The sequence below is a fragment of the Actinopolyspora mortivallis genome (genome assembly GCF_003001495.1).
In the GTDB taxonomy this organism is placed as follows: domain Bacteria; phylum Actinomycetota; class Actinomycetes; order Mycobacteriales; family Pseudonocardiaceae; genus Actinopolyspora; species Actinopolyspora mortivallis_A.
Genome location: NZ_PVSR01000006.1, coordinates 1 through 115,343, shown reverse-complemented (window position 1 = coordinate 115,343; position 115,343 = coordinate 1). Strand labels below are relative to the sequence as shown.

The window sequence follows — 115,343 nt, the reverse complement described above, 5'->3', positions numbered from 1 at the left end:
GTCCACCAAAAGTTTGTCTTCCTAGTTATGGCGTCCGCCCAGCGGTGCGGGGGAAGGGTGCGTAGGCAGATGACCGACGAGCTGGAGCACTTCATCGGAGGCGAACGTGTCGCGGGCACCTCGGGGGCCTACGACGACGTCTTCGACCCGAACACGGGCACGGTGCAGGCCAGAGTGCCGCTCGCCTCGGCCGAGGAGGTGGACTCCGCCGTGCGTGACGCGGCCGAGGCACAGCGCACATGGGCGAGCTGGAACCCCCAACGCCGCGCCAGGGTGCTGATGAGGTTCCTCGAACTGTGCAACGAGGAGATGGACTCGTTAGCCCGGCTGCTGGCGTCCGAGCACGGCAAGACGGTCCCGGACGCCAAGGGGGACGTCCAGCGGGGGCTGGAGGTGGTCGAGTTCGCCACCGGGATCCCCCACCTGCTCAAGGGGGAGTACACCGAGGGAGCCGGTGCGGGCATCGACGTGTACTCGATGCGGCAGCCGCTCGGCGTGGCGGCGGGAATCACCCCCTTCAACTTCCCGGCGATGATTCCGCTGTGGAAAGCGGCCCCCGCGATCGCCTGCGGAAACTCCTTCGTGCTCAAACCCTCCGAAAGGGACCCCTCGGTGCCGCTGCGGCTGGCCGAGCTGTTCGTCGAGGCCGGACTGCCCCCCGGCGTGTTCAACGTCGTCAACGGCGGCAAGACGGCCGTGGACTCCCTGCTGCTGCACCGGGAGGTGGCCGCCGTCGGCTTCGTCGGCTCCTCCGACATCGCCGAGTACATCTACTCCACGGCGGCGGCCCACGGCAAACGCGCGCAGTGCTTCGGCGGCGCCAAGAACCACATGATCATCATGCCGGACGCCGACCTGGACCAGGCGGTGGAGGCGCTGGTGGGAGCGGGCTATGGCTCTGCCGGCGAACGCTGCATGGCCATCTCGGCGGCCGTGCCGGTCGGACAGCCCACGGCCGACGCGCTCGTGGAGAAACTGACCGAGCGGGTCCGCCGACTGCGGACGGGAACCAGTTTCGACGAGTCCGCCGACTTCGGACCGCTGGTGACCGAGCAGGCCAGGAAACGGGTCGAGGACTACATCGCCCTCGGGGTCGCCGAAGGCGCGGACCTGCTGGTCGACGGTCGCGGGTTCCGGATGCCGGGCCACGAGGGCGGGTTCTTCCTCGGCGCCTCGCTGTTCGACAACGTCACCCCCGAGATGCGGATATACCGCGAGGAGATCTTCGGGCCGGTGCTGTCGGTGGTGCGCGCGGCCGACTACGAGGAGGCGCTGCGCCTGCCCAGCGAACACGAGTACGGCAACGGAGTCGCGATATTCACCAGGGACGGCGACTCGGCACGGGAGTTCGCGAGCAGGGTGAACACCGGCATGGTCGGTATCAACGTCCCCATCCCGGTCCCGATCGCCTACCACACCTTCGGCGGATGGAAACGTTCCGGATTCGGCGACCTCAACCAGCACGGCCCGGACTCCATCCGGTTCTACACCAGGACCAAGACCGTGACCTCGCGCTGGCCCTCCGGGCGCAAGGAGGACGCCAGCTTCACCATCCCGACGATGCACTGACCCCACGACCGGCCGCGAGCACCGACGGTGTTCCGAGTGCCGGGAAGGGCCCCGTGGGAGCGGCGTCGGCGATCCCGTCGCGGGACCACGGGGAACCCGTGGCGGGACAACAGGTCGACAGCGAGGAAACGACGTCGCGATCCGACGTCACGACCGAGCAGGAGTTCCCAGTGACCGCTTCCGTCGCAGCGACAGCATCGCCGCGATCCCCGTTCGCCCTCACGGAGGACCAGCGTGCGATCAAGGAGACCGCCGGTGAGTTCGCGGCCGAGCGTATCGCCCCCCACGCGCAGGAGTGGGACCGTGACAAGCACTTCCCCGTGGACGTGCTCAGGGCGGCGGGCGATCTCGGCATGGGGGGCGTCTACATCGACGAACAGTATGGGGGCAGCGGGCTCGGCCGTTTCGACGCCGCGCTCGTCTTCGAGGAACTGGCCACCGGCTGCCCCACCATCGCGGCCTACGTCTCGATACACAACATGGTCGCCTGGATGATCGACGCCTACGGTGACCACGAGCAGCGCGCCGCGTGGTTGCCGCAGATGTGCTCCATGCGACGACTGGGCAGTTACTGCCTCACCGAGCCCGAGGCGGGCTCCGACGCGGCGGCCCTGCGCACCAGGGCGGTGCGCGACGGCGACCACTACGTGGTCAACGGCGTCAAGCAGTTCATCTCCGGAAGCGGCTACGCGGGCGTCTACGTGGTGATGGTGCGCACCGGTGAGCCCGGCCCCAGGGGCATCTCCACGCTGGTGGTCGACGGCGAGACCGAGGGAATCTCCTTCGGGCCGGAGGAGCGGAAGATGGGCTGGAACGCCCAGCCCACCCGGCAGGTCGTCTTCACCGACGTGCGGGTTCCCGTGGCCAACCGGCTCGGGGAGGAGGGCGACGGTTTCCGGATCGCCATGTCCGGGCTGGACGGAGGACGACTCAACATCGGAGCGTGCTCCCTGGGCGGAGCGCGTTCCGCCCTGGAACTCAGCACCGCCTACGCCGAACAGCGTCACGCCTTCGGCTCCCGCATCGGTGACTTCCAGGCAGTGCGTTTCAAGCTCGCCGACATGGCCACCGAGCTGGAGGCGGCCCGCACCCTGCTGTGGCGGGCCGCGGCCGCGCTCGACGCCTGTGACCCGGAGGCCACGCGGCTGTGCGCCATGGCGAAACGACTCGCCACCGACAGCGGTTTCCGCGTGGCCAACGAGGCTCTTCAGATCCACGGGGGTTACGGATACCTTTCCGAGTACGGACTGGAGAAGATCGTACGTGACCTCCGGGTGCACCAGATCCTGGAAGGCACGAACGAGATCATGCGTTTGATCATTTCCCGTGGACTGTTGGAGTCTGACTCATGACCACCCAGGAGAACGCCGAGCAGCAGGTGCTGTTCGAGGTACAGGGCGCGTTGGGGCGGATCACGCTCAACCGGCCGAAGGCCCTGAACTCGTTGACCTTCGACATGGTGCGGGCGGTCACGTCCGCGCTGGAGCAGTGGCGCACCGACGACCGGGTGCGTGCCGTGCTCGTCGAGGGGGCCGGGGAACGCGGCCTGTGCGCGGGCGGCGACATCCGTGCCATGTACGACGCGGTCAGGGCCGGACGGGTCGACCTCACCGAGACGTTCTGGGCCGCCGAGTACCGGATGAACGCCGCGTTGGCCCGCTACCCCAAGCCGGTCGTGGGAATCATGGACGGCATCTGCATGGGCGGCGGTGTCGGGATCTCGGCACACGGTTCGCACCGGGTGGTCACCGAGCGGTCCAAGGTGGGAATGCCCGAGGTGGGGATCGGTTTCGCCCCCGACGTGGGGGGAACCTACCTGCTCTCCCGCGCTCCCGGTGAGCTGGGCACGCACCTGGCGCTGACCGGGGAGCCGGTGAGCGGGGCCGACGCGCTGCACTGCGGGCTGGCCGACCACTACGTGCCCGGCACGGACCTGGACGACCTCGTCACCGCGCTCACCTCCGGCGAGGTCGACGCCTGTCTGGAGAAGTACTCCACCACGCCACCGCGTTCCGAGCTGGCACAGGCTGCCGCCTGGATCGACGAGGTCTACGCCCGGGACTCGGTCGAGGAGATCCTGGAAGGGCTGCGTTCCCGTCCCGAGGAGGAGGCTCAGCGGGCCGCGAGCACGATCGCCACGAAGTCCCCTACCTCGTTGAAGGTCACGTTGCGGGAGCTGCGCGGCGCTCGGGAACTCGACTCCCTGGAACGGGCGCTGGAGCAGGAGTACCGCGTGTCGCTGGGGTGCGTCCACCGCGGCGACTTCATGGAGGGGGTGCGCGCGACGGTGGTGGACAAGGACCGTAATCCCTCCTGGTCACCGGCCACCCTCGCGGACGTCGACGAGGAGCGGGTCGCCGCCTTTTTCGAACGTCCGGCCGGTGGGGACCTCGTTCTCCCCACCTGAGCCCCGAGCCCCCGGCCGCAGGAACTGTCGGATCACGAGAAAGGCGGATCGGCCATGGCTGTCATCGGATTCATCGGGCTGGGACACATGGGAGGCCCGATGTCGGCGAACCTGGTCAAAGCCGGACACACCGTACGGGGCTTCGACCTCGCGTCCGAGGCGACGCGGCGGGCCTCCGAACAGGGGGTGACGGTCGCCGCTTCGACGGTCGAGGCGGTGGAAGGGGTCGATGCCGTGGTCACCATGCTGCCGGGGGGCCAACACCTGCTGGAGTGCTATGACCGGATCCTCGCGGCCGTCTCGCCCGGGACACTGCTGATCGACTCCTCGACGGTGGACGTCGCCGACGCTCGACGGGCGCACGAGCTGGCCGAGGAGGCCGGTCTGGACTCCGTGGACGCTCCGGTCTCCGGCGGCACCGCCGGAGCGGAGGCGGGAACGCTGACCTTCATGGTGGGGGGAACCGAGCGGGCCTACCTGGCCGCGCGGGACTTTCTCGAACCGATGGCCCGCAAGGTGATCCACTGCGGCGGGGCGGGCAACGGGCAGGTCACCAAGATGTGCAACAACCTCATGCTGGCGACCTCGATGCTCGGGGTGGCCGAGGCCTTCGTGCTCGGCGAGCGACTCGGGCTGTCCCACCGGGCGCTGTACGACGTCGCTTCGGTGTCCACCGGCCAGTGCTGGTCGCTGACCACCAACTGCCCCGTTCCGGACATGGTGGAGACCAGCCGGGCCAACCACGACTACGAGCCCGGTTTCGCCGCCTCCCTGATGCTCAAGGACCTGGGACTGGCGGTCTCGGCCGCGGACCGCAGTGGCGCGGACACGGAGCTGGCCCGGCTGGCCGCGCGGATCTACGAACGCTTCAACGAGGAGGGCGGTGGCGGCTACGACTTCAGTGCCGTGATCGACTCCATCAGGCGACACTCCGGGGAGGTGGGCACGGAGCAGCGGGGCTGAGCCCCGGGAACTCCCTCCCGTCCTTTCCGGTGGTCACCGGGAGCCGTCGTGGCCTCCGGGGCGCCCGCCGCGCAGGCGGGTGTCCCGCGGGGTAGGCTGGCTTGCCGTGATGGGCGGAGTGGTCGCGATGTGGGACGGGATCGAGTCGTGGCTGGTGATGCTGCCCTACCCGTTCCAGGTGACGCTGGTGCTGGCCGTGCTCATCCCGTTGTGCTGGCTCGTGGCTCGGGGCCTCGACCGTGGGGTGGACGAGCTCGTGGCCAGGTTGACGAGGACGCGCGAGGCCGATCCCCCGGTGCGTGTGGCACGGCGGCGTGTTCGCGCGAGGACCGGCACGGGCCTTATCGTGAAGGGGCGACGTGTCGAAGCGGAGTAGTGCTGTCTCTCCTGTCGGAGAGTTCCGGGGGAGGCGCGGGTGAGTTCGCGAGGCCGCGTCACGTTCGTGTTGCTGGTGATGCTCGCCCTGGTGGTCTTCGGGTGGCTCGCCGAGCACGTGGACCTCGTGTGAGCGGCGAGGTGACGGTTCCGGTGCCGAGCGCGAATCGTGGGCGATGACGATGAGTCCGGTGGGGTTTCCGAGACGGGGTTCGAGAAGGGACGTCGAGGTGGTCGAATCCGCTCCGTTGCCCGTGTTCGCCACCACCGGGGAGGCGGTGCGCCAGGCCCGGGCCTCGGGAGCTGTCCCGCACGTGCTCGACGGCGGCGAGGTGTTCGGCAAGAGGGCCATGCTGGACGCTGTGGCGGCGACGCTGTCCTTCCCCGAGTGGGCGGGGCGGAACCTGGACGCCCTGTACGACTGCCTGATCGACCTGTGCTGGCTGCCGCCGGGGGAGCACGTGCTGGTCTGGTCGCGCCACCGCGTGCTGGCCGACCACGACCCGAAGACCTACCGGCGGGTCGGTGCGGTGCTGTACGCCGCCACCGGCGGCTCCGGTGAGCGGGTGTTCCGGGCGGTGTGCGCCGACGACGAACCCGGCGGGTGAACAGCACGGGAACGTCCGTCTCCTTCCGGAGAGGGGGGTCGGCAGACCCCGCCCGGCGGTCTTACGTCGCTCAGCGCACCCAGGAGGGAGAGCGTTTCTCCGCGAAGGCCCGCATTCCCTCGGCCGCCTCCTCACTGGCGAAGTGACGGGCCGACAGCTCCAGCATGTTCGCGAAGTCCGTCCGCATGTCCTCCGGCCGGGGTGTGCGCAGCATTTCCTTGGTGGCGGCCAGGGCGTTCGGAGCTCCCCGGGCCAGCATCCGTGCGTAGCGGTCCACTTCGGCGTCCAGTTCCGCCGCGGAGACCGCGGAGTTGAGCAGGCCGATCTCGACCGCCCTGCGCGCGTCGAAGGTCTCGCCGGTGAGGAACAGTTCGTGGGCCTGTCTGGGTTGCAGCCGGGGAAGCACGGTGACCGAGATCACCGCGGGGACGACACCGATGCGCACCTCGCTGAACGCGAAGGTGGCCTCCTCCGCCGCCACCGCGATGTCGGCCGCGGCGACCAGACCCAGGCCGCCGGCGCGGGCCGGACCGGCGAGTTTGGCGATCACGGGTTTCGGGCTGGTCCACACACGTTCCACCAGCTGTGGGACCTCGTTGATGCCCTGGTTCTGCGCGTCCTCGGTGCGGGACTCCTTCAGGTCCATCCCGGCGCAGAACACGGAGCCGGTGTGCTCCAGCACGAGCAGACGGACCTCGGGATCGGCGAGGGCCCCGTCCAACGCCTCCAGCAGCTCGTGACGCAACCGTTTCGACAGGGCGTTGCGATTGTGCGGTGAGTCGAGGGTGATCGTGGCGATCCCGTTGTCCACAACGCGATGCACGAGTTCGTCAGCCATGCGCCGCAGCCTAGTCGGGCTTGTGGAGCCAGTCACCCGGTTCGCTCCAGTGTGGTGCGGACGTCCTCGGGAACTGACGGTTCCAGGGCGGAGAACGCGGTGCGAGAGCGCTGTCTCGCACACGTGGGGCTTGTACCATGACTGCTGAGTTCGTTCCAGTTCGGACACGGCCAGTGGAGGTCGACATTCTTTTGAGAGGAAGAAATCGTGCTTTCTTGTTTGCTCTTTCTGTTTCTGCGCTGGTTGTGTGTATTATTATGATCTGGGGTGGCCGGGGATTGTTTGGCTGGTTGTTTTTTGTGTTTTCCTTGGGGCTTCTTTTGGCGGCGAAAGGGGTTGGCGTGGATGGGTCGAAATCGGTCAAAAATGATGAATGAATCAGTGTTGAATGTCTGGACATTGGTTTTTCCTGTGCTTTCGTTGGATGTTCGTGATATTGCCGGAGGAGTTTTGGATCTTTCTTGCGTTCTGCGGTCTCGCTCTCTTCGGAGGCTGGTTCGGGAGACTGTTCCGCTTCTGCGGTCCTCTGTGGCGTAGCCGGTTCGACAGGAAGTGATGTCGCGGCCGGGGGTGGTGCGCAGCTGGTGCATGTGTCGCAGGAGTGGGCTGCGCTCCAGTGGCAGGGGTTGGTGGTCCGATTGGAAGGGCTGTCGGCTCGGGATCGGGCGCGGTGTTTGGCGAAACGGTTCTGCCGCAAAAGAAGGAACATGGTTCGAAGAGGAGAAATTTTCGCTGTTTCCGTTGCGTTCCCGGTGTTGTTTGCTTTGGTTGTAGGTTCTGTCGTTGGTTCGTCTTTGGGGTGAAATTTTTTCGTGTTTTGATTGTCGGTTGACCGGGGTGGGTTCGACGTTGTTGGTGTCGTTTTCACTGGGGGTGGTTGACCGTGGATGGCTGTTCTTCGTTCACGAGTCTTCGTCCGAGTGGATCAGTGTCGTCTCGTGGTCCGAGTCCTCCGGTAGAAGGCACTGATCCCTAGCCGGGTGAGTAGATCCGGGGTTTTTGGGGACCCGTTTTCGGTTCGGGTGCGGCTCTCCTTCCTCAGCTCGCCGGGTAGCGCTCGAACCACTCGGGGGTCTCCGGGGGAGCGGGGCCGAACTCCAGCGCGGCGTCGGTGGCCATGCGTTCCACGGTCTCGCGCAGCTCCAGTTCCCGGGTCCAGCGTTCCTCAACCGCATCCGGGGTCGAGGCGGCCAACAGCCCGCCGGCCACCGCCCCGCACACCGCGCTGTCCCCGGAGTGGTTGACCGCTGTCCGGATGCCCAGGTCGAAGTCCCCCCGGGCGCAGAGCGCGGAGTAGACCCCGATCCCCAAAGCCCCCACGGCGGTGAATCCGGTGCCGAAGGTTCCGGTGACGCGTTCCGGCGGGACCGGCCCCTCCTCGGCCAGGTCCACGGCGGTGGCCAGGGTGGACCGAACACGCTCTCCTTCCTCCTGGCGCTCCACCATTGCCAGGGCCTCCGCCACCGACTCGGACAGCGGAACCTCCCGCAGCAGCCGGGAGACCACCACGGCCAGGCTCGCCGTGCCCAGCCGGGCGTCGGGGTGGCCGTGGGTGAGACCGGCCAGCTCGGCGGCCACCCGGAACGTCTCGGCCTGGTCCGCGTTCCACAGCGCGGCGGGAACCGCGCGTAACAGGGCCGTGCCGCCGTCCGAGTCGGTCTCCGGTGTCTCCGGGGCCCCCATCTCCCGTTGGCCTTTGGCGAAGGCGATCAGCGTGCGCATCATGGTCCGTCCCGGCGTGCGGGTCTGGAACAGCCCGCGCAGGCCCACCAGCCACCCGTCCGGTTCGGGTGCCACGGACAGGAACCCGCCCGCCGCGCGCGGCCAGCTCAGGTGCTGGGTGTGCAGCCATCGCTGGTAGGCGTGCTGCACGTACCCGGTCGGGAGGTCGACCTCCGTCCCGCGCCGGGCGACCCCGGCACGAACCATCCCCTCCAGGGTGAACAGCAGGATCTGTGTCTCGCTGCCGATCCGTCCCGAGGGATGTCCCGCAGGCACGTACTCCAGCAGCCCCGAGGGGCCGTAGCGGTCCGTGATCTCCTGCCAGGAGTCCCCGGCGACCGCCCCTCCGAGCGCCTCGCCGACGGCGCAGCCGAGAACGCAGTGCGTGAAGCGCCCCTGCCAGACCTCGCTGATGCGGTACTGCCCGGTCGGTTCGTTGTCGCTCTCCGCGGATTCCCCGGAGGTCGGGGCCGTCGGAGGAGAGTCCTCCCGCTGCGGGTCTTCGTCGGAGGCCACCCCGAACTCGCGTACCGCCTCGGCGGTGACTCGTTCGATCAGGGGATCGAGGCGCGGAACCCGCCCCGTGACCTCGTGAAGCCGGTCCGGACCGTGGTGGGCTCCGAACAGCTGTCCGCAGAGCAGCGCGGAGACGAGGGTGTCACCACCGTGGTCGACGGCCACCCGCAGCGCCCCGGCGAGGTCTCCGGGACAGCTGATTACCGCGCGCAGCGCCACGGCCAACACCCCGGCCCCTGTTCGGCAGTCCGCGGCGGCCTCCAGGTTCCTCCTGGTGGGGCGGCTCCCCTCCGGGCGGAACCCGCTCAGCCGCACGGCTTCGGCCACCTCGGGGCAGACACGTTCGTGCCCGGCCAGTTCCACTGCCTCGACGGCGCGGGATCGCGGGTCACCGCCCCGCAGCAGTCCGAACAGGACGAGCGCGGCGATCCCGGCGGGACGGTGCCCCCGGAGGCCACCGTGCGTCAGGGCGGCCATCCGCTCGCCCAACAGCAGGGCCGAGGACGGGTTCTCCGCCCACAGCGCCGCCGCGACCGCCGCGACCGGAACGGCACCGGCCGACTCCGCGGTGTTGACGGGTTCCTCCGGGGTGCCGGGGCGAGCGCCCTCCTCGAGGCGGCCCAGGGTGAACAGCGTCACCGGATCGGCCTCACCACCCGGAGAGCTCCGGGGAGCGGCGGGAGGCTCTCCGCCCGTGGCCTCGTCCCTCCGGGCGGAGGAGTCGGTGCACTCGGAGTGGGTGGCTCCGTGGGGATGCAGCGGACACCGCTGTCCGCGCAGTGCCGCCTCCACCGGGTCGGCCTCACCGTGCCGGCGGAACTCGGCACGAGCCCGAACCATTTCGTCCACAACGGACAGAATCGTAGTCGTGCGCGGTGTTTCCGTGTCCCGCCGGACGAACGCCTCGGCCACCGCGCACCCCCGGAGCACGCCCAGCAACCTCCCCCGTGCCTCGGGGCAGTCGCCGAACAACGTCCCCGTCTCCGCTCGGGGGACGCTGCCGGTGTCCGTGAGCCCGTTTTCCAGCGTCCTCGCCCACAACGGTCCGTGAGGATCGGCGCGGAGCAGCCGCCAGTGGTTCAGCAGGTCACGCTCCCGCTCGTCCCGCAACGGGGGTCGTACGGCACGTCGCCTGTCCGCGCGCAACCTCGCGAGCAGCCGCGCCTCGTTCTCCCCGAGAGGGGTCGTCGTCTTCTCCACGGCACCAGTCATCCTCGTCGTCGGGGCGGAGTCCCGCCTGCCGCCCAGGGGCCCGCCCGGTCGGCCTCCGGGAAAACCCACGGAAAGCTCCGGCCGGTTCGGCCGGTGGCCGGTGCACCGGAAGCTCACGGGCCGCCGGCCACACCGGTGCATCGAATCAGCGGGATGTTCCGTTACCGCCGCTTTCCCCGCCGAGGTACCGCAGCGTCCATTCCGGAGTCTCCTCGTCCGGGAGCGGTTCCTCCGGATCCCGCAGACGCTGTCGGTCCGCCAGCAGCGTTTCGGCGACCTCACGCAGTTCGAGCCGTTCGACCCACTCGGCGGGCAGTGCCTCCTCACCACGGGAGACACCCAGCAGCCCGCCGCAGACGGCGGAGGTGGCGGCACTGTTGCCGGGGTGGGAGGCGGCCAGGGTCACGGCCTCGCGCCACGAGTCCGGACGGGACAGCGCGGCCGCCAGGGCGATGGCCAGCGCCTCCGGGGCTCGCCAGCCGCTGCCGAGCTCGCTCAGGGCCGCGGCCTCCGGTGGTCCGTTCTCGGCCAGCCGTACCGCCGAGCGGACCGCCTCCGCCGTGTTCGTGCCCCCCTCGTACTTGTCCAGTTCCGCCAGCGCCCGCCGGGTCGCCTCCGCCAGCGTCGTACCCCGCAGCAGCGCGTTGACCATCCCGGCGAGCATCCCGGCGGGAAGGTAGCCGTCCGGGCTGCCGTGGGTCAGCACCGCACTTTCCGCGCCGAGGGCGAAGGCGACCGCGGGGTCGGGGGCGAACAGCCCGAGCGGAGCGGCACGGGCCGTGCCGAGGAAGCCGTCCGCGTCGTTGGGCGGGTTCAACGGTCCCGGCCTCGTTCCGTGCTCGGACGGGTCGGCGAGGGCGGCCAGGCTGGCGTGATCGGGAAAACGCTGGGCACGCAGGGCGGGTGTCTCACCCGGCCAGTGCTCGAGTGGAGGACGCCGCAGCACGACCCCCTGGGTGCCCAGCCACTGCCGCAGACTCGTGCGGATGTTGTCCACTGTGGTGGTCTCGGAGTCGTGCAGCCGTCTCCGCAGTTCGGCGCGCAGCACACCGTGCAGCACGAACAGCAGCTGTTGGCTGAGGCAGCTTCCCCGCCCGTCCGTGCCCACGAGTTCCTCGAGCTCGTCGGCGCCGAGCTTTCCCGCGTCGGTGGTGAACATCAACGGGGTTCCCAGGACGTCGCCGCACAACGTGCCCAGCACGCAGCCACGCAGGCGTTGGTCGGGGTCCAGCTCCAGGGGGGACTCCTCCGCGAGAGCACCCGTGTTCCGGTTCCGCCCGTGCGTCCCGAGCAGCCGCGCGGCCTCCTCGGCACCGAACGTGTCGACTGCCAGTGCACGCAGTCCCTCGTACAGCTCGGTGGGCACGTCCCCGTCGCCCTCCTGGATCCGCCTCCAGGCACTCAACAGCCGGGACTCCTCGGCGGACAGGGGCTCGTTCTCCGCCGCCTCCTCCGTCGGGGGCGGTTCCTCCGTGTGCCGTTCCCCCTCCGGGGGTGCGTCCTCGGCGGAGGAGGGATCCTCTTCCTTCCCGGCGTCCTCGGTCTCCGCCGAGGGGGAGGCCGGGGAGTCGGAGGGGGAGACGTCGGTGTCCGTGGGCGCGTGCTCCTCCGGCGGCGGTGCGTGTTCCTCGGTGTCCGGGATTGCCTCCCCCTCCTGTTCGTCGGTCCGGGGAGACGTCCGTTGCGCCTCGGACTCCTCCGAGGAGGCCGTGTCGCGCACGGGCAGCCACGTCCGGGGCGGTGCCTCCCCGTCCGCACCGGAGGTCTCCGCGACTCGTTCCCCGGGGGGAAGCGGGTAGCGCCGCAGCCATTCCGCGTCCTCCGGCGGTGCCGATCCGAACTCCAGCTCGGCGTCGGCGGCGATCCGTTCGATCGTCTCGCGCAGGTCCAGCGCCCGCACCCATTCCTCCGGAATCGAGTCGGCGGACAGCGCGGCCCCCATGACGGTGCCGCAGACGGAGCCGGTGGAGTCGCTGTCGCCGGAGTGGTTGACCGCCAGCAGCACGGCGTCGGTGAACGAGTCGGGGTGGGTGAGCGCGGCGTAGACCGCGATGCCCAGCGCTTCCTCGCCGACCCATCCGCCACCGAGCCGCTGCTCGATCGTCTCCGGTCCTCGTTCCCCGGCGGCGGCCAGCTCCGCGGCCCGTTTCAGGCAGGCCGTCGTCTCCTGGTGCTCGTCCCACCGGCTCAGTTCCCCCAACGCCGTGTCGAGGGCCTGCTGGAGGGAGAACCCGTCGAGGAGGACCCGCACGATCACGGCGAACGCCCCGGCCGGGAGGTAGCCGCTCGGATGGCCGTGCGTGAGGGCGGCGCTTTCGGCCGCGACGCGGAAGACCTCCCGCCGGTCGGTCGACCACAGCGCCACGGGGGCGGCTCGCATGACGCCGCCGCAGCCCTTGGAGTCGTTCAACGGAGCGGCCACCGAACCGGCTCTGCGTTCCCGGCCGAAGCCGTGCAGGGCCTGGATGCACGTGGTGCCCGGTGCCCGTCGTTTGAACAGCTCGCGCTGTCCGATCAGCCACCCGTCCGGTTCGTCCTCCTCAGCGGGGCCGCGCGCCTCCTTCCAGTCGAACCCCTGGGTGTGCAGCCACCGTTGGTAGGCGTGTTGCACCGTCTCGACCGGAGGAGTCGCCCTCCCCAGCCGCCCGGAGGTCCCCGCGCGGATGACGCCCTCCAAGGTGAACAGGGTCATCTGGGTGTCGTCGCTGACCACCGCGGACGCCTCCCCCTTCTCCGGGAATCCGGTCACCCCGGCGGGACCGAACCGTCCCCGGATGGCGGCCAGCGGGTCGAACTCGACGAGGTAACCGAGCGCGTCCCCCACCGCCCCTCCGAGCAGGGGACCGCGGAACCAGCCACCGCCGACAGCGGAGTCCGGAGGGGCTGCTGCGGCTGAGCTGGCACCGGAGGACCGCTCGGCGGAGCTTTCCGTCCCGGAGTGTTCGGAAACCTCCTCCGCCTCGGCGGAACCGGTCGGGGAGGAGGGCTCTGCGGAGACGGGCCCACCGAAGGTGGGATCGAATCCCAGGGAGGAGACGTCCCCGTGGCCGGGGTAACGCTGCCGCCATCCCTCGTCGTCCGGAGGGGAGGTTCCGAACTCCCGCAGCGCGTCCCGTCCGAGGTCCTCGACCGTTTCGCGTTGACGCAGGTCCCGCAGCCACACCCCGGGAAGCGCCGACTTGCCGTACATCGCCCCGGCCAGGGCCCCGCAGACGGCTCCGGTGGAGTCGCTGTCGCCGGAGTGGTTGACCGCCAACAGCACCGCGCGGGCCAGGTTCTCCGTGCTCGACACGGCGCAGACGGCGATGGCCAGTGCCTCCGGGGCCGTCCAGCCGGCCCCGAGCACGTCCTTGAGTCGTTCGGGGGTGGGGGTGCCGTGCTCGGCGAGCTCCACGGCGCGGGCCAGGGCCTGTTCCGTGCCGCAGTCGGGCGCGTACTCGGCGAGGACCTCACGAGCCCGCGCGAGTGCCGTGGCCAGTTCCTGGCCGTCCCACAGCTGACGCAGCAGCACCCCCAGCACCCCGGCGGGGAGACACCCCTCGGGCGCGCCGTGGGTCAGCGCGGCACAGGCGGTGGCCATCTCGAAGACGGTGTGCGGATCCCGCGACCACAGCGCGGCCGGCAGTGCGCGCAGCATCCCGCCGTTGGTCTCCGAACGCCCCAGCGGTTCGGCGACACTGCCCGGCCGTTCGGAGGAGACGAACTCCCGCAGGGCGCTGATGTTGCTGCTGGCGGGTGAGCGCACCGCGAAGAACTCCGGCAGAGCGACCAGCCACCCGTCCGGTTCGGGGTGGGTGTGCAGGAACGGCCCGGCGGCACGTTCCCAGGAGTACCCCTGGGTGTGCAGCCAGCGTTGCAGTCCCAGCTGGATCGCGGGCAGCGGGTTCTCGGTGACTCCGGTGCGAACGGCGAGATGCCCCCGGATCATGCCTTCGAGGGTGAACAGCGTCAGCTGCGTGTCGTCGGTGAACGCACCCGGGTGCTCGGTGTTGCGGTCGTAGTCGGTCACCCCGTCGGTGCCGTAACGACTTCTGATCTGTTCGAGCGGGTAGAACTCGACGGGGGCTCCGAGAGCGTCCCCCGCCGCCGTGGCCAGCAGACTTCCCAGGAAACGTTCCCCGAAGGGATCGTCGCCCACCCGCTCGCGTTCCTCGTGCTGGGGCGGTGACGGCAGGTCCGGCGCGGCCTCGGAGGAGGGGGACTCCCGGGACGTGGCGGAGGAGAGGGTGCTCGTGGTGGGGCGGCCGGGTGTGGTGATCGTGGAGACGTCGGTCCGCACGGTCGTCTCGGCGGCGGTGGAGGTTCCGTTGGTGGTGTGGTTGGCCGTGACGGGAAGCCCCGCCGCGCGGATCAGGTCCTCGGCGGGGACACGGACCTTGACGACACTGTTCGGGTTCACCTGTAGGTCCGTGCCGAGGGGGCGCATCCCCGCCAGGGAGCGGCCCGTCATGCGTTGCCAGCTGGTCCAGTTGCCCGGCAACTGTGCCTCCGAGGTGAAGACCTGAAGTTGTTTGCGACCCGAGTGGTGGTTGAGGGTGAACAGCCCGTCACCCTGGGGTTGGGCGAACAGGATGAGTTCGGTCTCCAGCAGGGCGGCCAGCAGGGTCTGGGCGGGGGCGTAACCGGTGGTGGTCAGCTGCAGGGCCCGTTCCACGTCGTTGGTGGGGGCGGGCAGCCGCAGCGCCACGGGGGACGGGCGGTAGTTCGGGTTCGGGGAGAAGTCCTCGGTGATCCGGCCGTGTTCGTCGACGCGGAAGCCGCCGATGAACCCCCAGGGCGGCACCTCCGCGTTGGGGTCGGTGAAGATCGGATCCACCACGTACAGCCAGCTGTTCGGCTGTTGTGCTGCCTGTTCCCGCATCGCGGGTGTAATAGCCGGTCGGCTCGGCTGCTGACTGCTCATCGCCCCCGCTGCTTCCCCTTGTCAGGTTCTCGGTGTGGTCCGGCGGTCTCCGTCGCGTGATGACGGAGGCCGCTTCGAACGCGGTTCGGTCGGGACGTGCCTGCCTGGCGGCCCGCCGAGCGATCGGTTGAGCGCGTCACTGCGTGATCGTTACTGTCTCATGACCTTATGGAGTGAATATCGGTATCTCCTGTTTACCAAACACGCGTGCTGTGCTGGCCGGTGCTCGCTCGAACCGGAGGCTGAGGCCCGGCGACGAGCGGAGTGTCGGGGGTAGCGTCCGTCCGCCGCCGGGGCACGCCCCGTGGGCGCACTCCGATCATGAGGGTAGGTCACCCTCCTCCGGGCCGTCTCGTCCCGAATTGCTCCGAATGCCTCGGTGTGGACCGGTGTGACTGCTCCGTTCGGAGCAGTTCGACGGGCGCGTGTGTGCCGGGTAAGCCGCGCGGGAATTCGGAATCGGGGCGAACAAAGGGTTGTGTCGTGCGGAAAAGCGGTTCGCGACGAATCGATGTGCACGCGGACGCAACTTTCGCCGCTTCGGCGCGTCCCACGGGGCGGAAAACCGAAAAGGGACTCGCGACGCGAGAAGGAGAAGTCCGATATGCACAAGACGTTTGCCGCCGCCTTCGCCGCACTGACCGTTCTCGGGGGTGCGGGAACGGCTGTTTCCGCGACCGTTCCCGGGGAGTCCGAGAAGGCTCCCGCCCCGTCCGTGTCACACCAGGGAGGTCTGTTCACCACGGTCACCGGAAAACTGGTCCGGGCGGAGTCCGGCTATGCCGTCATCGACTCGGAGAGCGGGGCCAGACACACGCTCGACTCCGACTCCGGGGTCCTGCTCCCCTACCTCGGTGAACGCGTTCGGGTCACCGGCAGCCTGCCGGGACGCTTCGGCGGGCAGACGGACGATCCGCTGACGGTGCGCACCGTGGAACCGGTGGAGAGCGACGGGCAACTGCCCGAGCGGGGGACCACGGAGCTGCGGATGCAGGTGCGTACCGACGGAGACGTTCCGGCCGGCATGACCTTCTACGGACTCTTCGACCAGCCGGAAGGCCCCGCCCAGGGCGAGGTGGACGGTATCGGGGACCTCGGCGCGATCGCGCTGAACGACTTCGACGGCGACGGGGTGTACTCCGCCTCGGTCGGCCTGCGGCAGGGAAGCAGCTCGGTGGCACGTATCGCCGTGGGCAGCACCGCCACGGGCCCGCGCGAGGTGATCCACCCGCAGAGCACCGTCCGGCAGGACAACACGGTCGTGCTCGACGGGGACACCACCGTCACCGGCGACTACGCTCCCGTCCGCTCCTGCGGTGACGTCCCCTTCAGCCCGGAGACGGACCACGGGGCCTTCGGCGTGAACGCCACCGGTGTGGACTGCGGAGTGGCCCGTGACGTCGCCGCCGACGCCGAGGGGAACCTCGGCGAGAACTACCGCAGCCACGACTTCACCTGCCTGGCCGAGGAGTCCGGCGGTGAACTGGGTGGTTACGACTACACCTGCCACCACGGGGTGCGGAAGGTGACCTTCTCCGCCTCCTGATCCGCATCCCTCCGAGGTCTCCGGCCGGGCGGCCCGTCGTCCGGCCGGAGAACCGTGCGCTCCGTGAACCCGGTCTACCGGGAGGGGAGCGGTTCCCCTTCGTGTTCGACCGGGGACACCAGGTGTCCGAAGGGGACGCCTCTGAGCTACTTTGGACCGCCGGCAGATCGGTTTCTGGGGGAGGTATCCACGCATGAGCAACGAACCGGCCGGTGTCCGAACGCGTCCCGAACCGCGCGGAACCCGTGCCCACGGGCACCGACTGCGGGCGCTGGCCGCCGTGTTGGGAGGTGCCTCGCGGTGGTCGGTGATCGAGCCGGAGGTGCAGGGGCTGAAGGAGGTGGTCGGCGCGGGGGACGTGTGCTTCGACGTCGGTGCCGCCTACGGCATGTACAGCTTCGCCCTGGCCCGCCTCGTCGGCTCCGAAGGGCAGGTGCACTCCTTCGAGCCCCAGCGCAAACCGCACGGGATACTCGCGACCGGCGCGCTGCTGACCGGAGTGGGCAACCTCCGGATCAGCCGCTCGGCGCTGGGTGGGCGTTCGGGCAGGCACAGGATCACCGTTCCCACCCGTTTCGGGCTGCCGATCCACGGGCACGCCCACGTGAGCGACGAGGTGTCGAACGATCCTCCCGCGGGACTCTTCCGTGGAAGCCGTTCGGTGGTGACCGACACGTTCTCCGTGGACCAGATACGGCGTTCTCGGGGAATTCCCCGGGTCGATTTCATGAAAATCGACGTCGAGGGTTACGAACCCACCGTTCTCGACGGGGCGGAGAAAACTCTGGAGGAATGCAGGCCGGTGTTGTTGCTCGAAATCGAACACCGGCACCTTTCCCGGTACGGTCTCGAACCGTCCGCGTTTCTGAGCCGGTTGCGGAAAATGGGATACCAGCCCCACGTATGGCATTCGGGGAACTGGATTCCCGTCGACGGGGTGACCCCGCGCAAACGGAACTACCTGTTCACCGCGTCCCGGCCGTGAACGGATCCGCGACGACCGGCTGAGACGTCCCGTCACCGTCGGAGATCCGACCGAAGGCCGCCGGCGGGGCGTGAGGTGAGGAGACCGCCCCTGCCGGTGAACTCATCGCCCTTCCGGGCCGAGCGCGGCCGGAGACCGGTCCAGCGCCGACTCGTACCGGCCCACGACCAGGTCGGCGACCTCGTGGTCGTCCCCCATGGGCTCGGCCAGCAGCGGCTCGGAAGCGTGCTCACACGCCTGCTCGATCACCCGGTCCGGCAGCCTGCCGGGGGCGAGGAACCAGGAGCCCACCGCGAAGCGCCGGGCCCCGGCCGCGCGCAGCCGCTCCACGGCGGTGGGTACGTCCGGCTCGGCCGCCGCGGCGAAGGCGGGTACCACCCCGGCCCAGGCGGTACGCCGACGCCAGGACTCGGCCACCTCCGCCACGAGCCCGTTCGCCGGGGGGTGGGCCGAACCGGCCCCGGCGAGGACCACCCCCATTCCCGTGTCCCCGGGATCCACCCCCGTGCGCAGCAGCCTGCGCCAGGCGGCCGTGCGCAGCCGCGGATCCGGTCCGAGGACCCCGGAGACGCGCACCGACAGTCCCGGATTGCGTCGCCGAGCCTCGGCCACGGCCTCCGGGATGTCCACGCTCGCGTGGTAGGCGTGGCCCAGCAGCAGCGGAACCACCACCCCCTGCCGGTGCCCGTCGGAGTACACGGAGTCGAGTACCTCGCCCAGGGACGGCGCGGACAGGTCGAGGAACGCCTCCCGGACGTCCAGCTCGGGACGCACGGAACGGACCACGTTCAGCAGTCGCCGGACGGTCTCCGCCGAACGTGGGTCCCTGCTTCCGTGCGCCACCGCGACCAAGGGGGCACTCATGTTCCGACTCCTGCGACTCAGTGGTTCACGGCCGCCGCGAGCGGGGCCAGTGGCACACCGACGAGACCGGCCGCCAGCGTCGAACCGTCCGAGGGGTCGAGCACGATGAACGAGCCCGTGCGCCTGCTGTCCGCGTACTCGTCGACGGGCAGCGACTCGGAGGTGCGCAACCGGACCCGGCCGATCTCGTTGAGCTCCAGCTGTTCGGGAGAGTCCACCCCGGACAGTTCCTGTTCGTCGAAACGGGTGGCCAGCTCGGTGGCCATGGCCTGCACCGTTCGCGTGCCGTGCTTGACGAGCAGGCGTGCGCGTGGTTTGAGCGGTTTCTCGGCCAGCCAGCAGAGTGTGGCGTCGATCTCGTCGGTGACCCGGGGCTGGTTCTCGGCGGCGACGATGACGTCGCCGCGTGCCACGTCCACCTCGTCCTCGAGCAGTACGGTCACCGACCGGCCCGCCGCGGCACTGGGAACCTGCCCGTCCGGGGTGTCCACCTTGGCCACCCTGCTGCGGACGCCAGCGGGCAGTACGATGACCTCGTCGCCCTCGGCGACCACACCGGCCGCCACCTGCCCGGCGTAGCCCCGGTAGTCGGGGTACTCGGTGGTGCGCGGACGGATGACGTACTGCACCGGCATACGGAAGGGCACGTCGTGCGGATCCGGTGCCACGGGGACGGTTTCCAGGTGCTCCAACAGCGACGGTCCCGTGTACCAGGGAGTGCGCTCGGAACGCTCCACCACGTTGTCCCCGTGCAGGGCCGACACCGGCACGGTCACCACGTGCTCGTCCGCGTACCCCAGCGCTCGGGCGTGCTCGGTGAACTCGGCCGCGATGCCGGCGTGCACCGACTCGTCGAAGTCGACCATGTCGATCTTGTTCACGGCCAGCACGAGCCGGGGAACCCCGAGCAGGGCGAGTACGGCGGCGTGCCTGCGGGTCTGTTCCAGCACCCCCTTGCGTGCATCGACGAGCAGCACCGCGAGCTGCGCGGTGGAGGCCCCGGTGACCGTGTTCCTGGTGTACTGCACGTGGCCGGGGGTGTCGGCCAGCACGAAGGTTCGCTTGGCCGTGGCGAAGTACCGGTAGGCGACGTCGATGGTGATGCCCTGTTCCCGCTCCGCACGCAGTCCGTCGACGAGCAGGGACAGGTCGGGGGTGCTCAGGCCGCGGTCCGCGCTGGCCCGGTGCACCGCGTCGAGCTGGTCGGCCAGCACCGACTTGGTGTCGTGCAGCAGCCGACCCACCAGGGTGCTCTTGCCGTCGTCGACCGAACCGGCCGTGGCCAGCCGCAGCAGGTCGGTGTGCACCGGCAGGGACACCTCGGTCCCGCTGTCCGGAGCGAACCGCGTGAGGGTCTCGGTGTCGTCGGTCATATCAGAAGTAGCCCTCCCGCTTACGGTCTTCCATGGCCGCCTCGGACATCCTGTCGTCGGCTCTCGTCGCGCCGCGCTCGGTCAGGTGACTCGCGGCGACCTCGGCGATCACGTCGTCGACCGTGTAGGCCTCGGACTCCACGGCACCGGTGCACGAACCGTCCCCCACGGTCCGGTACCGGACGGTCTTCTCGACGACCTCCTCGCCCTCCCGGGGACCTCCCCACGGACCCGAGGTCAGCCACATGCCGTCCCGCTCGAAGACCTCCCTGCGGTGGGCGTAGTAGAGACTGGCCAGCTCGATCTTCTCGCGCTGGATGTAGCGCCACACGTCCAGCTCCGTCCAGTTGGACAGGGGGAACACCCGCATGTGCTCACCGGCGCGGTGCTTGCCGTTGTAGAGGTTCCACAGTTCCGGGCGCTGCCTGCGCGGATCCCACTGCCCGAAGGAGTCGCGCAGACTGAACACGCGTTCCTTGGCGCGGGCCCGTTCCTCGTCGCGCCGGCCCCCGCCGAACACGGCGTCGAAGCGGTTCTGCTCGATGGCCTCCAGCAACGGCTGGGTCTGCAGCGGGTTACGGGTTCCGTCCGGACGTTCGGTGAGCCGGCCGTCGTCGATCCAGTCCTGCACCCGGGCGACGACCAGGCGAAGGTCGTGCCTGCTGACGAGCTCGTCGCGGAACCGCAGGACCTCTTCGAAGTTGTGGCCGGTGTCCACGTGCAGCAACGGGAACGGGACGGGGGCCGGGCGGAAGGCCTTCAGCGCCAGGTGCAGCAGCACCGTGGAGTCCTTGCCTCCGGAGAACAGGATCACCGGGCGGTCGAACTCCCCGGCGACCTCCCGGAAGATGTGGATCGCCTCGGACTCCAGCGCGTCGAGGTTGTCCACCTGTGGCGGAGCCTCGGACGTCGCCGGATCCTCCGACAGGTCGAGATTCTGATCCATGATCGCTTCCGTCGTCATCAGCGTGCCTTTACACAGTTGTCGGATCACCCCGTGGAGGGATGGCGGAGCACACGGTGTGCCGTCCCGACACGGCCCCGGAACGTGTCGCGACACACCGGACCGCTATGCGTGCAGCCCGCACTCCGTCTTCGAGAACCCGCTCCAACGACCACTGCGCGGATGCTCACCTGGCGCGGGTTTGGCCGTGCACGGCTGGCACCCGATCGAGGGGTATCCCGCGGGGACCAACGGGTTCACCAACACATTGTGCTCGGCTATGTAATTGTCCATGTCCTCGTCCGTCCACGCCGCCATCGGATTCAGCTTCACCAGGTTGTTCCGCTCGTCCCAGGTGACCAGGGGGGTGTCCGCCCTGGTGGGAGAGTCGACCCGGCGCAGTCCGGTGACCCACGCCTCGTAACGGGCCAGGGTGTTCCGCAACGGAACCACCTTGCGCAGGTGGCAGCACCGACCCGGATCCCGTTCGTACAACCGTGGCCCCTCGGAGGCGTCCTGCTCCTCCACGGTCTGTTCGGGCATCGCGTTGACGATGTTGACGTCGTAACTCTGCGCGACCGCGTCCCTGGTGCCGAGGGTCTCGGCGAAGTGGTAGCCGGTTTCGAGGAAGAGGACGTCCACCCCGGGCTGAATCCGTGACACCAGATCCACCAACGAGGCGTCCTGCATGTTGGACGCCACGATCATCCTGTTGCCGAAGGTCCGCGACGCCCAGGAGAGCACCTCCGTGGCGCTCGCTTCGGACAGCTGCTCACGGGCCTCTTCCACGAGGGCTTGAAGCTCTTCGTCCCCACGCCGAACGCCGATGTCGGGGGTGCTCTCCGCGGTCATGGTTGCTCGTCCTCCTCGGTCAGTGCCAATCCTGCGAGTCGTACCGTGAACACACGGCGGCACGCCTGACATTTCCACGCGCCCGTGGGCTCGGCCTGCGGCACGAGTTCCTCGTCCCCGCAGTACGGGCAGTAGAACGGAACAGCCCTGCCCTCGGGGCCGGGCTCGGTGGAACGTCCCCCGTTCACGTTAGCTCCCCATCACTCACGCGGTTGGCCCACTGGGCGAAAGTCTCGCCCCCCGACCGCTGGTCGAGGTAACGACGCACCAGACGCTCCACATAATCGCCCACCTCGGCCGAGGTCACCTTGTGGCCACGGATCTTGCGTCCGAACCCGGCGTCCCGACCGAGTCCACCACCCAGGTGCACCTGGAAGCCCTCGACCTGGTTGCCCTGCTCGTCCTGCACGAGCTGCCCCTTCAGGCCGATGTCGGCCACCTGGGTGCGGGCACAGGCGTTCGGGCAGCCGTTGAGGTTCACGGTGACCGGGTTGTCCATGTTCCCCTGCACGTCCGCGAGCCTGCGCTCCAGGTCCTCGACCAGCTCCGTGGCCCGGTTCTTGGTCTCGACGATGGCCAGCTTGCAGAACTCGATACCGGTGCAGGCCATGACGCTGCGTCGCCACGGCGAGGGGCGGGCCCGCAGGCCGAGCTCGTCGAGGTCGGAGATGAGGTTCTCCACCTCGGAACCGGGCACGTCCAGCACCAGCAGGTTCTGTTCCACCGTGGTGCGGATGCGGCGGGAGCCCACGCGCTCGGCGGCCTTGGCGACCTCGATGAGCGTGGAACCGTTCACCCGGCCCGCGACCGAGGTCACCCCCACGTAGTAGTTGCCGTCCACCTGCTCGTGGACACCGACGTGGTCCCGCGGCCCCTCGGGCAGCGGCGGCTCCGGCCCGTCCAGGAGCCTGCGACCGAGGTACTCGTTCTCCAGCACCTCGCGGAACTTCTCCGCCCCCCAGTCGGCGACCAGGAACTTCATCCTGGCTCGGTTGCGCAGCCGTCGGTAGCCGTAGTCCCGGAAGATCTGCACGACCGCGTGCCAGACCTCGGGGACCTCCTCCAGCGGCACCCAGGTGCCCAGGCGCACGGCGAGCTTGGGATTGGTGGACAGCCCACCGCCGACCCAGAGGTCGAAGCCGGGACCGTGCTCCGGGTGGTGCACCCCGATGAACGAGACGTCGTTCGTCTCGTGCACCACGTCCTGGCGCGGGGACCCCGAGATGGCCGTCTTGAACTTCCGCGGCAGGTTCGACAGGGAGCGGTCACCGATGTAGTGGTGGGCTATCTCACGGATCGCGGGAGTGGCGTCGACGATCTCGTCGGCGGCTATCCCCGCCACCGGCGAGCCCAGGATCACGCGGGGGCAGTCCCCGCAGGCCTCCGTGGTGTAGAGGCCGACGGACTCCAGCCTCTCCCAGATCGCGGGCATGTCCTCCACCCGGATCCAGTGCAGCTGGACGTTCTGCCGGTCGGTGACGTCGGCGGTGTCCCGCGCGTAGGTCTGGGAGATCTCGCCGATGACCCGCAGCTGCTCGGTGGTGAGCGCGCCGCCGTCCACCCGGATGCGCAGCATGAAGTAGGAGTCGTCCAGCTGTTCGGGCTCTATCGTGCCCGTCCGCGCTCCGGGGATCCCCGGAGCGCGCTGAGTGTAAAGCCCCCACCAGCGGAAACGCCCGCGCAGGTCCGAGGGGTCGATGGAGTCGAAACCGCGCCGGGCGTAGATGTTCTCGATCCGGCTCCGCACGTTGAGCGGGTTGTCGTCCTTCTTGGACTGCTCGTTGCCGTTGAGCGGTTCGCGGTAGCCGAGCGCCCACTGTCCCTCCGCGCGTCCTTTGCCCCTGCGGGCCGGTGCGCGGCGTTTCGGCTGGCTCGGTGCTTCCGTCGGGGGGACCATGCGGCCGACCTCCGGGATGACGTGACGTGCTTGGGCAGCGAAAGACTGTCTGGGAAAAGCGACCCACGATTCGGCCGAGCCGAATCGGGCGTGACGGGAAACTCGGGGACGCGCTAGCCCGCGCTACGGCACAGCGCGCTGGACACCCGGCGAAGATCCACGTAGCGGCGGGCGACCAGCAGCAGCTCGGTGGGGGTCGCGTCCATGTTCGTCAGCGTGCCAGGAGCTCACCGGGTGGTCCAGCGTCATCCGCATGGTGGGACGAGTATGACCCGGGTTACCTCCGTGGGAGGGTTCGGTGCTCCGTGCGGTGGGACGGGGCTGGGACACTGGGAGTCGTGAGCGCGCATCCACCGACCGGCGAAACCCCGCCCCGGGACGGAACCCTGCCCGCCGAGGCGTTCGAGGGGCTCGGCGAACGTCCCTTCGGGGTCTACGTGCACGTGCCGTTCTGCGCCACCCGGTGCGGCTACTGCGACTTCAACACCTACACCGCCGACGAGCTGGACGGGGGTGGCGGCAGCACCGGCGGGTGGTTGCGCGCCCTGCGGCGTGAACTCCAGCTGGGGGCGCGGGTGCTCGGCGGGGAGGCGGCTCCCCGCGCGGGGACGGTGTTCGTCGGCGGCGGGACTCCCTCACTGCTGGGAGGAGAGGGGCTGGCCGAGGTGCTGGAGGCGGTCCGCGACTCCTTCGGGCTGGCCCCCGGGGCGGAGGTGACCACCGAGGCGAACCCGGAGTCCACCTCCCCCGAGTTGTTCGAGCGGATCAGACGGGCGGGCTACACCAGGGTCTCGCTGGGGATGCAGTCGGCCGCCGAGCACGTGCTGCGCGTGCTCGACCGCAGGCACACCCCCGGGCGGGCCGTCGCGGCGGCCGGAGAGGCCCGCACGGCCGGTTTCGACCACGTGAGCCTGGACCTGATCTACGGCACCCCCGGCGAGAGCACCCGGGACCTGCGCACCACCCTCGACGCCGTGCTGGAGGCCGGGGTGGACCACGTCTCGGCCTATTCACTGATCGTGGAGGAGGGCACCGCCCTGGCCCGGCGGGTCCGGAAGGGTGAGCTTCCCGAGCCGGACGAGGACGTGCTCGCCGAGGACTACGAACTGATCGACGGAACGCTGTCCGAGGCCGGGTTCCGGTGGTACGAGGTCTCCAACTGGGCCGCTCGCCCGGAAGGGCGTTGCGAGCACAACCTCGGCTACTGGCGGGGTGGCGACTGGTGGGGAGCGGGCCCCGGGGCACACAGCCACGTCGGCGGGGTCCGCTGGTGGAATCTCAAGTACCCGGCGCGCTACGCGGCGGCCCTCGACGAGGGGATCTCCCCAGCGGCGGGTCGGGAGGTACTCACCTGCGAGGACCGGCGCATCGAACGGATCATGCTGGAGCTTCGGCTGGACAGCGGGCTGCCCGTGGACGTGCTCGACAGTACCGGGCTGTCCGAGGCCCGCCGGGCCGTCGAGGACGGGCTGCTGCGACAGGACGCGCTGCGCGCGGGCCGGTGCGTGCTCACCGACCGGGGGCGGCTGTTGGCCGACGGGGTCGTACGGCGTCTGATCGGATGACTCCGGCCCCTCGGGGTGGAGCTTCCCACGGGCGGGGCCGAGGGACCCGCCCCCGTAAGGGGTGGTCTCCCGCCGGCTCCTGACCGCGCCTCTCGGCTGAGAGCCCGAAACACCGTAAACTCGGACAGTGGACGGCAGGCACGAACCCGTGTGTGCCGAGTCGGACGTGTCCGCGAGTGAGGACGCGCCGGAGGAGGAGGTGACGCTGGTGAACGCGGACGAGCGCCGTTTCGAGGTGCTGCGCGCGATCGTTGCCGACTACGTGTCCACCAACGAGCCGGTCGGTTCCAAGACGCTCGTCGAACAGCACAATCTCGGCGTGTCCAGTGCCACTGTACGCAACGACATGGCCGTGCTCGAGGAGGAAGGCCTGATCGCCCAGCCGCACACGAGCGCGGGTCGGATCCCCACCGACCAGGGGTACCGCACCTTCGTCGACCGGTTGCACGAGATCAAGCCCTTGACCTCCCCGGAACGCAGGGCGATCCACGCCTTCCTGGAGGGCGCGCTGGACCTCGACGACGTCATGCGGCGCAGCGTGCGGTTGTTGGCCCAGCTCACCCAGCAGGTCGCCGTGGTGCAGTACCCGACGTTGACCCAGTCGACGGTGCGACACGTGGAAGTGGTGACCATCACTCCGGCGCGGCTGATGCTGGTGCTGATCACCGACACCGGACGTGTCGACCAGCGTATGGTCGACCTCGGTGACGTCCTGGGCGACGAGGACGTCTCGCGACTGCGGACCGTGCTCAACTCGGCCATGGTCGGCAAACGGCTGGCCGACGCCTCCGCCTCGGTCTCCGAGCTTCCCGAGGAGGCCCCTCCGGAGCTGCGGGAGATCATGACCAAGGTCTGCGGGGTGCTCATCGAGACGCTGGTGGAACACCCCGACGAACGCATGGTCCTCGGAGGTACCCACAATCTGACCCGAAACGTCGCGGACTTCCCCGGGTCGCTGCGTCAGGTGCTGGAGGCGTTGGAGGAGCAGGTGGTCGTGCTGCGCCTGCTGGCCGCCGCCCGGGACTCCGAGGGCGTGACGGTCCGGATCGGGATGGAGAACGAGGCCGAGGAGATGCAGAGCACCTCGGTCGTTTCCACCGGTTACGGTTCCCATGGGACGGTGCTGGGGGGCATGGGCGTGGTCGGCCCCACTCGGATGGACTATCCGGGAACGATGGCAGCGGTTCGTGCCGTTGCGTCCTACGTGGGAGAGATCCTGGCGGGACGGTGACCCCCGCCTGGCAGGCGTGTCGAGCGGCACCCGTCCCCCGGGAATCTTCGGCATGTACCCGCTAGACGAGCAGAGGAAGAACGCACAAGGTGGCCAAGGACTACTACGGGATCCTCGGGGTATCCAAGGACGCGACCCAGGATCAGATCAAGCGGGCTTACCGCAAGCTTGCGCGGGAACTGCACCCCGACGTCAACAAGGAGGAGGGTGCCCAGGAACGTTTCCGGGAGGTGAGCACCGCCTACGAGGTCCTCTCGGATCCCAAGAAGCGTCAGGTCGTCGACCTGGGCGGCGATCCGATGGACAACGGCGGCGGTGCGGCCGGAGCGCGTGCCGGTGGCGACCCGTTCGCCGGTTTCGGCGGTCTTGGCGACATCATGGACGCGTTCTTCGGCGGTGGTGCCGGAGGGGCCGCGGGCCGGGGACCCCGCAGCCGGGTCCAGCAGGGCTCCGACGCGTTGCTGCGCCTGGAACTGACCCTGGAGGAGTGCGCGCGGGGAGTCAACCGCGACGTCACGGTCGACACCGCCGTGGTGTGCGACGCCTGCCAGGGCGGCGGTTCGAGCGCGGGAACGGCCCCCTCCACCTGCGACACCTGCGACGGGCGGGGTGAGATCCAGTCCGTGCAGCGCTCCTTCCTCGGGCAGGTGATGACCTCACGACCCTGCCCGGTGTGCCGGGGCTTCGGTGAGGTCATCACCGATCCGTGCCAGCAGTGCGGAGGCGACGGGCGGGTGCGTTCCCGCCGCACGATCACCGTCAAGATCCCGGCCGGTGTCGGGGACGGGATGCGCGTCCGTCTCGCCGGTGAGGGCGAGGTCGGCCCGGGAGGCGGACCCGCGGGCGACCTCTTCGTCGAGGTGGAGGAACAGCCGCACGAGCGCTTCGTGCGCGACGGGGCAGACCTGCACTGCACCGTGCAGGTGCCGATGACGGCCGCCGCGTTGGGCACGGTGGTGACCATCGAGACCCTCGAAGGCGAGGAGGAACTCACCGTCGAGCCGGGAACGCAGCCGGGAACCGAGTACGTGCTCGACGGCCAGGGGCTGCCCAAGCTGCGCTCCAACGGGCGGGTCAGCGGTCACGGCGACCTGCACGTGCACCTGGACGTGGTCGTGCCCACCAAACTGGACGAGCACCAGGCCGACCTGCTGCGGCAACTCGCCTCCAGCCGGGGCGAGGAACAACCCGAACCCACCGTCAGCGCGAGCGGCAACGGGCACCGGGGCGGGATCTTCTCCCGGTTCCGTGGGTTCGGTCACCGGTGAGGTGCGGGCGGCCCCCACGGGTGGCCGCCCTCGGATCTCGTCCGTGGCCCTGTCCGTCTCCCCCGAGTGAGTGAGTTCCGATGTCATCCACGCTGCCGGTGTTCTCGGTCGACGAGTTGCCCGCCGAGTCCCGCACCCGGTTGACCGGCCCGGAGGGCAAACACGCGGCCACCGTGCGCCGTATGCGTTCCGGGGAACGGCTGGTGCTCTCGGACGGGCGCGGTGGACTCGCCGAGTGCAGCGTCGTGGAGGCGCTCAGGGACGCACTGGAGCTGGAGGTGCGGCAGCGTCGGGAGGTTCCCCCCTCCGAACCCCGTGTGGACCTGGTGCAGGCGCTGGTGAAGGGGGATCGCGGTGAGCTGGCCGTGGAGCTGGCCACCGAGGCCGGGGTGGACTCGGTCATCCCCTGGAGGGCGGAGCGCTGCGTGGCCAAGTGGGACGACGGTCCGCGCGGTGCCAAAGCACTGGCGCGGTGGCGCAACGCGGCGTTGCAGGCGGCCAAACAGGCGCGCAGGGCCTGGACCCCGACCGTGGAGGAACCGGTCGGCACCGCTGCGGTGGCCGAGCTCCTGCCCGGGTACACGACGGCTCTGGTGCTGCACGAGTCGGGGGAGTGCTCCCTGCCGGAGATCACCCTTCCCCGCAGCGGGCGGCTGGCGCTCGTGGTGGGGCCGGAGGGTGGCCTCACCGAGGCCGAACTGAACGCGCTGTGTGCGGCGGGGGCCAGGCCGGTCCGTCTGGGCCCCGAGGTGCTGCGTGCCTCGACGGCCGGAGCGGTGGCGCTCGGTGCCCTGGGCGCTCTGACGGGGCGGTGGGCGTGAGCGGCGGACGCCCCCGGGGCGTGGATCACTCTTCGGGCGGAGGGCGTCCCACGGATAGTCTGCGGGCATGGTCGACAACGAAGCCTCACTGTTCGAGCGCATGATCTCCGGGGAGATCCCCGCCGATTTCGTGTACCAGGGCGAGCGTGTGATCGCCGTCCGGGACATCAACCCGCAGGCCCCGGTTCACGTGCTGATCGTCCCGCGCGAGCGCTACCGCAACGCCGCCGAGCTGGCCACCCACGACCCGGAGCTGACGGCCGAGCTCGTCCGGGTGGCGGCCGGGATCGCCGAGAGCGAGGGGATCGCCGAGTCCGGCTACCGTCTGCTGTTCAACACCAACGAGGACGCGGGGCAGACGATCTTCCACGTGCACCTGCACCTGTTGGGCGGGCGACAGCTCGGCGCGCTGGCCGAACCGGTCTGAAGAACCGACAGGAGCCTCCGCGGCTACCGGGTCGGTGCTCGGCGGTGCGGCCGGCGAGGCGGAAGTGGTGAGCGCTCCGTGCCCCCGGAGTCCGTCCGACGGGCCGCCGACCCGGGGTTCCCGAGGGAGGCCGTTACCGCCGACGCCGGTCACGGTGAGGGGCCGCGACACCCCGCGTGGCGGCGGGTGAGTTGTCGGTTGCTCTACCATCGGGGTGGAAGGCATCCAGTAACTGACCGCGCGGAAAGCGCAGAAAGCAGGCCGGTAACAGCGTGGCCGGAATCGCAGCGGATGGGGAGGCTCCCCGGGCGGGAGAGCAGCTACCCCGGACCCAGCGGACCCAGTCGAGTCGCACCGTCCCGGACACGGCGATCCTCGCCCTGCTCGGTTCCCGGGACGAGAACCTGCGCACGCTCGAGGAGGTTCTCGACGCCGACGTGCACGTGCGGGGCAACGAGGTCACCCTCACCGGGGAGTCCGCCCAGGTCACCTTCGCCGAGCACGTGTTCGACGAGTTGATCGAGCTGGTTTCCAAGGGCAACCAGCTCAGTCCGGACGTCGTGCGGCGCAGTGTGTCCATGCTCGCCACCGAGAACGGTGACTCCCCCGCCGACGTGCTGAGCATGGACGTGCTGTCCAGACGTGGACGCAGCATCCGTCCGAAGACGGCGAACCAGAAGCGTTACGTGGACGCCATCGACGAGAACACCGTGGTGTTCGGTATCGGTCCGGCGGGTACGGGAAAGACGTACCTGGCCATGGCCAAGGCGGTGCGGGCGTTGCAGGCCAAGGAGGTCACCCGGATCATCCTGATCCGGCCCGCCGTGGAGGCGGGGGAGCGACTCGGCTACCTGCCGGGAAGCCTGTACGAGAAGATCGATCCCTACCTGCGTCCGCTCTACGACGCGTTGTACGACATGGTCGACCCCGAGTCGATCCCGCGACTCACGCAGGCGGGCACCATCGAGGTCGCTCCGCTGGCGTACATGCGGGGCCGTACGCTCAACGACGCCTTCATCATCCTGGACGAGGCGCAGAACACCACGCCGGAACAGATGAAGATGTTCCTCACCCGGCTGGGGTTCGGCTCGCAGATCGTGGTCACCGGCGACGTGACCCAGATCGACCTGCCCGGAGGCCAACGCAGTGGGCTGAAAGTCGTTCGTGAGATCCTGGACGGCATCGAGGACGTGTACTTCTGCACCCTGGACAGCCAGGACGTGGTGCGTCACCGCCTGGTCGGGGAGATCGTCAACGCCTACGACCGTTGGCACGCGCTGCAGGAGGCCGGGGTGGACACCTCCTCGGCGGGGCAGTTCGAGGACCGAGCACGGAAACGGGCATGAGCATAGAGATCGCTAACGAGTCGGCTGTCAGCGTTCCGGAGACGACCATCGTTTCCGTGGCTCGCTTCGCGCTGGACCGCATGGGTGTCAGCAGCCTGGCGGAGCTCTCCATCGTGCTGGTCGAGCTCGACGTGATGGCGGACCTGCACGAGCGGTGGATGGATCTGTCCGGTCCCACCGACGTGATGGCGTTCCCGCTGGAGGAGTACGAGACCCCCCGCGCCCCGGAGTCCACGGAGCCGGACCCGGGGATGCTCGGTGACATCGTGCTGTGCCCGGAGTTCGCCAGGGACCAGGCCCGCAACGCCGGACACCGGATGGAGGACGAGCTCTACCTGTTGACGGTGCACGGCGTGTTGCACCTGCTCGGCTACGACCACGCCGAACCGGAGGAGGAGCGCGAGATGTTCGCGCTGCAGAACCGGTTGTTGGCGGAGTTCCGGGAGGCCAAGTCGGAGGCGGACCGCGCGGCACAGCAGCGGGACGCCGACTCCCGGGTGCTCGGCGTGGTCGGACTGGAGGAGTCCGGCGAGGACACCGAGCGGTAAGACGGGTGCGGCGTTGTTGTTTCCGACGGGAACGTGGTTGATTCTCTGGGCGGTGCTGCTGGTGCTGGCCGCCGGTGTGTTCGCGGCCGCCGACGCGGCCGTGGGCACGGCGTCCCGGGCGAGGGCCGAGGAGCTGCTCCGGCAGGGGCGTTCCGGGGCGGGCCAGCTCGTGCGGGTGCTGACCGACCGCCCCCGGCACGTCAACCTGCTGCTGCTGTTGCGGCTGACCTGCGAGTTGACCGCCACCGTGCTGGTGACGGTGGTGGTGCTCCGCGCGTTCTCCTCTCCCGGCTGGGCCGTGCTGCTGTCCGTGCTGATCATGCTGGTGGTCTCGTACGTGCTCGTCGGGGTGGGGCCGCGCACCATCGGCCGTCAGCACCCCTACGGGGTGGGGCTCGTCCTCGCGGGGCCGGTGGTCCTGCTGGCGCGGGTGCTCAACCCGTTGACGAGGCTGCTGATCCTCGTCGGTAACGCGATCACCCCCGGCAGGGGTTTCCGGGAGGGGCCGTTCTCCTCGGAGGTGGAGCTGCGCGAACTGGTCGACCTGGCCGGCGAGCGTGGCGTGGTGGCCGCCGGGGAACGCGAGATGATCCACTCGGTCTTCGAACTGGGGGACACCGTCGCCCGGGAGGTGATGGTCCCGCGGACCGAGATGATCTGGATCGAACGCACCAAGTCGGCGCGACAGGCCCTCACGCTCGCCCTGCGCTCCGGTTTCTCCCGTATTCCGGTGATCGGGGACAGCGTCGACGACGTGGTCGGCGTGGTCACGCTCAAGGAGTCGGCCAGGGCGCTGGCCGAGCGTTCCGCCTCGGACTCGCCCGAGCCCACCGTCGCCGAGCTCATGCGTCAGGCCAGCTTCGTTCCGGACTCCAAACGGTTGGACGAACTGCTCAAGGAGATGCAGCTCTCGCGCAGTCACATGGCCATAGCGGTGGACGAGTACGGCGGCACGGCGGGCCTGCTCACCATCGAGGACATCATCGAGGAGATCGTCGGCGAGATCACCGACGAGTCGGACCGGGAGGAGCACCGCCCGGTCGAGTGGCTCGACGAGGAACGGGTGCGGGTCAGTTCGCGGCTTCCCGTGTCCGATCTGGGTGCGCTGTTCGGGGTGGAGCTGGACGACTCGGAGGTGGAGACGGTCGGGGGGCTGCTGGCGCACAGCCTCGGACGTGTCCCGCTGCCCGGTGCCGAGGCCGAGATCTCCGGGCTGCGTCTGCGGGCGGAGGGCGGCAAGGACCACAGGGGGCGCATCCGGATCAACGCGTTGTTGGTCGGCAGGGCCGCGGACACCGGTGTGCACCACGGTGAGGAAGGAAGGGAAGCCCATCATGGGTGAACGGATCGAGCCCGCTCCGGAGCAGCTCGACGCGGAGGACTCCAAGATCGTGACGCTGGCCCGGTCGGCCCGGGCGCGGATCGGGGCCGCCGAGGGGGCGGCGGTACGGGACACCGACGGCAGGACCTACACGGGATGCACCGTGGATCTGGGCGTGCTGCGGCTGAGCGCCCTGCAGTCCGCCGTGGCGGCTGCCGCCTCCAGTGGTGCCGAGGGACTGGAGGCCGCGGCGTTGGTCACCGACGGGACGGAGATCGACCCGGATTCGCTGGCCGCGGTGCGGGCGTTGGGCAGGCGGGTTCCCGTGTTCCGGGCCGATGGTGGGGGCACTGTCTCCGACGTGGCCCGCGACGTCGAGTAGTCGGGGGAAGAGCCGGGAGGGGCGTTCGCCCGGTGGTCTTCGAGCAACGATCGACCGGAGCGGTCGGGCGCGGTGTGCCGGCGTCCGGTGGCGTCGGGAACCGTTCCGCGAGAACTCCTCAGGTCCAGTGGGTCAGTCCCGCGTCGTAGGGCGAGGCACGTGGCGGGGGTTCCTCCCCGGCCTCGGTGAACGCCTGCAGCGCCTGCACCAGTCCCGCGCGCTGTTCGTGGGGGATGCGTTCGACGATGGCCGCGATCTCGCCGCGGCGGTACTCGGTGACCCGGTCCACCAGGTCGCGGCCGGCCGTGGTGAGCCCCACCGTGATCTCCCGGCGCGAGTCCGGGTTGCTGTTCCGTTCGGCCCATCCGGCCGTGACGAGCCTGTCCACGGTTCTGGTGGCCGTGGAGGGGTTCACGCCGAGCATCTCGGCCAGCGACACCAGTTTCAGCGGCCCCCGGGAGCCCAGCGCCACCAGCAGGCGGAACTGGGGAAGTGTGATCGGCCCGGCAACCGCGGCGACCGATTTCGCCGAGATTCCCACCAGTAACCGGGACGCGGTCAGCACCGCCTCGGTGATCGCGTCCACTTCGTCACCGTGTGGCGGCTTCTCATCACTCATGTCGCCATTTTCACATTGACGTGCACGGGGCAAGAATTGCATTATGCAATGGTGATGGCGGTGGCCGGAAGACGATCAGCAGCCCTGACCGGATCGGTGTGTGGGCGGATCGGTGCCTGGCTCCGCGAACGCGGCAGCGGCCTGATGGCCCTCGCCCTGCTGGTCGGGGTCGGCGCCGGGCTCGGCGCCATCGCGTTCCGGTGGTTGATCACCTCGGCGACCGAGCTGTTCACCGGCCGACCGGAGTACACCACCGCCCCGGGGGCCGCACACGAATGGCTTCCCGGACTCGGTGTCTGGTTCCTCGTGCTCGCGCCCGCCGTGGCGGGACTGCTCTACGGTCCCCTGGTGTACTGGCTGGCCCCGGAGGCCAAGGGACACGGTGTCCCCGAGGTCATGTACGCCGTGTCCGAACGCGGAGGGCGCATAAAACCCCAGGTCAGTTTCGTCAAGGCCGTGGCCTCGGCCCTGTGCATCGGTGGTGGGGGCTCCGTCGGCAGGGAAGGACCGATCGTCCAGATCGGCTCGGCGCTCGGTTCCACGGTGGGACACAACATCCGCCTGCCCGAACGCAGGATGCGCGTGCTGGTCGCCTGCGGTGCTGCGGGGGGCATCGCCGCCACCTTCAACGCCCCGATGGCGGGCCCCTTCTTCGCCATGGAGCTCATTCTGCGGGACTTCGCCGTGGAGTCCTTCGGCGCGGTCGTGCTCTCCAGCGTCACCGCCAGCGTCATCGGCCGGGCCGTGATGGGCAACGAGGCCTTCCTCACCCTGCCGGACTTCCACCTGCGCAACCCGACCGAGTTCCTGCTGTTCGCCCTGCTGGGGATCCTCGTCGGCGCTGCCGGAGTGCTGTTCGGCAAGGTGCTCTACAGGATCGAGGACGTCTGCGACCACCTCTGGCGGGGGCCGGAGTGGTTGCGTCCCGGGGTCGGAGGGCTGCTGCTCGGTCTGGTGCTGCTGGTCCTGCCGCAGATGTACGGGGTCGGCTACCCCGTGCTGAACCACGCCATCGGCGGGGACTACGCGGTGTGGTTTCTGCTCGTGCTGCTGCTCGGCAAGATGCTGGCCACCAGTCTGACCATCGGCATCGGCGGCTCGGGCGGAGTCTTCGCCCCCGCCCTGTTCATCGGTGGGATGGGCGGAACCGCCTTCGGCATGATCGCCAACGAGCTGCTGCCCGGCGTGGCCGGTTCCCCGGGGGCCTACGGACTGATCGGCATGGGGGCCGCCTTCGCCGGCTCGGCCCGAGCCCCGATCACCGCGGTGATCATCCTGTTCGAGCTGACCGGGCAGTACTCCATCATTCTGCCGCTGATGCTGGCCGTGGTCGTGGCGACCCTGGTCAGCAGGACCCTGAGCAGGGACACCATCTACACCACCAAGCTGAGCAGGCGCGGTATCGACCTGGACGCCAGATACCGCCGGGGTCGCCTGCCGGACCGCACCGTGGCCGACGTGATGGAACCGCTGCCCCCCGCCCTGGAGCCCCACACCACACTTCCGGAAGCCGCCCAACGTCTGGCCCACTGCGGGGACTCCGCGTTGCCCGTGGTGGACTCCGAGGGCGGGTACCGGGGATGTGTCACGGCCGCGGCCGTCGCCGAGGCGCTCGGTGACGGCACCACGAACACCGGCCACGTGGGTGACCTGCTCGAAAAGCCCCCGGAGGTGACGGCTTCGACTTCGCTCGTCGACGCCCTGGACGCGCTGGTCTCCCTGGACGTCACGGCCGCTCCGGTACTGGACGAGCGGGACGGCCGACCCGTGGGCTGGATCAGTCACCGCACCCTGTTGAGCTGCATGGGGACCACCGCTGGCAAGCACTGAGCCCCCTACGGCGACAATGGAGCCGTGACCAGCTCAAGTGAAACACACCGTTCAGGGTTCGCCTGCTTCGTCGGACGACCGAACGCGGGCAAGTCGACACTGACCAACTCCCTCGTCGGGACCAAGGTGGCCATCACCTCCAGCAAGCCGCAGACCACCCGACACACCATCCGCGGCATCGTGCACCGCCCCGACGCACAGTTGATCATCGTGGACACTCCCGGTCTGCACCGGCCGCGGACCCTGCTGGGGGAACGACTCAACGATCTGGTGCACACCACGTGGTCGGAGGTCGACGTCATCGGGTTCTGCGTGCCCGCCGACCAGAAGATCGGCCCCGGTGACCGCCACATCGCCCAGGAACTGGCCAAGGTCGCCCGCCGCACTCCGGTGATCGGGATCGTGACCAAGACCGACCTGGTCGCCAGGAAGCACGTCGCCGAACAGCTGGTGGCGATGCAGGAACTCATGGACTTCACCGAAATAGTCCCGGTCTCCGCCGTGGACCACTTCCAGGTGGACCTGCTGTCCGACCTGCTGGTGCGTCAGGTGCCGGAGGGGCCGCAGCTGTACCCGGAGGGGGAGATCACCGACCAGCCGGAGGAGTCACTGGTGGCCGAGCTCGTCCGTGAGGCCGCGCTGGAAGGGGTCCGCGACGAACTGCCGCACTCCCTGGCGGTGACCATCGACGAGATGGCCCCCCGGGAGGGATACGACAACCTGGTCGACATCTACGTCTCCCTGCACGTGGAGCGTTCCAGCCAGAAGGCCATCGTGATCGGCAGGAACGGGGAACGGCTCAAGGAGGTCGGGGAGCGGTCCCGCAGGCAGATCCAGGCCCTGCTCGGCAGCAAGATATACCTGGACCTGCAAGTCAAGATCGCGAAGGAGTGGCAGCGGGACCCGAAGCAGTTGCGCAAGCTCGGTTTCTGAACTCCGGCGGCTCGCACGGCCCGAGGCCCCGTCCCACGACGAACCGGCGTGGTACTGCCCAGCCGGTGCAGTGGTGCTCGCTCCGCATGTCCCGATGCTCCTGGCCGGGGGCTCCCTCACACGCTCGTGCCCGCGGCACCGGCCATGAACGGCAGACTGCCGAGTCCGAACGAGAGGAGGGAGAGCAACCCCAGCAGGAACAGCCCCAGCAGGCAGTAGCCGATCACGAGTCCCGCCGTGGCCATACCACTGCCGCGGGTGCCGTCGCGGCTGATCTGCGACTGGGCCACGTGACCGAAGATCACCCCCAGCAGCGCGAGCAGTCCACCGGGCCACAGACCACACATGAACGGGATCGCGACCAGCGACAGCACCATCGAGGTGATGGCCAACCCGTTGTTGCGCGGAAGCTGTCCCCCTTCGTAACCGATGTAGAAGTTCTGGTTGCCGGGATACTGCTGACCCGGCTGGTAGCCGGGGTACTGGAAACCTCCCGTGTAGGAGGACTGGTGCGGTTGGGAGAAGCCGCCGCTGTTCGGCGGTTGGTTGTGTGGTCCCGACCCGTACGGGTTGGTCATCCGAGGCTCCTTCGACGACGTCGTGCGGATCCCATCATGCCGCCACCGTGGTTGTGTGGTGTCCTCGGTAATAGGATCACCGATCGGGACGGCGGTCCGTCAGGCGGCGGTTCGACGTCCGGGCAGCCGTGTGGGGTTCCCGAGGGGATCCACCGTGACGGGGAGGTCGGTGGTGCGCACCGTGATCGCGCGGACTCCCTTGCCGGCCTGGCGTACGGCACTGGCCGCGCTGGGGCTGGGAACGGCCGGAGTGCTGTTGGTGATCTCACCCTTCGACCTTCCCTGTGTGTTCGCCGCGCTGGGGTGGGACGGCCCCATGTGTGGGGGAACGCGGATGCTCGCCGCGCTGTTGCGGGGACACCCCGTCCGTGCCGTGGAGTACAACGCCTTCGCCGCCCTGGTCCTGCTGCCCTCGGCGGTGGCGCTACTGGTGGCCGGGGCGCGCTACGAGACCGGACGTGCCTGGCGACTGTGGCCCTCGGGAGCGGCCGGGACGGTGGCCGCGGCCCTGATGGGGGGAGGGCTGCTGCTCTGGACGGTGCTGCGCAACCTGCCGGTGGAGCCCTTCACGACGTTGGCGGTCTGACCTCTCGACCCGGTGGGAGGATGGCGGGGTGAGCCTGTATCGGGATGTCGGTGTCGTGCTGCGGGTGGGCAAACTCGGCGAGGCGGACCGGATCATCACCCTGTTGACCCGGCGGTACGGCAAGGTCCGTGCCGTGGCCAAGGGCGTGCGTCGTACGGGATCCAGGTTCGGCGCTCGTCTGGAACCCTTCGCGCACGTGGACACGCAGCTGCACACCGGCCGCACTCTCGACGTGGTCACCCAGGTGCAGACCCTGGACGCCTTCGGCGTGGGCATCGTCGCCGACTACCGGCGCTACACCACGGCCTGCGCGGTGCTGGAGACGGCGGACCGGATCGTGGCCGAGGAGCGTGAGCCGGTGCTGCGCATGTACCTGCTCGTGGTGGGGGTGCTGCGGGCGCTGGCCGACGGGCGGCGGGACGCCTCCCTGCTGCTGGACGCCTTCGTGCTGCGTGCCATGGCCTTCGCCGGGTGGTCCCCCGCCCTCGGGGAGTGCGCGCGCTGCGGACTCTCGGGCCCGCACGCCGCCTTCAGCGTTCCGCTGGGAGGCACGGTGTGCGGCCAGTGCCGCCCGGCCGGGGCGAGCCGTCCCTCCTCGGCCACGATCTCGCTGATGCGGGCGCTGCTCGACGGGGACTGGAACGAGGCCGAGATCTCCGAGGACACGGTACGCAGGGAGGGAAGCGGTCTCGTCGCGGCGCACCTGCAGTGGCACCTGGAACGTCAGCTGCGTTCCCTGCCGCTGGTCGAACGTTCCACGGCACACGGCGCGGGGGCAGCGGCCGGGAATCCTCCCGAATCCGAAGCGGGGGAAGGGGCACCGGATCCCGTTCCCGAGCTGATCCGCGAACGGGCCGGGACACTGGAGCCCTCCCTAGGGGAACGTCCGACCGATCCCTCGGGGCGTCGTTGAGGGTTCGTCGTTTCCGTCCCGGCGACGAGGTGGACGTGCGTCGGATCTGCGTGGCCACGGGCGATGCCGGGGAACACGCGCGCAACATCCTGAACGAGCCCGAGCTGATGGCGCACGTGTTCGCCTCCCCCTACCTGGCGCTGCAACCCGACCTGTGTTTCGTGGCCGAACTCGCGGGACAGCCGCTCGGTTACGTGGTGGCCGCCCGCGACTCGGTCGGTTTCTTCCGCGACTGGCGACGCCACTGGTCGCCACGGTTCGTGCACAGCCACCCCGCCCCCACCCGGCGGGAGTCCCTCCTCCGCGCCGGTGACGCCGACGTCCAGCTGCGCTCACTGCTGCACCGGCCGTGTTCGATGCTGCTTCCGGACACGGAGACCTATCCCTCCCACCTGCACGTCAACGTGCTCGCCGGAGCACGCGGCAGGGGAGTGGGCGCGGCACTGCTGCGGGTGCTGTTCCAGGCACTGGCCGAGGCGGGATCCCCCGGTGTGCAGCTCGGCGTGCGGGCCACGAACGCCTCGGCGCACGCCTTCTACCGGGCGATGGGAATGACCAGGCTGTCCTTGGACGACGGTCCGGCGATCCGTTTCGCCCGCCCGCTGGGCCGGTGAACGGCACGCGTCCGGGAGAATGGGACCGCCGTAGTCGAACCGGCTCAGTGATCACGAAGGGAAGCCCGATGCTGCGACGCCGTGGGCGGGGCAGGGAAGCTTCGGACGTACGAGCACCCGACCCGCACCCCTCCGGTGCGAAACCTCCGGAACTGCCCCGGGAACTGGTTCCCCATCACGTGGCCGTCGTCATGGACGGCAACGGCAGGTGGGCCAACGAGCGGGGACTGCCGCGTGTCGAGGGGCACAAGCGGGGCGAGGCCGTGGTGCTCGAACTGGCCCGCGGCGCCATCGAGCTGGGGGTGCGGTGGCTCTCGCTGTACGCGTTCTCCACGGAGAACTGGAAACGCAGCCCGGAGGAGGTCAAGTTCCTGATGGGCTTCAACCGGGACGTGATCCGCCGCCGGGTGGACGAGCTCGACGAGCTGGGTGTGCGGGTCCGCTGGGCGGGGCGTCGTCCCAAACTGTGGCGCAGTGTGGTCAACGAGCTGCGTTCGGCCGAGGAACGGACCGCGGGCAACCAGGTCATGAACCTCACGATGTGCGTCAACTACGGCGGACGCGCGGAGATCGGCGACGCCGCGCGGGAGATCGCCAGACTGGCCGCGCAGGGACACATAAACCCGGACCGGGTCGACCAGCGTACGGTGGCTCGCCACCTCTACCAGCCGGAGATGCCGGACGTGGACCTGTTCATCCGCCCCTCCGGGGAACGCCGCACCTCCAACTTCATGCTCTGGCAGTCCGCCTACGCGGAGATGGTCTTCCAGGACACGTTGTTCCCCGACGTGGACCGGCGGCACCTCTGGGAGGCCTGTCTGGCCTACGCCGGACGGGACCGGCGTTTCGGAGGCGCGGTGGACCGGGCGGCGCAGCACACCACCGGGGAGTCGGAACAGGAGAACGACTGATGTCCAGGGAAGCGGCGACCACCGCCGATCTGCTCACCTCGGCCAAACGGGTCCTGGAGAGCTACTACGAGGTCCGGGTGGACGACGACGGCGCGTTGAGCTTTCTGCACTCCGGGATCCCCTGCGCCGTGCAGGCGATGCAGCTCGCCGACGGGCTCACGGTGCTGAGCCTGACCTGTGTGCTGGCCTGGGACCTCCCCGAGTCCGGGGAACTCTCCCGCTGGGTGGCCGAACGTGCCGGGGAGGGGCTGTTCGGAACACTCGGGACGGTGCGCACCACCGACGGCACGGATCTCACCCTCCGCTACGCCTTCCCCGCCGAGGGGCTGGCTCCCGCTCCACTGAGCACCCTGCTGATGCTGGTCGTGTCCACCGCCTCGCGGCTGCGCGAGGAGTTCGAGGCCCGCTTCGAGACGGGGGAGCGGGAGGAGTCGCCGGAGTCCGACTGAGCCGCCCGACGGGGACGGAGGTCGGCAGGGAGGGGGTCCTTCCTCACTCGGGGAGTGCCTCAGCGCGCGCCGCAGTCCGCGCAGGTCCCGACGATCTCCACGGTGTGGTGGACCTGGGAGAAACCGTGTTCGGCCGCGATGCGTTCGGCCCAGTCCTCCACGGGAGGGTCGGCGACCTCCACGGTCCGGCCGCAGTGTCTGCAGACCAGGTGATGATGGTGCTGGTCGGAACACTTGCGGTAGACGGCCTCCCCGGACTCGCTGCGCAGCACGTCGACCTCTCCGGCCTCCGCGAGCGACTGCAGGGTCCGGTAGACGGTGGTCAGCCCGATGCCCTCCCCCCTGTGCCGGAGTTTCTCGTGCAGCTCCTGCGCGGAACGGAAGTCGTCTATCTCGTTGAGCAGACGCGATACCGCCGCTCGCTGTCTGGTGGCCCGCAGGCCCGGGATCGCGGCCGCGGGACGCTCGCTGGAGGTCACGCTGTCTCCGTCTCCTGTCGGTGTTCTCCGGGGACGTGTGTCGGCTCGTCGAGGGGCTCCTCGGTGCGGTGCGCGTCCTCCTCGGCGTGCGCCACGGCGTCCACGACGATGTGGGCCAAGTGATCGTCGACCAGCCGGTAGACCACCTCCCGGCCGTTCCTCCTGCCGTGCACGACTCCGGCGTCCTTCAGAACCCGAAGGTGCTGACTGATCAGGGGCTGGGTCACTCCCAGGGCGTCGACCAGGTCGTGGACGCAGCGTTCCGCCCTCCGCAACTGGAGCACGATCGCGATCCGCACCGGGGCGGCCAAGGCCCGCAGCAGGTTGCCCGCCTCGGAGAGCGTGGCCGGATCACAGGGGGGCGCCGGGGCGGCCCGCTCGTGAGGGTGCCCGTCGTCGCTGTTCATGAGATGTTCCGGGGACGTGACCATGCGGTGATCACCCACTCGTTCCGGACGGTGCCGCGGATGCCGCCGTCCCTTGACCGTGTCATCCTCTCGGCTTTTCGTGGCGCAGGCCTCGGGGCCGACGGGGCCATTCTACGGGCCGTGACACGGGGGCGACGTCCCTGTGGACGCTACGGCGAGACCTCCGGGAGGCGAGGGGCCGTCGCCGGTCGGGTGGGCGCGTGTGCTCAGGGACCACCTGGGTACGCTGGGGAACCCACCGGCAAGAATCCGTACCAGCTTGGTCGGCTCGTCCTCTCCGGGGCGCCGAGAGCACCGACCAGAGCCCGAACAACCAGCGACGAGCGTGGAGTGAACGTGCCCACCGACCAGATCGAAACGATCGTGAACCTGTGCAAGCGCCGTGGTTTCGTCTACCCGAGCGGGGAGATTTACGGCGGTACCCGGTCGGCATGGGACTACGGGCCGCTCGGGGTGGAGCTCAAGGACAACATCAAGCGTCAGTGGTGGCGCAGCGTCGTACAGGGACGCGACGACGTCGTCGGGCTGGACTCCTCGGTCATCCTGCCGAGGCAGGTCTGGGAGGCCTCCGGCCACGTCCAGGAGTTCGTCGATCCGCTGGTCGAGTGCACGGCCTGTCACCACAGGCACCGTTCCGACCAGCTCGCCGAGGACTACGCCGCGCGGACCGGCAAGGAGGTCGACGAGAACGACCTCTCCGAGGTTCCCTGCCCCAACTGCGGGACGCGCGGCCAGTTCACCGAACCCAGGATGTTCAACGGTCTGCTCAAGACCTTCCTCGGGCCGGTGGACTCGGAGGAGGGGCTGCACTACCTCCGTCCGGAGACCGCGCAGGGGATCTTCGTCAACTTCCTGAACGTGATGACCACCGCGCGGAAGAAACCGCCCTTCGGGATAGGGCAGGTCGGCAAGTCCTTCCGCAACGAGGTCACCCCGGGCAACTTCATCTTCCGCACCCGTGAGTTCGAGCAGATGGAGATGGAGTTCTTCGTGGAGCCGGGCGAGGACGAGTCCTGGCACGAGTACTGGATCGCCACCCGGACCGAGTGGTACACCGACCTGGGCATCAATCCGGACAACCTGCGGCACTACGAGCACCCGAAGGAGAAGTTGTCGCACTACTCGAAGCGCACCGTGGACATCGAGTACCGCTTCGGGTTCAGCGGCAGCGAGTGGGGTGAGCTGGAGGGCATCGCCAACCGCACCGACTTCGACCTGACCACCCACTCCAACCACTCCGGGGTGGACCTCTCCTACTTCGACCAGTCGAGCAACTCCCGCTACCGCCCCTACGTGATCGAACCGGCGGCCGGGTTGGGCCGTCCGATGATGGCCTTCCTCGTCGACGCGTACCGGGAGGACGAGGCCCCCAACGCCAAGGGGGGCGTGGACAAGCGGGTCGTGCTCAAGCTGGACCGGAGACTGGCGCCGATCAAGGTGGCCGTGCTGCCGTTGTCGCGCAACTCCGACCTGTCCCCGAAGGCGCGTGACGTGGCCGCGGCGCTGCGCCGCAACTGGAACATCGACTTCGACGACGCCGGAGCCATCGGGCGTCGTTACCGCAGGCACGACGAGATCGGAACGCCGTTCTGCGTGACGGTGGACTTCGACACCCTCTCCGACCACGCCGTGACGGTGCGCGAACGGGACACGATGGAGCAGGAACGGGTCTCCATCGACAAGCTGGAGTCCTACCTCGCTGCCCGGTTGGTGGGCTGCTGATCGACCGAGGGGCGGGCACCCCGCCGGAGACGTCGACGGATCTGCAACGATGCCGGTGTGAGCGATCACCCCGATTCCACGCGGATTCCGGCCTCCCGGCGGGTGGCCCGTTGGTTGCGGCGGAGTGTGCTCGGCGCGGTGCTGGTGGCGCTGTTGGTCCTGGGCGGCACGGTGTTCCGGGTATGGCAGGTCGCCCAGGTCGACGAGCGGAGCAGCGCCGACATGATCGTGGTGTTGGGAGCGGCGCAGTACAACGGTGATCCCTCGCCGGTGCTGCGGGCCCGGCTCGAACACGCCCTGGAGCTGTACCGGCAGGGGCGGGCGAGCCACGTCGTGACCGTGGGTGGCGGACAGCTCGGTGACAACTACACCGAGGCCGAGGCGAGCCGGATGTGGCTGGTGGAGCACGGAGTGCCCGCGGGTGCCGTCACCGAGGCGGAGGTGGGCAGTGACACGCTCCGCAGCATCAGCGCCGTGGCCGAGGTCGCGCGGGAGAACTCGTGGAACTCCGCCCTCATCGTCAGCGACCCCTGGCACTCCTGGCGTTCCCGCACGATGGCCGAGGACCTCGGCCTGCGGGCGACGGTGTCCCCCACCCGAAGCGGCCCCACCGGGGAGGTCCGTACCTACTACATCCTGCGGGAGGCCGCGGCGATGCTCTTCTACCGCCTCACCCACGCCTCGGCCGGGGTGGCCGGGCACGGTCTGGGCTGAGCCGGTCCCCGGACGGGCCCGGCACACCCGTCGCCGAGCACGGGAGGATGTCGGGGTTTTTCGTAAGCTGTGGACGATGTCCTCTGGTGACACACCCGGCTACACCGGGTACGACCGGCAGCGGTGGTTCGCCGAACCCCCGAAGCGGGCCGAGGTGGCCGACGGCTCGGGCTCGTCGCGTTCCCCCTTCGCGCGGGACCGGGCGCGGGTGCTGCACTCGGCGGCGTTGCGTCGTCTCGCGGGCAAGACGCAGGTGGTCGGTCCCGAGGAGGGGGACGTTCCGCGCACCCGGTTGACCCACTCGCTCGAGGTCGCCCAGATCGGACGGGGCATCGCGGTCGAACTCGGTGCCGACCCCGACGTGGTGGACACGGCGGGATTGGCGCACGACATCGGGCATCCGCCGTTCGGACACAACGGGGAGCGGGCCCTGGCCGAGCTGGCCGTGGACTGCGGTGGTTTCGAGGGCAACGCGCAGACGCTGCGCATCCTGACCCGACTGGAACCCAAGCTGCTCGGTTCGGACGGACTCGGGCGGGGGTTGAACCTGACCAGGGCCTCGCTGGACGCGGTTTTGAAGTACCCCTGGCCGCTGTCCGCCTCCCGGGACGGGAAGTTCGGGGTCTACGGGGCGGACTCCGCCGTCTTCGAGTGGGTGCGTCAGGGGGTTCCTTCCGGGAGGCGGTGCCTGGAGGCCCAGGTGATGGACTGGGCCGACGACGTCGCCTACTCGGTCCACGACCTGGAGGACGGGGTGCGTGCCGGCCGGATCTCGTTGCGCGCCCTGGGCGACCCGGGGGAGCGGGACGAGATCCTGCGGATCGCGAGCGGGAACTTCCTGCGGCAGCGGATGTTGCCCGCCGGGCTGCTGGAGGAAGCGGTCACCGGGTTGTCGGGGATGCCCGCCCTGGCCGAGGTGCTCGACTACGACGGTTCGGTCCGGGCGCAGGCGGCGCTCAAGGAGTTGACCAGTGAGCTCGTGGGCCGGTTCGTCACGGCGGCGGTGCGGGGCACGCGTGGCGCGTTCGGGCGGGGACCGCTGACGCGCTACGGGGCCGAGCTGGTGGTGCCCGACCGGGTGCGGGCCGAGGTCGCCGTGCTCAAGGCCGTGGCGCTGCGTTACGTGATGCGGGACGAGCGGCGACTGCGGGTGCAGCGGAGGCAGCGGAGGATGCTGCGGGAGCTGGTGGAGTCCCTCTTCGAGGGTGCCCCCGACTCGTTGGATCCGTCGGCCCGGCTCGCGTGGTCGAACGCCGCCGACGACGGTGAACGGATGCGGGTCGTGTTGGACCGGGTCGCTTCGCTCACCGACTCCCAGGCCGTGGCCTGGCATGAGCGGTGCGTGTCCAACGACGGCGATTTCGTGTGAGCTATGTCAGACAGGGCGGCGTTTGCCGTTTCTGTTGAGGCACGCTGACACGTAGCGTGATTTCCGCTGGTCATGATTAACTCTTTCGAGTGAAACAGGTCCGTGAGGCCGCGAGGAGAACCCCCGATGTCCAACGAGACGAACCGGCACCACATCCAGAAGCTCGTCGTCGACGGGGAGCCCTATGTCAACTGCGACAACGTCGCCGACTGGGTGAAGGACCTGCGCTGGCAGGACCCCGCTGCCGAACGCGCCGCGGGCTACATCGCCCAGGAACTTCGGCTGATGGGGCTGGCCGACATCGAGGAGGAGTCCCTGCGCTGAGCCTCCGGGAAGATCCACTGCGGACTCACCGATCGAGCCGGACGGTGGCGGGAACCGGAAAGCCCGGTCGCACTCGCCCCGAGCCGCCGGGGAGTGGCAGACTCGCGCGGGACCGGAGCGAAGCGGCTCCCGTGGTGGATCGGAGCGCGACGTCATCGTGGACGCACAACTCGAATTCCCGCTGCGCCTGCACCGAGCTCTCACGTCCGAGGCCGGGCGAAACTTCTGCTGGTCACCCTATTCGGTGGTGAGCACGCTCGGTATGCTCGCCTCGGCCGCCCGGGGAAACACCCGGGCGGAGATGGCACGGATGCTGGGGGCCGAGCCCGACGGACGTTTTCCCGAACAGCTGCGCGCGGTGGCCGAACAGACCGTCGTCGCCGGCGAGGACGTGGACGCCGCCGTGGCCAACCGGTTGTGGGTCGATGAGGAACTCGTTCCGCGTGCCGAGTACCGCGCGGAGTTCTCCGACTGGCCCGGAAGCCGGATACGCACCACGCCCTTCCGCGCCGCCCCGGAGCGAGCCCGGCAGGAGATCAACGCGGACGTGGCCGAGGTGACCCGGGAGCTGATACCGGAGTTGGTCAAGGCGGGAACGGTCGACTCGGAGACGGTCGCCGCCCTGGTCAACGCGCTCTATCTGAGAACCCCCTGGAACAGTGCCTTCGAGCAGCGGGACACCACCCCGCTGCCGTTCCACGCTCCCGGAGGCACCCGGTCGGTTCCCACCATGCGGGTGAACGCGGCGCTGGGCTACGCCCGTGCCGAGGGATGGCAGGTGGTGCGGCTGCCCGCCCGCGGTGGGGTGGAGGCGCTGGTGCTGCTGCCCGACTCCGCGCTGGAGACGGCCGAACCGGAACTGACCCCCACGCGGCTGCGCCGTCTGGTCACGGCCCCCCAGCAGCGGCAGGTGGAACTGAGGATGCCGAAGTTCGAGGTCACGGGCTCGGCGGAACTGAACGACCCGCTCACCGCGCTGGGGATGCGCACCGCCTTCACCCCCGCGGCGGATTTCGGTGGGCTCACCGAGAAACCACTGCGGATCTCCACGGCCGTGCACGAGGCGGTGCTGCGGGTGGACGAGAACGGCCTGGAGGGGGCGGCGGCCACGGCGGCGATGATGCGGCTCACCGCGCTGGTGGAGGAACCGGAACCGCTGCGGGTGACGGTGGACCGTCCCTTCTGGTTCCTGGTGCGCCACTCCGGGGGAGGAGCCGTCTACTTTCTCGCCCGGGTCGTCTCCCCGGAAGGTGAGGCGGGGTAGCAGCGGGCCGTCACGGGGTCGCGGCCAACAGCCGAACCCGGGTGAGTTTGTCGGGGTTGACGATGTCGTGGATCTCGGCGGCACGTCCCTCCCGGACCGCGAAGCCCACCACCCGGGGGGCCACCGCACGGTCGAAGGGGGTGCCCGCCGGCGAACCGGGCAACAGCAGTCCCGGATCGCCGTTGACCAGCACGGACCGCATGTTCTTCAGGGCCGAGGTGGCGTATCTGCGGATCAGGGCGAGCAGGAAACGGGTGACCCTGTCCCGGCCGTGGACGGGACGCAGCGCGGTGCGCGCCTTGCCGTCGCTGTCGCCGTGCACGCTCACCCGCGGGTCCAGCATCCGGGCCACCGCCCACTGGTCCTCCGCCGAGAGTGCCGCGAGCAGGGCCTGGACCGTCTCGTGCTGGTGGGATGCGGGTACCCGGCGCGGCGGGTGTGCCTCGTCCACGGTCCGTCGTGCCCGGCAGGCGTGGTGTTCGGCCTGCTCCTCGGTGCAGCCGAGCAGGACGGCGATCTCGGTGAGGGGAAGTCCCACCACCTCGCGCAGCACCAGGGCCACGCGTTGTTCCGGGGGCAGCTGCTGGACGATCCGGAGTGCGGCCATGCGCACGTCCTCGGCCCGCACCACGCTGCCGAGCGGGTTCGTGGCCGGGCAGTGGTGCTCGGTCACGATGGGTTCCGGAAGCCACGGGCCCACGTAGTGTTTCCGGCGGCCGGCCGCCAGTCGCGCCCGCTCCAGGGCGAGGGCGGCCACGGTTCGGATCATCAGGTCTCCGGGACGGTCCCCTCCGGGGTCCTCGGTGCCGGAGAGGCCGGTGAGCCGCGTCCGGGTTTCCTCCACCACGTCCTCGGAGTCCGAGATGCTTCCCGTGAGTCGGTAGGCGAGTCCGAACAACCGAGCGCGCTGCTCGTCGAACTCCGTGGCGAGGACGTCTTCCGCGGATCGCACACCGCGATTGTGCCCGAAGAACCCGGGTGTGCTCGGTGGATACCTCGGTCGGGTGGTTCGGGGGGTTCGCGGCGGGCCCCGCCGCCGAGGGCGTCAGCGCTCCGGTGACCGTCGCGGGTCCCGGCCGCGAGGACCCTTTAGACTGGCCACGTGGCGGGACGAATCCGGGAGAGCGACATCGCCGAAGTCCGCGAACTCAACCGGATCGACGAGATCGTCGGTGAGTACGTCGCGTTACGTCGTGCCGGAGGGGGTGCGCTGAAGGGGCTGTGCCCCTTCCACGACGAGAAGACCCCCTCGTTCAACGTGCGGCCCAACCACGGGACCTTCCACTGCTTCGGCTGTGGCGAGGGCGGCGACGTGATCGCGTTTTTGATGAAGACCGAGCATCTCGGTTTCGTCGAGTCCGTGGAGCGCCTGGCCGACCGGGTGGGAGTGCGGCTGCGTTACGAGGGCGGCGAGCCCACGAGCAGACGTGAGCCCGGTACCCGGACCCGACTGGTGGAGGCGAACCGGCTGGCCGCCGAGTTCTATGCCGAGCAGCTGCGTTCCGGGGAGGCCCAGCCGGCCAGGGAGTTCCTGCTGGAACGCGGTTTCGACGAGTCGGCCGCCGCCCGTTTCGGCTGCGGCTTCGCGCCCAGTGGGTGGGACCGGCTGACCAAACACCTGCTGAACAAGGGTTTCGAGCTGGAGGAGCTCTACAAGGCCGGGCTGTCCCGGGAGGGACGGAGGGGGCCGATCGACCGCTTCCACCGACGACTGCTGTGGCCGCTGCGGGATCTGGGCGGTGACGTGGTCGGTTTCGGTGCGCGTCGTGTCTTCGACGAGGACCCGATCGAGGCGAAGTACGTCAACACCCCCGCCACCCCGCTGTTCAACAAGTCCCAGGTGCTGTTCGGGCTGGACCTGGCCAAGAGGGAGATCGCCAGGCGGCACCAGGCCGTGGTGGTGGAGGGCTACACCGACGTGATGGCGATGCACCTCGCCGGGGTGCCCACCGCCGTGGCCTCCTGCGGTACGGCCTTCGGGGAGGAGCATCTCGGGGTGCTGCGTCGGCTGATGATGGACGACGACACTTTCCGGGGCGAGGTCATCTACACGTTCGACGGGGACGAGGCCGGCCAGAACGCGGCCCTGAAGGCGTTCGAGGGGGAGCAGCAGTTCGCCGCGCAGACCTACGTGGCCATCACCCCCGAGGGCAGGGATCCCTGCGAACTGCGCCAGCACCACGGCGACCGGGCGGTCCGCGACCTGGTGGCCCGGCGGCGTCCGCTGTTCGAGTTCGCCATCCGCAGCCTGCTGGACGGCTACGACCTCGACTCGGTGGACGGACGGGTGGCCGCGCTGCGCAGAACCGTTCCGTTGGTCGCCCGGATCAAGGACCAGGCCAGCCGGACCGGATACGCGGTACAGCTCGCGCACTGGACCGGTTGGAACGACGAGAACCAGGTTGTCCGCCGCGTGCGGGAGTACGCGGGTGAGCCCGTGCGGGAGTCACGGCCCCGGGGTGGGCGGCGCGCTTCCGCGGCGGGTACGACCGAAGGGGGTGCGGACCTGCCGGAGCGGCCCGCCCGGCACGATCCGCGCTGGTGCCAGCGGGAGGCGTTGAAGGCGGCGTTGCAGGCGCCGGCTCTGGCGGGGCCGGTCTACGACTCCCTGCCCGAGGAGGCGTTCACCGAGTCGGCGTACAAGACGTTGCACGAGGCCCTGTTGAAGGCGGGCGGCACCCAGTCCGGGTTGGCGGGGGCCTCCCTGGTGGAGGCCGTGCGCGCCCAGTGTCCCGACGAGACCACCGTCCGACTGTTGTCGCAGTTGGCGGTCGAGGCCCCGGACACCAAGTCCGAGCAGGACCACCGCTATGTCAGCGGAGTGCTCGGTAGGGTCCGCGAGCGGCTGGTCGCCCGCCAGATCGATGACATCAAGTCGCGGGTACAACGGCTCTCTCCGTTGGAGAACGCCGAGGAGTACCGGGCGTTGTTCGGCGATCTGGTCGCTCTGGAGCAGTACCACAAGTCGCTGTTGCAGCAGGCCGTGGAGGGTGTGACATGACCTCCTGGTTCGGGCGGGTGCTCGCGCGGCTGCGCGGTACCGCCGAGCTGCCGGAGCGTTTCGACGGGGTGCTGGGGACGGACGAGCGGGTGCTGGCCTCCGCACTGAGCCCGGAGGGCGCGTTGGTGGCCACCAACCACGGTCTGTGGATTCCCGAGCCCACCGGCTCGCGCAGGATCGGCTGGCATCTGGTGAACCGGGCCGTCTGGCGGGACGGGGTGCTGGTGCTGACGGAGGCGAGCGAGCACCGCAGCGCCGGAGGCGCCGTGTTGCTGCGTGACCTGCCCCGGCGGCGTTTCCGGCTGGAGTCCCCCGGGCGGTTGCCGGACGTGGTGCACACCAGGGTGACCGGTTCGATCAGGTCCACCCAGTACCGGGAGTTGCCGATGGGCGGTGCCCGTTTCGTACGGCGGAGGGTTCCCGGCAGGAACGGAACGGTGTTGCAGGTGCGGCCGGACCGGGACGCCGACGAGCGGACCCTGGCCGAGTACGCGGACGAGGTCGCCCGGCGTCTGGCGGACGAGGAGCGCGGCTCGGGGTGAGTCCTTCCCGCACGCTTTCTTTTCCGGCCGAACTCGTATACAGTACAGTCGTACTGTTAGCGGTTTCGGGGAGTGACCTCCCGTGTGGGATCCGGAAAAGTACCTGGAGTTCGCCGCGTACCGGCAGCGCCCCGCTGTCGACCTGCTCTCCAGGATGGGGTGGAACCCGGCGCGGCGGGTGGTCGATCTGGGATGCGGAGCGGGTGACGTCACTCCGCTGCTGACCCGCAGGTGGCCGGGGGCGCGACTGGAGGCGCTGGACTCCTCCCCGGAGATGGTGCGCGCCGCCGTGGCGGCCGGGATTCCCGCGCGGGTGGGGGACGTACGGGAGTGGAAGCCCCCGTCCGAGACCGACGTGGTGTTCTGCAACGCGGTTCTGCACTGGGTACCGGGGCACCTGGAGCTGGTTCGTGATTGGTTGCGTGCGCTGGGCTCGGGGGCGGTTCTCGGGATGCAGGTGCCCGGAAACTTCGACGCCCCGGCGCATCGGACGCTGTACCAGCTGGCCACCGAGCCGGAGTGGGTCGAGGTGTTGGGAGGGGTTCCGCGAGGGCTGGAGTGCGTGGCGGAGCCGGTGGAGTACGCGCGCGGGCTGACCGAGCCGGGGGTGCGGGTCGACGCCTGGGAGAGCACCTACGCGCACCAGCTGTACGGTGCCGATCCCGTGTTGGACTGGCTGTGCGGAACCGCCTTGCGTCCCGTGCGGGCGTTGCTGGACGAGCGGCGGTGGCGGTGTTTCCTGGACGAGCTGGCGCCGCGACTGCGGGAGGTCTATCCGCGCGAGGCCGACGGGTCCACGTGGTTCCCGTTCCGGAGGATCTTCGTCGTCGCATGGCGCGAGTAGCTTCTGAGCAGGGGTTTCACCGCAAGGGGAGGGGGGTGTTCGGGCGGTTTCGCGGGTGCGCTACAGTAGATGACGTCAGCGCGGGGCGCTGGGAGAAAAGAAAACATTCCTCCGTAGCTCAATGGCAGAGCATTCGGCTGTTAACCGAAAGGTTGCTGGTTCGAGTCCAGCCGGAGGAGCAAGGGCCCAGGTGAAAGCCTGGGCTTCTTTGTGTGTTCCCCGGTTCTTCGGACAGGGGAGTGCGGGAGCCTTCGGAGTTCTTCTGTCCGTGAGGTGTGGATCGTCCGTTTTCGGGAACGGACGAGAAAGGGTGGCCCGGCTCTCTCGGTCGTTCCGAGACACCGCGTCCTACGGTGTTCCTCGCTTTTCTGTTTCCCGACGAGGTGCTGCGCATCGGAGGGCCACCGTCCCGGATACCCCCGATCGGGTGCATCGGTGTCGGAAAGGTCAGTCTCGGGTAACGATCCGTGGTCCATTGACGATCTTGCGGGTGCGGCGACAGTGACCGTCCGTTTATTTGTGCAGTGCACGGCTTGATCGCTGCTTCCAGGTGGGAGAGGCCACCGGAGTAGAGTGGTTGTCGCGATCGATTCGTTGCCGCGAGAACACAACGTGGCCTCCTCGCTCTTCGTCCCCGGGGCGAGGGAATATGACAGGGGATCGCAGGAAACGGGGGAGATATCATGTCCGCACCCGGTATCGGAAAGGATCCTCGGCAGCTCTCGTTGCCCGACTTCTCGTCGGTGAGCCGGCTGCCGAAGCCGCTCAAGGCGCTGGTTTACCTGGTCATGTTGGCGTTGCTGACAACGGCGGGGGTGAGTGCGCTGTTGGCGACCACCGTGATCATTGGCCAGCTGACCGGTTCGTTCGACATCACGATGTTCATCGGCCGTTGAGAGCCCACCGGACTGGATCACGGGATCGGCGCACTTCGGGTGCGCCGATCTTTTCGTGGGAACGCTACCCTGGAGTCGCGAGGACCCCGGCGCACCAGCGGGCAGCTGGCCCGATACGATCAGTGCGTCCGGTCCGCGCGGGGCGGTAGCTCAGCAGGTCAGAGCAGCGAACTCATAATTCGTCTTGTCGTGGGTTCAAGTCCCACCCGTCCCACCGCAACACCGGGACGACACGGGTGTGGGGAGATCGGCCCGAGATCATCCCCACACCTTTGCCTTTCGTCCCACGGTTCACGGCCTCGCCGAACTCGGTGCTGTCCTCGTTCCCACGTTCTGCGGGCCGTGCCGCCGGGCTCTCGTCCGGCGCCCCCGGTGGTTGCCGGTTTCTCGTCCGTTCGTGCTGTTTCGTGTGGTCGGTTCACACCGACACCGGCGGAAACCGTCGAACTCGTAAGCGCCCCACACCACACCGGGTCTCCGTCGGCGTCGAACAGTCACGCCCGCTCCGGTCACGGCGCGTTCCGGGCCGAACCGGCACAAGATGTTGATCAACCTGTCGATCAGCGGTAAGCAGGCAACCGTGGAGTGCGTCTTCGGGGGTCGACCTCCGGACCACACACTGTGGAACACAAGAAAATTCTTTCTGGAAAGTTTTCGGGGTGGTTCCGTCGTCGGGGTGTGATTCACGATACTGTATCGATTCAAAAGAGGGAACCCGAATCCTGGATCGACCACCGGAGTGTGCCGTCTCGGGTGGGTCGACGCTGTCCCGGCGTCGAAGGGGAGCGACACCGATGCGTGATTTCGACGAGTGGCACCGGCTCGGAACCCATTGGCACGCCTATGTGGAGGTGCGGGAGCAGGGTTTTCCCTCCACCCGTGCGGGACGGTTACGGCGCACCCCGGACCGCGTGTTGTGCAGTCCCCGTGCGGTGGCCGAATGGCTGTACCGCATGAAGCGTGTCTATCTGCCGGCGCAGCCGGTGAAACTGCTCGGCTCCGGAGCGGGGTGGGGAGTGCTCGGGGACGAACGCCACCTGGAACGGGACCTGTTCGAGGACGAGCTCGCGGCTTCGCGCGGCGACAGTCTCTATCTCTCCTTCGGCTGCGAGCACGACCGGATGGACCTCTGGGTGGAAGCGGTCACGGCGCAGGACTGCTCGGAGCTGCACCGGGAACAGGAGTAGTACCGAGGATGTGCCCCATATGCGGAGGACCGACCATCCCGCCGCAGGGCGGTGGCCCACCGAAGTGCCCGAAGTGCGGGTGAGGTGCGCTCGTGAAGAGTGGCTACCGGGGCGAAGCGCCGCCGACGGTCCGTCGACACCGGCGAAGGACGGGCGCGAGTCCCTCGGCGCGATCTGCGGGAAGCTCCGCCCGGCCTCCCAGCGGCCGGGCGGAACCTCGGCGGGGCGGGTCAGACCGCAGCCAGTCCCACGTAGTTCTCGGCGAGGGTGGTGGCCGCCGCCGTCGAGGAACGCAGGTAGTCGAACTGGGAGCGTTGCAACCTGCGGTCGTAGGCGGCGTCCGGTCCGTCGAAGCGGTGGGTCAACGAGGTCATCCACCAGGAGAAGTGCTGCACGCGCCACACCCTGCGCAGACACTCCTCGGAGTACGTCTCCAGTCCCGTGGTGCTCCCGTGGTGGTAGTAGTCGGTCAGCGAGCGAGCCAGCCGGTCCACATCGGCCACAGCCAGGTTCAGCCCCTTGGCACCGGTGGGCGGGACGATGTGGGCCGAGTCACCCGCCAGGAACAGTCTTCCGTACCTCATGGGTTCCGAGACGAAGCTGCGCAGCGCGGTGATGTTCTTGTCGATGATCGGGCCCTCGCGCAGTTTCCAGTCGGAGGTCCCCAGACGCGTCTGCAGTTCCTCCCAGATCAGCTCGTCGGGCCACTGTTCGATCGATTCGCCGGGGTCGCACTGCAGGTACAGTCTGCTCAACGTGGAGGAACGGAGACTGTGCAGGGCGAACCCGTTGGGATGGTTCGAATAGATCAATTCCTCACTGGACGGTTCCACCTCGGCGAGGATCCCCAGCCAACCGAACGGGTAGACACGTTCGTAGGTGGTGCGTTCCTTTTCGGGAATGGTGGTTCTGCTGACCCCGTGAAAACCGTCGCATCCGGCCACGTAATCACAGTGCAGTTCTCGGACGCGGCCCTCGGAGGTGAAGCGTACGACCGGTTTTTCGGTTTCGACGCCTTCCACCGTTACGTCCGGAACCTCGTAGTAGACCCGGCCGCCGTCCCGTTCCCTGCGTTCCGCGAGGTCCTTGACGACCTCCTGCTGGCCGTAGACGGTGATGCTGCGCCCCCCGGTGAGCTCGCTGAGGGGAATACGCAGCCGGTCCCCGTCGAACTGGACGTTGACCCCGTGGTGGGGATGCCCCTGTTTCTCCAGGCGGTCGGCCACGTCGGCCTCGCGCAGCACGTCGACGGTGCCCTGTTCCAGAACTCCGGCGCGGACGCGCTGTTGAACGTACTCACGGCTGCGCCGTTCGAGCACGACGGAATCGATCCCCTGCAGGTGCAACAGCTGGGACAGCAGCATTCCCGCCGGACCCGCGCCCACGATCGCGACCTGGGTGCGCATTCCATCCTCCCCTCTCGTCATGCGGTTGACTCAGCTTCTCAGTCGTGAATGCGAATTCAGCCACAGGGCTTCCGCTCAGCGAAAGCGACAGGGTGTTAGTGGAGTAGCGTTTCGTATTCGGTCGCGGACCTCGTGTGTCGGGACGAGCCTGTTCGGGAGAATTCTTCCGAGGAGGTGACGAATTGTTCCGTGGTCGTGGCTGTGCGGAACGGGCGGTCCGGTGTGTGTTCGGTCACGACGGTACGGGGAATCGTTTCCCCGTCGGTCGTGCCGTTCCACCGAAACGAAAAGTAAGATTTTCTTCGCCCGTTGTGACGTTTCGGGGAACGGCCCCGCCTTCCGTCGGGCTCCGGGGCGGGGCCGTTCGGAGCAACGGGCTACGCCCCCAGCTGTGACTTCCGGGCGGCCTCGGCGAACCGGTCGAGGTGACGCAGCGTCTCGTCCCGGACAACCGTGGGGAGGTAGAACAGCACCCGGTCCACACCGGCGCGTTCGTACTCCTCCAGCGTGGCGGGATCGTCTCCGGCGGCGTACAGGGACACCGGGACACGCCATCCCGCACGGTCCCGCACCCGGTTTATCCGCTCCGAGAGGTCCGAGGTTCCGGCCCTGGGCAACCACCCCCCGCCGTACTCGGCGACCCGTTCCACCGAGCGCTGGCTCTCGCCGCCGACGTAGATCGGCGGGTGGGGGCGTTGGACCGGCTTGGGCCAGCAGTACGAGGGCTCGATGTCCACGTGCTCGCCGTGGAACTCGGCCTCCTCCCGCGTCCACAGCTGCTGGACGGCCCGGACCCGCTCGTCCATGAGCGCTCCCCGCCCACGCGGCTCGGTGCCGTGGTTGCGCATCTCCTCGCGGTTCCACCCCGCACCGACCCCGAGGATCGCCCTTCCGCCCGAGACCCGGTCCAGACTGGCCACCTCCTTGGCCGTGATGATCGGATCCCGTTGGATCATCAACGCGATCCCGGTGGCCAGCAGCATGTGCTCGGTGGCCACGGCCGCCGCCGTCAGACTCACGAAGGGATCCAACGTGCGGTAGTAGTGCCGGGGCAGCTCACCCCCTCCGGGGTAGGGCGTTCGCCTGCTGCTGGGAATGTGGGTGTGCTCGGCGAGGAACAACGCGTCGAAACCACGCTGCTCTGCGGCGGCGCCCAGCTCGTCGGGGGCGATCCCCTCATCGGTCACGAACGTGGAGATACCGAATTTCATGTGTCCTCGGCGCCGGCACGGCGCCTTCCTCCCAACCGGTGTGCTCGTTTCCGGCACGGACTCCCCGCACGACGGGACGGCTCTTCCGGCGCGGCCTCGCACACGGCGGCACCGAGTCCCGCCGACGGATCCCGGGCTGTCCGTGTCCGATCCGTCACGTTGACGAACAACCGTGATCGCCGGTGTGTATTCCCGACCGGGTAAGATCACGGTCCCGTTCCGGGGACGTTGCCGGCGCGGCTTTTCCGGACGCACCGCAGCACGGTCGGTGACCGTGTCCGTCGGGGTGTCGTGGAGAAGGGTCGGGCCCACGACTTCCTGCCGGAATGCGTCGGTTGACAGGTGCCGCCCGGCCCGGCGGGAGTCGGACGACGGACTGACGGACATGGATGATGAGCTGACGACCGAACTCGTAGCCCTCTACCACGAGCACTACCGCCAACTGCTGCGGATGGCCCTGTTGCTCGTGGACGACAGGTCCGCCGCCGAGGACGTGGTGCAGGACGCGTTCGTGCGTGTGTTCGACTCCAGAGCCCGCCTGCGCGATCGGGACAAGGCCCTGGCCTTCCTGCGGCGGGCCGTGCTCAACAGGGCGAGGTCCCTGTTGCGCAGACGCCAGGTCTCCAAGCGCTACCAGCACCGCCTGGTGCAGCGCGAGCCGGCTCCGGACGAGAGCGTGCAGCGGGTCGACCGGACCGTGCTCGCCGAGGCGCTCGCCCGGTTGCCCCGGCGTCAGCGGGAGGCGGTCGTACTGCGTTACTACGCTGATTTCAGCGAGGCTTACGCGGCGGAAATAATGCGGGTGACCCCCGGGGCGGTGAAGGCCTACTGTTCGCGCGGAGTCGCGCGGTTGTCGAGTTTGCTGAGGGAGCGCGTGTGACGGAGCGAAACGCCGCCTCCGAGGAGAGTTCGGACGAGCGTTTGCTGCGTGCGGGGCTGCACTCGCTCGTCGAGGGCGTGGAACCGGAACGGAACGCGTTGGCCCGGTTGCTCGCCCGGCGGCGCCGTCGCACGGTGCTCCGCTCCGTGTTCGTGGGCAGTGGCGTGGCGGTGGCCACCACGGTCGTCCTGTTGTTCGCGCTGGTGGTGCCGAACGGTCCGTGGAGCACGGATCCCGTCCCCGTGGGGATCGGGCCCGACAGCTACCTGGTCCGTTCGGGCGGTGGTTCCCTGGTTGCGGTCTCCCTGGAGTCCGGCGACGTGATCCGGGAGTTCGGTGATCCCGGTGACCTGGTCGCGGTGGCCAGGGACCGGGATCGGGTCTATGTCGCCCCGGCCTCGGGCGGGGTCGTGGCCATGGGTTCCCGCCGGACGGAGGAGCCGCTGGAGGGGGTGCCCGAGGGAGAGGTGGTTACCGCTCTGGCAGCCGCGGGCGAACGGGTGGCGGTGGCCTACGAGGACAGGGTGCTGGTGGTCTCCGACGGAGGGGCACGTCGGATCGGGTTCGAACCGGGACTGGTGGTGCGGGACGTGGCGGTCGAATCCGGCGGCAGGCTCGCGCTGGTGGTCCAGGACCGGGACGGATCCGTCGGGCTGCGGACGGTGGCGCCGGGAGAGGACGGCCCCCGGCGGTTGGGCAGGTCCGTGGTCTCCTGCGGTCCGGCGCGTGTGGCGTGGACGTCGACGGGCCTGGCGGTGTTGCGTTCCGTCTCCTGCGGGGAGGGGGAGTCCGTGCGGATCACCACGGTCGATCCCCGTGAGGGCACCAGGTTGGCCGGCGGGGTGCGTGTCGAGGTGGGCGCTCCGGTGGGGCGTCCCCTGCGGCTGTCGGCCGACGCCGCCGACCGGATGCTGGTCTCCGCCGGGAGGAACGGGAACTGGCTGGTGGAGGGGGGAACGGTGCGTTCCGTGCCGTGCCCGGACTCGGGGTGTTCCGCCGGAACCGCCGTCATGTGACCGGTTTCGCCGGTGGTGTGCCCGTTTTTCGGGAGGACCTCACTTGCGCTCACCGAATGTGTTCGGAACACACCGCTGATCGGGCAATGGACTGTCCGGTGGTTCCCCGGTGACGATCCTCGTGGTGCAGCGGTTTCCGAGTTCCGGAGGGTGATCGAGGTGGGCGCACACTGGTGGGAGGTGCTCCGGCTGTGCCGGGTGGCGGGGCAGCGGCCGGCCTGGCAGCACGTGGCGGCGTTCGTCGTCTCGGTCTGGACGCTGTGGTGGATAGGGGGGCAGTTCCTGGTGCCGCAGGCTGCTCCTTCGGCCCTGGAGATCTGGACCAACCTGTTGGAACGGGCGGGAATCACCGATGTTTCCTGGAGTGACCGGGTGGTGCGGGCCTGGCAGCGGGCGGGCATGGTTCTCGCGGTGGCCGGTGGTCTGTTGTGGGCCGCGACCACGGAACGGGGACAGACCCCCGCCCTGGCGGGCTGGGTGGCCGTGATGCTCGCTTCCCAGTACCTGGGGTACCAGCCGGCGGTACTCGTGGCGCTGGTGTCCCTGGTCGGTCTCGTGTCCGTGTTGTGGCTCGTTTCGCTGGTGAACGGGCGGTTCGTGGACAGGTATCCGCGTCTGTTGCCCGCCGACGTCCTCCGTGCCGGGGTCACGGCCGCCGCTCTTTCGGCGGTGGTGCCGTTGTACGCGCCGGCGATCGGGGTGTTCCGTTTGCTGCGTCCCTACTTCACCCAGCCGCCGAGAACGCTGTCCGCCGCGGACGCGGAGGCGGTCGGCCTGTCCGGCACCTCCCGTGGCCCGGTGTGCGCGGAGGAGGTGCCGGGACGGGAGTCGGCGACCACCGGCAGGTGGACGCACGGTGCCCCCGAGCCGTGAGACGGCGGGATGGCGGCCTGCGCACCGCGTGTCATGTCCCCTTTCGGGTGGAGTTGTTGCGGGGTCCGACGGGGAGGGAAGTCCTTTTCGGACACCACAGGCGGAGTCCGCCCCCGGGACGGAATCGTTCCGAACTGCTGTTTTCCCGTGCGGGGACGAGGCCTCGGGCACGTCCTCCCGCCGGTTCCCGAACACGTTAATCCTCAGTGGACGAACTGTCGTGGTTCCGCGGTGCGTGTGGAACGTGCGAAGCCGGGACTGTTGTGATCGACTGGTGGACGTCGAACTTCGCTTCGGGGTCGTGGACGACGTCTCTCGTGGCACGGGCGGAGGTCAGCAGTGAGTACGTCCGACCTTACGAGCGGGGTGGTCTACATCCACTCCGCGCCGGGCACGGTGTGCCCGCACGTCGAACGGGCTGTCGCGGGCGTGCTCGACACCCGCTGTGCTTTCCGGTGGACGGCCCAGCCGGCCGCCCCCGGACAGCTGCGCGCCGAGCACGTCTGGTCCGGTCCGGCCGGCACGGGTGCACGACTGGCGGCTGCTCTGCTGGCCTGGCCGATACTGCGTTTCGAGATCACCGAGGACCCCAGTCCCGGAGTGGACGGGGAACGTTTCTGCCACGTCCCGAGACTGGGGCTCTGGCGGGCACGTACCGGAGCCAACGGGGACATCGTGGTCGGTGAGGACCAACTGCGCACCCTGGTCGCGGAAGGGCACGACACCGAATCGTTCCGTCACCGCGCGAGTGAGCTGCTGGGCGGTTCCTGGGACGAGGAACTGGAACCCTTCCGTGGCGCCGGAGAGGGGCCTCCGGTGGAACGCCTGCACAGCGCGGGCTGACAGCGTTCCTCCCGGAGGGCGAACGGTCCGGAGGACGGGAACCGGGACCGTGCCGTCCTCCTTCCTAGCCGGCCGCCACACCACCGCCCGGCACCACCTCACCGGTCATCCTGCCGTCCCGGATCGCGACGTGCCGGTCCGCCCGATCCAGGTACTCGGTGTCGTGGGTGACCATGACGGTGGCCACCTCGTACTGACGCGTCACCTCGAGCAGCAGGTCCACGACGGCGGCGCCCCTGTCGTGGTCCAACGCCGCCGTGGGCTCGTCCACCAACAGCACGGAGGGCCGTGTCACCAGCGCACGCGCTATGTTGACCCGCTGGCGTTCCCCGCCGGAGAGCCGGTGCGGCCTGCGGTGTTGTTTGCCGGACAGCCCCACGGCGGCGAGCAGCTGTTCGCCGTCCTCCCGGCTGCGGCGGGGCCGCACTCCACGCATGTGCTGAGTGACCTGCAGCTGTTCGACGGCGTTCAGCGAGGGGATCAGGTTCGGTTGCTGGAAGACGATCCCGATCCGTTCCAACCGCATCCGGGTCACGGCCGCGCGGGAGAGAGTGGTGATGTCGGTGTCGTCCACCAGGACCGATCCGTTCGTCGGTGACAACAGTCCCGCCGCCACGGCGAGCAGACTCGACTTGCCTGAACCGGACGGTCCGGTGACGGCCAACAACTCACCGGCGCCCACCTCCAGGGATACGTTCCGCAGGGCGGTCACGGTTCGCTCCCCGTCCGGGTAGCTCAGCGATATGTCGCTCATGGTCAGACTCATCGTCCGCCTCCCAACGCGGTGAGTGGATCCACGGACGTGATCCGCCGTACCGCGAGTGCGGCACCGGCCATGCCGAGCACCACCATTCCCAGCACGGGCAGCAACGTCGTGGACAGGGTCAGTTCGAAAGGCACGACTCCGGAGGCGAACCATCCCAGGAGCACACCGGCGGCACCGCCGAGTCCGGCACCCAGCACCAGCACGACGAGGGACTGGGTCAACGCGTCCCGCAACAGGTAACGGGTGGATCCGCCGAGTGCCTTGAGCACGGCGATGTCCCCACTGCGTTGGATGGTCCACACCGTCAGGAAGGCCCCGACGACCAACGCCGATATGACGTAGAGGAACGCCTGCATCATCAGCAGTGAACCGTTCTCGGAGGAGAACGATCCGATCGCGTTCAGGCTTCCGCCGAGCGTGGTCGAAACGGTGTCGGCCGTGGAGTCGGCCGCCGCGAGGTCGGCCCCGTCGGTGGCGCGCACCGCCAGAACGGTCGCCAGCGGGGCCTCGGTGCCCGGGGCACGAGCCGTGCGCAGCTCGTGCCAGGTGTCCAGGCTGGTCCAGACCACTGGGGTGTGACTGTAGAAGGACGAGGGGGCCTGCCGCTCGATCCGGAGCTCTCCCGCGCCCGTGGACAGCTGTTCTCCCACGGACAGCCCCTCCTCGTCAGCCAGGGAGCGACTGATCACCACACTGTGCTCGGTGAGCCCGTTCGGGGCCGCCTGAGCCCGTGGGGGCAGGCCGAAGACGGTGACCGTGGTTTCGGCACCGTCCGGTGTCGCCACTCTGGCGGTGCTGATTCCGAGGGGGGTGACCTCGTTGACCCCCTCGGTGCTGCTCCAGACGTCACGTTGTCGTTCGGTCACGGAGCTGTCCGCGAAGGACTCCGTGGGGGGCTCCGAGCCGCTGCCGCCGAACACCACGTGGGTGGCAGGCAGCTCCTTGACGGCGGAGGTGGACTGGGCGGCCAGCCCCGAGGTCAGCCCGGAGAGCAGCACGATCAGCAGTGTGATCAACAGGACGACCGACCCCATGAGGGTGAAACGCCCCTTGGCGAAACGAATGTCTCTGATGGCGACGAACACGGCTCTTTTCTCCTCGTGCCGTTGGGCTTACGGTTCCACCCTCGCCCGTGGCGGCCGCGTTGCCATCGTTCCGGAGTGCGAAACCCTCCTGCCGTGGGGTTGACTCGGAACTCAACCGAACGATTGATGCGAACTCCGGAACTTCGGTGAACACTGGTACCGACGACTCCCGTCGTGACGACCCTCCGGCGGAACCTCCCCTCCCCCCGTCGATCGCCCCCGGGGACGCTCGTCGGGACCGTGCCGTCCCCGGGCCCCACTCCAGGAGGTAGCGCACTGTTGAACGGTCACGATCCGGCGGAGTCGGTGGTGCTGCGCGTGCTGCGAGCGGCACTGCACGCCGGGTTCTACCTGCTGCTCGGCATAGCCACCGCGCGGCTGTTCGGCACCCGTGACGCCGGGGCCATGACCTTCGCCGCGTTGGGCGGCGCGGTGGCGCTGGCGGCGCTCTACACGGTGGGCGCCCTGCCACCGCACCGCCGGTACGGACGCCGTGCCGCGCTGGTCTGGTTGGCGGGTGTGACCGGTCTGTGGGCCCTGCTCCTGCTGGCCAGCCCCGACTTCTCCTGGATCGCCTTCCCGCTGTTCTTCCTGCACCTGCACCTGCTGCGCCGAGCTCACGCCGTGACGGCCGTGGCCGTGATCACGGGGCTGGTGGTCACCACCCAGGTGATCCACGCTGAGGAGGTCAGCGTGGCCATGGTGCTCGGTCCGAGCCTCGGCGCGGTCTTCGCGGTGGTCATGGCCTGGGGGTACGCCGCCGTCCACGCGGAGAGCCAGCAACGGCGACGCCTCATCGAGGACCTGCGTGAGACCCGCGCCCAACTGGCGGCCTCCCAGCACGAGGCGGGGGCCGCCGCCGAGCGCGAACGGCTGGCCCGGGAGATCCACGACACCCTCGCCCAGGGGCTGTCCAGTGTGGTGCTGTTGTTGCGTGCCGCCGAGTCGGGCCTCGACGAGAGTCCGGAGCAGGCGCGCTCCCGGATCGCCGAGGCCCGCCGAACCGCCTCGGAGAACCTGGAGGAGGCCAGGGGGTTCGTGCGTGGGCTGCGGCCTCCGGACCTGCGCCAGGCCGGCCTCGGGGACGCCCTGCGCAGGCTGTGTGCCCGAACCGAACGCGAGTCCGGGTTGCGCTGTCACCTGCGTGTGGACGGCGAGGCGGTGGCGCTGCCTCCCGAGTACGAGATCGCGCTGTTACGGGCCGCCCAGGCCAGTCTCGCCAACGTCGTCCAGCACGCCCGTGCCGACACCGCCATGGTGACCCTGGGGTATCTGACCAGGCAGGTGACGCTGGACGTCTACGACGACGGGGTGGGATTCGACCCCTCCGTGCTCGGACGGGTGCGGGGGGACGGCACCGGCTACGGGCTGTCCGCCCTGGGTGAGCGCGTCGAGCTGCTCGGTGGTGAATTGAGCGTGGAGAGCGCGGAGGGCGGTGGCACCGTGGTCGCGGTGCGACTGCCGTTCGGGGAGGAGGGGGACCGGTGAACGAACCGCTCCGGCTGCTGCTCGTCGACGATCACCCGGTGGTGCGCAGCGGGCTGCGGGCCATGTTCGAGGACAGTTCCGACATGCTGGTGGTCGCCGAGGCCGCCGACGGTGAGGCCGCCCTGGAGGTGCTGCGGCACACGGAGGTGCGGGTGGTGCTGATGGATCTACAGATGGGAGAGGGGATGGACGGTGTGACCGCCACCAGGGAGATCACCTCGCTGCCCGACCCGCCCGCCGTGCTGGTGCTGACCGTCTACGACACCGACGCGGACATCCTCGCCGCGGTGGAGGCGGGGGCGACCGGCTACATGCTCAAGGACGCCCCGCCGGAACAGCTCCGTGCCGCGGTGAAGTCGGCCGCGGCGGGGGAGACGGCACTGGGGCCGGACGTGGCCTCCCGGTTGTTCGACCGGTTGCGATCCCCGGGCGAGGCCCTGAGTCCGCGTGAGGTGGAGATCCTGCGGCTGCTGGCACAGGGGCTGTCGAACAGGGCCCTGTCCCGGGAACTCTTCATCAGCGAGGCCACGGTCAAGACCCACCTGGTGCACATCTTCGACAAACTGGGTGTGGACAACCGCACCGCCGCGATCACCACGGCCCTGCGGCGGGGGATCATCCGAAGCAGGTGACTCCCCGCGTGGGTGATCGCCCCTTCGGGCGGGTTCGGGCGTATGGCACGCTCGTGACGTGCCACCGAGAACCGGTTTCCGTCGTCGGCGACGCCTGCTGTGGATCCTGGGTCCGACCCTCGCCGTCCTGGTGGTCTCGGTGGGGGGAGGGGTGTTGGCGCGCTCGTTCTACGCTTCCCCCACCTCCTCCTCGGAGGAGACCTCCGCGCAGCTGCCGCCGTTCACGGGGTCCTCCCAGGAGCCTCCGGGGAGGCAGCGGGTGGTTCTGGAGCCCGGGGCCAGACAGCACCCGGACAGCACGGTGGTGCGGAACCTGCTGCAACGACACTTCGACGCGATCAACCAACGCAACTACCAGCAGTGGCGCGCCACGGTGGTGCGGGCCAAGAGTCTCAACCAGCCCTACGGGGAGTGGCGGGACGAGTACGAGAGCACCAGGGACGGTTCGGTCACCGTCCACCGCATCGTCCGGGGTCCGGACGGCACGTTGCGGGTGCTCATGTCGCTGGTCAGCGTGCAGGACAGGGAGGACGCGCCGAAGGACATGCCCTTGACCTGCCTGCGGTGGCGTGTGGTGTACCAGCTCGTCGTCGAGGAGGGAGAGCTGAGACTCGGCCAGGGGCTGCCGGACAGCTCGCTGCACAACAAGTGCGAGAACTGAAAAGCCCCTGGCGTGCACGGGCGGGTGTCCCGCGGCGTCGCGGGACACCCCGTACGGCGGGCGTTCCTCACGTGCCCCGAGGGGCGATGGGGTTTCCTGACGCCCCGCGTACTTCGCCCGCCCGGGTTCGCGTGTGTCCGCGCAGGAGCGGTCACAGCGGTATGTTGCCGTGGTCGCCACGCCTGGGGGGCACGGAGTCGAGTGCGCGGGCCAGTCGCTCCCGACTGGTCGAGGGATCGATGATCTCGTCGACCACCCCGATCGACCGGGCCCGCTCGACCCCTCCGGCCACGCGCTGGTGTTCCTCGGCCAGACGGTCCTGCAGCGCCTCCCGTTCCTCCTCCGGGGCCGCGGCGATCTCCTTGCGGTGCAGGATCCCCACGGCGGCGCGGGGTCCCATGACCGCCACCTCGGCCTCCGGCCAGGCGAACACGGTGTCGGCGCCGAGCGAGCGGGCGTTCATCGCGATGTAGGCCCCGCCGTAGGACTTGCGAGTGATGAGCGTGACCCGGGGGACGACGGCCTCGCCGAAGGCGTGGAGCAGTTTCGCCCCTCGGCGCACCACGCCTCCCCACTCCTGGTCCACCCCGGGCAGGTATCCGGGAACGTCGACCAACACCACGAGAGGGATTCCGAACGAGTCGCACATCCGCACGAAGCGCGCGGCCTTCTCCGCCGACAGCGAGTCCAGGCACCCGCCCTTGCGGATCGGGTTGTTGGCCAGCACACCCACCGTGCGACCGCCGAGGCGTCCCAGGCCTGTGACCATGTTGGGAGCCCACTTGGCCTGGATCTCCTCGAAGACGCTCGACCCGGAGGGGTCGCTGTCCAGAATCCCCCTGATCACGGGTTTGACGTCGTAGGCGCGCCGTGCCGTTTCGGGAAGCAGCGCCCGCAGGTCCTGCCTGTCGCCGGTAGCCGTGTGATCGAAGTTCCCCTGGGCCGCGATCAGGTTCGTCACGTGCCGGGCACGCGCGTAGGCGTCGGGTTCGTCGGAGGCGACCACGTGCACCACCCCGGACTTGCTGCCGTGGGCGTCCACGCCTCCGAGCCCTTCCTGGTCGATCTCCTCGCCGGTGACGCTGCGCACCACATCGGGGCCGGTGACGAACACCCTCCCCGAGGGGGCCATGACCACCACGTCGGTCAACGCCGGGCCGTAGGCGGCTCCGCCCGCCGCGGGGCCGAGAACCACCGAGATCTGGGGAACGCGCCCGGAGGCCCGGATCATCGCCGCGAAGACCCGGCCGACCGCGTCCAGTGCCTCGGCCCCTTCGGGCAGGCGCGCGCCACCCGAGTGCCACACCCCCAGGACCGGAACTCCCTCCTCCAGGGCGGTGTCGATGGCCGCCACGATGTGGCCGCACCCCGCCGAGCCCATGGCCCCGCCCTTCACCGTTCCGTCGGTGCAGTAGGCGATCACCGGACTGCCCTCGATGCGGCCCCGCACCGCGAGGGCACCGCTGTCGTCCCTGTCGTGCAGGAATGTCAGGGAGTCGGCGTCCAACAGTTGGGAGAGCCGCAGCTCGGGGTCACGCGGGTCCCAGTCGACATCCGGTGTTTCGGTGTGGGAGGCAAGCGCTGTCACGGGATACTCCGATGCTGGATACGTGGGTGGTGTTGCCGGGGACCGTCCCCGACGGTGCCGACGCGGCTTTCGCTGGCGGGAGCCCTCGTTCGGGAGGTGGTGTGCGGACGCCGCCGGAGAACGACGGCGTCCGCAACCGACCCTGCTCTCCCGGAGACGCTCACGCCCGGGTGAAGGCCAGCGCGACGTTGTGACCGCCGAAGCCGAACGAGTCGTTGACCGCGGCGGTCAACCGCTTCGTTCTCGGCTCGCCCGCGACCACTTCGAGTTCGACCTTCGGATCGGGCTCCTCGAGATTCCTCGTGGCCGGGATCACCCCGTGGTACAGCGAGAGCACCGTGATGATGCTCTCCACCGCGCCGGCTCCGCCGACGAGGTGCCCCAGCGCCCCCTTGGGGGCCGTGAGCAGCACGTGATCCCCGAGCGCCTTGCGCACGGCGGCCGCTTCCCCCACGTCGCCGACCACTGTGGAGGTGGCGTGGGCGTTGACGTGTTCCACGTCCGTGGTGGACAGTCCCGCCGAGCCGATGGCCTCGTTGATCGCGTTGACCTGCCCGAGACCGTCCGGGTGGTTACCGGTGATGTGGTAGGCGTCGGAGGTGATACCGGCCCCGGCGAGCCGGGCGTACACCCGCGCGCCGCGCGCCGCGGCGTGTTCGGCGCTCTCCAGGACCACCACACCGGATCCCTCACCCATCACGAAGCCGTCCCGAGCGGCGTCGAACGGCCGGGAGGCACCCTCCGGATCGTCGTTGCGGGTGCTCAACGTGCGGGACTGGGAGAAACCGGCCACGGTGATCGGCCGGATACACGCCTCGGCCCCGCCCGCGACCACCACGTCGGCGCGCCCGGAACGGATCATGTCCAGTGCCTTGGCCAGCCCCTCGGCCCCGGAGGCACAGGCCGAGGCGGGGGAGTGCACACCCGCCCGGGCCCGGAGCTCGATGCTCACGTGTGCCGCGGGCCCGTTGGGCATCAGCATCGGCACGGTCAGGGGCGAGACCTTGCGCAACCCCTGCGACTTCAGCAGGTCGTGCTGTTCGAGCAGCGTGTTGGGCCCGCCGATCCCGGTGCCGATGGAGACTCCCAGCCGCTCGGGGTCGACCGGCTCGTGCTGCTCGTCCGGCAGGTCGAAACCGGCGTCGGACCAGGCCTGCCGGGCGGCGATGAGCGCGATCTGCTCACAGCGGTCCATGCGTCGCAGCCGGACCCGGGGGAGTACCTCGGAGGGCTCCACAGCGAGCGGCGCCGCGATGCGGGAGGGAAGGTCGTAGGTGTCGACCCAGTCCTCCTCCAGCGGACGGCCGCCGCTGGCACCGTTCAGCAAACCGTCCCAGGTGGACGCGACGTCCCCGCCGAGCGGAGTCGTCGCGCCCATCCCGGTGATCACAACGTCGTTTACCGTCATGCGTTCTTGACGATGTAGTCCACCGCATCGCCCACGGTCTTGAGGTTGGCCAGTTCGTCGTCGGGAATCTTGACCCCGAACTTGTCCTCGGCCTGCACGGCGATCTCCACCATCGACAGCGAGTCGATGTCCAGGTCGTCGACGAACGACTTCTCGACCGAGACCTCTTCGGCGTCGACTCCGGCGACCTCCTCGACGATGCTCGCCAGGCCCTGCGTGATTTCCTCGTTCGCCACCTTGTTTCCTTCCTGTTCCGACTGGATCGGTGCTCCGTTTCCGGGAGCGGTTCCCGGGGAGCCGGTGTTCACGGACAGATGATCACCTGGCCCGCGTAGGACAGTCCTGCCCCGAAGCCGACCAGCAGCAGCACGTCACCGCTGTTTATCTCTCCCGCCGAACGCATGTGGTCGATCGCCAGCGGAATGGACGCGGCCGACGTGTTGCCGGAATGCACGATGTCACGGGCCACCACGAGATCGTCACGGGCTCCCCGGGAACGCAGTTTCTTGGCCACAGCCTCGACGATGCGCAGGTTCGCCTGGTGCGCCACCAGGACATCCACATCGGACAACTGGAGACCGGCCTGTTCCACCGCACGGGCGGCGACCGGGGCTACTTCCGAGGTGGCCCAGCGGAAGACGGTTTGCCCCTCCTGGTAAATGTAACGGTTCTCCCGCAGGTAGATCGTGTCCACCATGTCCCCCGCGCTGCCGAGGGCCGCCGGGCCGATGGCCGGCTCCTCCGCGGGGGAGACCACGGCGGCCCCGGCACCGTCCGCGAAGATGATGCAGTTCGCCCGGTCCTGCCAGTCGAGCCACTCCTGGAAGCGTTCGGCGCCGATCACCAGGACGTTGCGCGCCGATCCGGCCCGCACGAGGTCCGAGGCGGTGTTCAGCGCGTAGCAGAACCCGGCACACGCCGCGTTGAGGTCGAAGGCCCCGGCAGCCTTGATGCCGATCCGGTCGGCCACCTGGGCGGCGGCGTTGGGGATCGGCCCGGGCATGGTGCAGGTCGCGATGATCACCTGGTCCACTTCGGCCGGGGAGAGCCCGGCGTCGGCGACCGCCTTGGAGCCCGCCTCCACCGCCATGTTCACGACGGTCTGGTCGTCCTCGCCGAGCCTGCGGCTGACGATGCCAACGCGTTGCTGGATCCACTCGTCGCTGGTGTCCACGATGCGTGCCAGATCGTCGTTGGTGACGGTCCGGTTTCCCTGTGCGCTGCCGAAACCGACGACCCGTGTAGCGCTGGGTCCTTCGGTCAGGCGCAGTGTCGACGTGTTGCTCACGAATCGCTCTCCGAATCGGTCCGGCCGTGGGAGGACAGCGTCTCCCCGGCCTTGTCCAGTTCGGCGGGGGTCTTCACGGCAACCGTGTTGGTTCCCTTGAGTTCCCGGCGCACCATGCCCGCCAGGGCTCCCGCCGGGGGAAGTTCGATCACGGAGTGCACACCGTGTTCGGCGAGCGTGGCCATGCACGCGTCCCAACGGACCGGTTCGGTGACCTGAGCCACGAGTCGGCGCAGGATCTCGGCTCCGTCGGTTACCGCCGCCCCGTCGGCGTTGGACAGCATCGGCCTCCGGGCGTCGGAGGGGGAGAGTTCCTTCGCGTGGGCCTCCATGGCTTCGCGGGCCGGGGCCATGAACTCGGTGTGGAAGGCGCCGGCGACCTCCAGAGGGCGTACCCGACTGCCTTCGGGGGGTTCGGCGGCGAGCTTGTTCAGGTTGTCCGTGCGTCCCGCCGCGACGATCTGCCCGGACCCGTTGTGGTTGGCCGCGCGCAGGTCGAGTTCCTCCAACCGGGCGAGCACGCTCTCCCGGTCACCGCCGAGCACGGCCGCCATCCCGGTCGGTTCCAGGGCACAGGCGGCGGCCATCTCCCTGCCGCGCACCGCGGCCAGTGACATGGCCTCGGCGGGTTCGAGGACCTCGGCCAGCGCGGCGGCGGCCACTTCCCCGATGGAATGGCCCGCCACGGGCAGGTCCGGCGGAAGCTCGCCGTGGTCCTTCCGCAGTCGCTCGGCCGCGAGCAGTGCGTTGGCGACCACGAGAGGCTGGGTCACGGAGGTGTCCCTGATCTCGTCGGAGTCCGCGGTGGTCCCCAGCCGGAGCAGGTCCAGACCGGTGATCTCGGACCACTCGGTCAGACGTTGCTCTGTTCCGTCCAGTTCCAGCCACGGTTGGAGCATTCCGGGTGCCTGGGCACCCTGTCCTGGAGCTAGCAGCGCGATCACACTCAACACTGAACATGTTCCGGCCGGGGGTACGTGATGCTGGCACCCACGAAGTCAGCGTTGATTTTTTGTGGGAACCCTACAAAAACAGTGTGGTGGAGGTGTCTTCCCGGGCGATCCCGGCCCCGGATTCTTCGTCGCCAGGGGCGGGACGGAACAAAACGGACTCGCCTCCGCACGGTGTGAGCGACCCTACAGAGTCCCACGGTGTGGAGCCAAGCCCGCCGAACGGGTGTCCCGCGCGGGTCTCACCACAGGCCGCGGGCCTTGGCGAGCCGCCCCACCCCCAGCGCGACACGCAGCGTGTGTGCTCCGCGCGGACTGGAGGGAGTGCGGCCGGTGATCTCGGAGATGCGGCGCAGCCGGTAGCGGACCGTGTTCGGATGCACGTAGAGCTTGCGCGCACAGTTCTCCAGGACCCCGCCGACCTCCAGATAGGTGTTCAGCGTCTCCATGAGCGCCCCGCCCGCGTCGGTCAGCGGCAGTACCATCCCCTCGACCAGAAGTCGCTCCGCCTCCGGATCACCGGCCAGGGCCCGTTCCGGAAGCAGGTCCTCCGAGGCCACCGGACGCGGTGCCTCCGGCCAGGCCACCACGGCACGCAGCCCCGACATCGCGTCCCCCGCCGAGCGGTGCGCCTCGGCCAGACTCTCGACCGTGGGACCGACGATCACCGGTCCCTCGCCGAAGGCCTCCGCGAGCACACTCGCGGGGTCCCGCACGGCGCGACCGTCCGAGGCCTTGCCGAACACGACCACCAGCCTGCTTCCCTGCACCCCGAGCAGCACCGAGCGGCCGGCGCGGGCCGCCCTGCTGCGTACCTGGTAGACGATGCTCGGCGGATCGTCGGAGGGAGCGCTGCCCACCATGACGGTGGCCTCCGAGGAGGGTTCCCACCCCAGCGCGGCGGCCCGGGAGAGCAGGGACTCCTCCGCGTCCCCCCGAACGATCCCGTCGACCACGAGGGCCTCCAGCCGGGCGTCCCAGGCCCCGCGCGCCTCGGCGGCGGCCGCGTAGGAGGTGGCCGCGGCGAAGGCGATCTCCCGGGTGTAACGCAGGATCGACTCGGTCAGCAGCACCCGCTCGGAGTCGTTCTCGGCGAGGTCGGGCAGCTGCTGTTCGAACACGTCGATGGCCGTGCGCACCATCTCCAGCGTCTGGCGCAGGCTCACCCAGCGCGGCAGGTCGCGGGGAGCGGCACGGAACGCCTCAGCGGTGAGCCGGATGGCCTCGGTGGGGTCCTGCAACCAGGAGACGAAGTTGGACACGCCGGTCTGGGTGACCAGCAGCACGTTGGAGCGCTGGTCGGCGGGGAGTCGGGAGAACCACGGAAGCCGTCGTTCCATGGCGCTGATACTGGCGGTGGCCAGTCCTCCGGAGGCCCGTTCCAGCCGACGCAGCGTGCCGGCCGAAAGTTCGGTGCTCGTCCGGTGGGCGCCGTTGTTCTCGTCGTCGGCGGCCTGCATGGTCACCAGCCTCGCACGTTCCGGCGATGCCGTTCGGGCAGGTGGCGGAAGCGGCGTTCGCGGGAGGGGTCAGTCGCGGGAGGTCCCCGGATCCTCGTCGGCGGTGCGTCGGGCGTCGGTTCCGGCCGGATCGGGGAACCGGCGGTCGCGCACCCGCAGCAGTCTGGTGACCAGTGCCGGTTCCTGGTCCAGGGCCTCCGGCTCGTCCAGCAGCCGGTTCAGTCGCTGGTAGTAGCGGGTGGCGGACAGCCCGAACCGCTCCTCGATGAGCCGTTCCTTGGTCCCGGTATGTCGCCACCACTCGCTCTCGAAGGCGAGTATGGCCCGGTCGGTGTCGTTCACCTGCTTCTCCCCTGGATGACGAGACGCGGTCGGCGGGGACGCTGCGGTACGTTCCGCGGCGGTCCGCGGTCCGGAAAAGAGCGCTCGGCGGCCGTCGTGCCGTGGAGCGGGACGTGTCGCCGAGTCTACGCGTGGATCCTTCGCGAAGGCGACGAGTCGTTGCTCTCCTCACGGAAGGGCGGACGGTGTCGTGTGGTTGTCCGGGAGGGGCACCTGTGGACCGGTTCGCGCGGAGGGGAGCCGTGGCCGGGCTAGGGTGGCACGGCGACCGTGCGTTCCGCCGGTGGTTTCCGGGTGAGGGCGCGGTGTGGGGAGTACGCGCACCCGGGTGCGGCACGGGGCCGCCGGGAGACGCCGCTGTCCGCCACGTCCCGTTCCGGGCGGGGAAGGAGTGTGATGGAGGAGATCGCCGGGTGGCCGCTCCGGCACGGGATCGTCGTGCTCGGACAGTCTGTGTCCTGGGCCGAGCTCGTGGGCCAGCTCGCCGCCCTGGCAGTGGTGTTTCTGGCTCGACTGCGCGCGTTGGTGACCTGGCCGGTGCAGATAACGGCCACCGTGCTGCTCTTCCTCGTGTACGCCGGAGCGGAACTCGGTGGGATGGCCACCAGACAGGTACTGATCATGGTGATCTCGGTGTACGGCTGGTGGGCCTGGCGACGGGGACGGGACGCGGTGCACGGCGTCGCCGTCCGCCACGGCACGAACCGGCAGCGGGTGGGCACGACGGCGGTGTTCCTGGCCGGTGTGGGGCTGTGCGGAACCGTGTTCGCGGCGCTGGACGTTTCCTGGGCCCCCTGGCCCGACGCCTGGATCTTCGTCGGCACGCTGGTGGCGTTCTGGGCGCAGGCCAAGGGGTTCGTCGAGTTCTGGCTGGTCTGGCTGGCCGTGGACGCGATCAGCGTGCCGCTGCAGATCATGTCGGGACTGTGGTTCAGCGCCGTCGTCTACGTGGTGTTCGCGGGGCTGGTGCTGCACGGTTGGTTCGGCTGGCGCCGCGTGGAACGGAGGCGCCGTGCCCACCGCGGCTCCCGCGCGAACTCCGTGGCCGTGTGAGCGACGGTGGGCCACGACGTGCGGTCCGTCACCGCACGCCGTGGCCGGGGGTTCAGGCGTCGCCGGACTCGGAGCGCTGCGGTCCCGCCGCCTGGGGGTCGGCTATGCGGTACCGGGCCGCCGCCTCCGTGACGGTGGAACGGTCGACCTCACCGCGCCCGGCCAGTGCGGCCAGGGTGGCGACCACCGTCGACTCGGCGTCGACCAAAAAGACCCGGCGCGCCGCCGGTCGGGTGTCGGAGAACCCGAACCCGTCCGCGCCGAGAGTGGTCATCTCCCCGGGAACCCAGGGCCGGATGAGGTCGGGAACGGCACGCATCCAGTCGCTGACCGCGACCACCGGCCCCGGTTGTCCCTCAAGCATCCGGGTGACGTGGGGTTTGCCGGTCGGTTCCCCGGGGGTGAGTAGCTCGGCCCGGTCCGCCCGTTCGGCCTCGCGGCGTAGCTCGGTCCACGAGGTCACCGACCACACGTCGGCCGCCACCCCCCAGTCGGAGAGCAGCATCTCCCGCGCGCGCAGTGCCTCGGGCATGGCCACCCCGGATACCAGCAGCTGAGCCCGGAGCCCGGTGTCCTCCTCGGCCGGGAGATAGCGGTACATCCCCCGCAGCAGCGCCTCCACGTCCAGTCCCTCGGGTTCGGCCGGCTGTTGGTAGGGCTCGTTGTAGACGGTGAGGTAGTAGAAGACGTTCTCCTGCGGCTGCCCGTACATCCGGCGCAGACCGTCCCGCACGATGTGGGCCACTTCGAAGGCCCAGGCGGGGTCGTAGGAGACCACGGCCGGATTGCTGGCCGCCAGCAGGGGGGAGTGCCCGTCGGCGTGTTGCAGCCCTTCCCCGACCAGGGTGGTGCGCCCCGCCGTGGCCCCCAGCAGGAACCCTCGGGCCATCTGGTCCCCTGCCGCCCACAGGCCGTCCCCCGTGCGCTGGAACCCGAACATCGAGTAGAAGATGTAGACCGGGATCATGGGCTCGCCGTGGGTGGCGTGACTGGTCCCCGCCGCCGTGAACGAGGCGACCGATCCGGCCTCGTTGATGCCCTCGTGCAGGATCTGTCCCCGGTCGCTCTCCCGGTAGGCGAGCATCAACTGGTAGTCCACCGGGGTGTAGGTCTGCCCGGCGGGGTTGTAGATCTTCTGGGAGGGGAACATCGAGTCCATCCCGAAGGTGCGGGCCTCGTCCGGGATGATCGGAACCAGGCGCGGGCCGATCTCGGAGTCCTTGGCGAGTTCCTTCAGCAGACGGACGAACGCCATGGTCGTGGCGACCTCCTGCTTGCCGGAGCCCTGGCGGACCACGTCGTAGACCCTGTCACCCGGAAGTACCAGCGGCTTGGAACGTGTCCGGCGCTCCGGCAGGTAGCCGCCGAGTCGTTCCCTGCGCTGTCGCAGGTACTGGATCTCGGGCGCGTCACTGCCCGGGTGGTAGTAGGGCGGCAGGTAGGGGTCCTGTTCGAGCTGGGCGTCCGAAAGGGGGATGCGCAGACTGTCCCGGAACAGTTTGAGGTCGTCGAGCCCGAGCTTCTTCATCTGGTGGGTGGCGTTGCGTCCCTCGAAGTGGGCGCCGAGCCCGTAGCCCTTGATCGTCTTGGCGAGGATGACCGTGGGCTGGCCGTGGTGTTCCAGCGCCGCCTTGTAGGCGGCGTGGATCTTGCGGTAGTCGTGCCCGCCCCGGCGCAGGCCCCAGATCTGGTCATCGGTGTAGTTGCTGACCATCTCCTTGGTGCGCGGGTCCCGGCCGAAGAAGTGTTCGCGCACGAAGGCGCCGTCGTTGGCCTTGTAGGTCTGGTAGTCCCCGTCCGGGGTGGTGTTCATCAGGTTGACCAGGGCCCCGTCCCGGTCGGCGTGTAGCAGCGCGTCCCACTCGCGTCCCCAGATGACCTTGATGACGTTCCAGCCCGCTCCGCGGAAGAACGCCTCCAGCTCCTGGATGATCTTTCCGTTGCCCCGCACCGGGCCGTCCAGCTGCTGGAGGTTGCAGTTGACCACGAAGGTCAGGTTGTCGAGACCCTCGTTCGCGGCGACCTGCAGCAGTCCCCGGGACTCCGGCTCGTTCATCTCCCCGTCGCCGAGGAAGGCCCAGACGTGCTGGTCGCTGGTGTCGCGGATCCCCCGGTCCCGCAGGTAACGGTTGAACCGTGCCTGGAAGATCGCGTTCATCGGTGACAGCCCCATGGACACGGTGGGGAACTCCCAGAAGCCCGGCATCAGCCTGGGGTGCGGGTAGGAGGGCAGCCCCCCGCCCTCCCCGGCGTGCGAGTACTCCTGGCGGAAACCGTCGAGCTGTTGTGCCGAGAGCCGTCCCTCCAGGAAGGCGCGCGCGTAGATCCCGGGGGAGGCGTGTCCCTGGACGTAGAGGTGGTCACCTCCTCCCGGGTGGTCCTTGCCGCGGAAGAACCAGTTGAACCCGACCTCGTAGAGGCTGGCCGAGGACGCGAAGGAGGAGATGTGCCCCCCGACGCCGATGCCGGGACGCTGGGCGCGGTGGACCATCACGGCCGCGTTCCAGCGCATCCACGCCCGGTAGCGTCGTTCGGTTTCCTCGTCCCCGGGGAACCAGGGTTCGAGTTCGGTGGGAATGGTGTTGACGTAGTCGGTCCCGGTCAACGAGGGCACCCCGACCCCCTGTTCGCCCGCTCGTTGGAGCAGGCGCAGCATCAGGTATCGGGCGCGTTGTTTCCCACCCGAGGACAGCGCCGAGTCGAAGGATTCGAGCCACTCCTCGGTTTCCTCCGGGTCGATGTCCGGAAGCTGCGCCGGCAACCCGTTTCGGATGACCCGCACTCGTTGGGGTGAGTTCGCGCCGCCGGTGTCGCTGTTGTGCGGGGACAAAGGACTCTCCTCGAAGACGTGGTGCGCGTTCTCCGGGCCGGTGTGGCCCGTGGTCGGTTCATCGTCTCCCATACTGGACCGGCGTGCGCGAACCGTCACAGTTACCGGCCGGTACGTCCGAGACCGGGTTGTGTGTGTGCCGAAGTGCCGTCAGTCTCGTGGCGTGAACCGTGACGAGCCCTGCGGCACTCGCGGGATCGGTGGTGTCCGGTGGACACGGGAGGCACCCGGACCGCCCGTGCGTGAGAGGACCGGGGCTGAGGCCCCTGTTCTCCGGGGGTGGGTGTCGCGCTCGCGAGGGTCACTGGGAGTGTTGACGTGCGATGTCGGGCGATCCGTGGTTGCGCCGGGAGGCGTTGACGGTGTTCGCTGTCGACAAGATCGTGCAAACTTGTCCGTGCGTGGGGCGACCGTCTCGCGCACATGGGAATTGGAGGAGTGAGAAAGCCGTGGTCGCCGCGGAAGACGCCGGTAGGAACACAACCGACGTCGCCGAAAAGCTCGATATCGAGCCCGACATGGTGGTGCAGGAAATCGGCTGGGACGAGGATGTCGATGACACCGTCCGAGAAGCGATCGAGCAGCGGTGTGGCGCCGAGCTGCTCGACGAGGATGCCGACGAAGTGGTCGATGTCGTCTTGCTGTGGTGGCGTGACGAAGACGGCGACCTGACGGACACACTTCTCGACATCATGACGCCGCTGGCCGACGACGGTGTCATCTGGGTGCTGACGCCCAAGACGGGGCGTGAGGGACACGTGGAGCCCAGTGACATCGCGGAGGCCGCTGCCACGTCCAATCTGGCCCAGACTTCCAATCTGAGTGTCGGCGAGGGGTGGACCGGAACCCGGTTGGCCTACCGCAAGCCCGCCAAGACCAAGAAGTGACCGCGGCGCGCACCGGTGGTCGTCCGACTGCCGGTGCGCGTTTCCGGCGAAGCGGTGTAGGTTCGGCGCCGCAACACCGTCGTCTTACGGAGGTATGGGCGCATGACGCTCGAGGTCGGTGCCGCAGCGCCGGACTTCACGCTGCCGGACTACAACAAGGAGAAGGTGTCGCTGTCCGACTTCCGGGGCGACAAGAACGTGCTGCTGGTCTTCTACCCGTTCGCCTTCAGCGGGGTCTGCCAGGGCGAACTGTGCCAGGTCCGTGACGACCTCGGCGAGTTCCAGAACGACCGGGTGCAGGTTCTCGGGGTGTCGGTCGACTCCCCGTTCGCGCTCAAGGCGTGGGCCGAGCAGGAGGGCTACACCTTCCCGCTGCTTTCCGACTTCTGGCCGCACGGGGAGGTCGCCAAGGCCTACGGCGTGTTCAACGAGCAGTCCGGCATGGCCAACCGGGGAACCTTCCTCGTCGACACCGAGGGCAGGATCCGGTTCGCCGAGATGAACCAGCCGGGCGAGCCTCGTGACCAGGAGGCCTGGAAGAAGGCGCTCGCGGAACTGTCCGCGTGAATCTCAGCGGTGGTCGGCCTGTATGATGTGGGTCGGCCATCGCCGAGGGCGCATAGCTCAGCGGAAGAGCACCTGCCTTACAAGCAGGGGGTCGCTGGTTCGATCCCAGCTGCGCCCACCGTCCTTGACCCGCACAGAAGCCTTTCCCGCTCGCACGCAGCGGCTTTTCTGTTTTCCCGGGGTCTCGGTTTGGGTCCCGGAAGTACGTGTTCAACCGCTCGGCGACGTCGTGACCTACGCCTTCGGTGACGTGCACGGAGCAGTGCTTCATGGTGACGACGGAGAAGTGACCTCCTGTTCGACCGACGTTCCGTGAAGCCAGCCACCGCAGACCTTGGCCTCCTTGCGCGGGTCGGTGGCGCGCACTTTCGCGACGACACGTTCGGCCTGCTTGTCGGGGGGTTCCCTTCCCACGGGAAACCGCATGAGGAACCGGGTGTGTTCCGGTGTGAACCCGCCGTGCGTCCAGCAGTCGCGCCACGGCCCGTCCGGGCCGTTCCCAGGGGCGCTCGGCGTGAGTACGGACGAGTTCGGTTTCGTACTCCTCCGAGTCGAACCGGACCTCCACGCGGGGGCCGTCGGTGGGCAGCAGTGGGCTGTCCGGTCCCAACAGCAGGTCCGGATCCAGGCACGGTCCGGTGTCGAACTCGGAATCCGATCACGTCCCGCCCGTCGATCAGGAACCTGGTCTCGACCGTGTTCCAGGTGGAGTCCTCCGGTAGCACCACGGAGATGTTCAGGTGGCTCGGCACGCTGCCGGACTAACCACGGCGTCCACGGGATTTCGCCCGACATCCGGTGGGGCGGCGCTGGTGAGCCGGCTGGTCGCATCCGAGATCGTGTCCGCCGACACCGCGCGATCGCCTTCTTCCCGAGTGTGGCCGGATGGTGGATTTCCTGTGGGAGAAACGGGAAAGGGAACAGGGGTGAGCGTCGACGCCGTTTCCGCCACCAGCGCGGGACCCGCGCCGTCCGCACGGGTTCCTCCTGTGCCCAAACGTGCCGTACGGCGCCGATCTTCCGGTTTTGTCCCGGACATTTCCGGTTTGTGTTCCGGCAACACCGGGGTGAGAGGGTGTGCGGAAAAATGTCTTTCCCCGGGTGGACGTGCGGTTTCGACGAGGCGAAAAAGTTTTTTGGTTCCGTTTTCTCTCCGATTTTGTCCTTCCTTTTTTCGCTCGCGGTGTTTTTTCGCTCCGATTTTTTCGCTAGTCTGCGGTCGCGGCGACGCGGAAAAGGATTCTCCCGTGGAGAACGATCTGCCGGGAAAGGCGCTGTTTCCCGCCGAGGCAGTCCGTCCGTGCCGCCCGGTTTTCCTCGTTCGACGGTACGTGAGAGGTGGAACAGGGCGTGTTGGCCAGTTTCGCGCTCAGCTCGGCGGCCATCTTCGTGGCCGAGCTCGGCGACAAGTCGCAGCTGCTGGCGATGAGCTTCGCCACGCGCTACCGGATCCGGCACGTGCTGCTGGGGATCACGCTGGCCACCGCCGTGGTGCACGCCCTCTCGGTGGCGCTGGGGCTCGGACTCGGTGCGGCCCTGCCCACCGACTGGATCGGGATCTTCGTCGGCGTGGCCTTCCTGGGGTTCGCGGCCTGGACCGTGCGGGGTGACGAGCTGGACGACGCGGAAACCGGGCGAACCGGACGGCGTGCCGCCGGTTCCGCCCTGCTCGCGGTCGGCACGGCGTTCCTGCTCGCCGAGCTGGGGGACAAGACCATGCTGGCCACGGTCACCCTCGCCACCAAGCACGACTGGTTCGGCACCTGGGTCGGTTCCACGGTGGGGATGGTGCTGGCCGACGCCCTCGCGGTCGTGGCCGGACTGACGGCGAGCAGGTACCTGCCCGAACGTCCGGTGCGCTACGGAGCGGCGGTCCTGTTCGCCGTGTTCGGGACATGGCTGACCGTCTCCGGGCTGATCGCCGTCGGATAGGTTGGAGACCAACCGGGTTCGCCCGAGCGGGTGGAACTCGTGCGGGTGGCCCGGTCGTGACCCCACCACCTGTGCTTTCGGGAGGCCACCCATGGTCTGGATGCTCTACGGCGCCACCGGCTACACCGGGAGACTGGTCACCGAGCTGGCCGTCCGACGTGGGCACCGTCCGGTGCTGGCCGGGCGGAGTCCGGAGGCGCTGGCCGCTCTGGCGGTCCCCCACGGTCTGGAGTACCGGACCCTGGACCTGCGGGAGCCCGAGGCGCTCGAAGCCGGACTGCGGGACGTCGACGCGGTGGCGCACTGCGCGGGACCGTTCTCCCGAACCTCCGCCCCCATGGTCGAGGCGTGTCTGCGCACCGGCACCCACTACCTGGACATCACCGGTGAGATCGACGTGTTCGAGCGGTTGTTCGCCGAGGACGAGCGGGCGCGCCGCAGCGGGGTGACGCTGCTTCCGGGGGCGGGTTTCGACGTGGTCCCCACCGACTGCCTGGCCGCCATGGTGGCCGCGCGGCTGCCGAAGGCCACCGACCTCGACCTGGCCTTCCTCCCCGTGGGAGGAGTCAGTCCGGGCACGCTGAAAAGCGTGCTGGAAGGGATGGCCCTGGGCGGGCGGGCACGTGTGGACGGAACCCTGCGGGAGGTGCCGGTGGGGTGGCGCAGACGCGGCGTCGACTTCCCCACGGGAACGCGAACCGTCTCCGCCCTGCCGTGGGGCGACGTCGCGACCGCCTACCGCACCACCGGAGTGGGCACCATCACCACCTTCGCCCATCTGCCCGGGCTGAACCGTCTGAAACCGGCACTGGCGGAGAAACTGGGGCGGGTTCTCGCCGTGCCGTCGGTGCGTCGCGCCGGTGAGACCGCCGTCGACCTCCTGGTACGGGGACCGGGCCGTGGACGCCGGGCGAACGGCAGGGTCGAGGTGTACGCCGAGGCCGGCGACGCCGAGGGCAACACCGTTCGTGCCGCACTCGTCGGACCCGACACCTACGACCTCACCGCCGAGGCGGTGCTGCGGATCGTCACCGACCTGAGCCGGGGTGTTCTTCCCACCGGCACCCGGACCCCGGCCACCGCCTTCGGCCCCGACCTCGTCCGGGAGCTGCCGGGCGTCCGGGTGGTGGAACCCGAACACGTGCGGGCCCCGGGGTGAGCCCGCACCTCCCGCCGATCACAGTCCGGAACGCAGGTCCGCGAGCAGCCACGCGAGCACGGTTTCCTCCTCGACGACCCGGCCCGCCGTGGACATCACCTCCGCCAGGTCCGGATCCCACGGAGTCTCCACGGCCTCCCCGTCCAGGATCGGCAGGTCGGTGCGTTCCGCGGAGGCCAGGTCCACGGCGGAGCGGTAGTCGGCCGCCGACATGCGCCACGGTCGCACGCCCGCCGTCGTCCACAGGGAGCGCATGATGGAGACCCCGGACCAGTCGAAGTCCCCGTGGTAACGCAGCACGGCCCCGTCCTCGCCCAGCCGGTCGAGCAGTTCGGCCGCCACGGTCGACGGTCTGCCGGAGACGCAGACCAGCGGATGTCGGATCTCGCTCTCGACGGCGGCCTCCAGCACCCGGGGGTTCTCGCACACCGCCACCACCGTTGCGGGACGCACCAGCCGCTCGGGTGCGGCACGCAGGTCGAGCTGGGTCAGGTGCGTGGGAAGGCCCGCCTCGGTCCGGCCGGCCACCGTCGTTCCCCAGCCCGTCGTGTCGTCGACCGGGAGAGCCCAGCACAGCACCGTGGCCGAGACCGCGTCGGGACTCACCCCGCAGGTTTCCCACAGGGAACGCCGTTCCCGCTCGTTGGTGGGAGGCTCGGTCTCGTGGGCGATGGCGGCCGCCCGCAGCACCACCCGGCTCAGGGTGGTGCCGTTGTCCAGCAGGTGCGCTCCTCCCGCCGCCCGCGCGGCCAGCTCCGCCCGGGACCAGCGGCTTCGTGGGCTCGTGCCCGGGGTGAGCACCATCCGGGAGAGCACCGCCGCGGCCTGCTCGGCGACCGGTTCCAGGTCCTGCTCGGCCACCCGCCCGTACCGGCGTATCCAGTTCACCCACGCGGTGGCCCACTGCGCCGTGTCCAGTCCGCGCGCGGTGAGAGCAGCGGTGAACACCTCGGTCACCCGGTCGTTGCGGGCGGCCCGGGCGGCCGAGGCCGATTCGCGCCGGGTGACCGGACGCCCGTGCAGGATCTCCAGCACCCGCTCCAGGTCCAGCCCGAACCGGGTGTCCCGCACGGCGCGATCCAACTTGGCCACGTTGATCCGGGTGCCCTGGCCCCACATGGGCCTGCCGTAGACCTCGCCCACCTTCGTGCGCGTCCGCTCGTCCGGCAGTTCCAACCGGAAGGTGGCCGGCCGGTCGGGCGCCTCCAGTGCCTGCCTGGCCTTTTCCCACAGCCCGTGCAGTTCCGGAACGTCCCAGACCGCGCGTACGTCCTCGACCTCGCTCACTGTTCAGCCCGTTCCAGGCCGCGACCGTTCCACACGGTGTGGGTGCAGGCGATCCCGTGCCCGCTGCGCGGTCGCAGCACGTCGTAGATGTGCATCGTCGGGATCTTGGGAGACACGCCCCAGCCGCTCGGCCAGGTGATCAGCCAGTCCATGTCCAGGTCGACCAGCAGCCCGAGCATACGCGCCACCGTCGGGTCGTCCAACCGTTCGAAGGCCTCGTCCAACAACACCAACCGCAGCGGCTCGTGCCGCACGGCGGAGGACTCGATCGCGTCGTAGAACGAAGCGGCGGCGGCGAACAGGGTCACATAGGACACCAGTCTGGTCTCCCCCGAGGACAACTGACGCAGCCTGCGCACCCGCTGGGAGTCGTCCGGACCGGTGTCGCGGACCCGCACGGTGAACTCGTACCAGCCGCGGTAGTCCAGCGCCTCGGCCAGTATCTCGGCATAGCCTCCGGAGACGCTCTCCCGCTGGGACTCGATCAGGTCGGTGAACACCCTGCGCAGCAACGCGTCCTGCTCCTCGGTGCGGCGGGCGAAGGGGGTGCGGATCACCTCGACGGCCTGACGCATGTCCTCGCTGAGCGAGGCGGCCGGTTGCCAGTCCAGCTGGACGTGAACTCCCTGACTCGAACGGGCCCCCTCCAGCACCCGGTTCATCCGGTCGCACAGATCCCGGGCGGTGGAGATCTGGTCGCGCAGCCGCTCCGCGAGGTCGCGGATCAGATAGTCGGCGAAGATGGCGCGGTAACGCTCGTTGAGGTACTCGCGCTGCTCGGAGAGGCGTTCGGCGGTCTGGCGTGCCGCCTCGGCCACCGGAAGCGGCCCCTCCTCACCGAGTACCGTGACGGTCAGCGCCCGGGACCGCTCCTCCGTGGTGATGTCGTAGTGCCCGCTCAGCGACTGCTTCAACGGGTGCAGCCTGTCGTGCACCTCCTTGACCCCGCGAGAGGGAGGAGACTCGGGCACGGACAGCAGTGTTTCGACGGCCTCCTCGACGTCCGGAGGGGAGGTGGGAAGCTCTCCCTCCACGGCCCCGGCGGCCGCCGACCAGAAGGCGGGGAGCAGCACGGCCTCCCGCAGGGCCTCCACCGCCGCGCGTTCCTCCGAGTCGCGTTCGGTGAGACGTTGTCGCGCCGAGTTCAGCTTCTCGGAGAGTTTGCCGACCTCCTCCCGTGCCGCCGAGGCCCGTTCGCGCACCTCGGGAATCTCTCCGCGCAGCCGTTCCCGTTGTTCCTCCAGTTCGGCCACCTGCTCGGACACGCGCCGTCCCTCCTCGCCGACCGAGGCGGACAGCTCGGCCAGCACGGCGGTCTGCTCGGCGTGGTGCTCGCAGTGCTGCTCGGCCAGCGACTCCGCCGCCATGCGGTCGGCGACCATGGCGTCGTGATGCAGCATCGTCGCACGCACCTGTTCGAGCGTGCCCAGGCAACGCTGGTCGATCGTCTCGCGCAGCGAGTTCAGCGCCTCGTGGGCCTCGTTGGCGGCGCGGTGGGCAGCCGCCAGGGAGTCGCTGTCCGGTCTCAGCCCCGCCTGCCCCGCGGCTCGGGCCAGCTCGGCGTGCACGGCCTGCCAACGCTGGTCGGCCAGCTCGTGTTCGCCGCGCAGCTTGTTCGCGGTGCGCTGCGCGTCGTCGGCGTCGTCCACCGCCGTGGAGAGCCTCGCGTGGGCACTGAACAGCTCCCCGTCCTCCGGATAGGACTCCAGCGTCTCGTCCAACGCCTCGGCGTGACGGAGCGCCTCGGCACGGCGTCGCCGGGCCTCGGCCAGCTCCGCCCGCAGTCCGGTGAGCTCGTCCTCCAGTTCGGCGATGCGCCGTTCCCGCGCGGCCTGCCGCGCTCCCGCGCCCACGTACTCGGCCGTTTCCTTGACCCAGGCACCGGAGAGGGTTCCGCAGCTCCACCGGCCCTCGGTGTCCACCGCGAGGGTGCCCCCTTGGGGGGAGACGGCCACGGTGTTCAGCAGCCGCAGCACCCGCTCGGCGGACACCGGCGATCCCGGTTCCACGGCGGGCACCAGCAATCCGGCCAGGGTGTTCCCCTCGGCGGGCTCACCGGGACGGGCCAGCAGCTCCGCGGTGTCCGGATCCACGGCGGTGCCGTCGGCGCTCACCCACGCGTTCAACAGGCCACTCGCCTGCAACGCCCCCTCCAGCCCGGCACGCTCGTCCTCCGGCAGGGACTCGGCGAAGTCGACCGTGCGGTAGAACGGTGACCCCTCGGCGGGGTCGCGTTCGGCGCTCGCCCAACAGGGGCGTGAGGGGTGGGGTTCCCCGCCGGAACGCAGTTCGGCCAGCTCGGTCTCCCGTGTTCCGACCGCGTGGCGTGTCTGCTCCAGCTCGCGTTCGGCGTCGGTGACGCGTTCCCGCGCCTTCCGCAACACGGGCTGGACCGCTTCGCGGAGACGTTCCCGTGTCCGGCGGGCGGCGAACCTGTCCGCGACGAGGTCGTCGACGGTGGGCAAGGCGGGCAGCTGCTCGGAACCGGACTCGCCGGCCAGGGGGGTGTCGTTCCACCAGGAACGGGCCCGCTCGACCCAGTCGGAGGCGGTGTCACGCAGATCCTGACGCAGCTGGTTGCGCCGGGCCGCCGCCCTGGTCGCGGTGTCCCGGGCCCGTTCGGCCTGTTTGCGGATCTCCTCGACCTCGGCACGTTGGCGCTCCGAGTCCACCGCCTGCTGGTGCAGGGCCGTGACCAGGGCGACCCGCTCCCGTGCCGCCTCCGCGGCCCGTTCGGCCCGCTCCTCGACCTCGTGCAGCCGGGAGGCGAATTCCTCGGTGTCCGGCTGGGGAGGGGTGTGCCGTTCCACGGTCAGCCACTCCGACTCCGACGCCGGGTCCGTGGTGGCCCGCACGTACTCGGAGTGCACAGTGGCCTCAGCCTGGGGGACCGTGGGTACGGCCGGTACCAGTGAACGGTCCAGCCCGGAGGAACTCATCCGTTCGGCGGCCCGCTCGCAGTGCCGACCGGCCGCCTCGACGTCGGAACCCAACCGGGACACCATGCCGAGCACGGTGGAGACCGAGCGTTGTTCCTGGTCGCGATGATTGCCCGCGGTGCGCAGCGCGCCCTCGGCGGCGGAACGGGCGTTTTCCACCAGGGCCCGGCGGTCGTGCAGGTTCTGCAGCTGGGTGTAGGCGGGGCTGGCGCGCAGCGCCTCCAGCGAGGACTCCAGCTCCCGTTCCCGGCGTTCGAGTTCGGAAACCCGTTCCTCGGCGCTGGCCCTTCCGTCCTGTTCGGAGGTGCGACGCCGCTCCAGCTCCGCGATCTCGGAGTGCAGCTCGTCCCGGTGCTTTCGCGCCTCGCGCACGGCCTCGGCCCTGGAGCGCAGCACGGTGAAGGCGTAGTCGGAGTAGCTGGCCATGAACGTGGACAGCGCCGTGTCCGCCGTGCTCAGGCGCAGAATGTTCTCCCGGATCGACTCCAGGTCCTCGAAGGAGGTGGCCAGCCGCTGCACCAGCGCGGGATCCAGCGGGGGAAGGGCGTCGGAGAGGATCTGTTCGAGCTGGCCCTCCTGGACCCGCAGCCCCACGTCGGGATTGCGCAGGGTCCGTTGCAGGTGCAGCAGGTCCCCGTATCGTTCCGGGGTGATCCCGTAGACGACGTCGGCGATGTGTTCCCGGAAGGAACGTTCGTCGAAGATCCGGTCCGCCCCGAGCTCCTCCCGCAGCTGGGTGGGTCCGAGCGGGAACCCCTCCGGACTGACCAGGCGCAGGTCGTGGCCCACCCGGCGCTCCGTCACGAAACGCCAGGAGTCGCTGATCTGGTTGGCGGAGACGGTCGCCTTGACCCCCACCCCGCAGGTGAGGAACCGTTCACCGCCGTCGTCGAGCCGTCGGCTCAGCTCCACCCAGGCGTAGCCGGTGCGGTTCCCTCCGCCCTCGCGTTCGTCCAGCATCAGCCGTCTCATGCTGACCGTGTCGAAGCCCTTCGACCCGATGTGGCGGAGGTCCCCGTCCAGGCACAGCGGCAGCAGCAGCTCCAGGGTGCGGGACTTGCCCGAGCCGTTGGTCCCCTGGAAGACCGCCCGCCCGCCCCGCAGGTCGAACTCCTGGTCCGCGTACTGCCAGATGTTGATCACTCCACCCCGGCGCAACCGCCAGCGGTCCCCGTGTCCGCCCCCCGCACTGTCGGAGCCGGGGGCGAGGCGGTGGCCGCGGTCTTCCGCGCCCTCGGGGTGGGTCACCGCTTCCGTGCTCACTGCCGGAGTGCTCCTTCCAGGTGATCGAACAGGTCCGCGGTTTCGGCTCGCTGCTCGGGACTCGGTTCCGGTTCCTCGGTGGCGGGGTCGGGCTCGCCGTCCGGGATCGGAAGCCAACGATGGGCGCTGGGGCTGAGCAGCCACCCGGAGTGCCCCTCCTGCCCGTCCGGGACCAGCACCCCGACGCGGTGCAACAGTTCGACGACCGCCCGGGTCAACGACTCGGGGTCCTCCTTGGCCCGCCGGGACCAGGCCGAGGGGTAGCTCTCCAGCAACCCGGTGCACACCCGTGTGACATCCTGCCACGTCACCGGATGACGCCGGTCCGTGGAACGTGGCTCCGTCGTGTCCAGCAGCTCCGGCAGCGCGAGCTGGGCGACACGGGCCACCGTCGAGGTTCCGGGGAAGGGGGTGTCGTTGAGGTAGTCCTGCGGGTCGGAGGTGGCGATCCCCTCCGAACGGGACTCGGCGACGAGACCGAAGTAGCGTTCCAGCGTCCGCGTCTCCCGCAGGCGGTGTCTGCGCAACCAGGTCGCCTGGGCAGCGGGCAGGTCCGCGTAGTGCACCACGGGGTCCTCGACGAGTCTGCGGCGCACCGCCTGCTCCACGGTGGGTACGTGCGAACCGCTCGTTCCGGCGGAGAGGTCCACCAGAGCTCCGGCGTCCTCGGCCTCACTCAGCGGCCCGCCGAGCAGATGTCCGAGCAGATCGGTGTCCACCGTGATCAACGCTTCGGCGGTGGCGTCGTTCGCCAGCGGAGCCACCGCCCCCTCGGTCTCGGTCAGCACTCCGAGCGAGACCAGATGGCGCAGTGCCGATGCCAGCGAACGCCGGTCGGCCGGGTCGTCACCGAGGGCGACGCCCGCCTCCGCGGCGGCGGAGCGCACGTCGGCCACCAGCCGGGAGAGCAGGATCTGCTTTCCGCATCCGGTCAGGGCGGCCAGCGTCAGAGCCACACAGGCGTACCCCCGGGGGGACAGCGCGGCGACGCCCCGGGTCGCGTCCCGCCCGGGACCGGACTTGTACAGCCGCGCGTAGCGTCGACTGATCACCAGCCGGTATCCGAGCAGCGTGCTGAACAGTTCCTGCAACACGCCGCGGTGGCGGTAGACCATGCCGAGCAGCTCGCCGTCCGGACCGTCGGCGCGCAACAACGGTCGCCGCAGCAGGGTTCGGGCGCAGCGCACCACGTTGGCCGCGTCTATGTCGCCGAGCAGTTCGAAGCTGTCCACACCGTGTTCTCGTCCGCTCACCGGGCCGCCCCACTGATCCTGTCGGAGGTCTCCGCGTTTCCGTCGTGCTCGCCGGTGGTCTCGGCCGGTCGCAGTTCGAGTGCCGTGCCCTCGAGTACGAGTTCGCCCGTGACACTGGAGATCCTCGTGTCACCGCTGGAAGGACGCAGGGTCAACCGCAACCCGTGTGCCGGTTCGACCGCCGTTCCGCTCTCGGAAGGGGAGTCCCGTGCGGCCATGGCCAGGGTGAGCAGTTCGCACAGTATCTCCAGGGCGTCCGCGGACAGCCGCACGGCGCCCGGGTCCTGCCGGGCGGCGGCCAGCTCCGCGACGGCTGCGGCCCGCCGCCGCTGCTCGGCCCGCCTCTCGTCCAGCAGGCGCTGTTCGGTCATCGGATCGTGCAGCACCCTGGAGCTTCCCACCTGCGCACTCCGGTCGGAGCGGTTGCGCACGTTCACCGGACGCTGCACCCGTCTGCCGTCCCTCCAGGAGATCGTGTGCTCGTCCCCGTCGTGGTCGGCAGCGGGTTGCAGACACCGGGCGGAGTGCAGACCGAAGGCGGCCGCGTAGAGCTGGTGGGCCTCCTCCCGACTGGACCGGTCGAACCAGGCCGCCAGTTTCAACAGCTCACCGCGGTGTCCGGGAACCGGGCCACCGCCCGAGGTGGCGTGTTTGACGCTGGCCAGCAGCGAACCGATGGCGCGCGCCGTGGCCTCCCGCAGTGCCGAGACCTGGCTCGGGCGGCCCGGCGCGTCCAGGAACCACTCGGTGAGCTCCTGCCAGTCTGCCTCGGTGCGTCCCCGGGCGCGTTCCACCTCCTCGCCGAGGTCCTCCTCGGTGTCCAGCACCGCGAGCAGCTCCCGCCTGTGCCCGGCCAACACCCGCAGGGAGTCCGCGACGGGTTCGGTGTGGCGGATGACGTCCTCGACGACCGACTGGATGTACTCCACCAGCAGGTTGCGGAACCCGGATATCTCGGTGGGAGCCAGCTGGTGCCGGGTCACCACCTGCCCCAGGTAGGCGTAGAAGTCCCGGACCGTGGCGGCCAGCTCGGCGTGCTGCAGGAACACCGTGGTGACCTGCTCGCAGAGCCGTTCGCGGGCGCGTCCCGCCCCCGTCCGCTCGGCGAGCGCGGCGGGCAGCAGCTCGACGATCTCACGCAGTCCCCGCTCCACGGCGGGGAGCAGCTCCCGCGACACCTCGCGAGCCCCCTCGGGGACCCGCAGCAGCGCGTCCACGTCCCGTTGCACCCGCACTCCGAGCTTGCTGACCTGGAAGCGCGCGCTGCCGTGCTGGAACTCGGCGATGCTGGAGGCGACGGTCTCCCGTCGCCCGAAGGTGAGGTTCCCCCACTCGCGGAGTTTGCGCAGTCTCTCCACCACCGTGGACAGTTCCGACTCGCCCTCGGCGATGCGTCCCTCCCGCTCGGCCACCGCCAGGGAACCGGCCACTTCGGAGGCGGACAGGTCCGCGAGCAGGGTGGAGGTGAACAGGCGCATGATCGCCAGATAGGTGCGGTGCCCGCGCACCTGGAGGTGCCGGTACAGCCGTAGCCGCTGTTCCTCGGGAGTGTGCTCGGTGGCGAGCTCCTCCTCGACCGGTCGTTCCCATCCCGGGGAGGGGAGCGTGGGTGACTCGCCGGAGTCGGGTGCGGGGGTCGGGCGGCCGCGCGGCGTGGCGGGCGTCTCCTCCTGGAAAGCCGGTGAGGGGCCGGACTCGGCACGTGGTTGCGCGGCTTCACGATCGGCGGTCACGGTCGGCCACGATAACCCCGCCCCGTGGTGAGATCGAAAACACTCCGTCACCGTGAGGGCTTCCTCGCCCGCAGTGGTTCGCCCGGAGAGGAGGCCCGCCGGGTGGGACGTCTCCGGGACTCTCGTGCGGACCACCTCGGTGGCGGATCGTGGTCGGGGAAACACTCCGAAAGGGGACATCAGGGAGCGTTCGGTGGGGGGGCGGTAGCGTGCTGTTCCGGGTCGACGTGGAACAGTCGAGGAGGAAACGCGGTGAACACGGGGCGGGCGGTAGGACTGTTACTGGGGGTCGCCGCCGACGCGGTGCTGAGCGATCCCGAACGGGGCCATCCGGTCGCCGCCTTCGGTGGGCTGGCCGAACGCTTCGAACGGGTCGTCTACCGGCGCAGCCGGCTCGCCGGGGCCCTCCACACCGGCGGACTCGTCGGTGGTGCCCTGGTGCTCGGCTGGGTGGCGGAGCGGGTGGGACGACGTGGTCCGGCCACCCGGGCGGTTCTGACGGGGGTGGCCACCTGGACCGTGCTCGGTGGGGCCTCGCTCGGGCGTGAGGGCACGGTGTTGGCCCGCCACCTCGAGGCCGGGGAGTTGGAGCAGGCCCGCGCCCGGCTGCGGGGGCTCTGCGGCAGGAGCGCCGACAGGCTGGACGACCAGGGGTTGGCGCGGGCCACGGTCGAGTCCGTGGCCGAGAACACCTCGGACGCCGTGGTGGCCCCGTTGTTCTGGGGGACGTTCGGAGGGGTTCCCGGTCTGCTGGCCTATCGCGCGGTGAACACGCTCGACGCCATGGTCGGTCACCCGAGCGAACGCTACCGGGAATTCGGATGGGCCGCCGCACGGCTGGACGACCTGGCGAACCTCGTGCCCGCCCGCCTGGCCGCTGGACTGACCGCGTTGTGCGCCCCGGTGGTCGGTGGCTCGGCCAAGGGAAGTTGGCGGGCCAGGCGCCGGGACGCCGCCGCCCACCCGAGCCCGAACGCGGGGCAGGTGGAGGCCGCCTTCGCGGGAGCCCTGGGGATCCGTCTGGGTGGGCGTACCGACTACGGGCACGTCGTGCAGCACCGCCCGGTGCTCGGGGAGGGTCGTACCGCCGACGGCGGCGACGTCACCCGGGGAGTGGAGTTGTCCCGGGTGGTCGGAGCCGTGGCCGGAGCACTGGCCGCCGGGGTGGCCGTGTTCGTCACGAGGTCGCCGCGGCGCTGACCCCGCGGTCGCCGGACACGGCGGACGGTCACTCGGTCCCGGCAGCCCCCTCCCGTTCCCGCCGCTCCTCCTCGGCGACGAGCTCGGACACGGATTTGCGGCGGGGCCGTTCCCGCCGACTCGGGCCGCCGGAGGGAGTCCTCGCCGCTCCTCCGCCGGACGAGCGTGCCTCGGTGTGGATCAGGTATCCCGCCGCCAGCGGGGCCATGGTGCCGAAGATGATCCACTGCATGGCGTAGGAGAGGTACGGTCCCGACTCCAGCCGGGGCAGCGGCATCGCCCGCACCGTCCCCGGTTGGTCGGCCACGAGCGAGAAGTACCCCGGCCGCATCGGGATGTCCACACCGCGCCCGACGGTGTCGGCGTTGATCGCGTAGGCCCACCGGTGCCCGTCGTGGCGGAACAGCTCACGGTTCTCGCTGTCGTGCTCGTCCAGCCGGATCCGCGCCGTCACCCGCACCGTTCCCGAGGGAGGATCCGGGTACTCGGGTGCCCGGGTCGACTCCACCGGCCGGATGAATCCCCTGTCCACCAGCAGCGTGGTCCCGTCCTCCAGCCGGAAGGGGGTCAGCACCTCGAAAGCGGGCTCGCCCAGCACCGTGCGCTGCCAGGCCAGCGTCTCCCCACGGGGCAGGTAGTGACCGGTGAAGGTGACCCGGGTCCACTCGTCGGACTCGTTCGGGGCGGCACCGTCCGGTAGCACTCGCTCCAGGGGGACCGGCTCGGCGCGCATGGACGCCCGCACGGCCTCGTTGCGTGCCTGGGTCTCGGCGTGCCTGTCGAACTGCCACGGTGCCAACACCGTGAAACAGAGCATGGAGAAGACGCCGACCAGCAGGAGGAGGCCGATCCAGCCGGGGCGCAGCAGAAACCCGAAACGCACGGGTCCACGGTAGGCCGTGTGTCGACTCCCGCCGCACCGCCCCGGCAGAGGGGAGGGCGGGATCACGGAGAGGAGCCGTGCTCGCCGTGCGGCGAGGTGGTACCAGTGGGGGCGCTCAGTGCTCGCGCAACGCCTCGCGCGCCACGCCCACCGCCCGGGCGGCGAACCCCCTCCCGAAGAGCACGCCGTGCACCAGCAGCGGAAAGAGCTGATGCAGTCCGACCCGTCGGCGCCACCCCTCGGCGAGGGGCCGCTCGTCCTCGTAGGCCCCCAGTATCTCCTCCAGATGGGGGCAGCCGAACAGGTTCAGCATGGCCAGATCGGTCTCCCGGTGCCCACCGTGCGCCGCCGGGTCGATCATCCACACCCCGGTGGAGCCGTCGGCGGGGTCGTGGCCCCAGTGCACGTTGCCGCTCCACAGGTCACCGTGCAGGCGCGCGGGAGGCTCGTCGGCGCCGGGAAGCTGTTCGAGCAGTTCGCAGGCCTCGTCGATCGTGGCGGCCTCGTCCGTTCCCAGAGTCCCGGCGTCCACCAGCTCGCGAACATAGGGCTCGACCCGGAGCCCACGGTAGAAGGTGGGCCAGTCCGCCCCGGGATCGTTGCGCATGGGGGCGAGTCCGATCCAGGCGTCCCGGGGTCCCCCCGGCGGAGGACAGCCGTGTGCTCGGGCGCCGGAGGCGTGCACGCGTGCGAGTTGCCGACCGAACTCCTCGGCCGCCTTCCGGGAGGGGGTGGAGGCGCTCACGTGGTCGGTGACCAACCACCGCTCGTCCTGGCCGTGGACCCGGGGAACACGTGCCTGCCCGGACTCGTCCAACCAGCGCAACGACGCGGCTTCCGCCTCGAGCGCCCCCGGCATCCCGGAAGGGGCGGACTTGGCGAACACACGGTCGCCGGTGGCCAGAGTCACCTCGTAGGCCTCCGAGGCGTCGCCTCCCCCGAGAGGGCGTGCCCTCTCCGCGCGGGAACCGGTGAGCCGCTCCACCGAGGCCGCCAGTCCGTCGGGTAGGTGTCGCACTTCTCGCCTTTCGCCGAGGTTGTCGTCCGTTCACCGGGTGGTCCGTGGTCACCCGGCGTGCCGCCACGCGCGGGAGCCGTCCGGTGTGCCGACACGAGTCGTCCCAGCCGGTCGTTCCGGGGCCCCGGAAGGACCTCTCAGGCGGGGGCCTCCGAGGAGTCGGAGGGCCGGTGTTCGCCCAGTCGCGCCCGAACCCAGTCCAGCACTCCCGGAACCGAGGACTCGATCATCTCCATGACCCGGTCGAACCCGCGTTCGCCGCCGAAGTAGGGATCGGGCACCTCGGCCCACTCGTCGGAGCCGGGGTCGAAGGAGCGCAGCAGCCTGGCCCGGTCCGGGTTCGGCAGCGAGTCGCGGAGCACCCGGAGGTGACCGGCGTCCATGGCCAGCAGCAGATCCGCTCCGATGTGGTGTTCGTCGAGCTGGGCAGCGGTGTGCTCGGTCGGGTAGCCGTGGTCGGCCAGCACCGCGCTGGTGCGCGGGTCGGCCGACTCCCCGACGTGCCACGGCCCGGTTCCGGCGCTGGAGACCTCCACCCGGTCGTCCAGGCCGGCCCGGCGCAGGTGTTCACCGAAGACCAGCGCGGCCATCGGGGACCGGCAGATATTGCCGGTGCAGACGAACGAGACGTGCAGCGGCTTCGCAGTGGAGTCGAGTGTCACGTCCCCCAGTGTCCAACTCCCGTCCCCGGGGTGGGAGCAGGGTCCCGGACTTCTCCCCGGAGTGTCCGGAGTACCGCCCCTCGGGGCCGCTGCCCGGAGGAACTCGGCCGGCCGAGGGGCGAAGGGGGGACTCCCTCCTTGCCCGTGCGTGCCGGAGGGGAACCGCCGGACGGCTAGACTGCCGGGGATGACTAGCCGGGACGATCGGGAGATGCTGCGCCACCACGGTGACGTGGACGCCGCGGCCGGCCTGCTCGACTTCGCGGTCAACGTGCGACTGCGCAGGCCCCCCGAGTGGTTGCACAAACGGCTGGTCGCGGCGTTGGAACGCCTCGGGAGCTACCCGACGGCCGAGGACGAGCGCGCCGCGCGGGACGCTACGGCCCGCCGGCACGGACGCCTCCCGGAGGAGGTGCTGCCGCTGGCCGGGGCGGCCGAGGGTTTCGCACTGCTTCCCGCCCTGCGTCCGCGTTCGGCCGCCGTGATCCACCCCTCCTTCACCGAGCCCGAGCTCGCACTGCGTAACGCCGGGGTCGAGGTGAGCAGGGTGCTGTTGGACCCGGCGGAGGGCTACCGGCTGCGAGTGGAACGGGTGCCCGAGGAGGCCGATCTCGTCGTGCTCGGCAACCCGACGAACCCCACCTCGGTGGTGCACCCCGCCGAGACCGTTCGGGCACTGGTCCGCCCCGGAAGGGTGCTCGTGGTGGACGAGGCCTTCATGGACGCGATTCCGGGGGAGGAGGAGTCGCTGGCCTCCGAGCGGCTTCCCGGGGTGCTCGTGCTGCGCTCGTTGACCAAGATGTGGGGACTGCCCGGTCTGCGGGCCGGTTACGCGTTGGGTGAGCCGGAGCTGCTGGAGCGGTTGGGCAGGTGTCGCCCCCACTGGCCGGTCGGTACGTTGGGTCTGGAGGCCCTGATCGGATGTGCCTCCCCCGAGGCGGTGCGGGAGTCCGAACGCGCGGCGACCGAACTCGTGCGCTACCGGGAGGAGCTGGCCTCCGACCTCGGTGCGATCCCCGGCCTGGAAGTGGGACGACCGGCAGCGGCTCCGTTCCTGCTGTTGCGCAGCGAACAGGGATCCCGGGTGCGTGCCCGGTTGCGGGAGCGGGGAATAGCGGTGCGCCGGGCCGACACGTTCCCCGGCCTGAGTGAGGACCACTTCCGGGTGGCCGTGCGGGAGCCGGAGGAGAACGCCGAGCTGACGGCGGCGCTGCGGGGGATCCTCGGCTGCTGAGCGCCGACGTGCCGCCGAGCCCACCCCGCCGAGAGTGCAGTGACGAGACGGAAGGCGACACGATGACCACACGGATCGACGACGTCGTGGGAGTACTGGAGTCGGCCTATCCTCCGGAGCGCGCCGAGTCCTGGGACGCGGTCGGGTTGGTCTGCGGTGATCCCCGGGCCGAGGTCCGCAGGGTGGTGTTCTGCGTGGACCCGGTCGAGGAGACCGTGGAGGAGGCCCTGGAGGCCGGGGCGCAGCTGCTCGTGGCACACCACCCGTTGCTGCTGCGCGGGGTGCACGGCCTGCCCGCGGACACCCCCAAGGGACGGCTCGTGCACCGGATGATCCGTTCCGGCCTCGGGCTCTACTGCGCCCACACCAACGCCGACACGGCCAGCCCCGGGGTCTCCGACGCCCTGGCGGCCGCGCTGGGACTCACCGTCACGTCACCGTTGTGCCCGCACGCGGAGGGCGCGGCGACCGGGCTGGGCCGGATCGGTGAACTCCCCGACGAGGAACCGTTCGAGGACTTCGTGCGCCGGGTCGCCGGAGCGCTTCCCGCCACGGAGTGGGGTGTTCGCGGAGCAGGCCCCCCGCGACGGAGCGTTCGTCGGGTGGCCGTGTGCGGGGGTTCCGGGGACTCGAACCTGGAGGTTGCCGTGGACGCCGAGGTCGACGCCTACGTCACGGCGGATCTGCGCCATCATCCCGTCTCCGAGCACGTGGCCCGTGGCGAGGTACCGGGTGGTGCGGTGCCCAACCTCGTCGACGTGGCTCACTGGGCCAGTGAGTGGCCGTGGTGCCGGCAGGCGGCCGATATCGTCACGACGGCACTGTCCGACGGGGTCGAGGCCCTCGTTTCCGCACGCCGTACCGACCCGTGGACGGTCCACGCCCACGGCACCGCCACCGATACTGGGAGGATGCCCGAGTGAAAGCCGATCCAGCAGCACAGCAGAGGCTGCTCGAACTCGCCAAGGTGGATGCCGAGCTCAATCGCATCAACCACCGCAGGAGAACACTGCCCGAGCTGGAACGTATCGGGGAGGCCGAGCGCGAGGCCAGGGAGAAGCGGGACGCCATGGTGGCCGCGCAGACCGCGCTGGACGATCTGCAGCGCGAGGTCGAACGGCTGGAGAACGAGGTCGACCAGGTGCGTGCCCGCCAGCAGCGGGACCGCCAGATGATGGACTCCACCGGTTCCTCCAAGCAGCTCGAGGACCTGCAGCACGAGCTGGAGACGCTGAGCAGGCGCGAGGCCGCGCTGGAGGAGGACATGCTGGAGGTCATGGAGCGGCGGGAGGCCCAGGAGACCGATCTGTCCCACAGCAGGAAGGCGGTGGAGACGGCCGACGCCCGTCTGGAGGACGCCAGGCACCAGCGGGACCAGGCCCTGGCCGATCTGGACAGTGACGAGGCCAAACGTCTCGCCGAACGGGAGTCGCTGGTGGCCGGTCTGCCCGAGGACCTGCTGAACCTGTACGAGCGGATCCGCAACCAGCGGGGAACGGGTGCCGGGCATTTCCAGGGAGGTCGTTGCGGGGCCTGTCGGCTGGAGGTCGACCGGGCCGCTCTGGCCGCCGTCCGGGAGGCCGCCAGCGACGACGTGGTTCGTTGCGAGGAGTGCGGCGCGATCATGGTGCGTACGAAGGATTCGGGACTGTGACCTCACGAGTGATCATCGAGGCCGACGGTGGCTCGCGCGGCAACCCCGGCCCCGCCGGTTTCGGTGCCGTCGTCCGGGACGCCTCCAGCGGGGAGGTGCTCGCCGAACGTCGCGGAGGGCTCGGCGAGGCCACCAACAACGTCGCCGAGTACCGGGGACTGATCGCCGGTCTGAGCGCCGCGCTCGAACTCGGCGCCGAGGAGGCCGAGATCCGGCTGGACTCCAAGCTGGTCGTCGAGCAGATGTCGGGAAGGTGGCGGGTCAAGCACCCCGACCTGCAACCGCTGGCGAGTGAGGCGACCCAGCTCGTCTTCTCCTTCGCCGCGGCGCGTTTCCAGTGGGTGGCCCGGGAACAGAACAAACACGCCGACCGACTGGCCAACGAGGCCATGGACGCCCAGGCCGACGGGGAGGAGGTCGGCGGTTCCGGACGGAACGCGGACGCCCCGCCGGAGCCGGCTCCCACGGGGGGCGGATCCCCCTCGACGTCCGCGGTGACCAGCTGGTCGGGAGCCGTCGGTGCTCCCACCAGGCTGTTGCTGCTGCGTCACGGGCAGTCCTCGCTGTCGGTGGACCGGCGTTACTCGGGCAGAGGTGACGTCGCCCTGACCGACCTCGGGCACCGGCAGGCTCAGGCCGCGGCCAAGCGGCTGGCCTCCGTGGAGGAGGTGACGGACTCCGCGGTGGTGCTCACCTCCCCGCTGTCCCGGGCCCGCGCCACCGCCGAGGCCGTGGTCGCGGCAACCGGAGGGGAACCGGTGGTGCACGAGGGGCTGGCCGAGACCGACTTCGGTGCCTGGGAGGGGCTCACCTTCCTGGAGGCCTCCGAGAGGTATCCGAGACTGCACACCGCCTGGTTGGGGGATCCGAGCGTCACCCCTCCCGGAGGGGAGAGCCTGAACACGGTGTTCGAGCGTGTGAACGCGACGTTGGACGGGGTACTGCGGGAGCACGCGGGCAAGACCCTCGTGCTGGTGACCCACGTGACCCCGATCAAGGCGATCCTGCGTACGGCGCTGTGCGCGGGGCCGGAGCTCTTCTACCGGTTGCACTTGGACCTGGCTTCGTTGTCCGTGGCCGAGTTCTACCCCGACGGCAACGCTTCCGTGCGGTTGGTGAACGACACCTCCCACCTGGGCTGAACACCCCCGTCGGAGGGCCCGCGGTGGACGGGCAGGAGTCTCCGGTCCGGCGGTGGGGGCCGGGGTGGGAATGTCGGCCCCGGTGGGTGTGTTCTAGGCTGGAGAGGCGGACGAGCCGACCGGGCGGCCGCGGCGGAGTCCCTTCCGCCGAGGAAAGTCCGGACTCCACAGGGCAGGGTGGTTGCTAACGGCAACCAGGGGTGACCCTCGGGAAAGTGCCACAGAAAGCAGACCGCCCGGCCGACAGCGGCCGGGTAAGGGTGAAAGGGTGGTGTAAGAGACCACCAGCATCCCTGGTGACAGGGATGGCTCGGTAAACCCCACCCGGAGCAAGGTCAAGAGGACACCTCGGGTGTCTGCGCAAGTGTTCGAGGGTGGCCCGCCCGAGACTTGCGGGTAGACCGCTTGAGCCTGTCGGTGACGGCAGGCCCAGATGGATGGTCGCCACACGGAGGTGCCGTGAGGTCCTCCGTGACAGGATCCGGCTTACAGGTCGACTCGTCCGCCCTTCGCGCGTCGTTCCCGTGTCATGGCGACACGGGAACGTTCTCTTTCCGCCGCCCGGTTCCGGGCGGCCCTCGCATTCCCTCCGGTGGGTGAATTACCGAGACTCGGATCACTCTGGCCGTCCGATATGCCCCACCGATGTGATGGATTCACGAAAGTGTGATCGTCTATCGGGCATCATGGATGACGAAGAACACGCGTGCACGGACGTCGGGTATCGGGTGACGAGTCGTGGAAGGACGGTCTGTGGTTGGTTGTTCGGACGGCTCGGCTCGACCGTTCGGCCGTACCGGCAGCGGCGGAACCATCCACTCGGGACCGGTTGTGACGGGCTGCTCCACAGGGGTGGTTCCGTCCACCGGTGGGGATACTGTGAGCGTGGCACGTCCCGCGCCACACCCGGTGGAGGCTACCACTACCGCTGTCGGACGTGTCATGTTCTAGACGACGTCGTGTGCCGGGACACCCGGACAGTTGAGAAGGCCGACACCCGCTCGTACACAGAGGGAATCCAATGACCACCGTGTCACTTCAAGCGCTCGAGCAGCTCGGTGCGTTCGTCAGGACGCAGCCGCTGGTCGAAGTGCTCGCCCAGACCAACCTGGACACCGACGGCATCAGGGGTTGGATTCTGGACAATCTGCTTCCGTTGCTGCTGCTGACCGTGGCGCTGATGCTGTTGTGGCTGGGTGGAGGCAAGGGCGACAACGCGGGCGTGATGCGTCGTGTGGGCGGTGTCTTCGTGGCGCTGGCCGTGATAGGTCTCGCCGTCAGCGGTACCGGAGTGGACATCGGTACCTTCATAGCCGGCCTGTTCAGCACCAGCAGCGGGTGAGAACCGGCTTTCGGCCGATGGGCAGGTGGCAACGACATGCAGGTACGTACCGACGACGAGGTCTACCGGGTGGACGCGGTCTGGCTCGGTCCGCCGAAAGCGACGTTTCCCTGGCGTGCGCGTTACGTCGCGTGGGGTGTGGGCATTCTGGTGTTCCTGCTGGTGCTCGCGGCCGAACGCAGAATGGGAATCGGTTTCGGATTTTTTTCCACGGCCTGGGCGCTGGTCATCACGATCGCGCTGACCAGACTGATCTGCTCTCGGATCAGCCACGAACGGCCGCTGAGCGCCGTACTGGTCATGTGGTTGCGCGAACTCACCGCACCGCGCGGCAAGAGCTCGGGCAGAGGCGGGGCCGTCAGCGCCGCGAAGGTCCGAGTACGAGCACAGCGCCCGCGTCCGCGTCCGAAGAAGTCCGGGCGCGCTTCACGCGGAGGTTCCGCGTCCCCCGGACGAACCCAACAGCCCGACGGGCCGGCGGAGACCGCTCGCTCCTCCTCCGGAAGTCGTTCCCGCTCCCGACGGGGACGCAGCGCCGAACCCCCTCCTGCGGGACCGCCCGCCGCCCGGCGCGGCGGACGGTCCTCCGGGGAGTCCGCGCAGCGGACCAGGAATTCCAACAGACGTGCGCACAGCAAGGAGGTTCGCGGTGTTCGGTCGCGGGCGAGGTCGTGAGCGCGACTCCAAGAAGGTCTCTGACCAGCAGTACCGCGCCGCGTCGAAGAAGACGTCGAAGACCGCGCGCTCCGGGAGGAACAAGGACCGCAGACTCCCGGGAGAACAGTCCCTGCCCAGCTACACCCCCTCCATAGCGGCCCGGTCCATCGACGGCCACCTGCTGCGCACCGGCCAGGACGTGTTCGCCTGGTACCGGCTCTCCCCGCAACGGTGGTCCTTCCGCTCCGACTCGCAGCGACAGGACCTCATCGCCGCGATCGCGGGACAGTACGCCGAGCTCCAGGGACGCTGGCTGCACCTGCGGGTGACCAACCGTCCCTACCCGATCCGCATGTGGGCCGAAGCGCACGTGCGCAACGCGCACAACGCCCTGCCCGACGTGCCGGGGGCGCTGAGCTTCGACGACTACATGGTCGGTGAACAGCAGCAGCTCATGGGCCGGTCGATGGCCGAGAAAGAGGTCTACCTCGGAGTGCAGGTGCAGACCCGCAACGTGGTGGACCGGGCCGTCGAGCGGGCGGCGCCGCTGCTGCGGCGCGTGTTCCCCGAGGCGGTCGACGCGGAGCTGGTGGCTCTGGACAGCGAGATCGAACACCTCGACCAGGTGATCGGTTCGGCCGGACTGGACGGCAGACCCGTCACCGCCGAGGAGATGTCCTGGCTGATGCACCGCTCGTGCTCGCTGGGTCTGCCCGCCCCCCGCAACCTCCCCGCCACGCCGAGCGGTTCCTGGCAACCGGAGGATCTGGCCTCGTTCACCGACGCGGCCGACATGCACCAGGAACCGTACGCCCCGACCGTGACCGTGCGGGGGAGGACCGGTTCCAACGCGGGAGTGAGCAGGCACGTGGCCGTGCTGACGCTCGGCCAGACACACGGTCTGCAGATCCCCGAGGTCGACGACCCCTGGCTGCAACACTCCGACCGGCTGCCCGCCCCGGTGGAATGGTCGGCACGGATCTACGTGCGCCGCCCCGAGGACGTCGGGGGGGAACTACAGCGCCAGATGAACAAGGTGCGTTCCCAGGTGCGGCACTACACCGAGGAGCACGGTCTGGAGCCGCCGACCTCACTGGCCAGACAGGCCGGTCGAGTGTTGGAGATCGACGACGAGATGACCTCGGGCTTCACCGCGCTGGCCACACGAGTGCGTTCCTGGTGGCGCATGGCGGTGTCCGGGCCGACCGAACGCGACGCCCTGCGGCTGGCCCAGCAGCTGCTCGATCTGTACAAACCGAAGGTGGCCATCGAACACCCCGAGGCCCAGTACGCGATGGCTCGGGAGTTCATCCCCGGCGAGCAGCTGGCCTCCGGTGCCTATCTGCGCCGTGGTTCGGTGGTGTGGGCCGCCTCGGCGGTGCCGCAGGCCACGGCCGAAGTGGGGGACCGGCGAGGGGTGCTGATCGGGGAGACCTGCACGGCCACCCGCCGCCCCGTGGCGTGGGACCCGTGGATGGCCCAGGAGGTCCGGGACGCCTCCGGGCTGACCGCCATGGTCGCCGGCCTCGGGGGAGGCAAGTCCTTCCTCGGAGGGGGACTCGTCTACAAGACCCTCCGGTCGGGCGCGTACTGGACCCTGCTGGATCCCTCGGGTCCGCTGGCGGAGCTGTGCGAACTGCCGGAACTGCGGCCCTACGCGCGTCCGATCAACCTGCTCAACGCCCAGCCCGGAATCCTCAACCCCTACCGGGTGGTGGCCGAACCGGAACTCGAACACTTCGTCGACGAGGACGACCCCGAACGCAGCTGGCGCCGGGAGCGAGCCATGGCGGCGGCAACCCGGCGTCGACTTGTGCTCGACGTGCTCACCGGACTGCTGCCCTACGACATCTCCCGGATGCCGCAGACCCGGATCGTGCTGCTGCGCGCGGTGCGTGCGGTCGGAGGACGACCGGACGCGCATCCGGGGATGGTCTTTGAGGCGCTGCGCCGCGACGCCAGCGAACACCACGAACACGCCGTGGTGGTGGCGGACTTCCTCGACGAGATCCGCGAGCGCATGTCGCTGCTGATTCCCGAAGCCGACGCCGACCCCTACTCCCAACGCAGGGAGGACCGCCTGACCGTGCTGACGATGGCGGGACTGACCCTGCCCAAGGACGGGGTCGGCCGGGAACACTGGACCGACAGCGAGGCCCTCGGTGTCCAGCTGCTCAACCTGGCCGCCTGGCTGACCCAGCGGACCGTCTACGAGCGCCCCAAGGAGGAACGCAAGGGAGTCTGGATCGACGAGGCCTTCTTCCTGTCCGAAGTGCCCACCGGACGGGTGCTGATGAACCGCTTCGCCAGGGACTCCCGGAAATGGAACGTCCGGGTGCTGCTGTCCAGCCAGATTCCCGCTGACTTCCTGCGCATCCAGGGGTTCGTGTCCCTGCTCGACTCGGTGTTCGTCGGCAGGCTGGACGACGAGCAGGCGCAGTCGGACGCGCTGCGGCTGTTGAAGGTCCCGGTCGACGCGGGCTACGAACAGGTCGTGTCCTCACTCGGCCGCCGGCCCGGTCCCTCCCGGAACAACACCGAACGGGACCGCTCGCCGCGCCAGTTCATTTTCGGCGACGGAGCCGGGGGAGTGGAACGCATCCGGGTCGACTTCAGCGGCCCGCACCTGCAACACCTGCGTGAGGCGCTGGACACCACGCCGGTCTCCGTCGACTCCGAGGAGGACGACACGGAGAAGGACCCGGCGATCACCCCCAACTCGGACTCGGTCGCCGAGATCGGCGGTGCCGGTTCCGAGGAGGTGCCGGACGAGGAGGCCGAGATGTTCGGCGACTTCGCGGAATGGGAGCTCACCGCCGCGGGGGTCGGCGGCAACGAGCCCCCGCCCACGGACGTGAGTGAACAGCAGACGGGTGACAACGTTCACCGGAACGGTGACCGGACGCGGGGAGTCTCCTGATCGTGTTGGTGGTGTTGGTCACAGCCGTGGTCGTCGGGTGGGTGCTTCTCGGCCGTCGCCGTGCCGCACGGAGGGCCCTCCCGTCGGCGGGAGGACGGACGCGGCGCGGAGCGCTGCTGGGGGTGGCGGCCCTGTTGGGGTTGCAGGCGCTGACGGGAGCGCCGGTGCACGCCCAGCCGTTCGACTGCACCGAACCGCCCAACCCGGAGCGGCCGGGAACCGGCATGGTCGGAGCCGTGGATCCCGCCCCCATCGGGGTGGGGCAGTCCGGCAGTGCCTACGACGAGTACGGCTACGCCGGTCATGTCTGGCACACCTACGACCTGGGGTGTGGTCCGCAGGGGGTCAACAACCCCAACGCGATGGTCGACACCTGGATCGGCAACCAGCTGTTCAACGTCGCGAAGAACCTGGTCGGGATGACCAACGGGTTGCACTACTCGTTGTTGTCCGGCGATCTGATGAAGCCGTTGGACGAGATGATCGCCACCGGGACCGTGGCGCTGTACGACAGCGTGTTCGCACCCTGGTTCGGCGTGGTGGCGGTGATTCTCGCGATACTGCTGTTCCGCTACATATGGCAGGGCGACCTGGCCACCATCGGTAAGAAGACGATGTGGGCGCTGGCGGCGCTGTGGTTCGCCTCGGCCACCTATCTGACCCCGCTGGTCTACACCCACGCGTTGGACGACGTCGTGATCACCGGGACCTCGGCCGTGCAGGGGGGGTTCCTGCGCGAGGTGGGCGTCGACGAGCGGGACGCCCTTCCCACACTGCTGCACAACGAGGTCGTCTACCGCGGGTGGTTACGCGGGGAGTTCGGGTCTCCGGACTCCGAGAAGGCCGAGCAGCTGGGTATGCGCCTGCTGGACGCGCAGGCCTGGAGCAAACGGGAAGTGCTCTCCGGTGAGGCCGACGGCTCGGGAGAGCGGAAGAAACGGGCCTTCGAGGAAGTGGCCGCCCAGATGGGCAGCGCCTACGGCTATTTCCAGGGGGTCGACGGCAGTCGGATCGGCGCGGGCATGCTCGGTATGCTCCAGGCCCTCTCCTACACCACGTTCCAGCTGCTCGCCAAGGCCGCGATCCTGCTGGCCCAGGTGCTGCTGCGGGTGCTGATACTCGCCGGTCCCCTGATCGGCCTCGTCGCGCTGTTGCACCACGAGGTGCTGCGCGGCGTGGGACGCATCGCCGGTGCGGCCCTGCTCAACGTGGTGCTGATCTCCGCCATGGCCGGGCTGCACACGCTCGTGCTGAACTGGATATTCGATCCCAGCCGTGGGTTCTCGCTGTTGACCCGGATGCTGTTGGCCGCGTTGCTCACCGTCGTGTTCCTGATGATCGGAAAACCGGTCCGCCGCATGGGACAGATGATCGAGCTGTCGGCCGGTGTCGCCGGGGGTGCGGTTCCCGGGCCCCAGTCCTCGTTCCTGTCCCGCCTCCGACGGGGTGGAGCCTCCGGCCACCACGGCGGTCCGCAGGACGACTTCTGGGAACAGGTCCGCAGCACCGGTGCGCAGGACACCACGGCCACGCCGGGAACGGCCGGACAGCCCCGTCCCGAGTCGGAAGGCCCCACGGTGATCGCCACGGCGCAACGGACGGACCGTTCCCCCCGGGGCGGGACATCCGGTGGCGGGGAGATCCCCGGGGCCGCGACCACGCAGGGGACCACACCGGGCGCCGGTGCCGTGACCCAGCACCGCCCCGGCACCAGACGGAACTCGGGTGCGCTTCCCGAGGGGGAGCGCAGTCGCACCGTGGACACCTCCCCGATCACCGAGGGGGCGTGGAACGAACGTGACGACGATCCGGTGGTGGTGCCTTCCCGGGTCGGCGGGACGAGCCCACTGCGGAGGACGGAGGACACCGTCTCCCGTGGTCCGGAGCCCGAGGTGCTGGCCGGAAGACCGGTCAACGTGGTCTATCGGCCGTCGCGCGGGTTGGAGGTCGCCGATGAGTGAACGTTCCGCGGAAGGAGGCCGGTTCTGATGCCGATCCGGACACATCGGGGGCGGGCCGCGGTCTACCGCAGGCTGTGGGGGTGGCCGTTGCGTTCCCCGAAGCATCTGGTGGCGGCGATCGTCCTCGTGGTGGCCACGGTCAGCGGGGTGGGGTTCCTGTTACCGGGTCCCCTGCCGGGTGCCGGCGCCGGCGGTTCCGACAGTGAGTCCGTCCGGGACTACGAGCGGTACTCCCGGGACGATGCCGTCGCCAACGACGCCGAGTCGTCGGACTCCGGTTTCCGGGGGGCGCCACCGTCCATTTCGGTCCCCACCGCGCGGCCCGAGTCGGCTCCGGCGGATCCGGCCGGTCTGGAGGTGGTGCGCCAGTGGGTCACCCGGTGGAGCCGGACCTCCGAGGACACGACCCGACAGCAGTGGTTGGACGGGTTGCGCCCGTACACCACCTCCGAGTTCATCGGGGTGATGAACACCGTGGACCCGGCGAACGTGCCCGCCACCGAGATAACGGGAGAACTGCGGGTCGACGAGTCGACCGAGACCTCGATGCGGGTCCGAGTGCCCACGGACGGTCCCACCCTGCGGGTGCATGTGGTCCGTTCCGAGCAAGGATGGCGTGTGTCCGGTTACGACAGGGTGGACTGAGATGCGCAAGGTCGCTGTGGTGCTGGTGCTGCTCACCGGATTCGGTGGACTGATCGGAGTGGGGGCCGTCACCGGCCTGCTCGCCGGGCTCGGCGGGGGCGAGCGGAGCCGGTGGGCAGGCTGTGACACCGCTCTGGGCGCCTCCGAGGTCTCCCTGTCCCGGGGCCAACGGATGGCGCGGGCTCTCGGGCAGGAACAACGGGAGGTCGTCCGGCGGATCATCGAGATAGGGAAACGACGTGAGCTTCCGCCCCGAGCCTGGCAGATCGCGATCCAGGCGGGAAAGACCGAGTCGAACCTGCGCAACCTGAACTACGGACACGCCGACTCCCTCGGCGTCTTCCAGATGCGTCCCTCGATGAACTGGGGGACGCCTCGACAGGTGACCGACCTCGACTACGCGATCAACAAGTTCTACGACGTGTTGACCGAGGTCGAGGGGTGGAAGGAGATGCGTCCCGGCTCGGCGGCGCAGGCGGTGGAGCGTTCGGCCTTCCCCTCGCGCTACCACGACGCGGAGTCGATGGCGGCGTACCTGGTCAACCAGGAGGGTGAGGTGCGGGCGGTGAGCGACTGTTCCGCCGTGCCGGACGCCGGTGAACTCGCCGCCACGGTCGTCGGTTACGCCAGGGAACAGCTCGGTTCCCCCTACGTGTGGGGGGCCGAAGGGCCGAACACCTTCGACTGCTCGGGACTGACGCAGCAGGCGTGGGCGGCCGCGGGGGTGCGCATCCCCCGCGTCTCGCAGAACCAGTACTACGACGGCGGGACCATGATCCCGCTGCGGCGCGCCCGGACCGGAGACCTCGTGTTCTGGGGACACGGCCGGAACCCCGACTCGGTGCATCACGTGGCGTTGTACCTCGGCGACAACAAGGTGCTGCACGCTCCCCAGCCGGGGGAGACCGTGGAGATCACCGAACTGTGGGATGGAGGGGAACTGCTTCCGACCGCGGTGCGTCCCGCGCCGTCCCGGAAGAGCTGAGATCGTTGTCACACACCGGTGCGTGGGACCACCGGAGAGGCCGACACACCCGGGGCGGGTGTCTTCACGGTCGAACGGTGGCACCACGGTTCCGCCGCGGCTCCTAGGAGGACGAGCATGTTCACTCCCGACCCGATCCCCCGTCCGAGTGGTCCACCGGAGTCGAGCACCCCGCTGGCCGACTACCTGAGCAGGAACCCACCGGGCACGGACGAGGACCACGCCGTGCTGCCGCGTTCGTTGGTCGAGTCCATGCCGTTGCCGTGGCAGCGGCACATGCGTGATCTGCTCGCCGAGTTCCACCAGGCCTTCGCGCACCTGAACTGGCCCGTCTACCGGGTGGTGCCCACGCGGTGGGAGTTGGTGGCCGATCTGGACGAGCAGCAGCTCGCCGAGATCGGCTGCACCGTGGAACTCGGGGACGGCGGCGAACTGGAGTACCGGTTGCGGGACGGAAGCCGGGTCGAGGATCCGGAGCACCACCGGGTGCTCGTCCCCTGTCCGGATCCGTTGCCACGACGTGGTGGCGGGAGGGGAGGACGGGCCGCCGACCCGGCTCCTCCGCCGGGGTGAACATCCGGCGCGGGTGCTCCGGATGTGCGGACCGTGACATCCCCACCCGGGCGTGCGAGGCTCGACACATGAGCGGGAAAGGCTGGTACTTCTGCTTGAAACATCGACGCGTCGAGGCGCCGGAGGAAGTGTGTCGCGCGCTCAACCGTCTCGGACCGTACAGCGACCGCGCCTCGGCCGAGAACGCGCTGGAGATCGCCCACCGCCGTACCGAGGAAGCCGACGAGGCCGACCGGCACTGGGGTGGGGGATCGGGTGCGGAGGAGCGCTGACCCCTTCTCTTCGCGGAGCGGGGCCGGGTGGGCACTCCGTTCCGGAAGTCACGAGCCGTCTGGACAACCCCGTGTTCACGTCGGCGGACACGACGGGATGGATAATGTCCCGTGATCCACGGAGACGGAGGGAGCCGCGGTGGTTGATGTCGGAAACCTGACCGTCGGTGTCCTGGGAGGCACGGGCGCTCAGGGCAAGGGACTGGCGATCCGCTGGGCACAGGCAGGACTGCGGGTGCTGCTCGGATCCCGCTCGGCCGACCGTGCCGAGCAGGTGGCACAGGAGGTCGCCGAGGCCGGCGGCGGCTCCGTGAAGGGGTGCGACAACGCGCAGTGCGCCTCCGAAGCGGATGTGGCGCTGGTGGCGTTGCCGTGGGAGGCCCACGCGGAGACGCTGCGCGGACTGCGCGCCGAGCTCTCCGGAAAGATCGTGATCGACTGCGTCAACCCGCTCGGCTTCGACAGCAAGGGCCCGTACGCGTTGGAGGTCGAGGAGGGAAGCGCCGCCCAACAGGCCGAGGCACTGTTGCCGGACTCCCGGGTAACCGCGGCGTTCCACCACGTCTCGGCCGTGACGTTGGCCGACACGAGTGTGCCGCACGTGGACCTGGACGTGCTGGTGCTCGGGGACGATCGGGAGGCCACGGACCTGGTGAGGGCGTTGGCCGACGTCATCCCCGGTGTCCGGGGCATCTACGGGGGGAGGCTGCGCAACGCGCACCAGGTGGAGGCGTTGACGGCCAACGTCATCGCGATCAACAGGCGGTACAAGGCGCACGCGGGGATCCGCGTCACCGACGTCTGAGGATCCCTCGGTGGGAGGCGGACCGGTTTCCCCGCCCGACGGGACACGTCGGAGCGCGGAAACCGGTCCGCCGACCAGGGTCGGGTACTCCTCACGGGGTTTCACCGCCCGTTCGGTCCCCCTCGGGGCCGTAGTCGGATGTCACTCGAAGCTGTGCTCCGGTGCCGGGAACTTGCCGTCCCGGACGTCCTCGGCGAAGCTGCTCGCCGCGCGGGAGAGGGTCTCGCCCACCTCGGCGTAGCGTTTGACGAAACGGGCGGTGTGCCCGGTGTCGAGTCCGGCCATGTCGGTCCAGACCAGCACCTGCCCGTCGCAGTCCGGGCCGGCCCCGATCCCGACCGTGGGAATGCTCAGTTCCTCGGTCACCCGTTTCGCCGCGGAAGCCGAAACCATTTCGAGTACTACGGCGAAGGCTCCCGCCTCCTGCAACGCTCTCGCGTCGTCGAGCAGTTCCCTCGCCTGCTCGCCACGGGCCTGCACGCGGTAACCCCCCAGGCCGTGCTCACTCTGCGGGGTGAAACCGATGTGCCCCATGACAGGGATGCCCGCGGACACGAGGGCTTCGACGTGGGCCGCGTACCGCGCTCCCCCCTCGAGCTTGACGGCATGCGCACCGTCCTTCATGAAGCGCGTCGCGGTGTGCAGTGCCTCCTCCGGGGAGGCCTGGTAGGAACCGAACGGGAGGTCGGCCACGACCAGGGAGTACTCCACCGACCGCGCCACCGCGCGGACCAGCGGAAGCATCTCCTCGACCGTGATCGGCAGGGAGGACTCGTAGCCGTAGACGTTGTTGGCGGCCGAGTCGCCGACCAGCAGCACGGGAATACCGGCCTGGTCGAAGATCCGTGCCGTGTAGGTGTCGTAGGAGGTCAGCATCGGCCAGGCTTCGCCACGCCGCTTGTACTCCCGCAGGTGGTGGATTCGCACTCTGCGCCGGGGACGGCCGGAACCGTAGGGGGCGGTCGTCTCCTGCCCCTCGGTGGCGGATCCCCGGGTGTTCTCGTTGTCGGACATGGTCATCCTCTTCCTCGCGGCCCGCTCTCCGGGTCCACGGGTCGTACGGATGTTTGTACCCCTCAAGAGTGACACCGGGGAAGACGGAACTCGACCCTTTCCGCCCTACGTCACAGCGGGCGGCGTGTCAGCCGGGACCTCGTTGACTTCGACAGCGCTCGAAGTGCGAGCTTGTTCACATGGCAATGATCGCGGAGCAACAGCACGTGACAGACGAGTGGAACACGGGCGCCGTGGACATCACGGCGTATCTGGAACGCATCGGCGAACCCCGGCTCTCCCCCTCCGCGGAAGCCCTGCACCGGCTGCACCGGGCGCACGTTCGCACCATCCCCTTCGAGAACGTCGACGTGGTGCTCCGCAGCTACCCCGGGCTCGGGCTGGCGGACATCCAGGCGAAGCTCCTCCACCGGAGGAGGGGCGGATACTGCTACGAACACGCCCTGCTCTTCGCGGCCGTGCTGGAACGACTCGGTTTCACCGTGACGAGGTACATGGCGCGGGTGGAACCCACACATCCCGGCCCCTACACCCACATGATGCTGGTGGTCTCGGTCGACGGCGCCGACTATCTCGCCGACGTGGGGTTCGGTGCCGGGATCCTGGAACCGATGCCGTTGCGGGAGGACACGGAGGTCGACCAGGCCGGCTGGCCGCACCGGCTCCGTCGGGAGGGCAGCGGCTGGACGCTGGAGAGGTGGGCGGGCGGACGGTGGGAACCGTTGCACGCCTTCGACCCCATCCCCTCCCGTCCGGTGGACTACGAGGTGGCACACCACTACACCGCCACCCACCCCAACTCGCCCTTCGTGGGCAAACCGGTGGTCATGCGTCTCGACCAGGGCAGGCTGCGCAAACTGGTGGGCACGGAGTTCGTGGTAGAAACCCCCGAGGGGGAGTCCGGGCGAGAGACGGTCCCACCGGAACGGTTGGGGGAGACGCTGCGGGAACTCGACGTCGAGCTCACCCAGGAGGAACTGAGCGCCCTGCGCACCGAACTGGGATGGTGAGCGGCCGGTTCTCGTTCGTTCGGAAGTGGTCCCGCCCGGAGATCCTTCCGGCGAGGCGGTCCGCGTGAGGTGGTGCCCTTCGGGACACTCGCCGGAGGACACCACCTCGTTCCCTCCGTTCGGTCCCTTCTTCGGTCTCGGAGGAGCTCCGTCGGAAACCGGGTTCGACGGACAGGAGGTTCACACGGGACGCTCCTCACGCCAGAGATTGGTCAACGGAAGCCGACGATCCCTGCCGAACGCCTTCGGGGTGATCTTGGTCCCCGGCGGGTACTGCCTGCGTTTGTACTCGGCCCGGTCCACCATCCGCAGGACGCGCTCCACGAGATCCGCGTCGAAGCCCTCCGCGATCAGGTCCGCGTAACTGCGGTCGCCCTCCACGTAACCGTCCAGGATCTCGTCGAGCACCTCGTAGGGCGGCAGCGAGTCCGTGTCCACCTGGCCGGGGCGCAGCTCGGCGGAGGGTGCCTTCGTGATCGAGCTCTCGGGAATCGGCGGTGTCTCGCCCCGCTTCTCCGCCTCCTCGTTGCGCCACCGGGCCAGGCGCCACACCAGCGTTTTGGGGACGTCCTTGATGGGAGCGAAACCACCCACCGCGTCCCCGTAGATGGTCGAATAGCCCACCGCGAGCTCGGTCTTGTTGCCGGGGGCGAGTACCAGGTGCCCGTGCTGGTTCGACAGCGCCATCAGAGTCATGCCCCGGCAACGGGCCTGGATGTTCTCCTCCGCCAGTCCGGACAGCCCCAGTTGGTCGACGAACACCCGGACCATGTCCTCGATCGGATGTGTCCGGAAACGGCAACCGAGCCGTTCGGCCAGTTCCGCCGCGTCGGACCGGGAGTGCTCCGAGGAGTAGTGGGAGGGCATGGAGACCCCGTACACCCCCTCCGGTCCCAGTGCGTCGACAGCCAGGGCCGCGCACACCGAGGAGTCGATGCCTCCGGAGAAGCCGAAGGTCACCGAGCCGAAACCGTTCTTGTGCACGTAGTCCCGCAAACCCGTGACCAGAGCCGCCCACACCTCGGCCTCCTCGGTCAGGGGTTCGGCGACCGGGTGGTCCTCGCGCAGTGGTTCGTACTCCGGCACGGGGTCGGGGGAGAGGGTGATCCGTTCCACCCGGAAGGCGGGCAGGGTCTTCGGGCGGAAGTGCGGTGGGGCCTGCTGGTCCACCGGTTCGGGGGATACCTCCGTGCAGGTGTGCCCGCCCGCGGTCAGCTCCAGGTCGTGCACCAGCAGGTGCTCGGAGAAACGCGGCGCGCGTGCCAGGATCTCCCCGTGGTTGGTGGCGATCATGGAATCGCCGTCGAAGACCAGTTCGTCCTGGGCACCGACGAGATTGACGTAGGCCATGGGGGCCTCGGCCTCGGCGGCACGGCGCACCACGAGCGAGGTGCGCTCGGTGTTCTTGGCGTGCTCGTAGGGGGAACCGTTGACGCAGACCACCATGTCCACGCCGACCTTGCCGAGTGCGGTGATCGGACCACCGTTCTGCCAGATGTCCTCGCAGACCACCACACCCACGTCCACGCCGTGCAGCCGCACGATCGGCAGCTCGTAGCCGGGGGCGAAGTAACGGGCCTCGTCGAAGACCCCGTAGTTCGGCAGGTGGTGTTTGAAGTAGGTGGCGGTGATCTCGCCGCCGTACAGCAGGGAGACCGCGTTGCGGATTCCCTCGTCGTCGCGGTCCAGGTGGCCCACGATCACCAGGGCGTCACCGCAGCCCGCCTCCCGCAGCCGCTCGGCCAGCGAGCCGAGTTCGGCACGGTTGGCCGCCGCGAAGGACCTCCGCAGCGCCAGGTCCTCCACGGGGTAGCCCGCCAGCACCATTTCCGGGAAGGCGACCAGATGGGCCCCCTGTTCCACGGCCTGACGGGAGCGTTCCAACACCAGCGAGCTGTTGCCCGCGACGTCGCCGACGCGGGCGTCGACCTGAGCCAGAGCGAGGCGCAACTGCGGCATGACCCCATCTTCGCGCAGCGCGGCGGCGGCAGTACGCCGGGGAGGTGTGTGTTCCGGCGTGTCGGACGACGAGCCGGAAACTCCCCGACACGATCTCGTGTCGCACTCGTAACGGAGTGGGTGCGACACCTCGGGGCAACGAGACTTAGGCTGCGGGTATGGACCGTCAGCAGGAGTTCGTGCTCCGCACCTTGGAAGAACGCGACATCCGCTTCGTGCGGCTGTGGTTCACCGACGTTCTGGGAATCCTGAAGTCGGTGGCCATCTCGCCCGCCGAACTCGAAGGGGCCTTCGCGGAGGGGATCGGTTTCGACGGGTCCGCCGTCGAGGGGTTCTCGCGTATCTACGAGTCGGACATGGTCGCCAAACCCGATCCGACGACCTTCCAGGTGCTTCCCTGGGAGACCGCGGACGGACAGCACTATTCCGCTCGGATGTACTGTGACATCACGATGCCCGACGGATCACCCTGCTGGGCCGATCCGCGCCACGTGCTGCGCCGTACTCTCTCCAGGGCGACCGAGGCGGGATTCACCTGCTATGTGCATCCGGAGATCGAGTTCTTCCTGCTCAAGGACCTCCCGGTGGACGGAAGCGCGCCCGTGCCCGCCGACTCGGGCGGATACTTCGACCAGGCCAGCCACGACGCGGCCCCGCACTTCCGCCGCAACGCCATCGAGGCGCTGGAGGCCATGGGGATCTCCGTGGAGTTCAGTCATCACGAGGGAGCGCCGGGACAGCAGGAGATCGACCTGCGTTACGCCGACGCGCTCACCATGGCCGACAACGTGATGACCTTCCGCTACGTGGTCAAGGAGGTGGCGCTCACCCAGGACGTGCGGGCCTCGTTCATGCCCAAACCGTTCAGCGACCAACCGGGTTCGGGCATGCACACCCACGTGAGCCTGTTCGAGGGAGACCAGAACGCCTTCTACCACCCGGAGAACCCCTACGAACTCTCGGACACCGGACGTGCCTTCGTGGCCGGGCTGCTGCGGCACGCCCGGGAGATCAGCGCCGTGACCAACCAGTGGGTGAACTCCTACAAACGGCTCGTCGTCGGCGGCGAAGCCCCCACGGCGGTCTGCTGGGGACACGCCAACCGCTCCGCACTGGTGCGGGTGCCGATGTACTCGCCGGGCAAGTCCTCCTCGCGGCGCGTGGAGGTGCGCAATCTGGACTCGGCGTGCAATCCGTACCTGGCCTACGCGGTGATTCTCGCGGCCGGGCTGCGCGGGGTGCAGCACGGCTACGAACTCCCGCCTCCGGCCGAGGACGACGTCTGGTCGCTGACCGAGAGCGAACGCAAGGCCGCCGGCTACCCGAACCTGCCGCAGAACCTCAACGAGGCGTTGGCCGAGATGGAGGGTTCCGAGCTGATGGCCGAGACCCTCGGTGAGCACGTCTTCGACTTCTTCCTCCGCAACAAGCGGGACGAGTGGAACGCCTACCGCAGTCACGTGACGCCGTACGAGTTGCGCACCCTGATGCCGATGCTGTGATCCGGTCGGGGCGTGTGGGAACTCGGGGCCACGACGGTAAGTTCTGCGTCGTGAGTGATCCCCTGGACCATTCCGAGCCGACCCCATGGCCGTCCACAGACCCGGAACACCCCGACGAGGCGGAGGAGTCCGCCGACGAGCCGGCGTGGCCCGTGGAACTACCCGAGGAGACCGGACACCAGCAGGTCCCGGCGGAATCGGGCTCCACGGGGCCGACGCCGCACGGCTGCACGACAGCCCGCCACGGACAGCTCGCCGGGGCACGTGTGCTGCGTGACTCCTTCCTGCGCCACCACCCCGGGGGACGGTTCACGATCCTGCTGTTGGATTTCGCCTCCTCCTTGGACGAGTCCGAACGTGCCGAGGTGCACACCCCCGCCGACATCGGCGTCACGGACACCGAGTTCGCCCGCCTGGCCATGGCCTGTGACGGCCCGCTGCTCAACGCTGTGATGCTGCCGAGGCTGCTCGCGCGGCTACTGGAGTCCGCCTCCCCGGTGCTCTACCTGTCCCCCGCCGTCCAGGTGTTCGCCCCCTTCGGGGAGCCACTCTCCGTCCTGAGCGAGGCGGAACCGGTCGGTCTCGCGCCGAGGGTGCTCCGTCCGCTCCCCTCGGACGGATTGCGTCCCGGCCCGAAGGACCTGGCTCGGGTGGGTTCCTTCGACACCAATCTGCTCGCCGTCCACAGCGGGGCCGAGGCCGTTCTGGAGGAGTGGACGACGCAGGTCAGGGCCGACCCCGGAGCCGCCGAGGGGTTCCTCGAGGGGCTGCCCGCCATGGTGGCCCACCGTGTGCTGCGTGACCCCGGAGTGGGGCTTTCGGTGTTCAACGCCGGGCAACGACACCTGGAAGTCTCGGACGGGGAATATACGGTGGACGGATCCCCGCTGCGGAGTGTGCACTTCGAGGGATTCGAACCACAGCGTCCCTGGCTGTTCTCCGCGGAGTACGCGGACCGTCCGCGTGTCCTGCTGTCGGACTTCCCCCAACTCGCCGGGTTGTGCGCGGGTTACCGCAACGCGCTCGTCTCCCGGGGGCTGACCGACGAACGTGCGCACCCCTTCGAACGCCTGCCCGACGGTACGCTGATCCCTCCGGGAGTGCGCAGCGCCTACCGGGCGCGGTGGACACGTCGGCACGACGATCCACTGCCCAGTCCTTTCGAGGAGCGGGACGAAGCCGGTGCGGCGGAGGCGGAGTTCCTCGAATGGGCGGCAGCTCCTGCGGACGAACGACAGCGCGTGGCCGGATGCTCGCTGTGGGCCCACTGCGTCTGGGAGGACGACCCGACACTGCGGCGGGACTACCCCGACCCGCTCGGCACGGACGCGGCCGCTTTCGGCGAGTGGTGTGCCGGTGTGGGAGTGGCCAGCGGCAGGATTCCGCCCCGCGCGGTACGCGCGCCTGGCCGCGAACGCTCCGAGATGACGGACCAACTGGGGGTCTCCGTACTGGGATCCGGAGAACTGGCCGAGTTGGTCCGTCTCGCCGTACGTGCCTCGGGCGTGCCCGCGGCCGACGAGCCACAGTATCCGGTGGTGCTGCGTTGTGACCCGACGATCCCCGTTCCGGCCGGACACCACCTGATCGACATTCGGGCCGACGGGGGAACGGATTCCGCTGAACAGGGAGCCGTGAGCGGGGAGCCCACCGAGATCTGGGCCCTGTCCCGAGCGGGCAGACACGCGGCCCGGCACGCCGGCGTGCAGGCCAGGGTGTTGGGACTGCCGTTTCCCGAGCACCCCCCGCTGGGGGACGAGGAACGTGGCACGGCACGTGACCGTGCGGGATTCTCCGACGAGTTCGTCTTCGCCGCCTTCGCCGACCACACCGACGAACACCGGGCCAACGTGCTGGGACTGGTGACCGCCTTCGGCACGGCTTTCGGGGAACGCTCCGACGTGCGGTTGTTCGTGGCGGTCAGCGGTGCCGAGAAGTCTCCGGAAGCGGCCGAACGGCTGCGGCTGGCCACGGCCACCGATCCCCGCATCGTCCTGTGGGAGGAGTCCGACGCAGCGGAAATGGCCACGTCTCTGGCGGACTGCGTCGTCTCGCTGCACCGTTCGGAGAGCGGAGCCGGTGGTGACCGGTACGCCCTGCGTCTGCTGGGGGTCGTCGCCCGTGCGGTTCCCGTGATCACGGTCGACCACGGGTCCGTGGCCGAACTGCTCGGTCCTTCCGGCGCGTCGCTGGTGCGCTGCCAGGGAGGTGGCGAACCCGATGTCGACGCCGCGGTCGCGGCGCTGCGCGAGGCCGTCGCCGACCCCGGTGCCACGGTGCGTTTCGGGGCGGCTGCCCGCGCCTTCCTCTCCGAGCGGCACTCCACGGTGCGGGCCGGGGAACAGCTTCGGGAACGGGTTGAGGCTGCCTACCGGAACTGGCGGGCCAAGTGGGCGCGGGACCGGCAGGACGGCGCCGATGATCCGCTACGACCGCTGTTGGTGGCGCGCCACGCGCTGCACCGCCCCCCGGAGGTGGGCATGGGCGGCCGCAACGCTGTGACGCCCGCGCTGCGCAAGGCGGTGCTCAAGGCGCTCGGACACTACGACGAGCACATCCGGGACGTCATTCGGTCCCTGCTGGACGGAATGGAGAAGACCGCCTCGGAACTGTTGCGGCGCCAGCAGGAACACTCCGACGACCTCGACGTCAACGCCGTGCGGGCCGAGTTGTCGCAGTTGTCCCAACACCAGGAGCTGCTCGGATCCCGGTTGGCCGGTGTCGACGACGGCGCCGCACAACTGCGTGCTGACCTGGCCGAGCACGATCGCAGGCTGCGTTCACTGGAGGAAGGGGGTCACGCGGTCGAGGAGAGCGGGCTCTCCGAACTCGCCGAGCGCATCGAAACGCTCACGGGGGCGGTGGAACGCACCCTGGACCGCGTGGATCGCCTGGAGCGTCGTGTGGAGGACTCGGAGCGGACCCACCAGGAACAACTGGACAACGGTCTGCGCCGCACCGCCCTGGACGTCGACAAGGCGCTGCGCGGCACGGACGCGCTCAGGCGCATCGTGGTCCGGGAACACGAGCGTCACGGAGGGGCCGACCACGTGTCGGGGACACCCGTGGTGTGTGAGGCGGGACTGCTGAGGCTGCCCTCCGGGGACAGCGTGATGCTGCCCTGGTTGTCCTCCCATCACCACTGGGACGCCGAGGTCTCGGCGCTGATCGACTCACTGCTGGAACCGGGCGGGGTTTTCCTGGACGTGGGGGCCTATGTCGGTTACCAGAGCGTTCGTGTCCTGGGAAGGCTGAACCACACGGGCAGGGTGGTGGCCGTCGAACCCGACCCGACGGCTCGTCGTCTGTTGGAACACAACGCGGAGATCAACGTGGCCGAGCCGGTGCGGGAGAGGCTGACCGTGTTGGAGTGCGCGGCCTGGGACCGTGACCGGGAGCTCCTGGGAGAACCCGTGGACACGGGAGGAGTGCGGATTCGTCCCACGGAGGATCCGTCGGGGGCGTACCCCCAGGCGGTGTCGGTACGTGGGGTGCGGCTGGACGGGGAACTGGACAGCACGCACGGGGTCGGGGAACGCAACCTCTCCGTGGTGCACGTGGACGTCGGAGGTGGTCTCTATCGTGTCCTGTCCGGACTGGAGGGCTTGCTCGGCGACCACCGTCCTTCCGTGATCTGTTCCTTCACCCCTTCGGCTCTGGAGAGCCTCGGGGAGGATCCGGAGTGGGTGTTGCGCCGGTTCGAGGAGTGGAAGTACGAGATTCTGCTCGTGGGAAGGAACGATCCGGTTTCCGTCGAGCAACTGATGCGGGCCATCGGGGCCTCCGAGACCAGAACGGTGAAACTGTGGCTGCGGCCCCGGGAGGAAGTCGCTCCAGGCCCGGGGTGACCTCGCGGTTTCTGGTGGGTGAAATCGGGAGGCCGGGGAGTGAACCGCTGGTGCGACCCCCCTCGTGAGTGCCTCGGAGAGGATGTGTAGAGTATTTCCTGTCAGCACGGCGGGGCCTGCTGGGAACTGTGGTGATTCCGGGTTTGTCCGGATCCGGTTCGTGGCGGTTCGTGTGGTGCTGGGTTGTTTGAGAAGAACCGCGTGACAATGGTGCTCGGCGTGCTGCTGTGGTCCGTTGAACGGCTGCGGCGGTGTGGGGTCCCCCCGGTTGGGGGATGCTGATCCGGGTGCTAGGATGAACGTGGTTGACAACGAAGACATTCGGGAGCGGTTGTGACGGCCGGTTTTCCCGGATGTACGCCCGCGGTGGTGGGTGTGTTCTTTGAGAATTCAACAGTGCCCTGTTTGTGTGCGTGTGGGGCCCGTGTGGGTCTTGTGGTTTTTTTGAGTGTTTGTTGCTGGGGTTTTTTCTCTGGTTGTTTGTTGGAGAGTTTGATCCTGGCTCAGGACGAACGCTGACGGCGCGCTTCACACATGCAAGTCGAACGCTCGCACCCCGTGTGCTTTCCCCT

General features: G+C 69.5%; 100 protein-coding genes, 3 tRNA genes and 1 other RNA gene. 68 read left to right on the top strand and 36 right to left on the bottom strand.

Going from position 1 to position 115,343, the window contains the following annotated elements:
* The first annotated feature begins 69 nt into the window (after positions 1-69).
* From CEP50_RS07055 to CEP50_RS07030, 6 genes are all read left to right on the top strand, one after another.
* Positions 70-1,569, top strand: coding sequence for a CoA-acylating methylmalonate-semialdehyde dehydrogenase (locus CEP50_RS07055; protein WP_106113113.1), 1,500 nt, complete (start codon positions 70-72; stop codon positions 1,567-1,569).
* 170 nt (positions 1,570-1,739) lie between these two features.
* The gene (locus tag CEP50_RS07050) at positions 1,740-2,921 is read left to right on the top strand and encodes an acyl-CoA dehydrogenase family protein (RefSeq protein ID WP_106113142.1); all 1,182 of its coding nucleotides are present in this window, start codon (positions 1,740-1,742) and stop codon (positions 2,919-2,921) included.
* Positions 2,918-3,976, top strand: a complete 1,059-nt coding sequence (locus CEP50_RS07045) for an enoyl-CoA hydratase/isomerase family protein (protein ID WP_106113112.1) — start codon at positions 2,918-2,920, stop codon at positions 3,974-3,976. Before CEP50_RS07050 ends, CEP50_RS07045 begins: the two co-directional genes overlap by 4 nt.
* A 54-nt stretch (positions 3,977-4,030) precedes the next feature.
* A complete protein-coding gene (gene mmsB, locus CEP50_RS07040; protein WP_106113111.1) occupies positions 4,031-4,939 on the top strand; it encodes a 3-hydroxyisobutyrate dehydrogenase in 909 nt (302 codons plus the stop codon).
* A gap of 109 nt (positions 4,940-5,048) precedes the next feature.
* Complete coding sequence (locus CEP50_RS07035; protein ID WP_106113110.1) at positions 5,049-5,315, top strand: hypothetical protein; 267 nt, start codon at positions 5,049-5,051, stop codon at positions 5,313-5,315.
* Positions 5,316-5,544: 229 nt separating this feature from the next.
* Positions 5,545-5,922 carry a barstar family protein gene (locus CEP50_RS07030; RefSeq protein ID WP_258174960.1) on the top strand — a complete coding sequence of 126 codons (378 nt, stop codon included), beginning with the start codon at positions 5,545-5,547 and terminating at the stop codon, positions 5,920-5,922.
* 70 nt (positions 5,923-5,992) lie between these two features.
* Here the strand turns inward: CEP50_RS07030 and CEP50_RS07025 are convergent, their stop codons facing one another.
* The gene (locus tag CEP50_RS07025; protein WP_106113109.1) at positions 5,993-6,760 is read right to left on the bottom strand and encodes an enoyl-CoA hydratase-related protein; all 768 of its coding nucleotides are present in this window, start codon (positions 6,758-6,760) and stop codon (positions 5,993-5,995) included.
* Positions 6,761-6,897: 137 nt separating this feature from the next.
* On the opposite strand from CEP50_RS07025, the gene CEP50_RS19810 reads away from it, so the two are divergent.
* Positions 6,898-7,137, top strand: a complete 240-nt coding sequence (locus CEP50_RS19810; protein ID WP_146134756.1) for a hypothetical protein — start codon at positions 6,898-6,900, stop codon at positions 7,135-7,137.
* A gap of 661 nt (positions 7,138-7,798) precedes the next feature.
* On the opposite strand, the gene CEP50_RS07020 is transcribed toward CEP50_RS19810, so the two are convergent.
* Entirely contained in the window at positions 7,799-10,198 is a 2,400-nt protein-coding gene (locus tag CEP50_RS07020) for an ADP-ribosylglycohydrolase family protein (RefSeq protein ID WP_106113108.1), read from the bottom strand.
* A 157-nt stretch (positions 10,199-10,355) separates the two neighbouring features.
* Positions 10,356-15,113: a type VII secretion system-associated protein gene (locus CEP50_RS07015; protein ID WP_258174958.1), complete on the bottom strand. Its 4,758-nt coding sequence runs from the start codon at positions 15,111-15,113 to the stop codon at positions 10,356-10,358.
* 604 nt (positions 15,114-15,717) lie between these two features.
* Here CEP50_RS07015 and CEP50_RS07010 point away from each other — a divergent pair.
* Together CEP50_RS07010 and CEP50_RS07005 are read left to right on the top strand one after the other, a co-directional pair.
* A complete protein-coding gene (locus CEP50_RS07010) occupies positions 15,718-16,659 on the top strand; it encodes a hypothetical protein (RefSeq protein ID WP_106113106.1) in 942 nt (313 codons plus the stop codon).
* A gap of 193 nt (positions 16,660-16,852) precedes the next feature.
* The gene (locus CEP50_RS07005) at positions 16,853-17,644 is read left to right on the top strand and encodes an FkbM family methyltransferase (protein WP_258174956.1); all 792 of its coding nucleotides are present in this window, start codon (positions 16,853-16,855) and stop codon (positions 17,642-17,644) included.
* Positions 17,645-17,746: 102 nt separating this feature from the next.
* Here the strand turns inward: CEP50_RS07005 and CEP50_RS07000 are convergent, their stop codons facing one another.
* From CEP50_RS07000 to CEP50_RS20860, 7 genes are all read right to left on the bottom strand, one after another.
* Complete coding sequence (locus CEP50_RS07000; RefSeq protein ID WP_106113105.1) at positions 17,747-18,508, bottom strand: sirohydrochlorin chelatase; 762 nt, start codon at positions 18,506-18,508, stop codon at positions 17,747-17,749.
* Between the two features lie 17 nt (positions 18,509-18,525).
* Complete coding sequence (locus tag CEP50_RS06995; protein WP_181188249.1) at positions 18,526-19,881, bottom strand: sulfate adenylyltransferase subunit 1; 1,356 nt, start codon at positions 19,879-19,881, stop codon at positions 18,526-18,528.
* 1 nt (position 19,882) lies between these two features.
* A complete protein-coding gene (cysD, locus tag CEP50_RS06990) occupies positions 19,883-20,845 on the bottom strand; it encodes a sulfate adenylyltransferase subunit CysD (protein WP_019855029.1) in 963 nt (320 codons plus the stop codon).
* A 105-nt stretch (positions 20,846-20,950) separates the two neighbouring features.
* A complete protein-coding gene (locus tag CEP50_RS06985) occupies positions 20,951-21,676 on the bottom strand; it encodes a phosphoadenylyl-sulfate reductase (RefSeq protein WP_106113104.1) in 726 nt (241 codons plus the stop codon).
* Positions 21,673-21,864: a hypothetical protein gene (locus CEP50_RS06980; RefSeq protein ID WP_019855027.1), complete on the bottom strand. Its 192-nt coding sequence runs from the start codon at positions 21,862-21,864 to the stop codon at positions 21,673-21,675. Before CEP50_RS06980 ends, CEP50_RS06985 begins: the two co-directional genes overlap by 4 nt.
* Positions 21,861-23,573 carry a nitrite/sulfite reductase gene (locus tag CEP50_RS06975; protein WP_106113103.1) on the bottom strand — a complete coding sequence of 571 codons (1,713 nt, stop codon included), beginning with the start codon at positions 23,571-23,573 and terminating at the stop codon, positions 21,861-21,863. The genes CEP50_RS06980 and CEP50_RS06975 overlap by 4 nt, the downstream gene beginning before the upstream one ends.
* Positions 23,574-23,686: 113 nt before the next feature.
* Positions 23,687-23,779, bottom strand: coding sequence for a putative leader peptide (locus tag CEP50_RS20860; protein WP_342670108.1), 93 nt, complete (start codon positions 23,777-23,779; stop codon positions 23,687-23,689).
* 132 nt (positions 23,780-23,911) lie between these two features.
* Between CEP50_RS20860 and hemW the strand changes: the two genes are divergently transcribed.
* The 9 genes from hemW (at position 23,912) to CEP50_RS06930 (ending at position 32,482) form a co-directional block, all read left to right on the top strand.
* Positions 23,912-25,138, top strand: a complete 1,227-nt coding sequence (gene hemW, locus CEP50_RS06970) for a radical SAM family heme chaperone HemW (RefSeq protein WP_181188248.1) — start codon at positions 23,912-23,914, stop codon at positions 25,136-25,138.
* 205 nt (positions 25,139-25,343) lie between these two features.
* Positions 25,344-26,369: a heat-inducible transcriptional repressor HrcA gene (gene hrcA / locus CEP50_RS06965; RefSeq protein WP_106113137.1), complete on the top strand. Its 1,026-nt coding sequence runs from the start codon at positions 25,344-25,346 to the stop codon at positions 26,367-26,369.
* Between the two features lie 89 nt (positions 26,370-26,458).
* The gene (gene dnaJ, locus CEP50_RS06960) at positions 26,459-27,637 is read left to right on the top strand and encodes a molecular chaperone DnaJ (protein ID WP_019855023.1); all 1,179 of its coding nucleotides are present in this window, start codon (positions 26,459-26,461) and stop codon (positions 27,635-27,637) included.
* An 80-nt stretch (positions 27,638-27,717) separates the two neighbouring features.
* Complete coding sequence (locus tag CEP50_RS06955; protein WP_106113102.1) at positions 27,718-28,458, top strand: 16S rRNA (uracil(1498)-N(3))-methyltransferase; 741 nt, start codon at positions 27,718-27,720, stop codon at positions 28,456-28,458.
* 67 nt (positions 28,459-28,525) lie between these two features.
* The gene (locus tag CEP50_RS06950; protein WP_106113101.1) at positions 28,526-28,885 is read left to right on the top strand and encodes a histidine triad nucleotide-binding protein; all 360 of its coding nucleotides are present in this window, start codon (positions 28,526-28,528) and stop codon (positions 28,883-28,885) included.
* A gap of 272 nt (positions 28,886-29,157) precedes the next feature.
* Positions 29,158-30,231: a PhoH family protein gene (locus CEP50_RS06945; RefSeq protein ID WP_106113100.1), complete on the top strand. Its 1,074-nt coding sequence runs from the start codon at positions 29,158-29,160 to the stop codon at positions 30,229-30,231.
* A complete protein-coding gene (gene ybeY / locus CEP50_RS06940; RefSeq protein WP_019855019.1) occupies positions 30,228-30,779 on the top strand; it encodes an rRNA maturation RNase YbeY in 552 nt (183 codons plus the stop codon). Before CEP50_RS06945 ends, ybeY begins: the two co-directional genes overlap by 4 nt.
* Positions 30,780-30,795: 16 nt before the next feature.
* On the top strand, positions 30,796-32,121 hold the full coding sequence (locus CEP50_RS06935; RefSeq protein ID WP_106113136.1) for a hemolysin family protein: 1,326 nt from the start codon (positions 30,796-30,798) through the stop codon (positions 32,119-32,121).
* Positions 32,114-32,482, top strand: a complete 369-nt coding sequence (locus tag CEP50_RS06930; protein ID WP_106113099.1) for a cytidine deaminase — start codon at positions 32,114-32,116, stop codon at positions 32,480-32,482. The genes CEP50_RS06935 and CEP50_RS06930 overlap by 8 nt, the downstream gene beginning before the upstream one ends.
* Before the next feature lie 118 nt (positions 32,483-32,600).
* Here the strand turns inward: CEP50_RS06930 and CEP50_RS06925 are convergent, their stop codons facing one another.
* Positions 32,601-33,101, bottom strand: coding sequence for a MarR family winged helix-turn-helix transcriptional regulator (locus tag CEP50_RS06925; RefSeq protein ID WP_019855016.1), 501 nt, complete (start codon positions 33,099-33,101; stop codon positions 32,601-32,603).
* Positions 33,102-33,155: 54 nt separating this feature from the next.
* On the opposite strand from CEP50_RS06925, the gene CEP50_RS06920 reads away from it, so the two are divergent.
* The gene (locus CEP50_RS06920; protein WP_106113135.1) at positions 33,156-34,931 is read left to right on the top strand and encodes a chloride channel protein; all 1,776 of its coding nucleotides are present in this window, start codon (positions 33,156-33,158) and stop codon (positions 34,929-34,931) included.
* Between the two features lie 24 nt (positions 34,932-34,955).
* Positions 34,956-35,864, top strand: a complete 909-nt coding sequence (era, locus tag CEP50_RS06915) for a GTPase Era (RefSeq protein WP_106113098.1) — start codon at positions 34,956-34,958, stop codon at positions 35,862-35,864.
* A 116-nt stretch (positions 35,865-35,980) separates the two neighbouring features.
* Here the strand turns inward: era and CEP50_RS06910 are convergent, their stop codons facing one another.
* Entirely contained in the window at positions 35,981-36,442 is a 462-nt protein-coding gene (locus tag CEP50_RS06910) for a DUF4190 domain-containing protein (protein WP_106113097.1), read from the bottom strand.
* Positions 36,443-36,596: 154 nt separating this feature from the next.
* On the opposite strand from CEP50_RS06910, the gene CEP50_RS06905 reads away from it, so the two are divergent.
* The 5 genes from CEP50_RS06905 (at position 36,597) to CEP50_RS06885 (ending at position 39,915) form a co-directional block, all read left to right on the top strand.
* Positions 36,597-37,028, top strand: coding sequence for a DUF2752 domain-containing protein (locus CEP50_RS06905; RefSeq protein ID WP_258174950.1), 432 nt, complete (start codon positions 36,597-36,599; stop codon positions 37,026-37,028).
* A gap of 28 nt (positions 37,029-37,056) precedes the next feature.
* A complete protein-coding gene (gene recO / locus CEP50_RS06900; RefSeq protein WP_106113095.1) occupies positions 37,057-37,941 on the top strand; it encodes a DNA repair protein RecO in 885 nt (294 codons plus the stop codon).
* A gap of 35 nt (positions 37,942-37,976) precedes the next feature.
* Complete coding sequence (locus CEP50_RS06895; protein WP_106113134.1) at positions 37,977-38,555, top strand: GNAT family N-acetyltransferase; 579 nt, start codon at positions 37,977-37,979, stop codon at positions 38,553-38,555.
* A 68-nt stretch (positions 38,556-38,623) separates the two neighbouring features.
* The gene (locus CEP50_RS06890) at positions 38,624-39,466 is read left to right on the top strand and encodes an isoprenyl transferase (protein WP_106113133.1); all 843 of its coding nucleotides are present in this window, start codon (positions 38,624-38,626) and stop codon (positions 39,464-39,466) included.
* Entirely contained in the window at positions 39,466-39,915 is a 450-nt protein-coding gene (locus CEP50_RS06885; protein WP_106113094.1) for a YbjN domain-containing protein, read from the top strand. The genes CEP50_RS06890 and CEP50_RS06885 overlap by 1 nt, the downstream gene beginning before the upstream one ends.
* A gap of 59 nt (positions 39,916-39,974) precedes the next feature.
* On the opposite strand, the gene CEP50_RS06880 is transcribed toward CEP50_RS06885, so the two are convergent.
* Both CEP50_RS06880 and CEP50_RS06875 read right to left on the bottom strand, forming a co-directional pair.
* Positions 39,975-40,394, bottom strand: a complete 420-nt coding sequence (locus CEP50_RS06880) for a Fur family transcriptional regulator (RefSeq protein ID WP_019855007.1) — start codon at positions 40,392-40,394, stop codon at positions 39,975-39,977.
* A complete protein-coding gene (locus CEP50_RS06875) occupies positions 40,391-40,801 on the bottom strand; it encodes an ArsR/SmtB family transcription factor (protein ID WP_258174948.1) in 411 nt (136 codons plus the stop codon). Before CEP50_RS06875 ends, CEP50_RS06880 begins: the two co-directional genes overlap by 4 nt.
* Before the next feature lie 357 nt (positions 40,802-41,158).
* On the opposite strand from CEP50_RS06875, the gene CEP50_RS06870 reads away from it, so the two are divergent.
* From CEP50_RS06870 to CEP50_RS06850, 5 genes are all read left to right on the top strand, one after another.
* Positions 41,159-42,544 carry a glycine--tRNA ligase gene (locus tag CEP50_RS06870; RefSeq protein ID WP_106113132.1) on the top strand — a complete coding sequence of 462 codons (1,386 nt, stop codon included), beginning with the start codon at positions 41,159-41,161 and terminating at the stop codon, positions 42,542-42,544.
* Positions 42,545-42,601: 57 nt separating this feature from the next.
* Entirely contained in the window at positions 42,602-43,258 is a 657-nt protein-coding gene (locus tag CEP50_RS06865) for a YdcF family protein (RefSeq protein ID WP_106113092.1), read from the top strand.
* A gap of 76 nt (positions 43,259-43,334) precedes the next feature.
* The gene (locus CEP50_RS06860; RefSeq protein ID WP_106113091.1) at positions 43,335-44,627 is read left to right on the top strand and encodes a deoxyguanosinetriphosphate triphosphohydrolase; all 1,293 of its coding nucleotides are present in this window, start codon (positions 43,335-43,337) and stop codon (positions 44,625-44,627) included.
* Positions 44,628-44,753: 126 nt separating this feature from the next.
* Positions 44,754-44,951 carry a hypothetical protein gene (locus CEP50_RS06855; protein ID WP_019855002.1) on the top strand — a complete coding sequence of 66 codons (198 nt, stop codon included), beginning with the start codon at positions 44,754-44,756 and terminating at the stop codon, positions 44,949-44,951.
* 157 nt (positions 44,952-45,108) lie between these two features.
* Positions 45,109-46,215, top strand: coding sequence for a serpin family protein (locus tag CEP50_RS06850; protein ID WP_106113090.1), 1,107 nt, complete (start codon positions 45,109-45,111; stop codon positions 46,213-46,215).
* Between the two features lie 10 nt (positions 46,216-46,225).
* Here CEP50_RS06850 and CEP50_RS06845 read toward each other — a convergent pair whose 3' ends face one another.
* The gene (locus tag CEP50_RS06845; protein ID WP_106113089.1) at positions 46,226-47,167 is read right to left on the bottom strand and encodes a sigma factor-like helix-turn-helix DNA-binding protein; all 942 of its coding nucleotides are present in this window, start codon (positions 47,165-47,167) and stop codon (positions 46,226-46,228) included.
* Positions 47,168-47,317: 150 nt separating this feature from the next.
* Between CEP50_RS06845 and dnaG the strand changes: the two genes are divergently transcribed.
* The 7 genes from dnaG to CEP50_RS06810 all read left to right on the top strand — a co-directional run bounded on the left by dnaG (position 47,318) and on the right by CEP50_RS06810 (position 52,685).
* The gene (gene dnaG, locus CEP50_RS06840) at positions 47,318-49,216 is read left to right on the top strand and encodes a DNA primase (protein WP_106113088.1); all 1,899 of its coding nucleotides are present in this window, start codon (positions 47,318-47,320) and stop codon (positions 49,214-49,216) included.
* Positions 49,213-49,758: a hypothetical protein gene (locus CEP50_RS06835; RefSeq protein ID WP_106113087.1), complete on the top strand. Its 546-nt coding sequence runs from the start codon at positions 49,213-49,215 to the stop codon at positions 49,756-49,758. The genes dnaG and CEP50_RS06835 overlap by 4 nt, the downstream gene beginning before the upstream one ends.
* An 82-nt stretch (positions 49,759-49,840) precedes the next feature.
* A complete protein-coding gene (locus tag CEP50_RS06830; RefSeq protein ID WP_106113086.1) occupies positions 49,841-50,602 on the top strand; it encodes a trans-aconitate 2-methyltransferase in 762 nt (253 codons plus the stop codon).
* Positions 50,603-50,709: 107 nt separating this feature from the next.
* Positions 50,710-50,781 (top strand) — tRNA-Asn (locus CEP50_RS06825).
* Positions 50,782-51,285: 504 nt separating this feature from the next.
* Complete coding sequence (locus CEP50_RS06820; protein WP_019854996.1) at positions 51,286-51,498, top strand: hypothetical protein; 213 nt, start codon at positions 51,286-51,288, stop codon at positions 51,496-51,498.
* Between the two features lie 139 nt (positions 51,499-51,637).
* Positions 51,638-51,712 (top strand) — tRNA-Ile (locus CEP50_RS06815).
* A gap of 580 nt (positions 51,713-52,292) precedes the next feature.
* On the top strand, positions 52,293-52,685 hold the full coding sequence (locus CEP50_RS06810; RefSeq protein WP_106113085.1) for a hypothetical protein: 393 nt from the start codon (positions 52,293-52,295) through the stop codon (positions 52,683-52,685).
* Between the two features lie 230 nt (positions 52,686-52,915).
* Here the strand turns inward: CEP50_RS06810 and pobA are convergent, their stop codons facing one another.
* Both pobA and CEP50_RS06800 read right to left on the bottom strand, forming a co-directional pair.
* Complete coding sequence (gene pobA, locus CEP50_RS06805) at positions 52,916-54,091, bottom strand: 4-hydroxybenzoate 3-monooxygenase (RefSeq protein WP_106113084.1); 1,176 nt, start codon at positions 54,089-54,091, stop codon at positions 52,916-52,918.
* Between the two features lie 377 nt (positions 54,092-54,468).
* Positions 54,469-55,302 (bottom strand): LLM class F420-dependent oxidoreductase, encoded by an 834-nt coding sequence (locus CEP50_RS06800; protein ID WP_106113083.1) that lies wholly within the window; start codon positions 55,300-55,302, stop codon positions 54,469-54,471.
* A 385-nt stretch (positions 55,303-55,687) separates the two neighbouring features.
* On the opposite strand from CEP50_RS06800, the gene CEP50_RS06795 reads away from it, so the two are divergent.
* The 4 genes from CEP50_RS06795 to CEP50_RS06780 all read left to right on the top strand — a co-directional run bounded on the left by CEP50_RS06795 (position 55,688) and on the right by CEP50_RS06780 (position 58,914).
* The gene (locus CEP50_RS06795) at positions 55,688-56,182 is read left to right on the top strand and encodes a SigE family RNA polymerase sigma factor (protein WP_019854990.1); all 495 of its coding nucleotides are present in this window, start codon (positions 55,688-55,690) and stop codon (positions 56,180-56,182) included.
* Entirely contained in the window at positions 56,179-57,198 is a 1,020-nt protein-coding gene (locus CEP50_RS06790; RefSeq protein ID WP_106113082.1) for a hypothetical protein, read from the top strand. The genes CEP50_RS06795 and CEP50_RS06790 overlap by 4 nt, the downstream gene beginning before the upstream one ends.
* 159 nt (positions 57,199-57,357) lie before the next feature.
* Entirely contained in the window at positions 57,358-58,071 is a 714-nt protein-coding gene (locus CEP50_RS06785; RefSeq protein ID WP_258174943.1) for a hypothetical protein, read from the top strand.
* Positions 58,072-58,410: 339 nt separating this feature from the next.
* The gene (locus CEP50_RS06780; protein WP_026449162.1) at positions 58,411-58,914 is read left to right on the top strand and encodes a DUF3145 domain-containing protein; all 504 of its coding nucleotides are present in this window, start codon (positions 58,411-58,413) and stop codon (positions 58,912-58,914) included.
* Positions 58,915-58,978: 64 nt separating this feature from the next.
* Here the strand turns inward: CEP50_RS06780 and CEP50_RS06775 are convergent, their stop codons facing one another.
* Together CEP50_RS06775 and CEP50_RS06770 are read right to left on the bottom strand one after the other, a co-directional pair.
* On the bottom strand, positions 58,979-59,680 hold the full coding sequence (locus CEP50_RS06775; RefSeq protein ID WP_106113081.1) for an ABC transporter ATP-binding protein: 702 nt from the start codon (positions 59,678-59,680) through the stop codon (positions 58,979-58,981).
* Positions 59,677-60,765 carry an ABC transporter permease gene (locus CEP50_RS06770; RefSeq protein ID WP_106113080.1) on the bottom strand — a complete coding sequence of 363 codons (1,089 nt, stop codon included), beginning with the start codon at positions 60,763-60,765 and terminating at the stop codon, positions 59,677-59,679. The genes CEP50_RS06775 and CEP50_RS06770 overlap by 4 nt, the downstream gene beginning before the upstream one ends.
* Positions 60,766-61,044: 279 nt before the next feature.
* Here CEP50_RS06770 and CEP50_RS06765 point away from each other — a divergent pair, with 279 nt between their 5' ends.
* From CEP50_RS06765 to CEP50_RS06755, 3 genes are read left to right on the top strand one after another with little or no spacing between them, the layout of a single operon-like run.
* On the top strand, positions 61,045-62,253 hold the full coding sequence (locus CEP50_RS06765) for a sensor histidine kinase (RefSeq protein WP_106113079.1): 1,209 nt from the start codon (positions 61,045-61,047) through the stop codon (positions 62,251-62,253).
* Positions 62,250-62,885, top strand: coding sequence for a response regulator (locus CEP50_RS06760; RefSeq protein ID WP_106113078.1), 636 nt, complete (start codon positions 62,250-62,252; stop codon positions 62,883-62,885). Before CEP50_RS06765 ends, CEP50_RS06760 begins: the two co-directional genes overlap by 4 nt.
* Before the next feature lie 58 nt (positions 62,886-62,943).
* Positions 62,944-63,546, top strand: a complete 603-nt coding sequence (locus CEP50_RS06755; RefSeq protein WP_258174940.1) for a hypothetical protein — start codon at positions 62,944-62,946, stop codon at positions 63,544-63,546.
* 151 nt (positions 63,547-63,697) lie between these two features.
* Here CEP50_RS06755 and CEP50_RS06750 read toward each other — a convergent pair whose 3' ends face one another.
* From CEP50_RS06750 to CEP50_RS06720, 7 genes are all read right to left on the bottom strand, one after another.
* Positions 63,698-65,134, bottom strand: a complete 1,437-nt coding sequence (locus tag CEP50_RS06750) for an acyl-CoA carboxylase subunit beta (protein WP_106113077.1) — start codon at positions 65,132-65,134, stop codon at positions 63,698-63,700.
* Between the two features lie 160 nt (positions 65,135-65,294).
* A complete protein-coding gene (locus tag CEP50_RS06745) occupies positions 65,295-66,542 on the bottom strand; it encodes a beta-ketoacyl-[acyl-carrier-protein] synthase family protein (RefSeq protein WP_106113076.1) in 1,248 nt (415 codons plus the stop codon).
* Positions 66,539-66,778 carry an acyl carrier protein gene (locus CEP50_RS06740; RefSeq protein WP_026449159.1) on the bottom strand — a complete coding sequence of 80 codons (240 nt, stop codon included), beginning with the start codon at positions 66,776-66,778 and terminating at the stop codon, positions 66,539-66,541. The genes CEP50_RS06745 and CEP50_RS06740 overlap by 4 nt, the downstream gene beginning before the upstream one ends.
* Positions 66,779-66,846: 68 nt before the next feature.
* Positions 66,847-67,830, bottom strand: a complete 984-nt coding sequence (locus CEP50_RS06735) for a beta-ketoacyl-ACP synthase III (RefSeq protein ID WP_106113075.1) — start codon at positions 67,828-67,830, stop codon at positions 66,847-66,849.
* Entirely contained in the window at positions 67,827-68,774 is a 948-nt protein-coding gene (locus CEP50_RS06730) for an ACP S-malonyltransferase (protein ID WP_181188246.1), read from the bottom strand. Before CEP50_RS06730 ends, CEP50_RS06735 begins: the two co-directional genes overlap by 4 nt.
* Positions 68,775-69,022: 248 nt before the next feature.
* Positions 69,023-70,240 (bottom strand): PucR family transcriptional regulator, encoded by a 1,218-nt coding sequence (locus CEP50_RS20760; RefSeq protein WP_181188250.1) that lies wholly within the window; start codon positions 70,238-70,240, stop codon positions 69,023-69,025.
* A gap of 69 nt (positions 70,241-70,309) precedes the next feature.
* The gene (locus CEP50_RS06720) at positions 70,310-70,582 is read right to left on the bottom strand and encodes a DUF3263 domain-containing protein (protein ID WP_106113073.1); all 273 of its coding nucleotides are present in this window, start codon (positions 70,580-70,582) and stop codon (positions 70,310-70,312) included.
* Between the two features lie 396 nt (positions 70,583-70,978).
* Between CEP50_RS06720 and CEP50_RS06715 the strand changes: the two genes are divergently transcribed.
* Positions 70,979-71,635, top strand: a complete 657-nt coding sequence (locus tag CEP50_RS06715) for a nicotinamide mononucleotide transporter family protein (RefSeq protein WP_106113072.1) — start codon at positions 70,979-70,981, stop codon at positions 71,633-71,635.
* Between the two features lie 52 nt (positions 71,636-71,687).
* Here CEP50_RS06715 and aceE read toward each other — a convergent pair whose 3' ends face one another.
* Entirely contained in the window at positions 71,688-74,537 is a 2,850-nt protein-coding gene (aceE, locus tag CEP50_RS06710) for a pyruvate dehydrogenase (acetyl-transferring), homodimeric type (protein WP_219905359.1), read from the bottom strand.
* A gap of 377 nt (positions 74,538-74,914) precedes the next feature.
* Here aceE and CEP50_RS06705 point away from each other — a divergent pair, with 377 nt between their 5' ends.
* From CEP50_RS06705 to CEP50_RS06685, 5 genes are all read left to right on the top strand, one after another.
* Positions 74,915-75,352 (top strand): DUF3052 domain-containing protein, encoded by a 438-nt coding sequence (locus CEP50_RS06705; protein ID WP_019854972.1) that lies wholly within the window; start codon positions 74,915-74,917, stop codon positions 75,350-75,352.
* A gap of 102 nt (positions 75,353-75,454) precedes the next feature.
* Positions 75,455-75,919, top strand: coding sequence for a peroxiredoxin (locus CEP50_RS06700; protein WP_106113071.1), 465 nt, complete (start codon positions 75,455-75,457; stop codon positions 75,917-75,919).
* 46 nt (positions 75,920-75,965) lie between these two features.
* Positions 75,966-76,037: transfer RNA gene (locus CEP50_RS06695), tRNA-Val, on the top strand.
* A 1,232-nt stretch (positions 76,038-77,269) separates the two neighbouring features.
* Positions 77,270-77,851, top strand: coding sequence for a TMEM165/GDT1 family protein (locus tag CEP50_RS06690; RefSeq protein ID WP_106113127.1), 582 nt, complete (start codon positions 77,270-77,272; stop codon positions 77,849-77,851).
* Between the two features lie 91 nt (positions 77,852-77,942).
* Positions 77,943-79,010 (top strand): saccharopine dehydrogenase family protein, encoded by a 1,068-nt coding sequence (locus CEP50_RS06685; RefSeq protein WP_106113070.1) that lies wholly within the window; start codon positions 77,943-77,945, stop codon positions 79,008-79,010.
* 18 nt (positions 79,011-79,028) lie between these two features.
* On the opposite strand, the gene CEP50_RS06680 is transcribed toward CEP50_RS06685, so the two are convergent.
* From CEP50_RS06680 to CEP50_RS06665, 4 genes are read right to left on the bottom strand one after another with little or no spacing between them, the layout of a single operon-like run.
* Positions 79,029-80,297, bottom strand: coding sequence for a TIGR02679 family protein (locus CEP50_RS06680; RefSeq protein ID WP_106113069.1), 1,269 nt, complete (start codon positions 80,295-80,297; stop codon positions 79,029-79,031).
* A complete protein-coding gene (locus tag CEP50_RS06675) occupies positions 80,294-84,499 on the bottom strand; it encodes a TIGR02680 family protein (RefSeq protein WP_106113068.1) in 4,206 nt (1,401 codons plus the stop codon). Before CEP50_RS06675 ends, CEP50_RS06680 begins: the two co-directional genes overlap by 4 nt.
* Complete coding sequence (locus CEP50_RS06670) at positions 84,496-85,731, bottom strand: TIGR02678 family protein (RefSeq protein WP_106113067.1); 1,236 nt, start codon at positions 85,729-85,731, stop codon at positions 84,496-84,498. Before CEP50_RS06670 ends, CEP50_RS06675 begins: the two co-directional genes overlap by 4 nt.
* A gap of 17 nt (positions 85,732-85,748) precedes the next feature.
* A complete protein-coding gene (locus tag CEP50_RS06665; protein WP_374957088.1) occupies positions 85,749-87,260 on the bottom strand; it encodes a DUF2397 domain-containing protein in 1,512 nt (503 codons plus the stop codon).
* Positions 87,261-87,737: 477 nt separating this feature from the next.
* Here CEP50_RS06665 and CEP50_RS06660 point away from each other — a divergent pair, with 477 nt between their 5' ends.
* Positions 87,738-88,685: a cobalamin biosynthesis protein gene (locus tag CEP50_RS06660; protein WP_106113066.1), complete on the top strand. Its 948-nt coding sequence runs from the start codon at positions 87,738-87,740 to the stop codon at positions 88,683-88,685.
* Between the two features lie 28 nt (positions 88,686-88,713).
* Here CEP50_RS06660 and CEP50_RS06655 read toward each other — a convergent pair whose 3' ends face one another.
* The 3 genes from CEP50_RS06655 to CEP50_RS06645 form a co-directional block, all read right to left on the bottom strand.
* On the bottom strand, positions 88,714-89,568 hold the full coding sequence (locus CEP50_RS06655) for an SURF1 family cytochrome oxidase biogenesis protein (protein WP_106113065.1): 855 nt from the start codon (positions 89,566-89,568) through the stop codon (positions 88,714-88,716).
* A gap of 115 nt (positions 89,569-89,683) precedes the next feature.
* The gene (locus CEP50_RS06650) at positions 89,684-90,586 is read right to left on the bottom strand and encodes a fructosamine kinase family protein (RefSeq protein WP_106113064.1); all 903 of its coding nucleotides are present in this window, start codon (positions 90,584-90,586) and stop codon (positions 89,684-89,686) included.
* A gap of 137 nt (positions 90,587-90,723) precedes the next feature.
* A complete protein-coding gene (locus tag CEP50_RS06645; RefSeq protein WP_219905357.1) occupies positions 90,724-91,248 on the bottom strand; it encodes a low molecular weight protein-tyrosine-phosphatase in 525 nt (174 codons plus the stop codon).
* Positions 91,249-91,435: 187 nt separating this feature from the next.
* Between CEP50_RS06645 and cobC the strand changes: the two genes are divergently transcribed.
* The 14 genes from cobC (at position 91,436) to npdG (ending at position 105,438) form a co-directional block, all read left to right on the top strand.
* Positions 91,436-92,482: an Rv2231c family pyridoxal phosphate-dependent protein CobC gene (gene cobC, locus CEP50_RS06640; protein WP_106113063.1), complete on the top strand. Its 1,047-nt coding sequence runs from the start codon at positions 91,436-91,438 to the stop codon at positions 92,480-92,482.
* A 62-nt stretch (positions 92,483-92,544) separates the two neighbouring features.
* Positions 92,545-93,405: a Nif3-like dinuclear metal center hexameric protein gene (locus CEP50_RS06635; protein ID WP_106113062.1), complete on the top strand. Its 861-nt coding sequence runs from the start codon at positions 92,545-92,547 to the stop codon at positions 93,403-93,405.
* A complete protein-coding gene (locus CEP50_RS06630) occupies positions 93,402-94,136 on the top strand; it encodes a zinc ribbon domain-containing protein (RefSeq protein ID WP_106113061.1) in 735 nt (244 codons plus the stop codon). Before CEP50_RS06635 ends, CEP50_RS06630 begins: the two co-directional genes overlap by 4 nt.
* The gene (locus CEP50_RS06625) at positions 94,133-95,278 is read left to right on the top strand and encodes a bifunctional RNase H/acid phosphatase (RefSeq protein ID WP_106113060.1); all 1,146 of its coding nucleotides are present in this window, start codon (positions 94,133-94,135) and stop codon (positions 95,276-95,278) included. The genes CEP50_RS06630 and CEP50_RS06625 overlap by 4 nt, the downstream gene beginning before the upstream one ends.
* A gap of 111 nt (positions 95,279-95,389) precedes the next feature.
* Positions 95,390-95,783: RNase P RNA component class A (gene rnpB / locus CEP50_RS06620), an RNA gene on the top strand.
* A 516-nt stretch (positions 95,784-96,299) separates the two neighbouring features.
* Positions 96,300-96,620, top strand: a complete 321-nt coding sequence (locus tag CEP50_RS06615; protein ID WP_019854956.1) for a hypothetical protein — start codon at positions 96,300-96,302, stop codon at positions 96,618-96,620.
* 36 nt (positions 96,621-96,656) lie between these two features.
* Entirely contained in the window at positions 96,657-97,295 is a 639-nt protein-coding gene (locus CEP50_RS06610) for a hypothetical protein (protein WP_106113059.1), read from the top strand.
* Positions 97,270-100,197, top strand: coding sequence for an ATP-binding protein (locus CEP50_RS06605; protein ID WP_106113058.1), 2,928 nt, complete (start codon positions 97,270-97,272; stop codon positions 100,195-100,197). The genes CEP50_RS06610 and CEP50_RS06605 overlap by 26 nt, the downstream gene beginning before the upstream one ends.
* An 11-nt stretch (positions 100,198-100,208) precedes the next feature.
* Positions 100,209-102,158, top strand: coding sequence for a hypothetical protein (locus CEP50_RS06600; protein WP_258174932.1), 1,950 nt, complete (start codon positions 100,209-100,211; stop codon positions 102,156-102,158).
* Positions 102,159-102,185: 27 nt separating this feature from the next.
* Positions 102,186-102,803, top strand: coding sequence for a hypothetical protein (locus CEP50_RS06595; protein WP_106113056.1), 618 nt, complete (start codon positions 102,186-102,188; stop codon positions 102,801-102,803).
* Position 102,804: 1 nt separating this feature from the next.
* Positions 102,805-103,788: a C40 family peptidase gene (locus tag CEP50_RS06590; protein WP_106113055.1), complete on the top strand. Its 984-nt coding sequence runs from the start codon at positions 102,805-102,807 to the stop codon at positions 103,786-103,788.
* 117 nt (positions 103,789-103,905) lie between these two features.
* Entirely contained in the window at positions 103,906-104,361 is a 456-nt protein-coding gene (locus CEP50_RS06585) for a hypothetical protein (RefSeq protein WP_106113124.1), read from the top strand.
* Positions 104,362-104,429: 68 nt separating this feature from the next.
* The gene (locus tag CEP50_RS06580; protein ID WP_106113123.1) at positions 104,430-104,633 is read left to right on the top strand and encodes a hypothetical protein; all 204 of its coding nucleotides are present in this window, start codon (positions 104,430-104,432) and stop codon (positions 104,631-104,633) included.
* A 139-nt stretch (positions 104,634-104,772) separates the two neighbouring features.
* Positions 104,773-105,438 carry an NADPH-dependent F420 reductase gene (gene npdG, locus CEP50_RS06575; protein WP_106113054.1) on the top strand — a complete coding sequence of 222 codons (666 nt, stop codon included), beginning with the start codon at positions 104,773-104,775 and terminating at the stop codon, positions 105,436-105,438.
* Positions 105,439-105,579: 141 nt separating this feature from the next.
* Here the strand turns inward: npdG and panB are convergent, their stop codons facing one another.
* On the bottom strand, positions 105,580-106,458 hold the full coding sequence (gene panB / locus CEP50_RS06570; protein ID WP_106113053.1) for a 3-methyl-2-oxobutanoate hydroxymethyltransferase: 879 nt from the start codon (positions 106,456-106,458) through the stop codon (positions 105,580-105,582).
* Positions 106,459-106,637: 179 nt separating this feature from the next.
* On the opposite strand from panB, the gene CEP50_RS06565 reads away from it, so the two are divergent.
* A complete protein-coding gene (locus CEP50_RS06565) occupies positions 106,638-107,462 on the top strand; it encodes an arylamine N-acetyltransferase family protein (protein ID WP_106113052.1) in 825 nt (274 codons plus the stop codon).
* Positions 107,463-107,642: 180 nt separating this feature from the next.
* On the opposite strand, the gene CEP50_RS06560 is transcribed toward CEP50_RS06565, so the two are convergent.
* A complete protein-coding gene (locus CEP50_RS06560) occupies positions 107,643-109,421 on the bottom strand; it encodes an NAD+ synthase (protein ID WP_106113051.1) in 1,779 nt (592 codons plus the stop codon).
* A 158-nt stretch (positions 109,422-109,579) separates the two neighbouring features.
* Between CEP50_RS06560 and glnA the strand changes: the two genes are divergently transcribed.
* Both glnA and CEP50_RS06550 read left to right on the top strand, forming a co-directional pair.
* Positions 109,580-110,923: a type I glutamate--ammonia ligase gene (gene glnA, locus CEP50_RS06555; protein WP_106113050.1), complete on the top strand. Its 1,344-nt coding sequence runs from the start codon at positions 109,580-109,582 to the stop codon at positions 110,921-110,923.
* 50 nt (positions 110,924-110,973) lie between these two features.
* The gene (locus CEP50_RS06550) at positions 110,974-114,771 is read left to right on the top strand and encodes an FkbM family methyltransferase (protein WP_258174925.1); all 3,798 of its coding nucleotides are present in this window, start codon (positions 110,974-110,976) and stop codon (positions 114,769-114,771) included.
* Positions 114,772-115,343 lie beyond the last annotated feature (572 nt).

Bases quoted from the DNA above. Each gene is read 5' to 3' on its own strand.
- CEP50_RS07010 (WP_106113106.1), top strand. From the start codon at position 15,718: ATGCACAAGACGTTTGCCGCCGCCTTCGCCGCACTGACCGTTCTCGGG.
- CEP50_RS07005 (WP_258174956.1), top strand. From the start codon at position 16,853: ATGAGCAACGAACCGGCCGGTGTCCGAACGCGTCCCGAACCGCGCGGA.
- CEP50_RS06925 (WP_019855016.1), bottom strand. From the start codon at position 33,101: ATGAGTGATGAGAAGCCGCCACACGGTGACGAAGTGGACGCGATCACC.
- CEP50_RS06820 (WP_019854996.1), top strand. From the start codon at position 51,286: ATGTCCGCACCCGGTATCGGAAAGGATCCTCGGCAGCTCTCGTTGCCC.
- CEP50_RS06810 (WP_106113085.1), top strand. From the start codon at position 52,293: ATGCGTGATTTCGACGAGTGGCACCGGCTCGGAACCCATTGGCACGCC.
- CEP50_RS06860 (WP_106113091.1), top strand. From the start codon at position 43,335: ATGTCCTCTGGTGACACACCCGGCTACACCGGGTACGACCGGCAGCGG.
- CEP50_RS07045 (WP_106113112.1), top strand. From the start codon at position 2,918: ATGACCACCCAGGAGAACGCCGAGCAGCAGGTGCTGTTCGAGGTACAG.
- glnA (WP_106113050.1), top strand. From the start codon at position 109,580: ATGGACCGTCAGCAGGAGTTCGTGCTCCGCACCTTGGAAGAACGCGAC.
- CEP50_RS06615 (WP_019854956.1), top strand. From the start codon at position 96,300: ATGACCACCGTGTCACTTCAAGCGCTCGAGCAGCTCGGTGCGTTCGTC.
- CEP50_RS06875 (WP_258174948.1), bottom strand. From the start codon at position 40,801: ATGAACAGCGACGACGGGCACCCTCACGAGCGGGCCGCCCCGGCGCCC.
- CEP50_RS06745 (WP_106113076.1), bottom strand. From the start codon at position 66,542: ATGACGGTAAACGACGTTGTGATCACCGGGATGGGCGCGACGACTCCG.
- CEP50_RS06910 (WP_106113097.1), bottom strand. From the start codon at position 36,442: ATGACCAACCCGTACGGGTCGGGACCACACAACCAACCGCCGAACAGC.
- CEP50_RS06890 (WP_106113133.1), top strand. From the start codon at position 38,624: ATGCTGCGACGCCGTGGGCGGGGCAGGGAAGCTTCGGACGTACGAGCA.
- CEP50_RS06835 (WP_106113087.1), top strand. From the start codon at position 49,213: ATGACCTCCTGGTTCGGGCGGGTGCTCGCGCGGCTGCGCGGTACCGCC.
- CEP50_RS06995 (WP_181188249.1), bottom strand. From the start codon at position 19,881: ATGACCGACGACACCGAGACCCTCACGCGGTTCGCTCCGGACAGCGGG.
- CEP50_RS06700 (WP_106113071.1), top strand. From the start codon at position 75,455: ATGACGCTCGAGGTCGGTGCCGCAGCGCCGGACTTCACGCTGCCGGAC.
- CEP50_RS06950 (WP_106113101.1), top strand. From the start codon at position 28,526: ATGGTCGACAACGAAGCCTCACTGTTCGAGCGCATGATCTCCGGGGAG.
- CEP50_RS06800 (WP_106113083.1), bottom strand. From the start codon at position 55,302: ATGAAATTCGGTATCTCCACGTTCGTGACCGATGAGGGGATCGCCCCC.
- CEP50_RS06560 (WP_106113051.1), bottom strand. From the start codon at position 109,421: ATGCCGCAGTTGCGCCTCGCTCTGGCTCAGGTCGACGCCCGCGTCGGC.
- CEP50_RS06855 (WP_019855002.1), top strand. From the start codon at position 44,754: ATGTCCAACGAGACGAACCGGCACCACATCCAGAAGCTCGTCGTCGAC.
- pobA (WP_106113084.1), bottom strand. From the start codon at position 54,091: ATGCGCACCCAGGTCGCGATCGTGGGCGCGGGTCCGGCGGGAATGCTG.
- CEP50_RS06920 (WP_106113135.1), top strand. From the start codon at position 33,156: ATGGCGGTGGCCGGAAGACGATCAGCAGCCCTGACCGGATCGGTGTGT.
- CEP50_RS07035 (WP_106113110.1), top strand. From the start codon at position 5,049: ATGGGCGGAGTGGTCGCGATGTGGGACGGGATCGAGTCGTGGCTGGTG.
- CEP50_RS06775 (WP_106113081.1), bottom strand. From the start codon at position 59,680: ATGAGTCTGACCATGAGCGACATATCGCTGAGCTACCCGGACGGGGAG.
- CEP50_RS20860 (WP_342670108.1), bottom strand. From the start codon at position 23,779: ATGGACGCGACCCCCACCGAGCTGCTGCTGGTCGCCCGCCGCTACGTG.
- CEP50_RS06635 (WP_106113062.1), top strand. From the start codon at position 92,545: ATGACCACACGGATCGACGACGTCGTGGGAGTACTGGAGTCGGCCTAT.
- CEP50_RS07025 (WP_106113109.1), bottom strand. From the start codon at position 6,760: ATGGCTGACGAACTCGTGCATCGCGTTGTGGACAACGGGATCGCCACG.
- ybeY (WP_019855019.1), top strand. From the start codon at position 30,228: ATGAGCATAGAGATCGCTAACGAGTCGGCTGTCAGCGTTCCGGAGACG.
- CEP50_RS19810 (WP_146134756.1), top strand. From the start codon at position 6,898: ATGACTGCTGAGTTCGTTCCAGTTCGGACACGGCCAGTGGAGGTCGAC.
- CEP50_RS20760 (WP_181188250.1), bottom strand. From the start codon at position 70,240: ATGCAGGCCGCCGACGACGAGAACAACGGCGCCCACCGGACGAGCACC.
- mmsB (WP_106113111.1), top strand. From the start codon at position 4,031: ATGGCTGTCATCGGATTCATCGGGCTGGGACACATGGGAGGCCCGATG.
- CEP50_RS06685 (WP_106113070.1), top strand. From the start codon at position 77,943: ATGGTCTGGATGCTCTACGGCGCCACCGGCTACACCGGGAGACTGGTC.
- panB (WP_106113053.1), bottom strand. From the start codon at position 106,458: ATGACCATGTCCGACAACGAGAACACCCGGGGATCCGCCACCGAGGGG.
- CEP50_RS06885 (WP_106113094.1), top strand. From the start codon at position 39,466: ATGTCCAGGGAAGCGGCGACCACCGCCGATCTGCTCACCTCGGCCAAA.
- CEP50_RS06975 (WP_106113103.1), bottom strand. From the start codon at position 23,573: ATGGTCCCCCCGACGGAAGCACCGAGCCAGCCGAAACGCCGCGCACCG.
- CEP50_RS06585 (WP_106113124.1), top strand. From the start codon at position 103,906: ATGTTCACTCCCGACCCGATCCCCCGTCCGAGTGGTCCACCGGAGTCG.
- CEP50_RS07000 (WP_106113105.1), bottom strand. From the start codon at position 18,508: ATGAGTGCCCCCTTGGTCGCGGTGGCGCACGGAAGCAGGGACCCACGT.
- CEP50_RS06610 (WP_106113059.1), top strand. From the start codon at position 96,657: ATGCAGGTACGTACCGACGACGAGGTCTACCGGGTGGACGCGGTCTGG.
- cysD (WP_019855029.1), bottom strand. From the start codon at position 20,845: ATGACGACGGAAGCGATCATGGATCAGAATCTCGACCTGTCGGAGGAT.
- CEP50_RS06590 (WP_106113055.1), top strand. From the start codon at position 102,805: ATGCGCAAGGTCGCTGTGGTGCTGGTGCTGCTCACCGGATTCGGTGGA.
- CEP50_RS06795 (WP_019854990.1), top strand. From the start codon at position 55,688: ATGGATGATGAGCTGACGACCGAACTCGTAGCCCTCTACCACGAGCAC.
- CEP50_RS07055 (WP_106113113.1), top strand. From the start codon at position 70: ATGACCGACGAGCTGGAGCACTTCATCGGAGGCGAACGTGTCGCGGGC.
- CEP50_RS06715 (WP_106113072.1), top strand. From the start codon at position 70,979: ATGGAGGAGATCGCCGGGTGGCCGCTCCGGCACGGGATCGTCGTGCTC.
- CEP50_RS06930 (WP_106113099.1), top strand. From the start codon at position 32,114: ATGGGTGAACGGATCGAGCCCGCTCCGGAGCAGCTCGACGCGGAGGAC.
- CEP50_RS06955 (WP_106113102.1), top strand. From the start codon at position 27,718: ATGTCATCCACGCTGCCGGTGTTCTCGGTCGACGAGTTGCCCGCCGAG.
- aceE (WP_219905359.1), bottom strand. From the start codon at position 74,537: ATGGGAGACGATGAACCGACCACGGGCCACACCGGCCCGGAGAACGCG.
- CEP50_RS06580 (WP_106113123.1), top strand. From the start codon at position 104,430: ATGAGCGGGAAAGGCTGGTACTTCTGCTTGAAACATCGACGCGTCGAG.
- CEP50_RS06985 (WP_106113104.1), bottom strand. From the start codon at position 21,676: ATGACCGCGGAGAGCACCCCCGACATCGGCGTTCGGCGTGGGGACGAA.
- CEP50_RS06595 (WP_106113056.1), top strand. From the start codon at position 102,186: ATGCCGATCCGGACACATCGGGGGCGGGCCGCGGTCTACCGCAGGCTG.
- CEP50_RS06565 (WP_106113052.1), top strand. From the start codon at position 106,638: ATGATCGCGGAGCAACAGCACGTGACAGACGAGTGGAACACGGGCGCC.
- cobC (WP_106113063.1), top strand. From the start codon at position 91,436: ATGACTAGCCGGGACGATCGGGAGATGCTGCGCCACCACGGTGACGTG.
- CEP50_RS07015 (WP_258174958.1), bottom strand. From the start codon at position 15,113: ATGAGCAGTCAGCAGCCGAGCCGACCGGCTATTACACCCGCGATGCGG.